Source organism: Flavobacterium sp. GW821-FHT12A05, from assembly GCF_058807735.1.
On record NZ_JBXAQY010000007.1, the window covers coordinates 173,015 to 286,830 of the forward strand.

Annotated in this window: 100 protein-coding genes (1 of these 100 cut by a window edge); 52 read left to right on the top strand and 48 right to left on the bottom strand. The window is 34.0% G+C overall.

Annotation, left to right across the window (positions count from 1 at the left end):
* Positions 1-692, bottom strand: the 5' portion of a protein-coding gene (locus AC1RRQ_RS17280; protein ID WP_493024271.1) for a nitrilase family protein. The gene continues 76 nt to the left of window position 1, outside the view; only the first 692 of its 768 coding nucleotides appear in the window; its start codon is at positions 690-692; the stop codon falls past the left edge of the window.
* 236 nt (positions 693-928) lie between these two features.
* On the opposite strand from AC1RRQ_RS17280, the gene AC1RRQ_RS17285 reads away from it, so the two are divergent.
* The 8 genes from AC1RRQ_RS17285 (at position 929) to AC1RRQ_RS17320 (ending at position 11,748) form a co-directional block, all read left to right on the top strand.
* The gene (locus tag AC1RRQ_RS17285) at positions 929-4,084 is read left to right on the top strand and encodes a SusC/RagA family TonB-linked outer membrane protein (protein WP_493024272.1); all 3,156 of its coding nucleotides are present in this window, start codon (positions 929-931) and stop codon (positions 4,082-4,084) included.
* A gap of 34 nt (positions 4,085-4,118) precedes the next feature.
* Positions 4,119-5,651 carry a SusD/RagB family nutrient-binding outer membrane lipoprotein gene (locus tag AC1RRQ_RS17290; RefSeq protein ID WP_493024273.1) on the top strand — a complete coding sequence of 511 codons (1,533 nt, stop codon included), beginning with the start codon at positions 4,119-4,121 and terminating at the stop codon, positions 5,649-5,651.
* A 13-nt stretch (positions 5,652-5,664) separates the two neighbouring features.
* Entirely contained in the window at positions 5,665-6,984 is a 1,320-nt protein-coding gene (locus tag AC1RRQ_RS17295) for a GntP family permease (protein WP_493024274.1), read from the top strand.
* A 4-nt stretch (positions 6,985-6,988) separates the two neighbouring features.
* Complete coding sequence (locus AC1RRQ_RS17300; RefSeq protein WP_493024275.1) at positions 6,989-7,456, top strand: RidA family protein; 468 nt, start codon at positions 6,989-6,991, stop codon at positions 7,454-7,456.
* 395 nt (positions 7,457-7,851) lie between these two features.
* Positions 7,852-8,883: a PfkB family carbohydrate kinase gene (locus AC1RRQ_RS17305; protein WP_493024276.1), complete on the top strand. Its 1,032-nt coding sequence runs from the start codon at positions 7,852-7,854 to the stop codon at positions 8,881-8,883.
* A 9-nt stretch (positions 8,884-8,892) separates the two neighbouring features.
* Positions 8,893-9,540, top strand: coding sequence for a bifunctional 4-hydroxy-2-oxoglutarate aldolase/2-dehydro-3-deoxy-phosphogluconate aldolase (locus AC1RRQ_RS17310; RefSeq protein WP_493024277.1), 648 nt, complete (start codon positions 8,893-8,895; stop codon positions 9,538-9,540).
* A 3-nt stretch (positions 9,541-9,543) separates the two neighbouring features.
* Complete coding sequence (locus AC1RRQ_RS17315) at positions 9,544-10,659, top strand: D-TA family PLP-dependent enzyme (RefSeq protein ID WP_493024278.1); 1,116 nt, start codon at positions 9,544-9,546, stop codon at positions 10,657-10,659.
* An 18-nt stretch (positions 10,660-10,677) separates the two neighbouring features.
* Positions 10,678-11,748, top strand: a complete 1,071-nt coding sequence (locus tag AC1RRQ_RS17320) for a dipeptidase (protein WP_493024279.1) — start codon at positions 10,678-10,680, stop codon at positions 11,746-11,748.
* On the opposite strand, the gene AC1RRQ_RS17325 is transcribed toward AC1RRQ_RS17320, so the two are convergent.
* On the bottom strand, positions 11,745-12,521 hold the full coding sequence (locus tag AC1RRQ_RS17325; protein ID WP_493024280.1) for a DeoR/GlpR family DNA-binding transcription regulator: 777 nt from the start codon (positions 12,519-12,521) through the stop codon (positions 11,745-11,747). The two genes, AC1RRQ_RS17320 and AC1RRQ_RS17325, sit on opposite strands and share 4 nt — an antisense overlap.
* Positions 12,522-12,708: 187 nt before the next feature.
* On the opposite strand from AC1RRQ_RS17325, the gene AC1RRQ_RS17330 reads away from it, so the two are divergent.
* Entirely contained in the window at positions 12,709-15,012 is a 2,304-nt protein-coding gene (locus AC1RRQ_RS17330; RefSeq protein WP_493024281.1) for a family 20 glycosylhydrolase, read from the top strand.
* 67 nt (positions 15,013-15,079) lie between these two features.
* Here the strand turns inward: AC1RRQ_RS17330 and AC1RRQ_RS17335 are convergent, their stop codons facing one another.
* From AC1RRQ_RS17335 to AC1RRQ_RS17350, 4 genes are read right to left on the bottom strand one after another with little or no spacing between them, the layout of a single operon-like run.
* On the bottom strand, positions 15,080-15,826 hold the full coding sequence (locus AC1RRQ_RS17335) for a succinate dehydrogenase/fumarate reductase iron-sulfur subunit (protein WP_129023402.1): 747 nt from the start codon (positions 15,824-15,826) through the stop codon (positions 15,080-15,082).
* A gap of 46 nt (positions 15,827-15,872) precedes the next feature.
* A complete protein-coding gene (locus AC1RRQ_RS17340) occupies positions 15,873-16,247 on the bottom strand; it encodes a four helix bundle protein (RefSeq protein WP_493024282.1) in 375 nt (124 codons plus the stop codon).
* Between the two features lie 21 nt (positions 16,248-16,268).
* The gene (locus tag AC1RRQ_RS17345) at positions 16,269-18,269 is read right to left on the bottom strand and encodes a fumarate reductase/succinate dehydrogenase flavoprotein subunit (RefSeq protein ID WP_493024283.1); all 2,001 of its coding nucleotides are present in this window, start codon (positions 18,267-18,269) and stop codon (positions 16,269-16,271) included.
* Positions 18,270-18,280: 11 nt separating this feature from the next.
* Positions 18,281-18,946 (bottom strand): succinate dehydrogenase cytochrome b subunit, encoded by a 666-nt coding sequence (locus AC1RRQ_RS17350; RefSeq protein ID WP_493024284.1) that lies wholly within the window; start codon positions 18,944-18,946, stop codon positions 18,281-18,283.
* A 359-nt stretch (positions 18,947-19,305) separates the two neighbouring features.
* On the opposite strand from AC1RRQ_RS17350, the gene AC1RRQ_RS17355 reads away from it, so the two are divergent.
* Complete coding sequence (locus tag AC1RRQ_RS17355) at positions 19,306-20,667, top strand: hydroxymethylglutaryl-CoA synthase family protein (RefSeq protein ID WP_493024285.1); 1,362 nt, start codon at positions 19,306-19,308, stop codon at positions 20,665-20,667.
* Positions 20,668-20,935: 268 nt separating this feature from the next.
* Here AC1RRQ_RS17355 and AC1RRQ_RS17360 read toward each other — a convergent pair whose 3' ends face one another.
* From AC1RRQ_RS17360 to AC1RRQ_RS17375, 4 genes are all read right to left on the bottom strand, one after another.
* Positions 20,936-21,115 (bottom strand): hypothetical protein, encoded by a 180-nt coding sequence (locus tag AC1RRQ_RS17360; RefSeq protein ID WP_493024286.1) that lies wholly within the window; start codon positions 21,113-21,115, stop codon positions 20,936-20,938.
* 59 nt (positions 21,116-21,174) lie between these two features.
* Entirely contained in the window at positions 21,175-21,546 is a 372-nt protein-coding gene (locus tag AC1RRQ_RS17365; RefSeq protein ID WP_493024287.1) for a hypothetical protein, read from the bottom strand.
* A gap of 36 nt (positions 21,547-21,582) precedes the next feature.
* A complete protein-coding gene (locus AC1RRQ_RS17370; protein WP_493024288.1) occupies positions 21,583-22,143 on the bottom strand; it encodes a hypothetical protein in 561 nt (186 codons plus the stop codon).
* 101 nt (positions 22,144-22,244) lie between these two features.
* Positions 22,245-22,985, bottom strand: coding sequence for a LytTR family transcriptional regulator DNA-binding domain-containing protein (locus AC1RRQ_RS17375; protein ID WP_493024289.1), 741 nt, complete (start codon positions 22,983-22,985; stop codon positions 22,245-22,247).
* Between the two features lie 244 nt (positions 22,986-23,229).
* Here AC1RRQ_RS17375 and AC1RRQ_RS17380 point away from each other — a divergent pair, with 244 nt between their 5' ends.
* A complete protein-coding gene (locus tag AC1RRQ_RS17380; protein ID WP_493024290.1) occupies positions 23,230-23,415 on the top strand; it encodes a bacteriocin-like protein in 186 nt (61 codons plus the stop codon).
* 74 nt (positions 23,416-23,489) lie between these two features.
* Here the strand turns inward: AC1RRQ_RS17380 and AC1RRQ_RS17385 are convergent, their stop codons facing one another.
* The 3 genes from AC1RRQ_RS17385 to AC1RRQ_RS17395 are packed head-to-tail and all read right to left on the bottom strand — an operon-like array spanning position 23,490 to position 25,882.
* Complete coding sequence (locus tag AC1RRQ_RS17385) at positions 23,490-23,927, bottom strand: GNAT family N-acetyltransferase (protein WP_493024291.1); 438 nt, start codon at positions 23,925-23,927, stop codon at positions 23,490-23,492.
* 21 nt (positions 23,928-23,948) lie between these two features.
* Positions 23,949-24,554: a hypothetical protein gene (locus AC1RRQ_RS17390; RefSeq protein WP_493024292.1), complete on the bottom strand. Its 606-nt coding sequence runs from the start codon at positions 24,552-24,554 to the stop codon at positions 23,949-23,951.
* Positions 24,551-25,882 (bottom strand): bactofilin family protein, encoded by a 1,332-nt coding sequence (locus AC1RRQ_RS17395; protein WP_493024293.1) that lies wholly within the window; start codon positions 25,880-25,882, stop codon positions 24,551-24,553. Before AC1RRQ_RS17395 ends, AC1RRQ_RS17390 begins: the two co-directional genes overlap by 4 nt.
* Before the next feature lie 189 nt (positions 25,883-26,071).
* On the opposite strand from AC1RRQ_RS17395, the gene AC1RRQ_RS17400 reads away from it, so the two are divergent.
* On the top strand, positions 26,072-26,476 hold the full coding sequence (locus AC1RRQ_RS17400) for a helix-turn-helix domain-containing protein (RefSeq protein WP_493024294.1): 405 nt from the start codon (positions 26,072-26,074) through the stop codon (positions 26,474-26,476).
* A 144-nt stretch (positions 26,477-26,620) separates the two neighbouring features.
* Here the strand turns inward: AC1RRQ_RS17400 and AC1RRQ_RS17405 are convergent, their stop codons facing one another.
* Positions 26,621-27,475 carry a DUF2806 domain-containing protein gene (locus AC1RRQ_RS17405; protein ID WP_493024295.1) on the bottom strand — a complete coding sequence of 285 codons (855 nt, stop codon included), beginning with the start codon at positions 27,473-27,475 and terminating at the stop codon, positions 26,621-26,623.
* Between the two features lie 540 nt (positions 27,476-28,015).
* Between AC1RRQ_RS17405 and AC1RRQ_RS17410 the strand changes: the two genes are divergently transcribed.
* Positions 28,016-29,308: an aminopeptidase P family protein gene (locus AC1RRQ_RS17410; protein ID WP_493024296.1), complete on the top strand. Its 1,293-nt coding sequence runs from the start codon at positions 28,016-28,018 to the stop codon at positions 29,306-29,308.
* 62 nt (positions 29,309-29,370) lie between these two features.
* Here the strand turns inward: AC1RRQ_RS17410 and AC1RRQ_RS17415 are convergent, their stop codons facing one another.
* The gene (locus tag AC1RRQ_RS17415) at positions 29,371-29,889 is read right to left on the bottom strand and encodes a ferritin (RefSeq protein ID WP_488248011.1); all 519 of its coding nucleotides are present in this window, start codon (positions 29,887-29,889) and stop codon (positions 29,371-29,373) included.
* An 88-nt stretch (positions 29,890-29,977) separates the two neighbouring features.
* Entirely contained in the window at positions 29,978-30,334 is a 357-nt protein-coding gene (locus tag AC1RRQ_RS17420; protein WP_493024297.1) for a hypothetical protein, read from the bottom strand.
* Between the two features lie 179 nt (positions 30,335-30,513).
* On the opposite strand from AC1RRQ_RS17420, the gene AC1RRQ_RS17425 reads away from it, so the two are divergent.
* On the top strand, positions 30,514-31,317 hold the full coding sequence (locus tag AC1RRQ_RS17425; RefSeq protein WP_493024298.1) for a TIGR00266 family protein: 804 nt from the start codon (positions 30,514-30,516) through the stop codon (positions 31,315-31,317).
* A 166-nt stretch (positions 31,318-31,483) separates the two neighbouring features.
* A complete protein-coding gene (locus AC1RRQ_RS17430; RefSeq protein ID WP_493024299.1) occupies positions 31,484-32,260 on the top strand; it encodes an alpha/beta fold hydrolase in 777 nt (258 codons plus the stop codon).
* Positions 32,261-32,334: 74 nt separating this feature from the next.
* On the opposite strand, the gene AC1RRQ_RS17435 is transcribed toward AC1RRQ_RS17430, so the two are convergent.
* Together AC1RRQ_RS17435 and AC1RRQ_RS17440 are read right to left on the bottom strand one after the other, a co-directional pair.
* Positions 32,335-32,709, bottom strand: a complete 375-nt coding sequence (locus AC1RRQ_RS17435; RefSeq protein ID WP_493024300.1) for a hypothetical protein — start codon at positions 32,707-32,709, stop codon at positions 32,335-32,337.
* Positions 32,710-32,733: 24 nt separating this feature from the next.
* Positions 32,734-33,054: a roadblock/LC7 domain-containing protein gene (locus tag AC1RRQ_RS17440; protein WP_493024301.1), complete on the bottom strand. Its 321-nt coding sequence runs from the start codon at positions 33,052-33,054 to the stop codon at positions 32,734-32,736.
* 282 nt (positions 33,055-33,336) lie between these two features.
* Here AC1RRQ_RS17440 and AC1RRQ_RS17445 point away from each other — a divergent pair, with 282 nt between their 5' ends.
* Positions 33,337-33,480: a hypothetical protein gene (locus AC1RRQ_RS17445; protein ID WP_493024302.1), complete on the top strand. Its 144-nt coding sequence runs from the start codon at positions 33,337-33,339 to the stop codon at positions 33,478-33,480.
* A 429-nt stretch (positions 33,481-33,909) separates the two neighbouring features.
* Here the strand turns inward: AC1RRQ_RS17445 and AC1RRQ_RS17450 are convergent, their stop codons facing one another.
* From AC1RRQ_RS17450 to AC1RRQ_RS17475, 6 genes are all read right to left on the bottom strand, one after another.
* Positions 33,910-36,672: a PD-(D/E)XK nuclease family protein gene (locus tag AC1RRQ_RS17450; protein WP_493024303.1), complete on the bottom strand. Its 2,763-nt coding sequence runs from the start codon at positions 36,670-36,672 to the stop codon at positions 33,910-33,912.
* A gap of 63 nt (positions 36,673-36,735) precedes the next feature.
* The gene (locus tag AC1RRQ_RS17455; RefSeq protein ID WP_493024304.1) at positions 36,736-38,199 is read right to left on the bottom strand and encodes an OmpA family protein; all 1,464 of its coding nucleotides are present in this window, start codon (positions 38,197-38,199) and stop codon (positions 36,736-36,738) included.
* A gap of 113 nt (positions 38,200-38,312) precedes the next feature.
* Positions 38,313-39,506 carry a glycine C-acetyltransferase gene (gene kbl, locus AC1RRQ_RS17460; RefSeq protein WP_493024305.1) on the bottom strand — a complete coding sequence of 398 codons (1,194 nt, stop codon included), beginning with the start codon at positions 39,504-39,506 and terminating at the stop codon, positions 38,313-38,315.
* Between the two features lie 84 nt (positions 39,507-39,590).
* On the bottom strand, positions 39,591-42,749 hold the full coding sequence (locus AC1RRQ_RS17465; RefSeq protein WP_493024306.1) for a UvrD-helicase domain-containing protein: 3,159 nt from the start codon (positions 42,747-42,749) through the stop codon (positions 39,591-39,593).
* Positions 42,750-42,889: 140 nt separating this feature from the next.
* The gene (locus tag AC1RRQ_RS17470) at positions 42,890-43,489 is read right to left on the bottom strand and encodes a lipoprotein signal peptidase (protein WP_493024307.1); all 600 of its coding nucleotides are present in this window, start codon (positions 43,487-43,489) and stop codon (positions 42,890-42,892) included.
* Positions 43,490-43,609: 120 nt separating this feature from the next.
* Entirely contained in the window at positions 43,610-43,816 is a 207-nt protein-coding gene (locus tag AC1RRQ_RS17475) for a hypothetical protein (protein WP_493024308.1), read from the bottom strand.
* A 178-nt stretch (positions 43,817-43,994) separates the two neighbouring features.
* Here AC1RRQ_RS17475 and AC1RRQ_RS17480 point away from each other — a divergent pair, with 178 nt between their 5' ends.
* Positions 43,995-44,351, top strand: a complete 357-nt coding sequence (locus AC1RRQ_RS17480) for a roadblock/LC7 domain-containing protein (RefSeq protein ID WP_493024309.1) — start codon at positions 43,995-43,997, stop codon at positions 44,349-44,351.
* A 32-nt stretch (positions 44,352-44,383) separates the two neighbouring features.
* Entirely contained in the window at positions 44,384-44,764 is a 381-nt protein-coding gene (locus AC1RRQ_RS17485; protein WP_493024310.1) for a hypothetical protein, read from the top strand.
* A 238-nt stretch (positions 44,765-45,002) separates the two neighbouring features.
* On the opposite strand, the gene AC1RRQ_RS17490 is transcribed toward AC1RRQ_RS17485, so the two are convergent.
* The 6 genes from AC1RRQ_RS17490 to gdhA form a co-directional block, all read right to left on the bottom strand.
* Entirely contained in the window at positions 45,003-45,383 is a 381-nt protein-coding gene (locus AC1RRQ_RS17490; protein WP_110307084.1) for a TraR/DksA family transcriptional regulator, read from the bottom strand.
* 11 nt (positions 45,384-45,394) lie between these two features.
* Positions 45,395-48,796, bottom strand: a complete 3,402-nt coding sequence (gene ileS, locus AC1RRQ_RS17495; protein ID WP_493024311.1) for an isoleucine--tRNA ligase — start codon at positions 48,794-48,796, stop codon at positions 45,395-45,397.
* 227 nt (positions 48,797-49,023) lie between these two features.
* Positions 49,024-50,616, bottom strand: coding sequence for a hypothetical protein (locus AC1RRQ_RS17500; protein WP_493024312.1), 1,593 nt, complete (start codon positions 50,614-50,616; stop codon positions 49,024-49,026).
* Between the two features lie 48 nt (positions 50,617-50,664).
* Complete coding sequence (recO, locus tag AC1RRQ_RS17505; protein ID WP_493024313.1) at positions 50,665-51,378, bottom strand: DNA repair protein RecO; 714 nt, start codon at positions 51,376-51,378, stop codon at positions 50,665-50,667.
* 155 nt (positions 51,379-51,533) lie between these two features.
* A complete protein-coding gene (gene porZ, locus AC1RRQ_RS17510; RefSeq protein ID WP_493024314.1) occupies positions 51,534-53,816 on the bottom strand; it encodes a type IX secretion system anionic LPS delivery protein PorZ in 2,283 nt (760 codons plus the stop codon).
* Between the two features lie 128 nt (positions 53,817-53,944).
* Positions 53,945-55,288: an NADP-specific glutamate dehydrogenase gene (gene gdhA, locus AC1RRQ_RS17515; RefSeq protein ID WP_493024315.1), complete on the bottom strand. Its 1,344-nt coding sequence runs from the start codon at positions 55,286-55,288 to the stop codon at positions 53,945-53,947.
* A gap of 322 nt (positions 55,289-55,610) precedes the next feature.
* Here gdhA and AC1RRQ_RS17520 point away from each other — a divergent pair, with 322 nt between their 5' ends.
* Positions 55,611-56,402, top strand: a complete 792-nt coding sequence (locus tag AC1RRQ_RS17520) for a THC0290_0291 family protein (protein WP_493024316.1) — start codon at positions 55,611-55,613, stop codon at positions 56,400-56,402.
* A gap of 79 nt (positions 56,403-56,481) precedes the next feature.
* On the opposite strand, the gene AC1RRQ_RS17525 is transcribed toward AC1RRQ_RS17520, so the two are convergent.
* Positions 56,482-57,624: a cystathionine gamma-synthase gene (locus AC1RRQ_RS17525; RefSeq protein WP_493024317.1), complete on the bottom strand. Its 1,143-nt coding sequence runs from the start codon at positions 57,622-57,624 to the stop codon at positions 56,482-56,484.
* A 104-nt stretch (positions 57,625-57,728) separates the two neighbouring features.
* Between AC1RRQ_RS17525 and AC1RRQ_RS17530 the strand changes: the two genes are divergently transcribed.
* On the top strand, positions 57,729-58,472 hold the full coding sequence (locus AC1RRQ_RS17530; protein WP_493024318.1) for a DUF3298 and DUF4163 domain-containing protein: 744 nt from the start codon (positions 57,729-57,731) through the stop codon (positions 58,470-58,472).
* Between the two features lie 96 nt (positions 58,473-58,568).
* Here AC1RRQ_RS17530 and AC1RRQ_RS17535 read toward each other — a convergent pair whose 3' ends face one another.
* From AC1RRQ_RS17535 to AC1RRQ_RS17545, 3 genes are all read right to left on the bottom strand, one after another.
* Positions 58,569-59,714, bottom strand: a complete 1,146-nt coding sequence (locus tag AC1RRQ_RS17535; protein ID WP_493024319.1) for an ATP-binding protein — start codon at positions 59,712-59,714, stop codon at positions 58,569-58,571.
* A gap of 113 nt (positions 59,715-59,827) precedes the next feature.
* Complete coding sequence (locus AC1RRQ_RS17540) at positions 59,828-60,583, bottom strand: SDR family NAD(P)-dependent oxidoreductase (RefSeq protein WP_493024320.1); 756 nt, start codon at positions 60,581-60,583, stop codon at positions 59,828-59,830.
* Positions 60,584-60,711: 128 nt separating this feature from the next.
* A complete protein-coding gene (locus AC1RRQ_RS17545; RefSeq protein ID WP_493024321.1) occupies positions 60,712-61,584 on the bottom strand; it encodes an aldo/keto reductase in 873 nt (290 codons plus the stop codon).
* A 212-nt stretch (positions 61,585-61,796) separates the two neighbouring features.
* On the opposite strand from AC1RRQ_RS17545, the gene AC1RRQ_RS17550 reads away from it, so the two are divergent.
* The 9 genes from AC1RRQ_RS17550 to AC1RRQ_RS17590 all read left to right on the top strand — a co-directional run bounded on the left by AC1RRQ_RS17550 (position 61,797) and on the right by AC1RRQ_RS17590 (position 71,602).
* Entirely contained in the window at positions 61,797-62,801 is a 1,005-nt protein-coding gene (locus tag AC1RRQ_RS17550) for an AAA family ATPase (protein WP_017497457.1), read from the top strand.
* Between the two features lie 93 nt (positions 62,802-62,894).
* Entirely contained in the window at positions 62,895-63,758 is an 864-nt protein-coding gene (locus AC1RRQ_RS17555; protein WP_493024322.1) for a DUF58 domain-containing protein, read from the top strand.
* Between the two features lie 73 nt (positions 63,759-63,831).
* Positions 63,832-64,188, top strand: coding sequence for a four helix bundle protein (locus AC1RRQ_RS17560; RefSeq protein WP_071635478.1), 357 nt, complete (start codon positions 63,832-63,834; stop codon positions 64,186-64,188).
* A 76-nt stretch (positions 64,189-64,264) separates the two neighbouring features.
* The gene (locus tag AC1RRQ_RS17565) at positions 64,265-65,899 is read left to right on the top strand and encodes a hypothetical protein (RefSeq protein ID WP_493024323.1); all 1,635 of its coding nucleotides are present in this window, start codon (positions 64,265-64,267) and stop codon (positions 65,897-65,899) included.
* Positions 65,899-66,903, top strand: coding sequence for a vWA domain-containing protein (locus AC1RRQ_RS17570; protein WP_493024324.1), 1,005 nt, complete (start codon positions 65,899-65,901; stop codon positions 66,901-66,903). The genes AC1RRQ_RS17565 and AC1RRQ_RS17570 overlap by 1 nt, the downstream gene beginning before the upstream one ends.
* Positions 66,904-66,986: 83 nt before the next feature.
* Complete coding sequence (locus AC1RRQ_RS17575) at positions 66,987-68,021, top strand: VWA domain-containing protein (protein ID WP_493024325.1); 1,035 nt, start codon at positions 66,987-66,989, stop codon at positions 68,019-68,021.
* Positions 68,022-68,135: 114 nt separating this feature from the next.
* Complete coding sequence (locus AC1RRQ_RS17580; protein WP_493024326.1) at positions 68,136-68,909, top strand: tetratricopeptide repeat protein; 774 nt, start codon at positions 68,136-68,138, stop codon at positions 68,907-68,909.
* 99 nt (positions 68,910-69,008) lie between these two features.
* The gene (locus AC1RRQ_RS17585) at positions 69,009-70,763 is read left to right on the top strand and encodes a BatD family protein (protein ID WP_493024327.1); all 1,755 of its coding nucleotides are present in this window, start codon (positions 69,009-69,011) and stop codon (positions 70,761-70,763) included.
* A gap of 92 nt (positions 70,764-70,855) precedes the next feature.
* On the top strand, positions 70,856-71,602 hold the full coding sequence (locus AC1RRQ_RS17590) for a tetratricopeptide repeat protein (protein WP_493024328.1): 747 nt from the start codon (positions 70,856-70,858) through the stop codon (positions 71,600-71,602).
* An 85-nt stretch (positions 71,603-71,687) separates the two neighbouring features.
* Here the strand turns inward: AC1RRQ_RS17590 and AC1RRQ_RS17595 are convergent, their stop codons facing one another.
* From AC1RRQ_RS17595 to AC1RRQ_RS17605, 3 genes are all read right to left on the bottom strand, one after another.
* On the bottom strand, positions 71,688-73,232 hold the full coding sequence (locus tag AC1RRQ_RS17595; protein ID WP_493024329.1) for a vWA domain-containing protein: 1,545 nt from the start codon (positions 73,230-73,232) through the stop codon (positions 71,688-71,690).
* Positions 73,233-73,480: 248 nt separating this feature from the next.
* Positions 73,481-74,053 (bottom strand): 5-formyltetrahydrofolate cyclo-ligase, encoded by a 573-nt coding sequence (locus AC1RRQ_RS17600; protein WP_493024330.1) that lies wholly within the window; start codon positions 74,051-74,053, stop codon positions 73,481-73,483.
* Positions 74,040-75,020: a succinylglutamate desuccinylase/aspartoacylase family protein gene (locus tag AC1RRQ_RS17605; RefSeq protein WP_493024331.1), complete on the bottom strand. Its 981-nt coding sequence runs from the start codon at positions 75,018-75,020 to the stop codon at positions 74,040-74,042. The genes AC1RRQ_RS17600 and AC1RRQ_RS17605 overlap by 14 nt, the downstream gene beginning before the upstream one ends.
* 137 nt (positions 75,021-75,157) lie before the next feature.
* On the opposite strand from AC1RRQ_RS17605, the gene uvrC reads away from it, so the two are divergent.
* The 12 genes from uvrC (at position 75,158) to AC1RRQ_RS17665 (ending at position 92,085) form a co-directional block, all read left to right on the top strand.
* A complete protein-coding gene (gene uvrC, locus AC1RRQ_RS17610) occupies positions 75,158-76,951 on the top strand; it encodes an excinuclease ABC subunit UvrC (RefSeq protein WP_493024332.1) in 1,794 nt (597 codons plus the stop codon).
* A 9-nt stretch (positions 76,952-76,960) separates the two neighbouring features.
* On the top strand, positions 76,961-79,318 hold the full coding sequence (locus AC1RRQ_RS17615; RefSeq protein WP_493024333.1) for a patatin-like phospholipase family protein: 2,358 nt from the start codon (positions 76,961-76,963) through the stop codon (positions 79,316-79,318).
* 259 nt (positions 79,319-79,577) lie between these two features.
* Positions 79,578-80,735, top strand: a complete 1,158-nt coding sequence (locus AC1RRQ_RS17620; RefSeq protein WP_029270889.1) for a homogentisate 1,2-dioxygenase — start codon at positions 79,578-79,580, stop codon at positions 80,733-80,735.
* A gap of 223 nt (positions 80,736-80,958) precedes the next feature.
* Positions 80,959-82,119: a 4-hydroxyphenylpyruvate dioxygenase gene (gene hppD / locus AC1RRQ_RS17625; RefSeq protein ID WP_071635490.1), complete on the top strand. Its 1,161-nt coding sequence runs from the start codon at positions 80,959-80,961 to the stop codon at positions 82,117-82,119.
* Between the two features lie 297 nt (positions 82,120-82,416).
* The gene (locus AC1RRQ_RS17630) at positions 82,417-83,187 is read left to right on the top strand and encodes a DUF3108 domain-containing protein (RefSeq protein WP_493024334.1); all 771 of its coding nucleotides are present in this window, start codon (positions 82,417-82,419) and stop codon (positions 83,185-83,187) included.
* Complete coding sequence (locus AC1RRQ_RS17635) at positions 83,187-84,128, top strand: tryptophan 2,3-dioxygenase family protein (RefSeq protein WP_493024335.1); 942 nt, start codon at positions 83,187-83,189, stop codon at positions 84,126-84,128. Before AC1RRQ_RS17630 ends, AC1RRQ_RS17635 begins: the two co-directional genes overlap by 1 nt.
* 22 nt (positions 84,129-84,150) lie before the next feature.
* The gene (locus tag AC1RRQ_RS17640; protein ID WP_493024336.1) at positions 84,151-85,371 is read left to right on the top strand and encodes a M23 family metallopeptidase; all 1,221 of its coding nucleotides are present in this window, start codon (positions 84,151-84,153) and stop codon (positions 85,369-85,371) included.
* Between the two features lie 35 nt (positions 85,372-85,406).
* Positions 85,407-86,027: a hypothetical protein gene (locus AC1RRQ_RS17645; RefSeq protein ID WP_493024337.1), complete on the top strand. Its 621-nt coding sequence runs from the start codon at positions 85,407-85,409 to the stop codon at positions 86,025-86,027.
* 129 nt (positions 86,028-86,156) lie between these two features.
* Positions 86,157-87,800 carry a glucose-6-phosphate isomerase gene (gene pgi / locus AC1RRQ_RS17650; RefSeq protein WP_493024338.1) on the top strand — a complete coding sequence of 548 codons (1,644 nt, stop codon included), beginning with the start codon at positions 86,157-86,159 and terminating at the stop codon, positions 87,798-87,800.
* Positions 87,801-88,124: 324 nt separating this feature from the next.
* Complete coding sequence (locus tag AC1RRQ_RS17655; RefSeq protein ID WP_493024339.1) at positions 88,125-90,974, top strand: TonB-dependent receptor; 2,850 nt, start codon at positions 88,125-88,127, stop codon at positions 90,972-90,974.
* A 107-nt stretch (positions 90,975-91,081) separates the two neighbouring features.
* Positions 91,082-91,507, top strand: a complete 426-nt coding sequence (locus AC1RRQ_RS17660; RefSeq protein WP_493024340.1) for a hypothetical protein — start codon at positions 91,082-91,084, stop codon at positions 91,505-91,507.
* 89 nt (positions 91,508-91,596) lie between these two features.
* Entirely contained in the window at positions 91,597-92,085 is a 489-nt protein-coding gene (locus AC1RRQ_RS17665; protein ID WP_493024341.1) for a septal ring lytic transglycosylase RlpA family protein, read from the top strand.
* 63 nt (positions 92,086-92,148) lie between these two features.
* Here AC1RRQ_RS17665 and AC1RRQ_RS17670 read toward each other — a convergent pair whose 3' ends face one another.
* On the bottom strand, positions 92,149-92,604 hold the full coding sequence (locus AC1RRQ_RS17670; RefSeq protein ID WP_493024342.1) for a DinB family protein: 456 nt from the start codon (positions 92,602-92,604) through the stop codon (positions 92,149-92,151).
* A gap of 78 nt (positions 92,605-92,682) precedes the next feature.
* Here AC1RRQ_RS17670 and AC1RRQ_RS17675 point away from each other — a divergent pair, with 78 nt between their 5' ends.
* The 4 genes from AC1RRQ_RS17675 to nadD all read left to right on the top strand — a co-directional run bounded on the left by AC1RRQ_RS17675 (position 92,683) and on the right by nadD (position 95,465).
* Positions 92,683-93,033, top strand: a complete 351-nt coding sequence (locus AC1RRQ_RS17675) for an arsenate reductase family protein (protein ID WP_493024343.1) — start codon at positions 92,683-92,685, stop codon at positions 93,031-93,033.
* Between the two features lie 214 nt (positions 93,034-93,247).
* Positions 93,248-94,108, top strand: coding sequence for a YicC/YloC family endoribonuclease (locus AC1RRQ_RS17680; protein ID WP_493024344.1), 861 nt, complete (start codon positions 93,248-93,250; stop codon positions 94,106-94,108).
* Between the two features lie 91 nt (positions 94,109-94,199).
* On the top strand, positions 94,200-94,772 hold the full coding sequence (gene gmk, locus AC1RRQ_RS17685) for a guanylate kinase (protein ID WP_493024345.1): 573 nt from the start codon (positions 94,200-94,202) through the stop codon (positions 94,770-94,772).
* A 111-nt stretch (positions 94,773-94,883) separates the two neighbouring features.
* A complete protein-coding gene (nadD, locus tag AC1RRQ_RS17690; protein ID WP_493024346.1) occupies positions 94,884-95,465 on the top strand; it encodes a nicotinate (nicotinamide) nucleotide adenylyltransferase in 582 nt (193 codons plus the stop codon).
* A gap of 146 nt (positions 95,466-95,611) precedes the next feature.
* Here nadD and AC1RRQ_RS17695 read toward each other — a convergent pair whose 3' ends face one another.
* From AC1RRQ_RS17695 to AC1RRQ_RS17740, 10 genes are all read right to left on the bottom strand, one after another.
* Positions 95,612-97,081 carry a nicotinate phosphoribosyltransferase gene (locus AC1RRQ_RS17695; protein ID WP_493024347.1) on the bottom strand — a complete coding sequence of 490 codons (1,470 nt, stop codon included), beginning with the start codon at positions 97,079-97,081 and terminating at the stop codon, positions 95,612-95,614.
* Positions 97,078-97,539 (bottom strand): nucleoside 2-deoxyribosyltransferase domain-containing protein, encoded by a 462-nt coding sequence (locus AC1RRQ_RS17700; protein WP_493024348.1) that lies wholly within the window; start codon positions 97,537-97,539, stop codon positions 97,078-97,080. The genes AC1RRQ_RS17695 and AC1RRQ_RS17700 overlap by 4 nt, the downstream gene beginning before the upstream one ends.
* 2 nt (positions 97,540-97,541) lie before the next feature.
* Positions 97,542-98,273: a metallophosphoesterase family protein gene (locus tag AC1RRQ_RS17705; RefSeq protein WP_493024349.1), complete on the bottom strand. Its 732-nt coding sequence runs from the start codon at positions 98,271-98,273 to the stop codon at positions 97,542-97,544.
* Positions 98,270-98,818, bottom strand: a complete 549-nt coding sequence (locus AC1RRQ_RS17710; protein ID WP_493024350.1) for an RNA 2'-phosphotransferase — start codon at positions 98,816-98,818, stop codon at positions 98,270-98,272. Before AC1RRQ_RS17710 ends, AC1RRQ_RS17705 begins: the two co-directional genes overlap by 4 nt.
* A 44-nt stretch (positions 98,819-98,862) precedes the next feature.
* Entirely contained in the window at positions 98,863-99,369 is a 507-nt protein-coding gene (locus AC1RRQ_RS17715; RefSeq protein ID WP_493024351.1) for an O-acetyl-ADP-ribose deacetylase, read from the bottom strand.
* A gap of 11 nt (positions 99,370-99,380) precedes the next feature.
* Positions 99,381-99,908 carry a riboflavin biosynthesis intermediates N-glycosidase gene (ybiA, locus tag AC1RRQ_RS17720; protein ID WP_493024352.1) on the bottom strand — a complete coding sequence of 176 codons (528 nt, stop codon included), beginning with the start codon at positions 99,906-99,908 and terminating at the stop codon, positions 99,381-99,383.
* Between the two features lie 44 nt (positions 99,909-99,952).
* Complete coding sequence (gene prs, locus AC1RRQ_RS17725) at positions 99,953-100,786, bottom strand: ribose-phosphate diphosphokinase (RefSeq protein ID WP_493024353.1); 834 nt, start codon at positions 100,784-100,786, stop codon at positions 99,953-99,955.
* A gap of 74 nt (positions 100,787-100,860) precedes the next feature.
* Positions 100,861-101,553, bottom strand: coding sequence for an NUDIX hydrolase (locus AC1RRQ_RS17730; protein WP_493024354.1), 693 nt, complete (start codon positions 101,551-101,553; stop codon positions 100,861-100,863).
* A gap of 112 nt (positions 101,554-101,665) precedes the next feature.
* Positions 101,666-102,037, bottom strand: coding sequence for a PKD domain-containing protein (locus AC1RRQ_RS17735; protein ID WP_493024355.1), 372 nt, complete (start codon positions 102,035-102,037; stop codon positions 101,666-101,668).
* A gap of 99 nt (positions 102,038-102,136) precedes the next feature.
* A complete protein-coding gene (locus AC1RRQ_RS17740) occupies positions 102,137-103,042 on the bottom strand; it encodes a LysR family transcriptional regulator (RefSeq protein WP_493024356.1) in 906 nt (301 codons plus the stop codon).
* 86 nt (positions 103,043-103,128) lie between these two features.
* Here AC1RRQ_RS17740 and AC1RRQ_RS17745 point away from each other — a divergent pair, with 86 nt between their 5' ends.
* The 7 genes from AC1RRQ_RS17745 (at position 103,129) to AC1RRQ_RS17775 (ending at position 113,711) form a co-directional block, all read left to right on the top strand.
* On the top strand, positions 103,129-103,890 hold the full coding sequence (locus AC1RRQ_RS17745) for a type 1 glutamine amidotransferase domain-containing protein (protein ID WP_493024357.1): 762 nt from the start codon (positions 103,129-103,131) through the stop codon (positions 103,888-103,890).
* 186 nt (positions 103,891-104,076) lie between these two features.
* Positions 104,077-105,234 carry an iron-containing alcohol dehydrogenase gene (locus tag AC1RRQ_RS17750; RefSeq protein WP_493024358.1) on the top strand — a complete coding sequence of 386 codons (1,158 nt, stop codon included), beginning with the start codon at positions 104,077-104,079 and terminating at the stop codon, positions 105,232-105,234.
* A gap of 351 nt (positions 105,235-105,585) precedes the next feature.
* Entirely contained in the window at positions 105,586-106,581 is a 996-nt protein-coding gene (locus tag AC1RRQ_RS17755; RefSeq protein WP_493024359.1) for an NAD(P)H-dependent glycerol-3-phosphate dehydrogenase, read from the top strand.
* A gap of 364 nt (positions 106,582-106,945) precedes the next feature.
* On the top strand, positions 106,946-109,630 hold the full coding sequence (locus AC1RRQ_RS17760; RefSeq protein WP_493024360.1) for a TonB-dependent receptor: 2,685 nt from the start codon (positions 106,946-106,948) through the stop codon (positions 109,628-109,630).
* Between the two features lie 17 nt (positions 109,631-109,647).
* The gene (locus tag AC1RRQ_RS17765; protein WP_493024361.1) at positions 109,648-110,961 is read left to right on the top strand and encodes a DUF4876 domain-containing protein; all 1,314 of its coding nucleotides are present in this window, start codon (positions 109,648-109,650) and stop codon (positions 110,959-110,961) included.
* An 11-nt stretch (positions 110,962-110,972) separates the two neighbouring features.
* Positions 110,973-112,568 carry a DUF6850 family outer membrane beta-barrel protein gene (locus tag AC1RRQ_RS17770; RefSeq protein WP_493024362.1) on the top strand — a complete coding sequence of 532 codons (1,596 nt, stop codon included), beginning with the start codon at positions 110,973-110,975 and terminating at the stop codon, positions 112,566-112,568.
* Between the two features lie 3 nt (positions 112,569-112,571).
* Positions 112,572-113,711, top strand: coding sequence for a cytochrome-c peroxidase (locus AC1RRQ_RS17775; protein ID WP_493024363.1), 1,140 nt, complete (start codon positions 112,572-112,574; stop codon positions 113,709-113,711).
* The last annotated feature ends 105 nt before the right edge of the window (positions 113,712-113,816 follow it).

Below are 113,816 nucleotides of genomic sequence, written 5' to 3' on the forward strand. Positions count from 1 at the left end.
TCTAAATCAACCACAAAAACACCTTCTGTTTCTTGTGGTTCCAGAATGTAATTGCCTAAAAAGTCCACAACCTGCGAATGGCCAATGTGTTCGTAATCATGATGATCTAAACCAACGCGGTTTACCCCAACTACATAACTCAGATTTTCGATGGCGCGTGCTTTAAGCAAAGTGTCCCAGGCATTGGTGCGCACTTTTGGCCAATTGGCAGCATATAAAAGCAAGTCGTAGTTTTCGACATTCCTCACAAAAACAGGAAATCTTAAGTCGTAACAAACCTGCAGGCAAATCTTCCAATCCAGATAATCGACAATTACTTTTTGAGTTCCGGCAGTGTAGAATTTATCTTCTCCAGCCAATGAAAACAAATGGCGTTTGTCGTAATATTTAATTTCTCCTGACGGAAAAACAAACAGCATTCGGTTATAATAATTATTGTTTTCCGTAATTACCAAACTTCCTGTCAGGGCGCTGTTTTTTTCTTGCGCCATTCTTTTCATCCATAAAATAGTTTCACCCTCCATTGTTTCGGCTACTGACGATGGATTCATCGTAAAACCAGTCGAAAACATTTCTGGAAGTACAATCAAATTTACCTGAGAATCGATTTGATTTATTTTCGATTCAAAGTTTTTTCTGTTCTGCGCGGCATCTTCCCAATGAAGATTGGATTGAATTAATGTGACTTTCATATTTCAAAAATACGAATTTTCAGCCAAAATTTATTTTCAAATAAAAAAACACATTCTGCAAAATTTTCTCAAAACACCTTTAATTACCTCATGTTTTTTGGATTATAAAAATACTTGAATAAATTTTATTGCAAAAAAAATGCATTTAATGCAAAAAAAATGCAACTGTGAAAAATAAATATATATATTTGATTCGCCAATAAAAACCAAAAAGAAAACATGAAAACCAAACTATTATGAAAACAAAGCTAATTTCATTAGTATTTATTGGGGGGATGATCCTCTCGACAAATGCAAAGGAGACTGCAATAAAAAAGCATCTCTTTGAACAAAAAAGCAATCAGGTTGAAATTACTGGCCAGGTAATTGGTCAGGACGACGGAATGCCAATTGCGGGCGCCACGGTCTATGCAAAAGGCAATAACAAAATAGCTACAATAACAGATGAATCAGGAAAATTTAGATTGAATGTTGCTGAAAACGAAAAGCAAATCATTATTACTTATATGGGTTACGGAACTTTAGAATTTACTTTAGACCGTACCACAGATTTAGTTATTAAATTAAAACCTGCCGAAAATGTATTAGAACAGGTTTTAGTAACAGCATTAGGTGTTAAAAAAAGTAGTAAGTCTGTTGCTTATGCTGTAACAGAGCTTAAAGGAACTGAATTTACAAAAGCAAAAGAAACAAATATCGCGAATGCCTTAGTTGGAAAAATTGCCGGTGTTAATGTGAGCAGCACCGCAACAGGACCAAACGGATCCAGCCGCGTAGTAATTAGAGGAAACGGTTCATTAAACGGAAATAACCAGCCTATGTATGTGGTAAACGACTTACCTATCGATAATACACAACTTAATTTACCAGGAATTGGAAACGGTCCCGGCTCAACCAGAATTAATGTGGATCGCGGAGACGGAACTTCTGTAATAAATCCGGATGATATTAAAACCATAACGGTTTTAAAAGGTGGAACTGCGGCTGCATTATACGGCGCAAATGCTGCAAACGGAGTAATCCTGATTCAGACTAAAAGAGGTGCGGTTCAAAAAGGAATTGGAGTAGAATATAATACTTCTTTTACTTTTGAAACTCCTTCTATTATCCCAAAATGGCAATACGAATACGGTTCTGGAGCAAACGGAAAAAAACCAACAAATCAGGCCGAAGCTATTGCTGCAGGACGCTGGTCTTGGGGTGCTAAAATGGACGGAACCGATGTGGTTCAGTTCGATGGGGTAGCGCGACCTTATTCTCCTCAAAAAGATAATATTAAGAATTTCTACGAAACCGGAACGACATTTATCAATTCTGTCGCTTTATCCGGAGGAACAGAAAAAGCTACAGGACGTCTTTCTTTCTCCAATACAGACAATCAATCTGTAGTGCCAAATTCTGATTTCAACAGAAAAAGCATCAATATTGCAAGTAATGTTAATATGACAGATTGGTTAAAATTTGATGCTGTTGTACAGTATAATTTAGAAAAATCTAATAACAGAGTTACCGTTTCAGATGCCGAAGCTAACCCAAACTGGGGAACGTACATGATCGCCAATACAGTTGACATTAGAAACCTTGCCCCAGGATATGATGCAAATGGTATTGAAGAAGCATGGAATCCGGTTGCTGTAGCTACAAATCCTTACTTTGTTGTCAATAAAATTAAAAACAAAGACACTAAAAACCGCTTTATCGGGATGTTGAATGTAAAGTTGAATTTTACTCCTGAATTATTTCTTCAGGGACGAATTGGACAAGATTATACCAACTATGATTTCTTCGGATATATTCCAAAAACAACTTTAAACAATCCGGTTGGATATGCGCAAGGTCAAAAAACAAAAATATCTAACTTAAATACAGAAGCAATTCTTAACTATACTAAGAAAAACATTTATGGTAATTTCTCTTTAAATGCTTTACTTGGAGTTAACTCTCGCACCACTTTAAGAGACGAAACAAGATTTGAAGGATCAAATTTTGTGTTAGACGATTTTTATGCTATAAGCAACTTATCTACTCTTGCTTACACGTATCCGTACGGAAAAACAAAAACAAATTCAGTTTATGGTGCTGTAGATTTAGATTATAAAAATGTCGTTTTCTTAAACTTTACAGGTCGTCAGGATTGGTTCTCGACACTTTCTAAAGATAACAACACGGTATTTTACCCATCTGTTGGAACAAGTATCATTGTATCAGATATTATAAAAATGCCGGAATTTGTTTCGTTTGCTAAACTAAGAACTTCTTGGGCGCAGGTTGGAGGCGCAACTCCAGATCCGTATGCATTAAATCAATCTTTTACGATGGTGCAGGGCGGACATAACGGACAACAATTACAAGGCCCAACAAGCACAAGAGTTCCTAACTCGACTTTAAGCCCGTTGACTTCGACCACTTTTGAAATTGGAACTGATTTAGGTTTCTTCAATAATCGCTTAAATCTTGATTTCGCATATTACAACCGTGCAACAACAAACGATATTGTAGAAACTACAATCTCAAATGCTTCGGGAGCCAATACTGCTTTATTGAATCTTGGAAAAATGAGAAATAAAGGAGTTGAATTTTTACTTAGCGGTAAAATCATCAATACAGAAAATTTTTCATGGGATGCAAGTTTCAATGGTTCGTATAACGAAAACACAGTCGAAGCACTTACAGATCAGTTAAGCTCTATTACAATGGCAACTTCTGTAAACGGATATGTTACCATTACAAGTGATGTGGGTCGTCCGTACAGTATTATAAAAGGATACAAACCTCGTAAAGACGCAAACGGAAATACGGTTTACAATGTAAGCGGTGGCTCGGCTACTATTGCGCAAGGTCCGCTTGAAGAATTAGGCCAGGGAGTTCATCCTTGGGGAGCAGGTATCAGCAATGAATTTAAATACAAAAACATATCATTCAGCTTTTTAATCGACGGTAAATTTGGAGGAAGTTTATACTCTGGAACTGATTTGTACGGAACTCGTATGGGATTAACAAAATTAACCCTGGACGGTCGTGATGGTGGTTTACCAATTAAAGGTGTTGACACTAACGGAAACCCGGTGGATATGGTTATTGCTCCGGAAAACTTAAGAACGTATTATGACGGTTTAAGAAACATATCATCAACATTTGTTTATGATGCAAGTTTCATCAAATTAAGACAAATAATCTTAGGTTACCAATTACCAATTGAGAAAATAAAAGGATTATCAAAACTTCAGGGAGCTTCCATTTCATTTGTGGCAAGAAACTTATTCATCCTTTATAAGAAAACACCAAACGTAGATCCTGAATCTGTATTTAGTGCAGGAAACGCTCAGGGTGTAGAACAATTTGGAGTGCCAAAAACCAGAAGTTTCGGTTTAAGTTTAAATATCAAATTTTAAACTCGTTTTATCTCTAATTTTTAAATTAAAAGACATGAAAAAGTTAACCATATTATATATTGCAGGAATACTTCTAGGAAGTATGGCATCCTGTACAAATGATTTTGAAGAAATCAACACCAACCCCAATTCAGTTGACAAACCAAATCCGAATTTTGTTTTCAGTAAAGCACAGCTGGATGGTTTAAACAACAATTATTTCTTAATCAACATTTTAGAATGCGGCGGTATGATACAGCAATATGCCACATACAAAGAAGCTTCTGGTGTAGGAGATAAATATTTAAATAACGAAGTTTATTATTCGGCTTATTTTAATCAGGCGTATCCAACAGGTATAAACGAAACACAAATCGTAATCGATGCTTTAAAAAACAGTCCAAACGATAGCAACCGACTTAATATTGCCAGAATCTGGAAAGCATTTTTATACCATAAAGTAACTGATTTATATGGAGACATTCCTTATTCTGAAGCAGCAAAAGCCAACAGCACACAGGTTTTCCTTCCAAAATATGACAGTCAGGAATTCATCTACAAAGATTTATTGAAAGAATTAGATGAAGCTGCTGCAGGATTAGATCCGGCAAAACCAAGTTTTGGGAAAGCTGATTTTATTTATGATGGTGATGTTGCAAAATGGAAAAAGTTCTCTTATTCGTTAATGCTTCGTTTAGGTTTAAGATTGTCTAAAGTTGATCCTGCATTATCTAAAACATGGGTAACGAAAGCAATTGCCGGCGGTGTAATTTTAAACGGAGCAGATAATGCTATCATGAAATACACTGACGGACCAAATGATTTTAACCGAAATCCGGTTGGCTTTGATTCAAGAAAACAAGATTTTACAGCAGGATCTTTTGGACAGAAAAATGTAGAAGGCGGTAAATTAGCCAAAACATTTATTGATTTATTACAATCAACTGCCGATCCTAGAATCAGCGTTTACTCAGGAGTTTGGCAGGGAACAGCTCAAAATACAAGTCTTGCGGTTCAAAAAGGTTTTCCTAACGGAACAAAAACAGCTCCAACAGCTGCAGAACAAGGAACCTATTCTGAGCCTAACCAAAGTACTGTTTTTAAATATGATGCACCGCTGGTTCTAATCAGCAATGCCGAAACTAATTTATATTTAGCCGAAGCTGCTGCAAGAGGATGGTATACTGCTGAAACAGATAAAGATTTATATGAAAAAGGCGTGAAAGCTTCTTTCCTAAACATGGGAATTTACGGTGCAGCTTATACTATTCCGGATGCAACGGTATATTTAACCGCAAATCCGTACAATGCTGCAGGATCATTTGACGCAAAAATGAATCAGATTCATACCCAGATTTACATCGCATTATTTGTAGACGAGCAGGAAATTTATTCTAACTGGAGAAGAACCGGATATCCTGTTTTAACTCCTGTAAATTTCCCGGGCAATGTTACAAACGGCACAATACCAAGACGTTTAAAATACTCAACCAGCGAATATTCAGTGAATTCCGCTAACTTAGCAGAAGCAGTTAAGCGCCAGGGCGCAGACACTTTTACAACAAGAATCTGGTGGGATAAACAATAACAAAAAAAGATAAATGAGCATTTTAATTCTTACGGCATGCATTGCGTTTTTAATCATTCAAATAGCTTGGCTTAAAATCAATCCGTTTATTGCCTTTATCATAACAGCTTTATTAGCAGGTCTATTTTTAGGCCTGCCAGTAAGCACTTTGCCGCAAACTGTCCAAAAAGGTTTAGGCGAAATGTTAGGATCTATTACATTGATTATCGTTTTCGGAACTTGTATTGGTAAACTTACCGTTTCATCAGGTGCCGCCAATGTCATTGCCAAAACAGTTATGGGATGGACGGGCAGAAAATACGTTCGACTTGGCTTAATGATTACCGGATTTATTGTTGGGATACCTCTATTTTATAGTGTTGGATTTGTTTTGTTAGTACCTCTAATCTTTTCAGTAGCCCATCAATTTAAACTGTCAAAAGTATATCTGGGAATTCCAATGCTGGCGTCGCTTTCAGTAGCACACGGTTTTTTGCCCCCACATCCGTCACCAATGGCTTTAAGCAGTATTTTAAAGGCTGACATTGGACTTGTTTTAGTATATGGAATTATAATTGCAATTCCCACTATTTTTATTGCCGGTTTGTTGTTTTCGAATTTGCTTAAAAACATCAAAACCGAATCGGATCATGAAATTTTAAATGTTGAAGAAGTAGTAAACCACGGTAAACTTCCAAGTTTTTCACTTAGTTTATTCTCTGCTTTATTTCCGGTTTTTGGATTAACGCTCACTTCAATATTACCCCTGTTTACAAAAAATGAAACAGTAGAAAATATCTGCAAAACAGTAGGAGAACCCAGTATGATCATGCTGATTTCTTTACTTATCTGTACGTATACTTTAGGAATCAGAATGAACCGAAGCATTACCTCAGTGATGGATGATTATGCGGCCGCCATAAAAGACGTCGCATTAATTGTCTTAATCGTAGGTGGTGCCGGAGGTTTAAAAGAAGTTATGATTGTAAGCGGTGTAAACGAGACTATAGTAGACGCCTTAACACAAATAAACATTCATCCTTATTTATTGGCATGGATAATGGCTGCGATTATTCGCGTTTGTGTGGGCTCTGCTACAGCCGCCGGATTAATGACGGCCAGCGTTTTACTGCCGTTACTGCAAACAACAGGACTCGATCCTAACTTATTGGTTTTATCCGTTGGAGCCGGAAGTTTAATGTGCTCACATGTAAACGATCCAAGCTTCTGGATGTTCAAAGAATATTTTAATATCAGCCTAAAAGACACTTTTAAATCCTGGACCGTCATGGAATCTTTAGTATCTGTTTTAGGAATCATTTTCGTTTTTATTTTAAACTCTATAATACATTAATATCATGAATTTATTACCACAAGAAAAATTTGAAACTCTTGGTTTATCTCTTCCGCCGGCGCCTCAGCCATTAGGAATATATAAACCGTATTTAGTTGATGGTAAATATTTATACCTTTCAGGTCATGGACCTGTTAATGACGATAAATCCTTAATTATTGGCCGAATTGGCGATGATATGGATATCGAAGAAGGAAAATTAGCCGCAAGACAAGTTGGTCTAACCATGCTTTCTACCATCGTAACCAATTTTGGAAGCCTGAATAAAGTAAAAAGAGTAATAAAAGTTTTAGGAATGGTTAATTGTAATGGCGATTTTTTAAGACATCCGTATGTAATAAACGGATGCAGTGAATTGTTTGCCGAAGTTTGGGGACAAGAAAACGGAATTGGAGTAAGAAGCGCCGTAGGAATGGGTTCGCTGCCAGACAATATTCCTGTTGAAGTTGAAGCTGTTTTCGAATTATTTTAGACAAGGAATACGCCACAGAAACAAAGATTAAAGAGTAATCTGTATTGGTTAAGGAAAATAATTTAATCCCAAAATCTGTGGCTGCTTATTAAAAATATGCCACAGATTAAAAATGATTTTATTCTGCCACAAATTACACGAATTAGCACAAATCATTACGCTAAAAATTAATTCGTGAAAATTTGTGTAATTCGTGGCAAAAAAACTTAAACACATAGAAACATAGAATTTTTTACTTGATAAAGAATAACAAAAAAAGCTAGCTTTTAACACATAGTAACTATGTTTATTAATGCAAGTGAAACGTCTTTAAATGTTTTTAAACTATGTTTCTATGTGTTAAAAATTAAGCGCCGCGTTCATCAATAAAAATCTATGGCTAAAAAAAATTAAACATGAATACAAATACCTCACAAACAAGAATAGCAGCATTTGGAGAATTATTACTTCGGATGAATGTTGCCAATGGAAACCGGTTTACGCAGGCTAATGAAATAAAAGTTCATGTGGGCGGTGCCGAAGCCAATGTTTGTGTTTTACTTTCGCAGCTCGGAATCCAAACCGATTATATCAGCCGATTGCCCCAAAATGATCTGGCACAGCTGGCTTTAAACGAACTTCAGAAATACAAAGTAAATACTTCAAAATGTGTTTATGGCGGCGAACGTTTGGGCTTATATTTTGTCGAATCCGGAAATCAAATCAGACAATCACAGGTAATTTACGACCGAAGCAATTCGTCTTTTGGAACCATTCAAAAAGATCAGATTAACTGGAATGAAGTTTTAGAAGATGTCACCCATTTTCACTGGTCAGGAATAAGTCCGGGAGTTTCAAACGAAGCAGGTCTGGCTTGTAAAGAAGCCATCCTAACCGCGCATAAAAAAGGCCTTCCTATTTCTTCTGATTTTAATTACAGATCAAAATTATGGCAGTACGGAAAACATCCGTCGGAAATTATGCCCGATTTATTACAATACAGCACCATAACCGTTGCCGATTTAGATGCGATTGAAATTTACTTCGGAATCAAAACAGACAAAGACGAATCTGATGAAAATCGTTTCCAGAAAACATTCGAATTATTAAAAGTAAAAATGCCTTTTCTAAAAACACTCGCCATGAGTTTTAGAAAATCTGACGGGCCGGCACATTTATACAAAGGTCTACTGATACATGAAGGTAATTTTTATCAAACGCCAGAACATAAAATACACGTTGTAACAGACCAAATTGGTTCCGGAGATGCTTTTAATGCCGGATTACTATATGGATTATCCAACAAATTATCCGGACAAGAATCTATAGAATGGGCCACGGCCTGCGGTGTAATCAAACAAAGTATACACGGAGATTTTGCCATAAGCACGCTCGACGAAATAAGTCATTTTATTAAAAACGGCTCAAGTAATAGAATTAACAGATAAAACAAGCATATGTACAGCATTTTAAAAACGCAAGGTGTACTTCCGTTAGTAACCCAAATCAATATCGAAACAGCCCAAATAGTATTGCAATCAGCGGCTGATGCTGGCATAAAAATTATCGAGTTCGCAGCTCGTGCAGCTGATGCAAAAGAAGTTTTTGCTCAAATGACAGCTTTTAAAAAAGAAAACAATTTAGATGTTAAAATAGCGGTGGGATCTATTTTAAGTGTGGCCGATGCCGAAACCTATCATCAATTAGGAGCAGATTGCATTATCTGCCCTCATACTGATCTGGAAATTGGCAATTACTGTTTTAAAAACAATATTTACTGGATTCCCGGCGCCGCAACCTTAAACGAAATTCTACATGCCAATAAACTGGGTGCCGAAGTTGTAAAACTTTTTCCTGCTGATAAAATTGGCGGCCCGGGATATGTAAAAGCAATAAGAGCGCCTTTCCCGAATTTAAAAATAATGCCTACAGGAGGTGTAACTCTTGAAGAAAGTAATTTAAAATCGTGGTTTAAATCTGGAGTTGTATGTGTTGGAATTGGTTCTAATTTATTTTCGAAAGAAATGCTTTTGAATTTAAATTATGAGCAGGCACTGCAGGCTTTTCAAAATTTAATTGAAGTGGTAGAAAAAACAAGAAACTAAGTTATGCAAGAAAATTGGTGGAAAATTAAGTCCGAAATTAACATTGACACCCCATTTTTAGCCGTTTACGAAGATCGTATCCGGTTTAATCTCGAACGCCTTATTGGTTCAGTAAATGGTGATACGCAAAAATTAAGGCCTCATATTAAAACACATAAAATTGGCGAAATTCTGGAATTGTTTAAAATTTACAATATCAAGAAAATAAAATGCGCCACAATTGCCGAAGCTGAACTTGCCGCCATACACGAAATTCCAGACGTTCTCCTCGCCTATCAGCCTGTTGGAATTAAAAAAGAAAGATGGATTTCGCTGCTTCAAAAATATCCTGACACTCATTTTTCGACCATTACAGACAATCTGGAATCGGCGAAAGCCTTAAATGAAATCGCTAAAGAGAACCATTTAAAACTGAACATTTATCTGGATTTAAATACCGGAATGAACAGAACCGGATTTTCGATTTCGCAAAACTGGACAGCTTTCGTCGATAAAATCGTTAAATTGAAAAATCTTCATTTTGAAGGTATTCACATTTACGATGGTCATTTAAAAGGCAGTGTCGAAGAACGAATCAATACCGCTTCAAACTCCTTTTCTGATATAAAAGAAAAAACCGAAGCAATCGAACAAAAATTAGGTTACGAATTAAAAATTGTTGCCGGCGGTTCTAATACTTTTCCCTTTTATGCCACGCAGGAAAATGTAGAATGCAGTCCGGGAACTTTTGTTTTTTGGGACTTTAATTACCAATCTAATTTACCGGAACAAAAATTCAAACCAGCTTTGGTTATCGTGGGAACCGTAATTTCAAAACCAACAAAATCAACACTTTGTATTGATATTGGTTACAAAGCCGTTTCTTCAGAAAATCCAATTGATAAACGATTAGTGATTTTAAATGATGAAAATCTAATCCCAACATCACATTCCGAAGAACATTTGATTTTAGAAAACCAAGGAAAAAACGAATATGCAATTGGCGATACTATTTATGCACTTCCGTATCACGTATGCCCTACCTGTGCGCTTTATGATGTTGTTCAGGTGGTGAATAAAGGACATCAAATTTGCGATAAATGGAAAGTTGCCGCCCGAAGCAGAGAAATTAATATATAAAATTTAAGTCGAAATACTATGTTTATAATAGACGCCCATTTAGACCTGAGCATGAATGCGATGGAATGGAATCGTGATTTAAGAAATGATGTTCCCACGCTGCGCAGTTTAGAAAAAGGAATGACCGATAAACCAGATCGCGAACGCGCCACTGTTTCGTTTCCTGATTTGCGACGCGGTAATATAGGAATTGTGGTAGCAACGCAAATTGCGAGATTTGTAAAACCCGACAGTATTATTCCGGGTTGGAATTCTCCTGAACAAGCCTGGGCACAAACACAAGGACAGCTTGCATGGTACAAAGCCATGGAGGAAGCCGGAGAAATAACCCCAATTACAGATAAAAAATCACTCCAAAAACAAATTGATTTATGGAATGACGGAACTCCAAACGATAAAAAACCTATTGGATATATTTTGAGTTTAGAAGGTGCTGATTCTATAATCGATATTTCGTATTTAGAAAAAGCGTACAACTACGGATTACGAGCGATTGGCCCTGCACATTACGGCCCGGGACGTTATGCAAACGGAACGGACGCAACCGGAAAAATGAATCAAAACGGAATTGATCTATTAAAAGAAATGGAACGTTTGAATATTATTCTGGATGCAACGCATTTATGCGACGATGCTTTCTGGCAGGCTTTAGATCATTATAACGGACCCGTTTGGGCAAGTCATAACAATTGCAGAAGCCTGGTTGACCACAATCGTCAATACAGCGACGAAATGATTAAAGCTTTAATCTCGAGAGGCGCTGTTATTGGAGGTGCTTTAGATGCCTGGATGCTGGTTCCGAATTGGCAGAGAGGAATTTCGATGCCTTTAGAAATGAATTGCAATTTAGAAACCGTTTTCAAACACATGGATCATATTTGCCAGCTAGCCGGAAATGCCAATCACATTGGTGTAGGTTCAGATTTGGATGGCGCTTTTGGCACAGAGCAATCTCCGTATGATTTAAACACCATTGCCGATTTACAAAAATTGGTCCTGATTTTTAAAAACCACGGTTATTCTGATGAAGATTTAGATAAAATCTTTCACCAGAACTGGATCAATTTTTTAATGAAGAATTGGGATTAAATAAAAACTAAACTTGGAACTGCCTTCTTATACGATTGTAATTTTTCGTCGCTTGGATCAACTTCCGTCACAACGTAATCTACCTCAGATAAGTTGGCAATTTTCATTTTTAGAACCGTATCCAGTTTTTCAGAAATCGTAAGAATCGCTGTTTTTTCTGAAGCCTGAATCATTGCTTTTTTAACCTGAACCGTTTCCCAATCAGAATCTGAGAAACCGCCTTCGATATCTAAAGCATTGGTTCCTAATATTAATAAATCGACTTTAATATTAGCCAGCTGATTGTAAACATCGCCGCTCACACACATTTGGCTGTACGACGAAATGCTGCCGCCAATCATGATAATTTTAACATTGGGTTTATCTAAAAGTTCAACTGCAGATAAAACCGTAACCGTAAAAATAGTCAAACTTAAATCGTTAGGAATTAGCCGAATGAATTCTCTAATTGTAGTACCGCCTCCAATTAGCAAAACCATGCCGTCATGAAGAAGTCCTAAAGTTTTTTGCGCAATAATTTGTTTAGATTCGCCCGCATAAGTCTGGTTAGATGAAGAATGGTGATAGGCTTTTGTCATCGCACCGCCTTTCACTTTAATCAACAAAGATTCTGACTCAAGTTCATTTATATCACGTCGTACAGTATCTTCAGAAACAAATAATTTACTCGAAAGGGTTTCAAAACTTACACGCGTATGCAAGTTAATCTCTTTTAAAATAAGATTTTTACGTTCTTCTTTAGTGTAATTAACCACTTCATTATCATTATTCATGCGAATTCTTTTTTTTGAACAAATGTAAACAATAAATGCAATATTCTTGCGAAACAAATTATAACACAAAGTAATTAAATAGTTAATTACTCTATTTTAAAGACATTTAAACACAAATACCTTTTGCAAAAAAAATGCAAACTAATTTACAAACCTTAAATTTGTTTAACAAAACAAAAAAGTAACCATGCAAAAAAGTATACTTCTCTTTTTGATTTTCTGCTGTTCTTTGGCAAATGCACAAAGCAGTTCCGGTAATACTTCGATAATTCCGGCTCCAAATTCGTTTAAAACGAACGGCGACAGCATTCGCATAAGCGGAAAAATTAAAGTTTTATTTGATAAGAATAAATACAGCACAAAAGAATTTAAAACAGCGCAGATTTTCGAGTCGGTTGTAAATGCCAATACATCAAATAAAAAAAGCAATATTGAAGTTTTGTTTATTGCCGAAAAACCAGCTTCATCACTAAAAAAAGAAGCCTATAAAATCGATATTACTTCAAAAAAAATAACCGTTACCGGAAATGAAGAAGGATTATTTTATGCTGTTCAGAGTTTATTGCAGCTTTTGCCGAATAAACCAAAAAATCAGGAAGTAAAATTACCATGCGTTTCAATAGAAGACGAGCCCAGATACGACTACCGCGGACTTCACCTCGATGTTTGCCGTCACTTTTTCTCGGTTCCTGTTATAAAAGATTTTATCGCACAAATGTCCTATTATAAATTAAATAATTTCCATTGGCATTTAACCGACGATCAGGGCTGGAGAATTGAAATAAAAAAATATCCAAAATTGACCGAAGTAGGTTCTAAAAGAGCACAGACTTTAGTAGGAAATAAATTTGAAAGATTCCCATATTTTTTTGACGGAAATCCGTACGGCGGTTTTTATACCCAGGAAGAAATTAAAGAGATTGTAAAATTTGCCGAAGAACATTACGTAAACATTATTCCCGAAATCGAAATGCCGGGCCACGCAACGGCGGCTGTAACGGCTTACCCTAATTTATCCTGTTTTCCGGATCGCACCTATAAAGTAGTAGAATCATGGGGCGTTTTTGAAGATATTTTTTGTGCCGGAAAAGAAGAAACTTTTACTTTTTTAGAAGATGTTCTAACCGAAGTTATGGCTTTGTTCCCAAGTAAATACATTCATATTGGCGGAGACGAATGCCCAAAAGCAAGATGGAAAGAATGTCCAAGTTGCCAAAAACGCATTAAAGACTTAGACTTGAAAAACGAACATGAATTACAAAGTTACTTAACAACAAGAATCGAGAAATTCCTAAACGCAAACGGAAGACAAATTCTGGGCTGGGATGAAATGCTGGAAGGCGGATTGGCTCCAAATGCAGCCGTAATGTCATGGCGAGGCGAATCTGGCGGCATCAGCGCGGCGAAACAAAAACATTTTGTGATTATGAATCCGGAACAAGTACTTTATCTGGATTACAACCAAGGCTATTCTCCCCAAGAACCTCTAACAATTGGAAGGTTGACAACGGTTGAAAAAATATACAATTACAACCCAACTCCTGTAGACAGCTTAACGGTTGAGGAACAAAAATATATTATGGGCGTGCAGTCGAATCTTTGGTCTGAATATTTGACAAGTCCTGCGAAATTAAATTATATGATTTATCCCCGAATTTTTGCTTTGGCAGAAATTGCCTGGACTGAACCTAAAAATAAAAACTACAATAGTTTTATATTGAATCAAATTCCGCATCATCTGGAAAAACTGGAAGCACAAAAAAGAATGTATAAAGTTCCAATTCCTTTTGGAGCTGAAGAAACCGCATTAATTGGATCAAAATATATTTTAGATTTAAAGCCAACAATTAAAAACGGACAGATTTTTTATACCATCGACGGTTATAATCCAGATGAAACGGCAGAACTTTATACTAAACCCGTAACGGTAAATATACCAAAAGGCGAATACCGAATTATAAAAACAGTTCAAATAAGCCCAAGCGGCAGAAAAAGCTCGATCAGTAAAATATTGGTTCGAAACCCCGATCTACAACCGGCTTTAGCATTAAAACCAACCAAAAAAGGATTAAAATTCGATTATTTTACCGGAACATTTTTTCAGCAGGTTCAGGATTTAGATTTAGCAAAACCTGTTAATTCCGGCGTTTTTGAAGGTAAAATAAGTGCTGAAAAATGGAAATCGAAAATCGAGCGTTATATAGGCTTAAAATTCGATGGATATATCTTTATTCCAGAAACAGCAAATTACACCATTTCAACCCTTTCTGATGATGGATCGAAGCTTTTTATAGACAATGAACTAGTTGTAAACAACGACGGCATTCACTGGCTGAACGAAGCTTACGGAGTGGTTAAACTAGAAAAAGGATTCCATAAACTCAACATCAGTTATTTCGACCAGATTGGAGGAACTACTTTGACTTGTTTCATTCAGCAGGAAGGAAAAGAAAAGCAGGAAATAAGCGAATCGCAATTGTATTATGAGTAAAAACAAAAAACGCTTCCGTCGTAACGGAAGCGTTTTTCTATATAAACTAAAATTGTACGTTTTTAGATTATCCTTTTAAACTTGCTGCTAAATACTCACGGTTCATACGTGCGATATTTTCAAGCGAAATTCCTTTAGGACATTCGATTTCACAAGCTCCGGTATTTGTACAGTTACCAAAACCTTCCAAATCCATTTGGTGAACCATGTTTAATACACGGTCAACCGCCTCCACTTTACCTTGCGGTAATAATGCATATTGAGAAACTTTTGCAGAAACGAATAACATTGCTGATGAGTTTTTACAAGTTGCAACACAAGCTCCACAACCAATACAAGCTGCAGCATCAAATGATTTATCTGCATCGTGTTTGTTAATTGGAATTGTATTCGCATCGATTGTATTTCCTGAAGTATTTACAGAAATAAATCCTCCTGCATGTTGAATTCTGTCAAAAGAACTTCTGTCTACAACTAAATCTTTAATTACAGGGAAAGCTTTTGCTCTAAATGGTTCGATAAAAATGGTATCGCCATCTTTAAACATACGCATGTGTAATTGGCAAGTTGTAACACCTCTGTCTGGTCCGTGCGCTTCTCCGTTGATGAATAAAGAACACATTCCGCAGATTCCCTCACGACAATCGTGGTCAAATGCTACAGGTTCATCCCCTTTGTTGATTAATTGTTCGTTAAGAACATCAAGCATTTCAAGGAAAGACATATCTGGTTCGATTCCATCAATAGGATATTCTACAATCCCTCCTTTATCTTGAGCGTTTTTTTGACGCCATATTTTTAATGTAAGTTTCATAATTTTGTTATGGGTTATAAGTTAAGAGTTAAACGTCATAGGGTTACTACTCCATTTTAATCCTAGCTAAATAATTTATATATCCATTTAATATTGCTTTGGTTCTTTCGAACCTTTCTCTAAATTTTTGCAACAAATCTTCTTCAATATAATTCTCATCTAAAGCAGTAATTACCTGATTTAAAGATTCCGTTAATGAACCTCGGGCAATTCTGCAGAATTGAATATTTTCTTGATAATGATATCTTCCAAACCCTTCGGCAATATTATCACTAACAGATCTAGAAGATCGTTTAAGCTGACTAGTTAAGGCATATTTTTCGTCAATTGGAAATTTTGAAAGAATATTTTGAGAAACAAAGATTCTTAATTCACGCGCTGCTTTCCAGCACTCTAAATCTTCGAACGACTTTAAACTCATAACCCTTAACTCTTAACTTTTTTATTTATAACTTCTTTGAACTAATTTAATGTTTTCGTAATTAAGAGGTTCTTTGTGTAATACTGCATCACTTGGTTTTCCTTTGTATTCCCAAGCTGCAACGTATGCAAAGTTTTCGTCATCACGAAGTGCTTCTCCTTCTTCTGTCTGATACTCCTCACGGAAGTGACCTCCACAAGATTCGTTACGGTGTAAAGCATCTTTCGCGAACAATTCTCCTAATTCTAAGAAATCGGCAACACGAGTTGCTTTTTCTAATTCCTGATTAAATTCGTTAGCGCTTCCAGGAACTTTTACATCTTTATAAAACTCTTCACGTAAAGCAGCAATTTCTTCGATAGCCTCAGTTAAACCTTTAGCATTACGAGCCATACCTACTTTATCCCACATGATTTTTCCTAATTTTTTGTGGAAATAATCTACAGAATGTGTTCCGTTATTATTGATAAATTTATTGATTTGATCTACAACCGCTTTTTCAGCTTCAACGAATTCTGGTAAGTCTGTAGAAATTTCTCCCATTTTAATATCCGGAGCTAAATAATCTCCAATAGTATATGGCAATACGAAATATCCATCAGCTAAACCTTGCATTAAAGCAGAAGCTCCAAGTCTGTTTGCACCGTGATCAGAGAAGTTAGATTCTCCAATTGAGAAACATCCAGGAATTGTAGTCATTAAGTTATAATCAACCCAAGTTCCACCCATTGTGTAGTGAACCGCAGGATAAATCATCATTGGTGTTGTATAAGGATCTTCGTCGACGATTTTGTAGTACATCTGGAATAAGTTTCCGTATTTACTTTTCACGATTGCAGCTCCTAATTTAGTTACCAAAGCAGCATCTTTATCATCTAAACCTTTTACATAAGCATCTTCAGTTCCGTAACGTTTAATTGCTGCTGCGAAATCTAAGTAAACTGCTTCACCTGTTTTGTTAACTCCAAAACCAGCATCACATCTTTCTTTAGCTGCACGAGACGCAACGTCACGAGGTACTAAGTTACCAAAAGCAGGATATCTTCTTTCCAAGAAATAATCTCTTTGGTCTTCAGATAAATCAGTTGCTTTTTTCTTTCCTTCACGGATTGCTTTTGCATCCTCAAGGTTTTTAGGAACCCAAATACGACCATCATTACGTAAAGATTCAGACATCAAAGTCAGTTTTGACTGGTGATCTCCTGAAACCGGAATACATGTTGGGTGAATTTGTGTGTAACAAGGATTTGCGAAAAACGCTCCTTTTTTATGAATTTTCCAAGCTGCTGTAGCGTTACTTCCCATAGCATTTGTTGAAAGGAAAAATACGTTTCCGTATCCTCCAGAACCAATTACTACCGCGTGAGCAGAATGTCTTTCTATTTCTCCAGTGATTAAGTTACGAGCGATAATACCTCTCGCTTTTCCGTTCACGATTACAATGTCAAGCATTTCGTGACGGTTGTACATTTTAATTTTTCCACGACCAATTTGACGGTTCATTGCAGAATAAGCTCCTAACAATAATTGTTGTCCAGTTTGTCCTTGTGCGTAAAATGTACGAGAAACCAAAGTTCCTCCAAAAGAACGGTTATCCAAAAGTCCGCCATATTCACGAGCCAATGGCACCCCTTGAGCCACACACTGGTCAATAATATTTGCAGAAACTTCAGCCAAACGGTGAACGTTTGCCTCACGTGCGCGGTAGTCACCACCTTTTACAGTATCGTAGAACAATCTGTAAACTGAGTCACCGTCACCTTTATAATTTTTTGCTGCATTGATACCTCCTTGTGCTGCGATTGAGTGCGCACGACGTGGAGAATCTTGAAAACAGAATGCTTTTACGTTATATCCTAACTCAGCCAAAGTAGCCGCAGCCGAACCTCCAGCCAAACCTGTACCAACTACAATAATATCTAAATTACGTTTGTTAGCAGGGTTTACTAAATTAATATGATCTTTATAATTTGTCCATTTGTCCGCTATAGGACCATTTGGAATTTTTGAATCTAATGCCATTATAATTGATATTAATTATTGAAATGATGAAATAATGCGATAATTACGAAAAGTGCCGGAACTACAACTGCGAACCAGTAACCTACTTTCGATAAAAATCTAGAGTATTTGTTGTGCATCCCTACAGATTGAAGAGAAGATGCAAACCCGTGCCATAAGTGGAATCCTAAAAGGATAAAAGACACGCAGTATAATCCTGTACGAATTGGATCATGAAATTTATGAACTAACTCACCATAATACCTTGTAGCATCTGGCGCTGTACCTGCAATATATTTGTAGGTAACTTCAGGAAACCAAAAATCATAAAAATGCAATCCTAAGAATGCCAAAATAACTAATCCAGAAATAATCATATTTCTAGAACTCCAAGAAGCATTTGCCGCTCCGTTGTATTTTGCATACGCAATTGGTCTTGCTGCGCTGTTTTGAGCTGTAAGTACAAATCCCATTACGAAATGGAAAATTACTCCAAATGCCAAAACTGGCTGCATTACATATTGTATCAGCGGATTGTATCCCATAAAGTGAGAAGCTTCGTTAAAAACATCTTCACTAATAATAGAAATAAAATTTAAGGAAACATGCAGCGCTAAAAACGTGATTAAGAATATTCCCGAAAGAGCCATAGCTACTTTCTTTAAGATGGAAGCATTCAATAGTGCAGATTGTGCCATAAGTGTTTAAGTAGTTTGTTTTAAAAAATTACACAAAAATAACTCAATTACAAAAGAACTACAACCATTTCGCTGTTATTTATAATGATTTTAAAATAGACTACGTATACGTATTTTTACGTACCAAAAGCAATCATTCCCAATTTATTTTATTATAAAATTCTGCAAACCAATCGTTACATGCCTATTTTATGCTAATTACGCATTGCCCTGACTTTCGCAAAAGTTTATCATATTACTATTTTATTTAAAGTTTTAATTTGTTTTCTTCAAAAGTGTCCTGAAAGAAGAATTTTATGGGATTAAAAAATTGTCATTCCACAACATAATTTTACCTTTAGCGGCTCAAAAAAATAAGAATGAAAACAGGAATTGATGCCATCTCTTTTGATGTCGCAAACATACACTTACCCATAAAAACTTTGGCAATCGCCAGAAATATTGAACCAGAAAAACTAGAAAAAGGCTTAGGATTACTAAAAATGACTTTCCCTGACGTTCATCAGGATACGGTTGTTTTTGGAGCAAATGCTTTAACCAAGCTTATCATTGACAATAAAATTGACTTAAAAGAAATAAGCCGAATCTATGTGGGTACCGAAAGCGGTATTGACAGCTCAAAACCAATTGCTTCGTATTTAATTAGTTTAATGGAGCAAAAATTTGGCGAAGATTCTCTTTCTGAATGTGATGTTGTAGATTTCACTTTTGCTTGTATTGGCGGAGTTGATGCTTTGCAAAACTGTCTTGATTTTGTAAAATTAAATCCAGCCAAAAAAGCAATTGTAGTTACAACCGATTTTGCAAAATACGATTTAAATTCAGGTGGAGAATACACGCAGGGAGCGGGAGCTGTTGCGATGTTAGTAACTGCAAACCCAAAAATTATTGCTTTTGATGACAATTGGGCAACATCTACAAAAGGAGTTTTTGACTTTTTCAAACCTTACAGAACTATCTCAAAAGAAGCAATTACTCAAAACCAAAACAACGATGCTTGGTTTGATAATTTAGAAGCCGAAATCGAAATCCATAAAGATCAGCCGGTTTTTGACGGTCAATATTCTAACCAATGTTATATGGATCGTACGCGCAATGCTTACTTTTCATTCAAAAAATTAAAAAACACTACCGAAACTTTATATAACACTTGGCATAGTATCGTAATGCATTTACCCTATTCTTTCCAGGGAAGAAGAATGTTATCTGAAATCTACGCTTTGGACAGTGCAGAAAAAATTATTGCCGATGATATTGCACCTGCAGATTATCAGACAAAAATTAAAGAAGTTGCAAAATCTGATGACTACAGAAGTTTTGTAACCGAGAAATTACAACCTGCAGAATTGGCTTCTTCTTTAATAGGAAACCTTTATACAGGTTCTATTTTCATGGGATTATTATCAACTTTGGCTCATTTTCATGATACTAACAAAGACGTTTCTGGAACTAAATTCGGATTTCTGGCTTACGGAAGCGGATCGAAATCGAAAGTTTTTGAAGGAACAATTCAGTCAGAATGGAAATCGGCTTTGGCAGATGTGAAACTTTTCGAAAATTTAGCCGAAAGTGTAGAAATTGACTTCAATACTTACGAAAGCCTTCATAAAAAAGAACAAAAACAAAGCGTAAGAACTCCTAAAAACGAATGGGTTCTTGACCGAATTGAAAAAGAGATTCCAGTTTTAATTGGAGCGAGATATTATAAATGGATTGACTAATTAAATTTCAATAACGAAATTCCAAATTCCAATAAATGAAAACCGAAGCATTTGCTTCGGTTTTTTTGTTTTTATAACACAAAGTTTATCATTGCGAGGAACGAAGCAACCACACTAACAACAATATACGATTTGAGATTGCTTCGTTCCTCGCAATGACAAGATTATGCGCAAAAAACCTTTGTCAAAGTTTAAAACTTTGACAAAGGTCATAAGACAAAGAAGTAATTCTTTAATTATCAAATTGACTAATTTTCTAATTAAAACCTTAATCCTTTTTATGCTGTTCTGTATAATTCTGGTTTCCTTTAATTCGGGTATCTTCAGTGTGCATTCCGTTTGCCATTCCTAACATAAAGGCCGTTATTACAATTACAATTTTTCTTTTTATCCAATGAAACGGTCGCTTAGATTGCTCTAAACGTTTTTTATTTTTTTGTTTATACATTTTGAAAATGATAAATGATTAGACATTATTGTATCATTTATGCTCAGAAATAGATTTCCTTAAGCGCTGTATAAACTTTTATCGAAGTGTTTTGAAGTGATTATTTCATTTATAAAAACAGATTGTTTTATAAACGAAGTTAGTTTTTGATGCAGCAAATTTTGCAGTTTCACCAGTTTCTTGATTTGAAAAGTAAAGACGTTTTCGGCATGAAGAAAATCCAAAACAATTGAAAATCTTGTTTTTTCAGAAGAAACAGCTTGTCCGAATTTGTATAATTGAGAACTCTTAAGATTTAATTCTCTTCTTAAAACCACAAATGAAGACTGATAATATTCTGCCGATTTAGATTGAGAATATAAAGCACCATCGCCCACAATCACGACAAAAGTCAGAAAGAGTGCAATTAGGTATTTTATATGTTTTTTCAAGCTATTCGATTTTTATTATTAACGAAAATACGATTTTTATTCTTGCGATACTTTCTCAGATTCCTTTTTATAAAGCAACGATCCCAATCCTAAAACAAAAACCAAACAGCTCAAAAGCATACAAACTCCATTTTTCAAAACAAAAAAAGAAAATCCAACAGCGATCGAGCCAACAATTACCATTAAAGATTTTATCGTTTCTGTTTTTATAAAAGTAAAGGCATGTAAAGCCAAACCAAGAAAAAGCAAAGACGGACCAACAGCTACAAATGGATAAAAAATCAAGGGCGAATTGCTGATATGCTGACTTAATTCGGCTTTTTCGATTTCATTATTTCCGTAACTGGACATAATAAAATCGATTGTACAAAGACCAATATGAGCAATAATGCCTAAAGTTGTCAAAACCGAAGCTGTTTTATTAGTTTTTGTTTTAGGAAATGCATCATTAAACGAAAGCAAGAAACAAGCTCCAATTAAATTAAACCAATGTGCAAAATCTATTGCTGTATTGAAACTGGGTAAAATATTAGAAAATAATAAATAGCTGACTAGAAAAAACAGCAATCCGATGAGGCAAAAATGTTTTGTTTTCATAATTTGTTTTAAAAATTGATGAAGCAAAACTAGAACAGAAATTCATCTGAAAGCCTTATTTTATTGCCTTAGGTACAAAATGCATCGTTTTAGGTATGAAATTACAACGCTAATAAAACATCTTTATAATTTCTGGAAACCGGAAGTTCTATTTGAGTTAAAATAATGGTATTTGAATTTCTCCATGATTTAAAATGCATCGGATTTATTAAATGTGAACGATGTATTTGAACCAAAAACCTAAAATCATCCTGCACTTTTTTGAGAGAAGATCGAATAAGTTTTGATTGCAGCTTATCATTTTCGATATAAAAAATCTCAACATAATTCTGCGCGTTGGAAATACATACCAAATCTTCTTTTTTAATTTTTAAAACATCTAATCTGTTTTCTCCTCTAAAAAGCAAAAAATCATCTTGCATTGGAATGAGTTTGATTAAATATCTTCTTGCGAGAACAATTACAGGAGTTAAAATCAAAGCAACTTTTATAAATATTATCGAAAAGAACTCTGCAAAACTATATCCTCCGTTTAAAATTGGACTTTTGTAAAAGGCAAAAACTGCAATTAAATACAATATGTGAAAGAGAAAAACAGCTGTTATTTCTAAACCAATATTCCACTTTTTGATTTTTTTATAAAGGCTATTTTGAAGAATTGCTAAAAGACCATAACATAAAAAAGCCATAAAACTAAATCCAAAACTGATTAAAAACCATGCTCTGAAATTTATAGTGCCGTCGTCAAAAGGTTTTATGATGAAAGCAAAAACGAAAAGCCATACACCAATTAGTGAACCAACTATTAAATGATGTTTTACTTTCGGGTTTAATTCTTTCATCTTTCTTAAAGCAGTTATAGTATACAATATTAAACTTTAATTCAACTTGTTTCAAGTAAGAGTCACCAGTTTTTGAGTTATTCTAAAGATCAGCAATTACAATACAAACCAAAAAGAAGGAAATTACGACAAATTTAAGGTCAAAAGCTTTTCTTGTAAGTATTTATTTAAAAATAATTTGTATTTTTATCAAAGTCGTATCCGAAAAACTTATAGAGTAGGAAATCAAAAAACAAATTAACCCATGAAAAAATTCCAAAAACTATCAAAAGAAGAATTAAAAAAAATCAACGCTGGTAATGGTACGCCTTGCATTCCATGGCCATTATGTAACGGTCAGGAAGCCACTTTTTATACCATAAACTCATGTGGCTGGTATTTATACAAAACAGCAAATGGCAGCACTTGTATGGAATACGGAGCAGTATAATCATCTGCTTATCAAAACTGCTGTCTTTCGACAGCAGTTTTTTTTTATTTCCAATATTTTGATTATCCGAAAGCCTACTTATAAATCGTAAATTTATTATGGGTTAAGCCAAAACCGAGATTTTCGTAAATCGCCACATTCTCTACCCGTCTTTTATTGGTCGTAACCTCAATGCTTTTTAAATTATTCTTTTCTGAAAAATCTTTAATTTCATTTATCAGCAAACGACCGACGCCTTGACCTCTATGATTTTGATGAATAAAAAACTCCTGAATTTCCCCCACCAATCCGCCATGATGAAGGAGATTTTGAGTATGAAAGCTGATAAAACCTAAACCTTCATTTTCGTTTTCGGCGATTAAATAAAGATTTTTTGGATTTGAAATGTTTTCATTGAATATCGTTTCGAAAACTTTAAAATCTAAAACTTCGTTTTCGAGTTCACAGATTGCTTTGTAGGCGAAGTCTAGATCTTGTTTTTGGATTTTTCTGGTTTTAATTTTTGACTTCATAATTAATTCGATTTAACTCATTTAGATTTTAAACACTGTTTTATTTTCTTCAAAATCGATCAGCCATTCTAAAGTTATAAATTTATCGCAATCATCTTTCATGTCGGAAGCCCAATCAATAAGTATCGCAGAACCTCCTTTTCTAATTTCATTTCTAACTATATCATAGTTTTCTTTTGCATCATCAGGCCCTAGTCCTGCTAATTCAAAAACAATATGTTTTGTTTTTGAAAATGTTGTGTACAATGAAAGTAGTCTTTTAGAATTCCAGTGAAGTCCGTTTATTTTCGTCTTTTTATTAATCCAGGGAATTTCATAAATTTTCTGGATAAATTTGCTTTCTAAATTTCCACTTTTCTTTAAATATTTGCCAACTCTTAGTGGGAAAAACAAACTTCTAAATTTTGATTCTCTAAAATAATCTACATAAGTCAACGACTTCGTGACAATCACATTTTCATTTTTTATTCTTCCAGTAAAAACATTCACTAATTCCGTTTTGATGCCTTGAAAATGAGCCCCTCCATACAAATACAAAACAACCAACTCCCCTTCTCTTAACTCAAAAGGCGGTATGAAATACTCCTTGGTTCTTATTCCTTTACTTTCTATTAATAGCTCTTTCATTTCTCAAGTCGTTCAAATTTCTGTTTGTATTTTTGAACATATTTATTCCAATCTTCGTCGTTTTTATAAATCGAAAAAGCATATTCAACGGTTTCTTTGCTAAAATGATTCCCAAAAATATTATCCAAATATTGAATTCCAGAATCGATTACTTGTTTTAAAACCTGCAATTTATCTATTCCGTTTTCTTTGCAGGTTTTATCAAGCCAAAGTCCTTTTCCTATTTTCACATATTCTTCTAAAAGGCTTTCTGAAATAAATTTAGAAGGAACATCGTTAATATCCGGTTGATGTTTTCCGTTTTTAAAAACCAACAGAATCAGTTCTTCAGAATAATATGCTGACGGGATTAATCTTAAAGTTGTACCGTTTTCGGCTGCTTTAAAAGAAAGCTCTTTTGTTATAAATTCATCAGGAATTACCTGAATTGCAAAACCATCTTTACTGACTAATTTCTCGCAGAGTTCAGAGGTTATAAAATCCTGATCGATAAAAAGCAAAGCATGATAAGTAATATCTAAAGCCAGATTACAAAGTTCTTTGGTTTTAAATTCTTCAGGAACGAGTTTTAGATCTCTATAATTTGCCAAAACACGATCACGCCAATATTCACAAGTTTTAGCGGGCGGATTATTTTGTTTTAAAACCAATTCGCCTCTTGCCAAATCTCGTTCTATTTCTTCAAAAGTTTCAATGAACGGATTATCCAATAACTTTCTAAGTTCATTTGAAATAATTTCTTCGTCGGTTTCATCGTCATATTCGCATTCATTTTTCGGATCAATTTCATCTCTATCATTATAATAAAACAAATCATTTTTTCTTTCTGCAAATGTTGTATTATGATCGTTAACAATAAAAACTGGAGAATCTATTAAGCCTAAACAATTAAAACTGCCATGATTATAATAAGTCATGACCACTTCTTTTGCTCGAATATTTCCTTTTATTTCAACATTGGCTCCGCCTAACAATAAACTTTGACAGTTAATATTTCCGTTTACAAAAACATACGGACCATAATCACCTTCGGCATTAATAATTGAACCGCTTACAGAGAAATTTCCATTTATAAAAATGCCTTCAATTCTTATTTCTTCGATTTTTTCAGCCGAAAGATTTAGCAAATTGGCCAACCATTTCTTTTCTTTTTCTTCATAAAGATCTAGATAAAAGTTCCTTTCAAAATTTACATCTTCTTCTGCCGTTAGAAAAAAATCATCATCTTCCCATTCATCAAAATAATCGAACTTTTCATCTTCAATTAAAAAGGGATATTTGGTTTTGATTTCGGCAATTGTAATTAATTTGAAATTGGAATTCTGCATTTTATTGGTATTAATCGAAGTTGATTTTCTGAATATCAAGATTACACAATTCTAGATTCAAAATCAAACGATGATCAGAAAAGTTGTATTTTTACTGGCATAAAATAATTTACAAATTGTATTTAGCAAGAATGAACTTGTTTTCTACCGAAACCAAAAATGTAACCGATTTTTAAATATCTTTGAACTATGAGCACAGTAAAACCAAAACATATCGGCAGAAACATTAGCCGAATTAGAGAACTGAGAGATATGAAGCAGGAAGCCCTTGCGCAGGCAATTGGCACAACTCAGCAATCTATATCTATTATTGAAGGAAGCGAAAGTGTTGATGACGAAAAACTTAAAACTATTGCACTTGCTTTAGGAGTTACACCTGAAGTAATAAGAAATTTTTCTGAAGACGCGGTTTTTAATATTATTGGAAATACTTATAATGATGATTCTTCATCTATAAAAAACTATAATTGCACTTTTAATCCGTTAGATAAGCTTCTTGAAACTATTGATAAAAATGAAAAACTTTACGAAAGATTGATTCAAGTTGAAAAAGAAAAAGTGGCGCTTTTGGAGAAGTTACTTGATAAGAAATAGAAATTTATTTTTATAAAAGAAAAACCGAAGTTTTCAAATTGAAAGCTTCGGTTTTTTTATGGACTTTAATTATTGTTGCGGGTACTGATTGTAAATCTGCGCTATTGAAATAGTTAAAAAAATTGTTTATAAAAAGGTTTTTTATTAATTCTCACTTATATAATAATTGAGAATTTTATAGTTTTCAATTAACCAATTATAATAATCTTGATTATACACTGGATTTAGAAGATTAAAGATTTGTTTTCCTGAATTTGATAATTCAAAATAAGAGGGAATGGAAAAAGTAACATGTTTTTCATTTAACACTTTAAATTTAATATTTTTATCAAAATAAGTTACTGTAAGATCTTGCTTTTCAGGATTATCCCATTTGGTTGTCATAACATTCGGCAAAAACAATCCCAAATTTTGTAGCTCTTGAAAAACACCGTAATGACACGATAAAGATCTTAAAATTTTTTCTCCCTTTTTAGATGAAGAAAAAATTGCTTTCGGTATTTGAAATTTATTTATGCATAATGAACAAATTTTTTCAAACAATTCTAATTCATTCTTTCCTAACATTTTAACAACTTGAAGAGTACTAATTGAATAAGTTCCGGACTGGTTAAACTCCCCTGCAATAATTTTAGCAATCAACTCCTGCATCTCTTCATCTGAAATTGTTTTTGCATATTCAAGTGTATTCCAGAAAAAATCGTTGTCAATTTTGATGTCATTAGTTTTATTTTCATCAATATACTTAGAACTCTTAACGGCTGTATCAATCAAATTAGTGGTATGACGAAGATTCTCTATATATTGAATTCCCATTATTCCATTTTCTTTTGCCTTTTCATACTCATCATGAATCATTTTTTTTCTTACTTCTCCTTCAGCTGCCCATTGACTAATTTTAAAACCAGTTATTTTATCAATAATTGTTGTAAACAAAGGAGTATTTGCAACTTTATTTGCATTATCAATTGCGGCTGTTAACGAGGCAGGATCTATCATAATCAGTGAGTATTAATTCAGTATTTCGATTGTGCATTAAAATAGCAATTTACAAAATAACGTAATTGAATTTCTTTTTTAATCGAACTTAATTCAAATTTACGTGAGGGATAGAGGCGTTATCCTTTTATGAAGCGGAGCGGAATAAAAGATATAGCCGAAAGCCCGACCCGAAGGGGCACGCCCAAATTAAGATTTTGAAACACTAAGATTCTAAGCAGCTAAGATTTTTCAATCTTTGTCGAGTTGCTTGCGAAGATTTCTCGTTCCTCGAAATGACAAGATTGTGGTTATCTGCAATTGTTAAAAGAAAAAATCTGCTAAATCTGCTAAATCTGCGTGAGATAAAATCGCCAATCTTTGTAGAGTTACGAGTGTGATCTCTCCTTCGTCAAGATGACAAAATCAAATTAAACTTTGTGCCTTTGTGTCTTTGTGGCAAAACAAAAAAACAAATAAGAAAACTTTAATAAATCAACTGTACGCCACTTATTCAAAAATCACTAATTTTGAAATTCGAAGTTCAAAAACGAAATAATTATGAAATATCATCAAATAAACAGCGCTCTTTTTGTAAAAAACCGCAAAAAATTCACGGCAGAAATGAAACCTAATTCGGTTGCCGTTTTCAATTCAAATGACATTTACCCAGTTAGCGCCGACAGTACTTTGCCTTTTGCGCAGCACAGAGATATTTTTTATCTAAGTGGTGTTGATCAGGAAGAAAGTGTTTTGCTTTTGTTTCCGGATGCGCCTTATGAAAGTCAAAGAGAAATTCTTTTCTTGAGAGAAACTAACGATCATATTGCAGTTTGGGAAGGAGAAAAACTAACAAAAGAACGTGCGTTTCAGGTTTCGGGAATTAGAACGGTTTATTGGTTACAGGATTTTCATAAAGTTTTGAACGAAATGATGACGTATGCCGATACGATGTACATTAACACAAACGAGCATTACCGCGCTTCTGTTGAAACTGAAACTCGCGAAGCTCGTTTTGTAAAATGGTGGAAAGAGCGTTATCCTGCTCATAATGTTGCAAAAAGCAATCCAATTTTACAACGCATTCGTTCTGTAAAAGAAAGTGAAGAAATCGATTTGATTCAGCATGCTTGTGATATTACAGAGAAAGGTTTCCGCAGATTACTTTCGTTTGTAAAACCAAATGTTACCGAATATGAAATCGAAGCCGAACTAGCTCACGAATTTATTCGTAACCGTTCTAAAGGTTTTGCTTATACGCCAATTATTGCTTCTGGAAACAATGCAAATGTTTTACATTATATCGAAAACAATCAGCAATGTAAAGCCGGAGATTTAATTTTGTTAGATGTTGCGGCAGAATATGCGAATTATTCAAGCGATATGACGAGAACAATTCCGGTTTCAGGAAAATTCTCAGATCGTCAAAAAGCGGTTTACAATGCTGTTTTAAGAGTTAAAAATGAAGCGACAAAAATGTTGACTCCAGGAACACTTTGGAAACAGTATCATGTTGAAGTGGGTAAAATCATGACTTCGGAATTGCTTGGTTTAGGTTTACTAGACAAAGCCGATGTTCAGAACGAAAATCCAGAATGGCCAGCTTACAAAAAATACTTCATGCACGGAACTTCTCACCACATGGGACTTGACACGCACGATTACGGTTTGCTTCACGAACCTATGAAAGCGAATATGGTATTTACGGTTGAGCCGGGAATTTACATTCCAGCAGAAAAATTCGGAATCCGTTTGGAGGATAATGTTGTGGTTCAGGAAAAAGGAGAACCTTTTAACTTAATGCGCAATATTCCGGTTGAAGCTGATGAGATCGAAAGCTTAATGAATGAATAAATCATAATAAAAAAACAAAGCCCTTAGTATTAAGGGCTTTGTTTTTTTATATAAATCGATATTTATCCGATTTTTGAAATCTGAACATCCAATTGGAATTTGCCGTCAGCTTCGTTTCCGTTGATCAATTCAAAAAGCTCTAAAGCTCTTCTTGCATTTTTCTCTTCTTCTCTTTGCTCAGCCACATACCACATCATAAAATCTTCTGTAGCATAATCATTCTCAGCTCTACATTTTGCGATTACTTTATTGATTGCCTGAGTAACTGCAATTTCGTTTTGCAAAGCAATTTCAAATACTTCTCTAAAAGAAGCAAATTCTTGCTGCACTTCTGGAACAGATGGCGTAACTGCAATCCCTCCCATATCTGTAATATATTTGAAAATTTTTAGGAAATGCTCTCTCTCTTCTTCGGCTTGCTTATACAAATAAGATGCTGTATTAGCATAACCGTTTCTATCCAGCCATGCAGCCATAGCCAAATATTTATTAGAAGCGTCGCTTTCTATTTTTGCCTGTAAGTTCAATATATTTTCTATTCCTTCAACTAATGAAGTACTTGTTCTTAGTAAATCTTTCATAACCTTTGTTTTTATCTCTGTAAAATTACAAAAATTAAAGGAGGCAGCTCTAAATGCCTGAAAATTTGGATTTAATCTAAGTAAGAATCTAAATAAGCTCTACATTGACAGTATTACAAAGCAGAGAATGTAAAGTAAGAGTAAATTTTGTTCCGTTTAATAAATCTCTTAACTGCACTATTTCGCAGATAGTAAGATTTCTGGAAAAATTTCTTTTGGTAGTTTCAATCAACTGTGCATCTGACTGGTCAGATAAGTCATAAAGCATGTTAAGAATGTCAACGCTGTTAACCTTTCTTTGAAAAATCAAAAAATCATGAATTTTATAACTTGACACCGTATCAACAAAATTGATGATTATACTATTAGTCAAATCACATTGATAACTGTATCCTTTTTCGGTTTCAAATAATACTTTGGTGGTCAAATCACTAATTAATGCCATTCTGATAAAATATAATAACGATGCAAAAATATATAATTTAAAGCAATAAAAAACATAATTAAGACTAATTTAAAATAACAAAATCATTTAATGTTCTTAAAAACAGCTGAAGTACGTTAAAAGCTGTAACATTTTACAGGATTATTTGTCTAATTTTAAAAAACAAAAACTTAAAAATTATGCAGGCACACGAAATAGATTATCAGATTTTTGGAGAAGAAATGCAATATGTTGAAATAGAATTAGACCCACAGGAAATTGTAATTGCAGAAGCTGGCAGTTTTATGATGATGGAAAACAATATCCAGATGGAAACTATATTTGGAGACGGTTCTCAGCAACAGGGATCTGGTTTATTTGGCAAAATTTTAAACGCAGGTAAAAGAGTTCTTACCGGCGAAAGTTTATTTATGACGGCATTTTTAAACCAAGGAAACAGCAAAAGTAAAGTTTCATTTGCATCACCCTATCCTGGAAAAATCCTCCCGATTGATTTAACCGAATTTCAAGGAAAATTTATCTGCCAAAAAAGTTCATTTTTATGCGCTGCCAAAGGTGTCTCTGTCGGAATAGAATTTTCGCAGAAATTAGGACGCGGCTTATTTGGCGGTGAAGGTTTTATCATGCAGAAGCTCGAAGGAGACGGAATGGCATTTGTACATTCCGGCGGCACAATGGCTAAAAAAGTATTGGGTCACGGCGAAGTCTTAAAAGTAGATACGGGATGTATTATTGGTTTTACCAAAGATGTAGATTATGATATTGAATTTATTGGCGGTATCAAGAATTCTATTTTTGGTGGTGAAGGATTATTTTATGCCACTTTAAAAGGTCCGGGAACGGTTTACATACAGTCACTTCCATTTTCCAGACTGGCTGACCGCATTATTGCATCGGCACCAAGATCTGGCGGAAACAGCCGTGATGAAGGCAGTCTTCTTGGCGGATTAGGAAATCTCTTAGATGGTGATAACACATTTTAATTTAGAATGGCTTTCAGAAACGGAAGCCATTTTTTATTCTTCCACAATTATTTATTTGTTATAAATAAACTTATAGCTTCTTTAAAGATTTCCCAATTAAATCAAGACATCACAATATTTTACTTCAGCTTTCTTAACTTTGTGCTTCTCAACAAAAAATATCGTTTTGAAAAACATTTTATATAAAAACACCAAAATATCTTATACTGATTCTGGAGAAGGAACTGCAATTGTATTACTCCACGGCTTTTTAGAAAATAAAAAAATGTGGAAAACATACGTTGATACATTCTCAGAAAAACATCGCGTAATAACGATCGATTTATTGGGCCACGGAGAATCTGATTCCCTTGGTTATGTTCATGAAATGGAAGACAATGCAAATGCTGTTCACGAAGTTTTAAAACATTTAAAAATTGAAAAAGCGACAATTTTAGGTCATTCTATGGGCGGTTATGTAGGTTTGGCTTTCGCCGAATTATTCCCAAAAAGTATAACCAAACTGATTTTATTAAATTCGACATCAAAAGCAGATAGTCACGAGAAAAAAATAAATCGAAATCGCGCCATAAAAGCGGTAAAACAAAATTATGTAAACTTTGTAAACCTTGCGATTGGGAATTTGTTTAGTGAAAATAACAGAATTCGCTTAGCAGTCGAAATTGATAAAGCAAGAGAACAAGCCTTAAAAACACCTTTACAGGGAATTATAGCTTCGCTTGAAGGAATGAAAATACGCAAAGACCGAGAATGGCTTTTACATGAAAACCGCTTTCCAACTTTGTTGATTTTGGGTAAACAAGATCCTGTTTTAAACTACGAGGAAAGTCTCTCTCAAATCGAAGATACAACCGTAGAATTGGTTTCTTTTGAAGACGGACACATGAGTCACATCGAAAACAAAGAAGAATTAAAAACAATCTTACTGGATTTTTTCAATTAAAAAAAAATCAAAAAGCAGAAAAGGCCATTTCAAAAAATCTTGAAACAGCCTTTTCCTCATTTTGGGGGCAAAAATTATAATTTTGTAATAATGTCTTTTTTGAATTTTGCCAAAGTCGCTCTTGTTAATCCAAGATTTGCTTTTTTAGCATCGACAGCTAAGTAAATAAAATACTGACCGTCTTCAGAAACATCTATAATATGTATTTGATCCGTTAATGTAATTAAAATATCATTTATTTTTTGATCTAATCCTAGAGCTTTAATAGCATTTAATTTTGCTTTAACCACTTCTAAATTATAAGCAGATGCCAATTCCGGATCAAAATCTGGATTTACAGAAAGTGAGCAATAAGACATTCCTGTCTCAACCTCAGTTACTGAAACTGCAATGAATCCGTTAACATTTTCTTTTAAATCATTTTGAAAATTTTGTAAAAAATCTGACATGTTTATGTATATATTGGTTTTAAATTAATTGTTAAAAATAGTATCCATTTTTCTAAGCAGCAGACCCATTTTACTTAAATCTTTAGAAAGTAAGGCAACACAGTTATCGTCCTGATCTTTGTTTGCAACCACAATACCATCGTGGTTTTTAATCATTACCTGTTTTAAGTCACCATTATTTACATCCTCAGACATTTCCAGACACATTTTTAATATCATCCCAATCATTGCGGCAACATTTCCGTCATATTCTAAATTGACAGATTCTATTAAAATCCCGTCTATATTAAAGGTAATTCCAGATTCGGCACCAGTTTCTTCTACTAGTGTAGTTAAATCAATCATAGCAATATTAAATTTTTAAGAGAGTCAAAGTTATTTCAATAATTAGAATTGTTCCATAAACACTTGTTAAAAAAGCAACCACACACAACTATCTGAATCACTTTTGTTTATAGTATAATTAATAGCAATTTTTAAAAGAAATTCTTTAAAAATATTTAACAGAAAAAAGAGATTTACCTATAATTCAAACATTTTTATTGATAAAATTGAAATCGTACTTGTACCAGCCATAGAAACCCGGTATAGTTGAAGTTTTTCGTAAATTTGCAAAAAAATTATCCAATGAAAACAGTAGACGAATTACGCTTTGACTTAAATGTAAAACTGATGAAGTTTAGAAGATTTCGTTTTGAAAACGGACCAATAAATAATTCACTTTCGCAAGAACCAGTAAAAAAAGGTTTCTTTAAAAAAATATTCAGCTAAAAACTACTTACAAAAAGGCGCAATAATTATCGAATATTATTGCGCCTTTTTCCTTTATGATGTGAAGTTTATCATTTTCAATAAAATCAATTCATCAAAAACTCGGATTACATTTTAAATTTCAAGATTTAATATAATTATCTTGATTCATCGTCAACATTCATCGGGACTCAATTATAAAGTTTCTCCACAAAAAGAGGTTCGGCTAATAAATACATCAACCCAAAACAACCTTTATAAAATTTCAAAAAGAGCACTTTTTTATTTATATAAATGCGATTTTCAGTCTAATATAAAATTCTTCTATTATTCGTTGTTTACTAAAATGAATCGGCAAACGTTAAAAATACCCCTATTTTGTTTATCGAATAGATTATCGAATCGTTTTGAACCCAATATAATCTGAAATAAATTGGCTCTTAGTTTTAATTACACCTTTTCTTCAAAAGGAATATTAATATCTAATATTTCGTTTAAAAGCAGTACGATTTCTTCTGTATAACTGTTTAAAACTTTTCCGTCAACGATCATATCTAAATCTTTTTCTTCCTTAAACCCAAAAGGCAGGAAACCGGATTTTAAATTTTTAAAGGAAATAATTCCAACTTCTATTGGAGTTTCGCCCGCATTCTTTTCGTACATAAAAGCATAAGCTAAAACCTGGATGATTTTATCGTTTTTAAGCTCTTGTGTTAAGCCATTCCATGACTTAAGTATTACATTCGTTTTTTCGACTTTTCCTGTCTTATAATCGATGATTCTTATTTTTCCGTTACGAAGTTCAATTCGATCGACATTTCCTTTAATTAAAACCGGAAACGGTAAACTCGGATGAACCAAACTACGCTCAAAAGTTTCTTCTAAAGCAATAATTTTAATTGCATCACCATTTTTAATAGATTCTAATTCCATTTTCAGGAAATTAGAAACATTTCGTTTCGCTACTTCAAAAGCCAGCAGGTTACGTCCTTTTTTAATTTCGCCCTCTTTATAAACAACTTTAAATTGTTTTAAAACTTCTTCATCTAATAATTTAAAACAATTTGCGATGTCAGATTCCGAAATAAACTTTCCAATAAAAGGATCATACAATGCTTTTAACGTTTCATGAATTATGGTTCCAAGTGTATTCAAAGCGATATTTTCTTCCACTTCTTCCACTTCTCGAATTCGTAGTATTTTTTGAAAATAAAATTCAATTGGATTCCGAATATAACTTGTCAATGCCGAAGGAGAAAAACCTGCAGCTGCAATTTCTTTCAATCGTTCCATAACCGCTTCTGATTTCGGAATTACCATTGGCTGATAAGCTGTATTTGGCAATACCGGATTATAAATATCAAAAGTCAGGTTATGCTTTGATTTTTTCTCAACTTCAAGCTGTGTTATAAAACGGCTTCGTTCGCCGGCATCTAATCCGTCATTTTCGGTATTATAAATCAGATAAATATTTTTTGCACGCTGTAGTAAATGATAAAAGTGATAAGTATAAATCGCATCTTTTTCTTTAAAAGTAGGCAGACCTAATTCTTTTTTTACATCATACGGAATGAACGAGTTTTGAGATTTCCCGGCTGGAAATTTTCCTTCATTCATAGAAGTAACAATTACAGTATCAAAATCAAGCACACGACTTTCAAGAACCCCCATAATCTGTAAGCCTCTAAGTGGTTCACCTTCAAAAGAAACTTCTGCAACATCAATAATCTGCTTATAAATTGCATGAAGTGTATCGATGTTATCAATGTGTTTGTGCTGCGAATAATAATTAATAAGCTTATTGATTACTTTAAAGACAGCATAAACAAAAGTTTTAGCGATTTTCTCTTCTTCATTATCATTGCTGAAGTTCTGTTTTATAAGAAGTAAAATTGCTGATATATTTTCGAGAACCGCTACTGATCCGTTTTCCCATTTCTGAAATAATAAAGAAAATAGTTTAGACGGATTTGAATTGAGTTCTAATATCTTGTTTAGAGTAATGAAAGTATAATTATTCTCTTTAATAATTCGCACTAAATGATTGGTTCCCGCATAAGGTTCAACCAAAGGATGAGTAAGAATATCAAGCACATCTTTATAATAAAAGACATAACTGCCACCAGCACGTGAAAGGGCATTTGTATGCATTTTAAAAAACTTGGCAACCAATATTTGCGATGGATTATTCTTTCCTGAATATCCCATTGTAATATTTAAAGCCCCAACCGAAGATGGAAGCGAATACAAAACAGGAATCAGTAAATTTTCTTCACCAAGAACCACTGCAACTTTATCAAGAGAAGCTATTGGATTTTCATTGATTAAATCCTCAATAATGCTTCCTGCTAATTTTGCTTGTCCAATGGTTTTTGGAGTACCAATTACTTTGATGTTTTTAGATTGAGAAAAATCATCAACAATCCATTCAAAAGGATGGGATTTATAATGTTTCCATTGTTCTTTAAATCGACGAACAAAAAGTCCGGCATCATGATAAGGATCATTCAAGAATGTTTGATCGACATCCCAATAAATTTTAGCCTGATCTAATGCTAAAAGATGCTGTACTATTTTTTCTTCGGCAGCATTTAAGGCGTTAAATCCTGCGAATATAAAATTGCGATTTGAAATCGTATTAGAAAAATGATTCAGATTGTTTACTGCTTCTCTATAAATCAAACCTTGATAACCAATAGCTTTATTTAAAAGATGGCCATAAAGTGATTCGTAATAAAGCGGAAGCAATTTCCAAAAGTCGATATAATTTTCTAGAAGCTGGGTTTTGTTTTCGACTTCAATTCCCCATTTCTTGATGTCTTCAATATCTTTTAAGTAAGACAAAACATGACTTGGATCTAAAAGGTAACGATCGATTTCATTAAAGTCCTGTAAAAGAGTTTTTGCCCAATTGGCAAATAACTCAAAAGATTGTTGGTGCTGTTTATCAGTAACCGATAAGTAAACTTCGTAAAACTCAAATAAAAGCTCGATAGAGTCAATAGATCTTATCGATGCTACATCCTGCACAAAATCCTCGATACTAATAATTTCCGGAGAAAGAATAGTTTTTGCAGTTTCCTTTTTTAGAGCTTCAATTAAAAAAACCTTTGCCCTTTTGTTTGGCAGAATGATTGTAGTTTCAGTAAGTTTATCCGAATAATTCTGAATTACAACAGCCGCAATTTTTTCTAAAAAAGAAGTATTTACCATTTGATAAAAATAAAAAAAGCCATTCAATTAAGAATGGCTTTTCAGTATTATTTACAAAGTAAATTATAGTTTACCTTGGTATTTAGAACCAATATGTTTGATTTCAGTTCTTCTGTTTTGTGCTTTACCTGCAGCAGTTTTGTTACTAGCAACTGGTTGAGAAGATCCAAAACCTTTAGCTTGTAAGTTTTCTGGGTTAACACCTCTTTCAACTAATGCGTTCAATACAGCGTCAGCTCTTTCTTGAGAAAGTTTGTCGTTGATTTTAGCAGAACCTGTACTATCTGTGTGTCCTTCAATAGAGAATTTCGCGTTTGGATAGTTTTTAAGGATTTCTTTAATAGCGTCTAATCTAGCTGGAGTTTCTTTGTCACCAGTTTTGAAAGTAGCTTTTCCTGAGTTGAAGTAGATTGCTCTAGCTTGAACTTTAAGATCTTCTAAAGCCTCAGAAGTTACTTCTGGACATCCTCTGTTACTAGCTGGACCAGCAACTGTAGGACAATCGTCATCTTTATCTAAAACACCATCTTTATCAGCGTCTAAGAAAGGACAACCACCATTTTCTTTAGGACCAGCAACTGTAGGACATTTATCGTCTTTATCAGCGATTCCGTCTCCGTCAGTATCAGGACAACCTTTTAAAGCAGCTAAACCAGCAACATCTGGACAAGCGTCATCTTTATCAGCAACACCGTCTCCGTCTCTATCAGGACATCCGTTTAATGCAGCTAAACCAAATTCAGTTGGACAAGCATCACTAGCGTCAACGATTCCGTCTCCGTCAGTATCAGGACAACCATTGAATTGTTTTAAACCAGCAACATCTGGACAAGCATCGTCTTTGTCATAGATTCCATCTCCGTCAGTATCTTTACCTCCGAATTTGAAAACTAAACCAGCAGTGTGTTGGAAGTGAGATGGAGCATCTGGAACACCAGCTTTATCTTCTCTATCACCACTAACTGACCATTTGTATCTTGTAGCTAACTCAAGACCAATAGCATCTGTAAACCAGAAAGTAACACCAGCACCTGGGTTAACAGTTCCGTAGCTGCTATCTCCGAAGAATGTATAACCACCACCAACAGATAACGAAGGATCAATCACTTTAGATTTGATTAATTCTTGGAAGCTGTATTTGATAGTAGCATCAATTCCGTAGTACATCAAGTCACCAGGATTAGTTACAACGTTTCCTCTCGAATCATGCCCTGGAGCAGATGGATTGAAAGTTACATATTTATCAATTTTGTTTACAGATCCTTGTAAACCAACTGAGAAACCGCTACCTACATATCTAGACACACCAATGTAAGATAAAGAAGGAAGAATATTCCAGTTGTCTTTTACAGCAAATGGCTGAGAAAAGTGTTGATTGAAAAATCCACTTCCGGCACCAGAACTAGTCCTAGTGTCAACGGCATTAACTCCAAAAGAGATAGCCCATGGATTGTTACTGTCTTGCGCGTGAGAAGTTAAACCCATCACCATCATCACAGCAACTAAAAGTTTGTTAAGATGTTTCATACTTAATTTTTTTAATTACAATTTAGTTAATTACAAGCAAAAGTAACACCAAATTTTTTAAATACAAAATCAAATGTTAAAAAAAACCTACAAAAATTCACCAAATGTGGTAATTATATAACTTTTAACATTTTACCTGTTAATATAAAAGCACTGATAGCCTTGTCTAAGTGCTCTTTTGTATGTGCGGCAGAAAGCTGAACTCTTATTCTTGCTTTATCTTTTGGAACTACAGGAAAGAAGAATCCAATTACATAAATACCTTCTTTTAAAAGTTCATTTGCCATTGTCTGCGATAATTTTGCATCATAAAGCATTACCGGAACGATTGCAGAATCACCATCAATAATATCAAAGCCGGCTTTCTTCATACCTTCTTTAAAGTAATTCGTATTCCACTCTAACTTATCTCTAAGTGTAGTATCTTTTTCTAATAATTCAAAAACCTTTATTGAAGCCCCTACGATAGACGGCGCAAGTGAATTAGAAAACAAATAAGGTCTTGAACGCTGACGTAAAATTTCAATGATTTCTTTTTTAGCCGTTGTATATCCTCCCATAGCTCCGCCTAAAGCTTTTCCAAGAGTACCTGTAATGATATCAACGCGCCCCATTACACCTTTTGCTTCCAGTGTACCTTTTCCTGTTGCACCAATAAATCCAGCAGCATGACATTCGTCAACCATAACCATTGCATCATACTTATCTGCAAGATCACAAATCTTATCTAAAGGTGCTACCAAACCATCCATAGAGAAAACACCATCAGTAACAATTAATTTAAAGCGAGATCCTGCCTCATTAGCTTTAATTAATTGCTGTTCCAAGTCTTCCATATTATTATTCTCATAACGATAACGCGCCGCTTTACACAAACGCACGCCATCAATAATAGAAGCGTGATTTAGACTATCTGAAATAATAGCATCGTTTTCTCCAAGCAAAGGTTCAAAAACCCCACCGTTTGCATCAAAAGCAGCAGCATACAATATAGTATCTTCTGTACCGTAGAAATCAGCGATTTTTTTCTCTAATGTTTTATGAATATCCTGAGTACCGCATATAAAACGAACCGATGACATTCCGAAACCATGCGTATCCATTGCATCTTTTGCCGCCTGAACAACTTCAGGATGCGAGGAAAGCCCTAAATAATTATTTGCACAAAAGTTTAAAACTTTTTCTCCTGTAGATATGGTAATTTCAGCACCTTGAGCAGATGTTATAATACGCTCTTTTTTAAAAATTCCATTTTCTTCAATTGTCTGCAGCTCACTTTGCAGATGTTCTTTAATTTTACCGTACATTTTTTATATTTATTTAAAACGTTAAAAATTAACAACTTAAGCCTAAAATAGCCACATTATTTCTTTAACATCTGATTAATTTTTTCACAAATTTACTACTTCAATTTCCGACCCTATATATATCAAAGCCTTTTTTAACACTTTGTATCCTAAATCTTCAATAGCATCTTGATATTCTTGAATTTGATGTTGATATTTTGAATTAATTGCTCCAGTTTTATAATCCAAAAGATAGGCTTCCTGATTATTTTTCAATACCACTCTATCCGGCTTTAGAATTTTTCCTTCTTTCTGAACGATTGTCTGTTCATTTAAAACCTTATAATCCCCATCAAAACAAATACTTAATTCGGGATGATTTACAATTTCACAAAGTGTATTCAAAACCATTTCAGACTGATCAATTGTTATTAGGCCATTTTCAAGCGCTTTTGTAACCGCAAGATCAATATCTGATTTGTCTTTTACGAAAGCTAGAATTTCATGCACAATATTCCCATAAGAAATTGCTTCTTGCTGATGCGTTCCCCACATCAATGCCTCCCGCTGTGCAATTTTAATGTTTTTAGGATTCAAAACCTCTTTTACTATTGGAATTGTTTTTACTAAATCGACTGATTTTGCAGATGCGGAAAGCTTCGTTTTATTTCCGAATTCATATTCTAAAATTTCAGAATCATAAACTCCTTTATGCATCAAATATTTAATAAAATAAGAAGCCATATTATTAGGGAATTCCCCATCTTTTCTTTCTTTTAAAGATTGAGAAATAATATACAATTGCTCTTCCGCACGCGTTAATGCCACATACAAAACATTAATATTATCCAATAATTCTTCTTGCTTTTTTAAATTAAAAACCACCGAAGCACTTTCACCAAAACCTTCAACTGCACTGCTGTTATCAATTAAGGCTTTTGGAACTCCCAAATCAGACTCTTCGGTATCGAGCCATAATTTATCTTTGGGTTTTCTATTATAATCTTCCTCGGCAAAAGGCATAATTACAACCGGAAACTCCAATCCTTTAGATTTATGAATCGTCATAATTCGAACTGCATTATTTCCTTCTGGGGAAGGAATACTGAATTTCGCCGAATTTTTATCCCAAAAACCTAAAAAATCAGCTACTCCAGCTTGATTCCGAATGTCTCTTTCTAAAACAATATCCAGAAAAAACTGCACATAAGCATTTCCTTCTGATGGAAGAATGAATTTCGAAATGATGATTTCAACTGCTTCGTAAAGCGATTTTTTTCGGACATTTTCAAAAGAAAGCGAAACATCAAAATTCAAAAGCCATTTTTCAAAATCTTCTTCAAGTTTCTGCGCCATTCCCTGCGCAATAAAATCGTGAATCGGCATTTCGATTTCTTTATTCTCAGCTAAGAAATGAAGAAAGTACGCTTTCGACTCTAAATCGGCACTATTGTTCAAATACTTTAGGAGATTAACAATCAACCGAACTTCTGTCGCATTTTGAATCATTAATGTTTCTGATGACAAAAGCGGAATGCTTTGCTCTGTAAGATAATTTGCAATTGCAATTCCCTGATCTCTTTTTCGAGTTAAAATCACAATATCTTTATACTCAAAACCTTCACGAACTACTTTTTGGATTGTATTTAAAGTTGCTAAAACATATAAATCTGATTTTTCGACCACTTCTTCTTCATCTGCAAAATCATTTTTTTCAATTACAGGAAGAAAAGAAATATTGACATACCCGCCTTTTTTTGAATTTGTATTTTGAAAACTATGATTTTCATACAAATCTTTATAATCTTCATTTGTAAATTCAGTCGAAATCAATTTAAAAAAAGCATTATTAAACTGAATTACCTCACTATAACTTCGATAATTTGTATTTAAGTGCTTAATCGCTTTATCCGGATTATTAAACGGATTTACATCTTTACTTAATTCAATAAATTGCTCCGCTTTTCCACCTCTCCAGCGATAAATGGATTGTTTAGGATCGCCCACAATCATCAAGGTTCCTTTATTTCCTAAATCGTCTAACCCGGAAAGTGAATTATCAATAAGCGGAATCAAATTCTGCCATTGCATTTCTGAAGTATCCTGAAATTCATCAATAAAAAAATGTCTATACCGTTCTCCTAAACGCTCATAAATAAATGGCGCCGGCTGATTCTGAATTTCACGATGAATGATTGCATTGAATTCTGATATTGATAAAATATTTTGCTCTGATTGAATTTTAGCCAATTCGTTACTTACCGTATTAAGCAATGAAAGCGGTGTTATATTCTTCAAAAATGCTTTATAAAAATCTCTTTTTTCAAAGTTTTTATAAATCTTATCTAATATTTGAAGTAGTTCCGGAATTATATTTTCAATTAACGCTCTGTCTTTTGCTGTTTTATTTATCGCAATATCATCGAACTCGTGAAAGGTTTTATTTCGCGGATTAAATTTTCCGTCACGAATGCTTTCAAGATGATTTGGAAATGTTCCTCTTGAAAAAGATTTTAAATCGATTCCGTTTTTATCAATTAAAGCAAGTGCACCAATGGCATATTGTTCATTTTCCGATTCTAATTCTTTACACAAGGCAAGCATCTTCTTTTTAATTTCAACAAACTCTTCGATTGTTTTATCATTAAAATGCAGAATTTCATTTCGATTGTTTTCATTCAAAACCAAACGGCCCGTTTCGAGAATCTCACGCGAAATATCCCAGCTTTTATCGTCATCGGTTTTTTCCATCGTAAAATCAATCAGCAATTTAGTCAGTGTTTCGTCCTGACCTGCCTGCGCAATAATTGCATCAACAGCTTCAACCAATAAATTTTCAGTATCCAAAGTAACTTCAAAAGTCATAGGAAGATTCAAATCATGCGCAAAAGCCCGAATTACTTTATGGGTAAATTTATCAATTGTAGAAATATCAAAAGCCGCATAATTATGAATTAAGTGCTTGATGATACTTTGAGATTTCACTTTTATTTTAATAACAGAAAGTCCGGTTTCCCGAGACAAATCTTCCATTAAATCGACTGCTTTTGCAGAAGGTTCTTCTTTGGCAAATTCAGATAAGCTCCCAACAATACGGCTTTTCATTTCATGAACCGCTTTGTTGGTAAACGTTATGGCCAAAATATTACGATAAGCATCGTTTTTTGGAGACGAAAGAATAATTTTTAAATATTCTTTAACCAGAGTATAGGTCTTTCCTGATCCTGCAGAAGCATCATAAATGGAGAAAGACGGACTTTGCATAATTCTGATTTTTTGTACTGTAAAAATAGCATATTAATATCAAACCCCAATAATGAAAAATTCCAAATTCCAATATTTGCAAGCAATTAACACTTCAAATATTGGAATTTGGAATTATGTTTTGGAATTCCTAAAAATAATTATGCGTGTTTAGGAAATGCTCTTTTATTAAAAACCAACAATACTCCAACTCCTGTTGAAATCGCCATATCGGCAACATTAAAAATAGCATTGAAAAACATAAAATGCTTTCCTCCAAAAATTGGCAGCCAAGAAGGAAGATTACCTTCCCAGATAGGGAAATAAAACATATCTACCACTAAACCATGAAACCATGTTCCGTATGGATGCGGCGAAAAAAGTGTTGCTAAGTTATGCGTACTGTCGTCAAAAATTACTCCGTAAAAAACAGAATCGATAATATTTCCGGCAGCTCCGGCAAAAATTAAAGCGATTGAAACGATCAAATAAGTAGAATGACGTTTCTTTACTGAATCTGCTAACCAATATCCGATTCCGAATACTGCAAAAATTCTAAAAACCGTTAAAATTAGTTTTCCATATTCCCCTGGTATTTTTGTTCCCCATGCCATTCCTTCATTTTCTATAAAATGAATTCTAAACCAATCAAAAAGAACAACTTCCTCGCCTAATACGAAGTTTGTTTTTACATAGATTTTAGAAAGCTGGTCGACAATTAAAACTAGAAATATAAGGAAATACGCTTTTCTTAATGACATTTTATGATTTTTTGATGCGCAAAAATAGCAATTAAATCAAAAAAAACGCTCCATTAGGAACGTTAATTGTTTTGTAATAAAACTAAAACGGAGCTGTCTACTCCAAATCCTGAATTAAATCTATTTTTTTGCAGGTGCTTTTGCGGGGCTGTCTGTAAAGAAATCCGATATAGATTTAAAAATGCCTTTACTAGGTTTTCCGGCTGCAGCCCTCTTTGCTTCTGCCTTCTTAACATCTGCTTTGAATTTGATACGGAACTTCTCAAATTCCTTCATTCTGTGTTCAACATCAGAATTCACATCTTTGAATTTCAATACTTTAGCCATTGTGTAAGTTTTTTAAGTAAAAAAATAAAATATTTAACGATTTGGTTCTACAATAATACATAATTTAATTTATATTTGTTAATAAAAATTAACACTTGTTTAGGACAAAACACAACTACAACCCGAAATACATACCAAAACGAACTAATTTTAACATTTCTCCCAAACCTTACAAAATATGAATGAAATAACTACTATTCTAAACAAATTTTTGGTCGATACTAAAGCAAGCGCCGCTTTAATTCTAAACGGAAAAGGAAAACTAATCACTTCCCTAAATCTGGACTATGGCGACAGCATTGCCGCAATGAGCGCAGCAATCTTATCAATGAGCGAGAAATTTTTGCTTGATCTGGAAAAAGGCTCTTTAAAACAACTTTACTTAAAAAGTTCCGATGGGGTTGTCGTCGGAAATAAAATAAGCGGTTCAAACTTCGTCATTGCTTTTTCAAAAGAAGGAAGTAACCTTGGCTTATTAATGCATTCTACAGACGAATTATCTGTAGAACTAAGCAAAAATTCCCTATTAAAATAACATAGATCTATTAACCACAAACCCCAAAAACTATGAGTAATGACTTTTTAAACGTGTTTTTGAATGAAATGAAAACTAACGTAAACGGCTTTATAGCAGTAGCTGTAACAGAAATTGAGACAGGATTAAGTTTTGGAAATTTAACGGTAGACACCGCTTTCGACCCTGAACTTGCTGCCGCCTATAACCTGGAAGTTGTAAAAGCAAAATTAAATGCTGTAAAAGCTTTGAATTTAAATCAGGATATCGAGGATATTTTGATCACACTTTCAAATCAAATTCACATTATTGACATTTCGCCAAACAAAAAATTCATGATCTATCTTGCTGCCGACGCAACCAAAGCAAATCTTGGAATGACAAGAGCGGTTTTAAGAAAACACAAAGCAGATTTAGAAAAAAATCTTGCCTAACTTTTCATTTTAATTAGAACTATCTTTAAACAGATAGTTCTAATTAAAATATTTTTTCAATCTATTTCGACGTTTTTCTCTTTCTTACAAAAGCATCCCGGCTTCTTGTACTTGGTTTTTATTGTTTGCAATTAATTTCTTCCCAAATAACAAAATCCCTTCTTATCCTCAAATACAAAAAACATTAAACAAAAAAAAACGCCCCTTAAAGGAGCGCTTCTTAATAGATATTTTTTTATTATCTCTGCAAGTTTTTGGCTTCGATACTCATTGTTGCATGAGGAACGATTTTAAGCCTTTCTTTGCCAATTAATTTACCTGTTACTTTGCAAATACCGTAAGTTTTATTTTCTACACGGAAAAGCGCGTTTTTTAAATCACGAATGAATTTTTCTTGTCTGATAGCCAACTGAGAGTTTGCTTCTTTAGACATGGTCTCACTTCCTTCTTCAAAAGCTTTAAAAGTTGGAGAAGTATCATCAGTTCCATTATTTAAATCATTCATATAAGCACTCTTAATCAAATCAAGATCTTCTTGCGCTTTTTTTATTTTTGCCTGGATTATTTCTTTGAACTCTGCTAAATCAGCATCAGAGTATCTTGTAATTTCATCTATCATGGTATTATTCTTTATTTTGAAATTAATATCAATGTTTTAATATCATCAAACTCAATTTCTGTGCCGTTTTCTAAAGCGTCAACAAAAACCAAGTCGTCTGTTAGTGTCTCAGACTTAATATAGTCTTCATTTTTTGAAACTGCTTCTTCTAAAAGACCGTTTCTTTTTATTTGTATCTTAATTTTATCAGTAACTTCAAATCCTGAATCTTTACGGATATTCTGAATTCTGTTTACCAATTCTCTCGCGATACCTTCATTTTTCAATTCTTCAGATATTGTAATGTCAAGTGCAACTGTAATTCCGTTTGAATTTGCAACCAGCCATCCTTCAATATCCTGAGATGTTATTTCGACGTCTTCTAATGATAAAGTTACATTATTTCCAGCAATAACAATATCTAACGTTCCCTGCTTGTCTAACTGGTTGATCTGATCTGCAGAAAAACCTTGTATCTCCTTAGAAATCAATCCCATATCTTTTCCAAAACGTGGTCCAAGGGCTTTAAAATTAGGCTTTATCTGCTTAACCAAAATACCCGATGCATCGTCTAAAAGTTCAATTTCTTTCACGTTTACCTCTGCTTTTACCAAGTCAGAAATCGCTTCAATTTCAGCTCTCTGATTCTCGTCAAGTACCGGAATCATTACCTTTTGCAAAGGCTGGCGAACTTTAATCATCTCTTTTTTACGCAATGATAAAACCAAAGATGAGATAGTCTGCGCCTTCTGCATTTTGCTTTCCAACGTTTTATTAACAAAGTTTTCGACAAATTTTGGAAACTCAGCCAAGTGAACACTGGCAAAATTCTCAGTTCCTGTAGAAGCTGTCAAATCTCTGTACAATTTATCCATGAAAAAAGGAGCGACCGGAGCACTTAATTTACTGATCGTTAATAGACAAGTATAAAGTGTTTGGTAAGCTGCAATTTTATCATGAGCATATTCGCCTTTCCAGAAACGACGACGACATAAACGAACGTACCAGTTACTTAAGTTTTCCTGAACGAAATCAGAAATTGCTCTTGTAGCTTTTGTTGGTTCATAATCTTCGTAACACTCGTCAACAAATTTTATTAATGAATGTAATTCAGATATAATCCATTGATCGATTTCCGGTCTTTCGTTTAACGGAATTTCTGCTTCAGCATATTTAAACCCATCGATATTTGCATATAACGAAAAGAATGAATATGTGTTGTATAATGTTCCGAAGAATTTACGACGAACCTCAGCAATTCCTTCAAGATCAAACTTTAAGTTATCCCAAGGATTTGCGTTCATAATCATATACCAGCGTGTGGCATCCGGACCATATTCTTCAATAGTTTTAAACGGGTCTATAGTATTTCCTTTACTCTTAGACATTTTAATTCCATTTTTATCCAAAACCAAACCGTTTGAAACTACGTTTTTATACGCTACTTTATCAAAAACCAATGTTCCGATAGCGTGCAGGGTATAAAACCATCCACGAGTTTGATCGACACCTTCTGCAATGAAATTCGCAGGAAAATCTTTATTCTGGTCGATTTTATCTTGATTTTCAAAAGGATAATGCCATTGTGCATACGGCATTGCTCCAGAATCAAACCAAACGTCAATTAAATCACTTTCGCGTTTCATAGGCTGGCCTGAAGCCGAAACTAAAGTAATTTGATCGACAACATTTTTGTGCAAATCAATTAAATCATAATTTGATTCAGACATGTTTCCGATTTCGAAACCTTTAAATGGGTTTTCTTTTTGAAAACCAGCTTCGATCGATTTTTCGATCGCATTGTATAATTCTTCAATAGAACCAATAAGAACTTCTTCTTTTTTGTCTTCAGTTCTCCAAATTGGCAACGGAATTCCCCAATATCTAGAACGAGATAAGTTCCAGTCGTTGGCATTTTTAAGCCAGTTTCCAAAACGTCCTTCACCAGTAGATTTAGGTTTCCAATTGATAGTTTCGTTCAGGTCGAACATTCTATCTTTTACATCGGTTACTTTTATGAACCAAGAATCTAGTGGATAATATAACAACGGCTCATCAGTTCTCCAGCTGTGTGGATAACTATGTACGTATTTTTCAACCTTAAAGGCTTTATTTTCTTCTTTTAATCGAATAGCAATTTCAACATCTACAGATTTCTCCGGAGCTTCGTCTGCATTGTAATATTCATTTTTAACATATTTACCAGCCAAATCACCTACATGCGAAGTGAATTTTCCTTGTAAATCTACTAATGGCACTGCTGTTCCGTTTTCATCTAAAACCAGCATTGGCGGTACTTCCGGCTTTGCTTCTTTTGCTACCTTAGCATCATCTGCACCAAAAGTAGGCGCGGTATGCACCACTCCTGTTCCGTCTTCGGTAGTAACGAAATCTCCCGCAATTACTCTAAATGCGTTCTCAGCATTTTGATAAGGCAATACGTAAGGCAGTAATTGCTCGTAACGGATTTCTACTAAATCTGCTCCTTTTGCTTCGGCTAAAATTTTATACGGAAGTTTTTTATCGCCGTTTTTAACATTATCAAAATCAGCGTCGTCTTCACTTAAGAAATACCCTTTTGCAAATTGTTTTCCAACTAAGTTTTTAGCTAAAACAACATTGATTGGCTCAAAAGTATATTGATTGAATGTTTTTACTAAAACATAATCGATTTTTGGCCCAACTGTTAAAGCGGTATTCGACGGCAATGTCCAAGGCGTTGTCGTCCAAGCCAAAATGTGAATATCTCCAAAACCTTGTAAAAAGCTTGGTAATGTTTCCGGCAACGTTTTAAACTGCGCCACGATTGTAGTATCAGTAACATCACGGTAAGCTCCAGGCTGATTTACTTCGTGAGAAGACAATCCAGTTCCTGCTTTTGGAGAATACGGTTGAATTGTATACCCTTTGTACAACAAACCTTTATCGTAGATTTGTTTTAAAAGCCACCAAACCGACTCCATATATTTTGGTTTATAAGTCACATACGGATCTTCCATATCAACCCAATATCCCATTTTTTCGGTCAAATCATTCCATACGTCTGTATAACGCATTACGGTTTTTTTACACGCTTCGTTATATTCTTCGATAGAAATGGTTTTACCAATATCTTCTTTTGTAATTCCTAATTCTTTTTCGGTACCTAATTCTACAGGTAAACCGTGAGTATCCCAACCGGCTTTTCTTTTTACCTGAAAACCTTTTTGAGTTTTATATCTGCAAAAAATATCCTTAATCGCACGTGCCATCACGTGGTGAATTCCTGGTAATCCGTTTGCTGAAGGCGGACCTTCAAAAAATACGAAAGGTTCAGCACCTTCGCGAGTTGTTACACTCTTTTCAAATATATTTTCTTTCTTCCAAAAATCAAGAACTTCTGACGCTGCAGCTGGCAAGTCAAGTCCTTTGTATTCAGTAAATTTTGTACTCATTTTATCCTTTTCTTAAACGAGGTGCGAAAGTAAGGAATTTTGAGTAAAATAGATAAAAGATGAAGGAAAAAAGACCATTTTGAACCAATTTATAACATAATTTTTAACAAATGCTAACGTTTTAAATGGTTTCAAAAGGAAACCGGGCGAAAATGGTTGAGATTTGAGCCAAAAAAAACTACAGCCGCAAACTGTAGTTCTTTTTTTATTTCAATTAAAATTAAATTTTATTTACAAGCGTCTAATGCTTCTACAAATTTTCTAAGCGAATTAAGATCGTTTTGAAATTCTGTTCCATTTGCCCTTGCAACTAATTTAGGACATGGCCGCGCTAATTCTACAAACTTAGATTTTGTATTCATCTGCCAGCCAACAGAACTTGTAGAAGAACCTGTGGCTTCACCTTGTTTTTTGATGATTATCTCGCTATTTGCATATCCGTACAACGAAATTGTTTTTCCGTTTAAAATTTCACGAACAAATCTAAAAACTGGTTTTGATCCCGCTCTTAAAGCTTCTTTAAAAGATACGGTTGAATAAAAATCATTTTCCTGAAGAACTAATTTTGTAACCTGATCTGCAAAATAGGTCTTAAAAATATGATTGTGATTTCCGTTTTCATCCGGAATACTTACTGAAATTTTTCGGTCCAAATTTTCTAATGCTCTTATTTTTGCATACCCTGAAACAGTATCATTTGTTGTTAAAATAAGAGAAACCAATTGGTATTTTGGATCATTTTTCAAGAAATAATTCGGGTCAAAATTAAGAGCATCAACTTCCTCATGTTTAGCTCCGTTCGATCGAAGCTCAACATCCATATGTCGGCTTTTAGTCTGATTCACAGCAAACATCTCTCTTAAATTTTCATTTTTAAGTTTTATGCTTTCTGCGTCTGAGGCATCATATTTATTTTCAATTAACTTGGCACACCAAACATCAGATTCATCCGGCATATCTAACCAATGATAGATAACAGCAAGATTAAAATAGGCTTCATATCGAAGTTTTCTGTGTTTTCTTTCATCTTCAGCATAAGTTTTATCGATTCCTTTAAAATACTCAATTAAGGGTTCTAATTCTGTTTTTAAAGCTGCAACATCTTCATTATACTCCATTTTATTAAAAATCGCCTTAATACTGGTAAGCGCTTTAACACTACTGTCATATTCCGGATGTTTTTTAGAATCTAAAATCCATACATAGTCTGATGTTTGCTCTACTATATAACCATAATCACGATTTAATCTGTATTCAATATTAGAAACAATATTCGACCAATAATTACTTTTTAACTCTCCAGGTGACAAAAAACTGCTTGCGTTTGCTTCTCCCGGATTTCTAAATGACTTTAGTGTCGTATAACTATTATCTAAACTATATTTTTTATTTAAAGACGGGTCTGCAGCACACACCACATTATAACTCCCGTAATCCCTGCATTTAAAAACATTCGTAAATACGGTAACAGGAACTTCTACTCCATTTGCATTTCTTTCAAAAATCACTTGCTTTGTTACTTGTTCTAAAATCGAAACCGAATTCTCTAAATTGAAGACAATTTCAAGATAACCATTTGAAGCTACTCTCGAAAATCCATCTATACCTGAATTTTCTTCTAAGTATTCTTTTGCCCCCTTTGGATCAGCTGCATTAAGAGAGTTAATCGTGATACTAAAAGTTCTGTTTTTTCGGTCTAAAACAGGTTTTGGAGGAAGATTTACATAAGATACATTAAAATTGTGCGGATCTAAATCGACAGATTGCGAAAAGGCGGGGTTTATTAAAATAAGAAGTAAAAAAGTAATTATTCTTTTCATATAAATTGGTTTTTGGTGTGCCAAATATATGAAATTAGGCTACAGTTCTTAAGAAAAGATTTCTTTCAAAATATCCAGCGATTTTGGTCTTTTAAAACCCTCTAAATGGGAGCTGTAAAAATCAATTAAAATTTTAAGAAGCAATTGTCTCTCTATAACATGAAAGATTTTCTGGCTGTTATCAAATTTTAGTTCAAGGAGTTTTTTAAGCAGATTTGTTTCATGTTCAGAAAGAGCCGTTGAAGTCTGAAAATGCGTAAAAATCCCTTCGTTCATTTCGAAATAAGGCAAGTCAATTTCAGAAACATCAGGATAAAAACCCAGATACTTTGTAATTTCCAAAAGTAAAATTAAATGGAAATTTGAAATTTCGTCGTGATGATCGAGCCAGGTTAAGGCAGTTTCTAAAAACACAAAAAGCGGTTCGTTTTTTTCTTCTTCCTGAATCGAATAATGAAGCATTTCAGACAGAAACATCACGATTGTACTTTTAAAAATATCAGTATGAATGGTCTGAAACGGAACTGCGGTTTTTATTTCTTTGAAGTTTTCTAAAGTTCCTTTGTTTTTATGGACAGCTTCGATTTCTAAAATAGACAATGGTTGAAAATAAGCAATTTTCTGACTCGCTTTTCGACTGGAAAAAGCATCGCGCACAAAATAAGATTTCAGTCCGCTTGAAAGTGTAAAACATTTTACAATCAAACTTTTTTCCTGAAATTTTAAAGATGAAATTACTATTGCTTTTGTTTTGACTTGCACAATTTTAGATTGTAGATTTTAGATTGTAGATTTTAGATTGTAGATTGTAGATTTTAGATTGTAGATTTTAGATTTTAGATTTTAGACTTTAGATTTTAGATTATGAAAACTGTCACTGAATACTGAGACTGAATACTGAGACTGAATACTGAGAACTATCGAATAATCATCACTTTCTTGACTTTAGTTTCACCTCCGTCTTGTGCCGAAATAAAAATCATATAAACACCTGATGCCACTTTATATCTTCCAAAAGCAGTGGTGTCCCATTCTATAGTTCCTCCTTCTGAAGTCGTTTCATAAACTAAGTTTCCTTCGATATCTGTAATTTTAACATTGGCTTTATCTAGTAAACCGGCAACTTTTACGGTTCCTGAATAATTAGGTCTAACCGGATTTGGATATACAAATACATTATTCAAATCTTCATTTGCTCCGGTTGCGATTCCTTTAAACGAAATCATTCCTTTGTTAGTTACTATAAAAACCTCGCCCGTTGTGCTGTTAATTTTAATATCGTTTATCGTATTACTTGGCAGAGGCGAATTGTTGATTGTAAAATGATATTTAGTTTCCTGACCGTTTTGAGAAACCATGAATATTCCCGAATCTGCAGTACCAATCCATTTATTATTTGCTCCATCTACTACAATCGAAGTAATGAACTGTTCGTACATTAATTCCTGCGCCAGATTATCATCCATTATAATAATTGGATTTGCTTTTAACTGGCTGTCTGTTTGAAAATTTCCAATATTAGACAAAACCCTTAATCCTTTTGTAGTTCCTATCCACAATTGATTTTTATTATCGATTGCGACAGATCTAACGTCAGCCGTTGGCAGATTTCCAGTATCAGCGCCTGTTGTTATTTTTTTAAAAACATTACCGTTTTCATTAAAAGCAATCACTCCGTCATTATAAGTCGATATCCATTTTGTGTTGTTTTTATCAATCACGATATTAGCATAACTTGTACTTTCGGCATTATTTAAAATCGTACTTGTTGCATAACTCTGCCAGCTTCCGTTTGGTTTTAAAACCTTTAATCCGTTTTTAATTCTGCTGTTTGTTACCCAGAGATTTCCTGATTTATCAAATGCAGTTCCGTTTATACGAACATCAATATAATTTGGTCCTTCAAAAGTTAAACTTTCTAAACCGCTGTTTTTTTCATTAAACAAATAATTCGGAATATCATTTTCTATCCGCAGTAATCCAGAGAAAAAAGAACTCGCATAAACTTGTTTTTCATTATTAGGATTAACAATAATACGCGTAATTGATTTCGCATCATAAACTTCTGAATATGGGATATTTAACCATTTCGAGTTATTAAGTTTACTTATACCATAACGATCTAATCCATAAGGATTATAATAAATGTCATAATCTCCATAAACTGCCCAAAGCGAATTTGGCGTAACATCTATCGAGAAAATATTATTACGAAGCGGCCCATCTGGAGTACTGTTTTCAAAAGTTCCTGCTCCGGAAAGTGACGAAGAAAACAAACCTTTTTCTTTTGTTCCGATGTAAATTAAGTCGCCTGCTGCCGATGCACATGAAAAAGTTAAATTGGCCTCGGGAAGCTGCGTATTCACAATCTGACGATTTAAAACCATTTGATTGTTATAAACATAAACCGTGTTTGAAGTCGTAACAAACAAATTATGATTAACCGCACGCATGTCCTGCGCAGATTGCGGTAATTGCGAAAACCCAACAAATGTATTCGAACTATAGCGATGAATATTACCACTTGCGTTTATTGCAATTAATTGTGTATCCAGAGTACTTATATTTGACCAATCGCCTGAATTAACGACCGTCCATTGGCTAAAATCAATTAAATTAGGATTGGTGCTGTCTGCTCTTCTAACTCCTGTAGAAGTTGCTGCAAAAATAAATCCGTTAAAAAAGGCTGTTTGTCTTACGCTGATTTCAGCTCCATTATCTCCAATAAAATAAGTATCTCCAAACTGCGATGTTGACAAATTAAACTGCACAATTCCAAAATCACAGGATACATAAAGCACTCCATTGTTTTCTAATAGATGATTGATTTTTTTAAGACTTGCCGGTAATTGTTTATTAATGATGTCGACTTTCTTTATCATGCTGCCGTCGGTTTCATTAATGACAATCATCAAACCATTTTCATAGCCTACAATTGTTTTTTTGAATGCCTCGCTGTGATAAACCGCAGAAATAGTCTGCCCTGAAAGTCCATCAACTGTTGTGGTTGTTTTTAGAATATTAGCAGCAGAATTTTTAGAAAACAATGCATTTTCTGATGCTGCAAAAACTCTTGTTGGAGATTCTGATATATCTTTTATTTCATTAAATGAAAAATATCCCTGCCATGACAATTGGCCTTGAGCAAAGCCAAATTGAAACAAAAAGAAAAATAAAACACAACAATATCTTCTCACCATTTTTAATTTATTCGGATAAACAAATATAGTACAAACGAAAGTATTTGTTTTTTGTTCTGGCATAAATAAAAAAAATGCCCTCGATTTATCTTTTGATAAATGAGAGCATTTTTTAATTGTAATGAATCTTATACTACACCCTGCGCAAGCATAGCATCGGCAACTTTAACAAATCCTGCAATGTTAGCTCCTTTTACGTAGTTAACATACCCGTCTTCTTCTGCACCGTATTTTTTACATTGGTTATGAATTCCAACCATAATATCTTTTAATCTTAAATCTACTTCTTCGCTTGTCCAGTTAAGACGAATAGAGTTTTGTGTCATCTCTAATCCAGATGCAGCAACCCCGCCGGCATTTGCCGCTTTACCAGGAGCAAAAAGTACTTTATTATCTAAGAATAATTTAATAGCATCTAAAGTAGAAGGCATATTTGCAGCCTCAGTTACACACAGAACACCATTATCTATTAATTTTTTAGCATCATCTCCGTTTAACTCGTTTTGAGTAGCACATGGAATTGCGATATCTACTTTTACTTCCCAAGGGCTTTTCCCTTTATGGAATACAGCATTAGGATATTTTTCTAAATATCTTTCTGCTCTATTATCTCCAGTAGCTCTCATTTCAACCATGTGTTCAATTTTTTCTCCAGAGATCCCTTCTTCATCATAAATGTATCCGTCAGGACCAGAAATTGTAACTACTTTACCTCCTAGTTCATTTACTTTTAAAGCAACACCCCAAGCTACATTTCCGAATCCAGAAATAGCAACTCTTTTACCTTTAATTTCGTGTCCAATAGTACGAAGCATTTGGTCTGTAAAATAAACAACACCATAACCTGTAGCTTCTGGTCTGATTAATGAACCTCCATAAGCCAAACCTTTTCCAGTTAAAACTCCTGTAAATTCATTTCTAATTCTTTTATATTGACCAAACAAGTAACCAATTTCTCTTGCTCCAACTCCAATATCTCCGGCAGGAACGTCAAGATCAGGACCAATATGACGGCATAATTCTGTCATAAATGATTGACAGAAACGCATGATTTCTCCATCAGATTTTCCTTCCGGATCAAAATCAGATCCTCCTTTTCCTCCACCCATTGGAAGTGTAGTCAAACTATTTTTAAATACTTGTTCGAAAGCAAGGAATTTTAAAACAGATAAGTTTACGGTATGGTGAAATCTAATTCCTCCTTTATATGGTCCAATTGCAGAATTCATTTGAATTCTAAAGCCTCTGTTTACGATAATCTCTCCTTTATCATCAACCCATGGAACTCTAAAAATTATAGATCTCTCCGGCTCAGCTATTCTAAGAAGTAAATTTTTACCATCATATTTTTTTCTTTCCGCGATAAATGGAATTACCGTTTCTGCAAATTCTCTAACGGCTTGAAGAAATTCTGGCTCGTTTGGATTTTTTGACTCAACAAGAGCCATAAATTCATTTATTTTTTGTTCCATCTTTAAATAAATTATTCAAATAATAGTTTTAAACTTAATCAATTAAATAAGAAAATACGTTTTAAGAAAACGTTTTCGTTACAACATGCAAAGATAAATGAAATTGATCATGGTTTGTTATTTTTTTTCGTTTTTAAAGGAGAATTGTGTAATTTCTAAACAAAAATTAAAATACAATTTTTCCCTTCCGAAATTACTTCAAATTACCCTACTTAAAGTCAGAAAATTAAGTGTTTTGTTACTAATTTTTTAATAGAAGTATTTAATATTTTGATTAGACTAGGTTTTTTATATATTTGCCCAAGATTTGAAAGCCCCAACCATGTTTAAATACCTATATACCACGATTTTCGCCTTATTTGGATTTTCTACAATAGCAACAGCGCAAGGCATTGCACAAGAAGTAGGAGTTATTTTCGGACCTGTATCTTTTCGATCTGATTATGGCGAGAGAAACAATTTTGACACCACCATTGGAAACACCGGATTTGGAGTTGGAGTTGTACACTTCATTAACTTTTCTGCCAATAATAACAGAGAAAGCTTCTTTACAGAACATTTTAAAGTTAGATCTGAGTTATCTTTCAACACAACCAAATTAGAACATTTTGGCCACTGGGTAGAAAGAGAGAAAGAGAAAGGTCTTGTAAAACACCTGCAGGCTATGCACGGAAGTTCTACTTTAGTAAACCTTGGAGCTCAATTAGAATTTTCTCCTTTCATGAAAATTCATGATTTCGAAAACACAATTGGTAGCTTTAGCCCGTACATCAGTTTAGGTTTTCAGGTTAGTTACTATTCTACCAAAGTCGATTCTAGATTAGGCCAATTGGGTCTTCCTGCAACTACTTTTCCAAAATACTTAACTCCTTCAGACGGACGCCAGCATGGTTTCTCAAGCGAAAACGGAGTAGTTTTATCAGGAACACTTGGTGTTGGAGGCCACCTTAAAATTGCCCCAATGAGCGATTTAATGGTAGAAGTTCGTTATCAGGGGTATACTTCTGACTGGGTAGACGGTCTTAACCCAAACAAAGATCTTTACAAAGAAAACAAAAGCAACGATTCGCAAGTATGGCTCAATGTAGGATACATTTACTACTTAGAATTCTAAAAGATATTTCAAATAAAAAATCCCAAATTCCAAAATCATTACGATTGGAATTTGGGATTTTTTTTATTTGAAATTTACTCTATGCTAAAGCTTGTTCTAAATCTGCGATTAAATCTTCTGCATCTTCAATACCAACGCTTAATCTAACTAAATCGTCAGTAATCCCAACTTCTGCTCTTTTATCTGCAGGAATCGATGCATGTGTCATTAAAGCAGGATGATTTGCCAATGATTCAACCCCACCTAAAGATTCAGCCAGAGTAAATACTTTTAGTTTCTCTAAAAACGCAATCGAATCTTCTTTTTTACCTGATTTAAATGTAAAAGAAACCATTCCGCCAAAAGCTTTCATTTGCTTTTTAGCAATTTCATGAAATGGATGGCTCTCTAATCCAGGATAATAAACTGTATTTATTTTTGGATGTTTACTCAAGTACTCTACTACTTTTTCTCCATTTTCGCAATGTCTCTGAACTCTTAGCGCAAGTGTTTTGATTCCTCTTAAAACCAAAAAGCTGTCCATTGGCCCTAAAGTTGCTCCGGTTGCAAATTGCTGAAAATGCAATTGTTCTCCTAAAGCTTCGTCTTTTACGATTAAAGCTCCAGCAATAACATCAGAATGCCCGCCTAAATATTTCGTAGCCGAGTGCATTACAATATCAGCACCTAAATCAAGAGGTTTTTGCAAATATGGCGTAGCAAAAGTATTATCTACAGCAAACCATATTTTATGTTCTTTCGTGATTTTTGCTACTTCGGCAATATCAGCCAATTTCATTAACGGATTAGTTGGCGTCTCCACCCAAACCAATTTTGTATTTTCATTGATTAATGATTTCAGTTTTGCGATATCAGTCATATCAACAAAATGAAATTTAATTCCTGAATCTTTATAAATTCTAGAAAACATACGGTACGTTCCGCCATATAAATCATCCATTGCGATAACTTCGTCACCCGCTTTAAACGATCTTAAAATACAATCTGTAGCCGCTAAACCAGATGAAAAAGCCAATCCGCGAGTACCATTTTCAATACTTGCTAAAGCTTCTTCAAGAGCCGTACGAGTTGGGTTCGACGCTCTGCTGTATTCATAATCTGCCAAAGGTTTACCCGGACTTGTCTGAATAAAAGTTGAAGTTTGATATACCGGAGGCATAACAGCTCCTGTACTTGGATCATGATGCTGACCACCATGTATTACTTTTGTATTGAATTTCATATAGTTATAAATTTTGAATCCATAATTGTAGTACAAATTTACCGCTTAATTTATTTTATCCTGACACAACTTCTTACCTTTGTATATAATTAACACTTTTTGATATGAAACAGTATTCATTTTTAGTCTTTCTGTGTTTGATTTTTACGAGTTGCAACAAAGAGCTTTCATTTGAAAATGAAACGTTTGAAGAAAAATCAACGATTCCGTGCGAAACTGACTGCCCAAAAATTACCATAGATATTCCTATTGCAAAAAAAATCCCTGTCGTTGCAGACAGCATCAATAAAAAAGTATTCGCAGTTGTAAAAGAAATTATTTATTTCGGCGAAGACTCAACAAAAGTCAATGATTACAAATCTTTGTCGAAATCTTTTATTGCTTCTTATGAAGAAATGCACCAAAAATTTCCAAATGATACCTTTGGCTGGGAAGGAAAAATAACCGGAAATGTCGAATTCGAATCAGATCAGATTATAAATATTAAAATAGATCATTACACCTTTACCGGCGGCGCTCATGGTTATCAGGGTTTTCGATCTTTATTATTTAATCGAAAAACAGGAAAAACCATCTTTAACGATCAAATTTTTAAAAACGAAAAAGACTTTAAGGCTTTCGCCGAAAAGGAATTCAGAACCAAATATAACATTCCCGAAAATGCAAACATAAATGCAACCGGATTAATGTTTGAAAATGATAAGTTCCAATTACCACAAAACATTTTTTATACCTCAGAAGGTTTACTTTTATATTACAACTCTTATGAAGCCGCTTCTTATGCCGACGGCCCAAAAGAGATTTTATTCCCTTATGATAAAGTGAGTAAGTTTTTGAAATTTCAGTAAATAATTTCAGTATTGGTTAGACGCACTGCAGTACGTCTCTATATATCAGTCTCTAAAAAAACCTCAGAACCTTAGCTTCTCAGCAACTTAGAACCTTTATTGAACATCATACTTCATCTTCCTCAAAACCCTCAAAGCTTCTTTAAAAGATAAATATGCCTGTCCGTAAGGCTTTAAAAGTAATTTAGCATCGATTAGTTTTTGCTTAGCATCATCGAAACCATTCAAATAACAAATCATGAAAGTCGAAGGCAGATTTTCAAGATCTTTCATTTCACGTTCCGATAAAGAAATACACCTCTGTAATTTTTGAAGCAGCGCCATATTTGAATTGTAAATATGGAATAACATTTTCCGATTAAATTCAGGCGGTTGAAAAAGTATCTGACGATCAATTTTATAATAACCATTATCAAAAAAATGAATTGTTTGTTCTTCAAGCGGATAATAACTGGTTTTGTCGTTTAAGCCAAGAGGAACATATTCTGTAATAGTAAAACTATCATCGTCATAAAATATAGTAACCACATCCTGCGCCGAATAAAAAAGCTTAACCTGTTCATTAATCAATTCAATATCTACGCGGGACAAAAAAGTTTTATCTCTCGATTTTTTAGGAACTCCCGCCCAGCAAATCACAAACAATTCCTTAAAAACACGATACTTTGGCGACATATCTTTATGCCTGAAATTCATAAAATCGATAACCCCGTCCAACGTATATTGGATACTGTTTCTTGAACTATTTTCAATTCCAATTACAGTTTCGGTATTCTGATTATTTTTTTCGACTTCCTCATGTTCTTCCACAGGGATGGAATTACTGCCTCGTCTTATAAAAACACTATTGGCAAGTATGGTATGAATTCCTTTTTTAAAATAGGAAATTTTGCTTTTAGGCTTTATCGTAACTAAACCAATAACTTTATCTTTTGGAAGATTGGGAAATGGTACGTTTTCGTATTGAATTTTTGGAGGATTTTCTAAAAAAGCATTAACGAGATTCTGAATTCGGCTGTCATCGAAGAAATCGTCGCCTACAATTTCATTATCCTGATCTTCTACTCCAACAACGATATAAGAATTATTAGCCGGATTTGAATTAGAAAGTGCACAAATATGTTTAAGAAACTTTGCTTTACCTTCCCGAGAATGAAGATTCAGCTGCCTTTTTTTATCATAAAAACTGCTCTCGTCATTGTGAGCAAGTAGATTTTTTATTAAAAGGCGCTTATTAATCATTTATTTTTAGATTATTAGACTAGCTTAGATTTTTAGACTTCTTAGATTTATGATTTTCAGATTCCTAAGATAATCTAAAGATCTAACTATCTAAGAAGTCTAACTATCTAATTTTAAATATTTTTCTTGACAATTGTTGAAGAGGCCTGCGCGGTGCTCATCACAACTAAATCGGCTATGTTGACATGATAGGGTCTTGAAACTACAAAATGAATAATATCAGCAATATCTTCGGCCTGCAGCGGATCAAAACCTTTGTAAACATTTGAAGCTTTTTCGACATCGCCTTTAAAACGTACTTCACTAAATTCTGTTGCCACCATTCCGGGATGAATTGCCCCAACTCTAATTCCAAAAGGATTTAAATCGATTCGCATTCCAGCTGTAATAGCATCTACGGCATGTTTGGTGCCGCAATATACATTTCCGTTTGGATATACTTCTTTAGCTGCTGTTGAACCAATATTGATAATATGTCCTGAATTTTTAGCCGTCATTTTCGGAATCACCGCTTTCGAAACATACAAAAGTCCTTTTACATTGATATCGATCATGGCATCCCAATCGTCTAAATCTCCTGTTTGAATTGGGTCTAATCCGTGCGCATTTCCGGCATTATTAATCAAAATATCAATATCTGAAAATGCATCCGGAAGATTCTCAATTTTTTCCAAAACATCATTCTTATCTCGAACATCAAAAGAAAGCGAATGTACTTCTGTAAAAGCCGAAAGTTCTTTTTCCAATTCTTCTAAACGATCTTTACGTCTTCCGCAGAGAATAACTTTAAAATTGTTTTTTGCTAAAATCTGTGCAGCTGCTTTTCCAATTCCGCTTGTAGCACCAGTAATTAAAACTGTTTTTTTCATTCTATATTTTTTATTTTTTGCCACAAATTAAAATGATTTCAATAATTTTTTATCTGTGTTAATACATCTAATCTGTGGCAAAATATTTTAGTTAACTGAATACTGTCACTGCGACTGAATACTAAAAATTAAGCAACATCGTCGCCCATACTTTCTGTCCAGATCGCAAACCAGTCTTCTTTGTCCATTTCTAATTCGATCGCTTTCGCTAAAGACTGAATTCTGGCAATGTTAACTGTTCCTGCAATTGGAATAATTGAAGCTGGATGTTTTAGAACCCACGCAAGTAAAAGCGTATCTGCTCCTAAATGATATTTCTCCAATAAAGTCGAGAATAATTTTTTCAAACGACGCGTTTTTTTAGTATCCTCTCTAAAAACAGTTCCAAGCGGATTCCACGATAACGGACGAATTCCGTTTGTCTGCATATAGTCTAAACTTCCGTCAACCATTGCTTCATAGTGAGTTGCAGAAAATTGTACCTGATTATAGCTTACTTCTGTTTTCTGACGAATCAATTCTGTTTGAGAACTTGTAAAATTAGAAAGTCCAAAATCTAAAATTTTACCTTCTGTTTTTAATTTCTCAACTGCTTCCGCAATTTCATCAGCCTGCATTAAGGGACTCGGTCTGTGTAGTAAAAAAACATCAACATAATCTGTTTTTAGTTTCTTTAAAGATTCTTCAACAGACCAGATAATGTAGTCTTTAGAATAATCGTAATGTTTAATTTTGTTATTACGACTTTCAGTTACCAGCTGAATACCGCACTTGGTAATTAATTGTAGTTTTTCACGCGAAATCTTGCTGGCTTTGAATGCCTTACCAAAGTCGGCTTCGGTAGTATAGTCACCGTAAATATCGGCGTGGTCAAAAGTTGTAATTTTGTTTTCGATACAAACTTGTATCAGGTTTTCCATTTCTTTTGGCGTTAGGTTTTTATCCCAAACACCCCAATTCATAGTGCCCGAAATTATAGGCGATAATGTTGTTTTACTCATGGTTTCATTGCGTTATTTTTGGTAATAAATATGCTTTTTACAAACATATCCATCAAAGTTCTTAAAAATATAAAAATAGATTCACAATTCGTCCTTAAAATTAGCTGATTGGTCGAAGTTTTAACCATTCTTTAACATCTTACTTCTCAAAAAATAGTCAATTTGCACTCTCAAAAACAAGGCGTACAAATCAAGGTTATAAAAATATTTATATGGAAGAAAATACAACGACTTTAGACATTAGAGCGATAAATGAAAAAATTGAAAGAGAAAGTGCTTTTATAGACCTTCTTACAATGGAAATGAACAAAGTTATTGTGGGCCAGAAACATATGGTCGAGCGTTTATTAATTGGTCTTTTGGGACAAGGGCACATTTTACTTGAAGGTGTTCCTGGTTTAGCAAAAACATTAGCGATTAATACTTTGTCACAAGCGGTTCAGGGTTCTTTCAGTCGTATACAGTTTACTCCTGATTTATTACCTGCCGATGTTATCGGAACGATGATTTACAACATCAAAGCAAACGAATTCTCTATTAAAAAAGGGCCAATTTTTGCCAATTTCGTACTTGCCGATGAGATTAACCGTGCTCCAGCAAAGGTTCAGTCTGCACTTTTAGAAGCAATGCAGGAAAAGCAGGTTACTATTGGCGACACTACTTTTAAACTAGACCGCCCGTTTTTAGTTTTAGCAACTCAAAACCCGGTTGAGCAAGAAGGAACTTACCAGCTTCCTGAAGCACAGGTTGACCGTTTCATGTTAAAAACGGTAATTGATTATCCAAAAATCGACGAAGAGCGTTTCGTAATCCGTCAGAACTTAAAAGGAAGTTACGAAAAAGTTAATCCGGTAGTTTCTGTAGAGCAGATTTTACGTGCGCAAGAAGCAGTTCGTGAGGTTTATATGGATGAAAAAATCGAAAAATACATCTTAGATATCATCTTTGCTACTCGTTATCCAGAGAAATACAAACTGGCCGACTTAAAACCACTTATTAGTTTTGGAGCATCACCGCGTGGAAGTATCAATTTAGCAAATGCTGCAAAATGTTACGCTTTCATTAAACGCCGCGGTTATGTAATTCCAGAAGATGTTCGTGCCGTTGTGCATGATGTTTTACGTCACAGAGTTGGGATAACGTATGAGGCCGAAGCCGAAAATATTACTTCTGTAGACATTATCAACAAAATCGTAAACGAGATTGAAGTACCTTAAAAAAATTTTAGATTTTAGATTGCAGAATTTAGATTTAAATCTGCAATCTAAAAATAATCTAAAATCTAATATCTAAAATCTGCAATCCGAAAAATGGATACAAAAGAGCTTTTAAAAAAAGTACGGAAAATAGAAATCAAGACCAAAAGACTGAGTAATCACATCTTTTCGGGAGAATACCATTCTTCATTTAAAGGGCGCGGGATGACTTTCAGCGAGGTGCGCCAATACCAATATGGCGATGATATTCGTAATATCGATTGGAATGTAACCGCACGCTACAACGAAGCCCACGTAAAAGTTTTTGAAGAAGAAAGAGAATTAACCATGGTTTTAATGGTTGACATTTCGGGTTCTGAAGGTTTTGGTTCAAAAAATCAGTTTAAAAAAGACATCGTAACCGAAATTGCGGCAACGATGGCTTTTTCGGCTACACAAAATAATGATAAGATTGGGTTAATCTTATTTTCTGATAATGTCGAATTGTACATTCCACCTAAAAAAGGCCGTTCGCATGTTTTGAGAATCATTCGTGAATTGATCGAATTTGAACCAAAAAGTCAAAAAACAGATGTAGCTCAGGCTTTAAAATTCTTATCAGGAACTCAAAAAAAGAAAGCAATTGTTTTTATGATTTCAGATTTCATGTCTGAAGATTATGAGCAGACTTTAAAAATTGCTTCAAAAAAACATGACCTTACAGGTGTTCGTGTATACGATATCCGCGAAGAAAAAATTCCGAATTTAGGAATGGTAACAATGCTTGATGCCGAAACTGGAAAAACGCAATTAGTCGATACAGGTTCAAAAACAGTTCGAATGAATTACGAAAAACATTATCAGGAAAGAGTAAATTATTTCAAAGATTCATTTCGTAAATCCGGAGCAGGTATTGTAAATACAAGAGTCGACGAAAATTACGTTACTAAATTGCTTGGATATTTCAAATCAAGGTAAAGATTTTTGATATTTGATTAACGATTTTTGATTTATGATGGATATGATTTATGGTTAAAGGAAGAATTAAAAAATGACTAAACAAGAATTAGAAAACAGATTGATTGATTTTGCTGCGAGCATAATATTATTAACAATTACATTTGAAAAAAATTACGCTGGAAATCATTTATTAGGTCAGATAACTCGTTCTAGTACATCACCTGCTTTAAATTATGGCGAAGCGCAAAGTGCAGAAAGTAAAAAAGATTTTATCCATAAAATGGGAATTTGCCTGAAAGAATTAAGAGAAACATTTGTTTGCTTAAAAATAATAGAAAAAGCAAACCTTTCGACAGATCAGGAAAGTTTAATACGAGCAAAAACAGAGGCCAATCAATTAATCTCAATTTTTGTCTCAAGTATTAAAACATCAAAAAATAATTCATAAAAAGAACAAAGATTAATATTTAAGTTTCGCAATAAATCTGAAATCAAAAATCGTTAATCTTCAATCGTTAATCATAATGAAATTAAAGTTTTACATATTTTTATTTTTGCTTACTTCGGTTGCTTTTGCCCAGCAAAAACAAGTCGAAACAAGTATTGATACTACAAAAAATAAAATTGGCGCCGAGTTTAAGCTTACACTTAAAACGGTTGTAAATGCTAATTCGAAAGTAGTTTTTCCTAAACTGAAGAAATTTGGAGCGCTTGAAGTAATTCAGTCCTATCCGGTTGACACGGTAAAGAAAAATGATACTTATGAGTTAATCAAAAAATATGGACTAACACAATTTGATTCCGGAAGATATGTAATTCCGAGCGTTCAGATTTTAATCGACAAAAAACCTTATCTATCTGATTCTATTCGTGTAGAAGTTGCCAATGTAAAAGTAGATACTTTACAGCAAAAAATGTACGACATTAAAGATATTACCGCTGCTGATGGCGGTATTGGCGATTGGTGGAAATACGTTTTGGCTTTGGTTATTATCTTAGCGATTGGTGCTTTTATATATTGGTACGTTAAAAAACACCAGAAAAAGAAAATCGAAGAAGAAGTTTATAAAACTCCTATCGAAAAAGCGACTAGTTTATTAAATAACCTGGAGCAAAAAGAATTGGTTCAAAAAGGTGAAATCAAAGAATATTATAGCGAACTAACAGATATTGCCCGTAATTATATTGAAGAAGCCATTCATATTCCAGCAATGGAAAGCACAACTTCTGAATTAATTGAGGCAATTAGGGCGGCATCGAGCAAAAAGAAAATGACTTTAACTCCGGAAACAGTTGAAAATCTGGAACGTGTTTTACGTCAGGCCGATTTAGTAAAATTTGCAAAATCCAAACCGCTGGAATTTGAAATTACTGATGATAGAAATAAAATTCAGAAAGTAATTTTAACACTTGACAATGCAATTCCAACCGAAGTTCCGGCTGAAGAAGAAGATCAATTGCTGAACGAAGCTCAAAAGCAAAAACAAATTCAGCTTCAATTACGAAAACAAAGAAACAAACGAATCGCAATTACTGTGGGTTCTGTTGTGTTCTTAATATTAGCAACTGCTACTTATTTCATAGCAACAAAAGGTTTTACATACGTAAAAGACAATCTTATCGGACATCCGTCTAAAGAATTATTAGAAGGAGAATGGGTAAAAAGTGAATACGGAAATCCAGGCGTTATTATTGAAACTCCAAAAGTTTTAAAACGTATGGATGCTTTAAAAGCACTTCCGAAAGAAACTATGGCCCTGATAAAAGAAATGCAGCTTTTTGCATACGGAAGTATGATTGATAATTTCTATGTTGCCGTTTCGACTACTAAATTCAAAACACCAACTGAGATTGATTTATCAAAAGCTTTAGAAGGAAGCTTAAAAGTTATCGAGCTTCAGGGTGGTCAAAATATCATTGTAAAACAAGAAGATTTTCAGACCAATCAAGGTATTCAGGGAGTAAAAGGTTATGGAACAATGAGCATTTTAAACCCAACGACTAAAACGAGTACTAAAGCATATTATGAAATCCTGCTTTTTAAACAAGATCAGGGATTACAACAAATTATCATTCTACACGAAGAAGGTGATACTTATGCGAACGACATCACAACCCGAATTTTAAATTCTGTTGAACTTAAAAAAGCAAGTAACTAATGAATAATAAGATCACTTTTTTAAATCCGGAATTCTTTTGGTTGTTTCTATTAATTCCAATTGCAATCGCTTGGTTTTTTTGGAAAAGGAACCAGCAGTCGGCTACTTTAAAGATGAGTTCGACCGCAGGTTTTAAAAACAGTCAGTCGCTTTTAACCAAATTAAAACCTTGCTTATACGTTTTTAGAATTATCGCTTTAAGTTCTTTAATTGTTGCATTAGCAAGACCAAGAACAGTAGACATAAGCAATCAGACTAAAACAACAAAAGGAATTGATATTGTAATGGCAATTGACGTTTCTGGAAGTATGCTGGCAAAAGATTTAAAGCCAAACCGTATGGAAGCTTTAAAAAGAGTTGCCTCAGATTTCGTTGGAGAAAGACCAAATGACAGAATTGGTTTGGTTTTATATGCTTCTGAAGCGTATACAAAAACACCCGTTACAAGCGATAAACCAATTATTCTGGAAGCTATAAAAGGAATTAAATACGATACTGTTTTACAAGACGGAACCGGAATTGGAATGGGTCTTGCAACTGCAGTAAACCGTTTAAAAGACAGTAAAGCAAAAAGCCGAGTAGTTATTTTAATGACGGATGGTGTTAACAATGCTGGTTTTATTGAACCAGAAACCGCTGCAGATATCGCAAAACAATACGGAATAAAAGTTTATACAATTGGTATTGGAACAAACGGCATGGCAGAATCTCCATACGCGTATGCACCAAACGGAGGTTTCTTATTCAAAATGCAGAAAGTTGAAATCGATGAAAGATTAATGAAAAGTATAGCCCGTAAAACTGATGGAACATATTTTAGAGCAACAAGCAACGATAGATTAGCTGAAATATACAGTGCAATTAATAAATTAGAAACAACAGAAATACAGGAATTAAAATTCTACGATTACGACGAAAAATACAGAACTTTTGTTTTACTCGCAGCGTTTTTACTCTTATTAGAAGTTGGTTTAAGAAATACGGTTTATAGAAGCTTTATTTAATATTTTAGTCGCAGTCACAGTTTACAGTAAACAACTGAAAACCGCGACTGAAAACTGAAAACTAGAATTACTAGAATTAAAAAATGGAATTAGACGAAAAAAAATATTTATATCTCTTATTATTACTCCCAATTGTGGTGTGTATTTTCTTTTTCAATTTGTATTGGAAAAGAAAAAAACAACGTGAATTTGGTGATATAGAAATGGTAAAAAAACTGAGTCCGGAAACATCTGTTTTTAAACCAGTATTAAAATTATCGATTTTACTTTTGGCTTTGGCTTGCCTGATTATCGGTTTAGTAAATCCGAAAATTGGAACCAAAATGGAGACCGTAAAACGTGAAGGTATTGATATTGTTTTTGCTGTTGACGTTTCTAAAAGTATGCTTGCCGAAGATGTGGCGCCAAGTCGTTTAGACAAAAGTAAACAGCTCGTTTCACAGATTATTAATTCGCTTGGAAATGATAGAATCGGAATTGTTGCATACGCAGGAAGTGCTTTTCCGGTTTTACCAATTACATCAGATTACAGCGTTGCCAAAATGTTCCTGCAAAGTATGAGTCCGGATATGGTTTCATCGCAAGGAACTTCTCTTGATGAAGCGATTCGTTTATCTGCCACTTATTTTGACGAGAAAAGTAAAACAAGTAAACTTTTGATTTTAATTTCTGATGGAGAAGATCATTCTGAAGGTGCTTCTGTTGCGGCAGAAGAAGCCAACAAAATTGGAATGAAAATCATTACCGTTGGTGTTGGAACAGAAAAAGGAGCAACAATTCCTTTAAAAGAAAACGGCGTAGTTAAAAATTACCAGAAAGATCAAAACGGACAAACGGTTATTACAAAATTAAATCAAGAAGGTTTAAAAACTATTGCAAAAGCCACAAAAGGCGGTTATGTTTACGGCGGAAATACTAAAGAGGTTTTAGAATACATTAAAAACGCTTTAAACAACATTCAAAAAACCGAATTTGAATCGACACAAATGGCCGATTTTCAATCGCAGTTTCAATGGTTCCTTGGTTTTGGTTTCTTATTGTTGTTTGTAGACATTTTTCTTTTAGAAAGAAAAACAAATTGGATTAAAGAGTTGAATTTATTCAACGAAAAGAAATAATAATGTTTAGCCACTAATTACACGAATTTACACGAAAAAATAGATTGTTTCAAACAATATAATTCGTGACAATTAGTGCAATTCGTGGCGAAATAAAAAACATAAAAAATTAGAATGAAAAATTTACTTCTTTATATTTTACTAACGCTTTCTTTTGCAGTTTCTGCTCAGGAAAAAGACAAGATATTGCCTGGTGCCAATGAAGAATATAAGCAGAATAAATTTGTTGATGCAGAGGCTAATTATAGAATTTCGGCATCAAAATTTCCAAAGCGCGCTGCAGCTTCATACAATTTAGGAAATACGATTTATAGACAAAATCAGTCTTCTGAAGCAAAATACGCTTACGCGAATGCCATAAAAAATGCCAAAACAAGACCAGAAAAGCACAAAGCTTATCATAATCTTGGAAACACTTTCATGAAAGAGAAAGATTATTCGCAGGCAGTTGAAGCGTATAAAGAAGCATTGCGCAACGATCCTACTGACGATGAAACGCGTTACAACTATGCTTACGCCAAACAAAAGCTAAAAGAAAATCCTCCTAAAAACGATCAAAACAAAGACAAGAATAAGGATAAGGACAAAGACAAGGATAAAAACAAAGATAAAGACAAGGACAAGGATAAAAATAAAGATCAGGACAAGGACAAAGATAAAAAAGACGACAAAGGCGATAAAGACAAAGACAAAAATGGTAAAAATGATCCGAAGAAAGACGACAAGTCTGACAATAACGGAGAACCAAAACCAATGCCTGGCGGAATTTCAAAAGAACGTGTTCAGAATTTATTAGATGCTGTAAACAACGAAGAAAAGAAAATTCAAGACAAAGTAAACGCACAAAAAGTAAAAGGAAATCCTAAAAAACCGGAGAAAGACTGGTAAAATAAGTTGAATCGTTTAATCGTTATTAAATTGTTTATTAGTAAACGATTAAACGGATAAACGATTTAGCAGTTAAAACAAACAACGATCAAAATTTAAATGAAAAGATATTTAATTCTATTACTATTCACTTTTCAAGGGCTTATGGCTCAAGTTCAATTTGAAGCCAGGGTAAGCAAAAACACGCTTGGACTTAACGAAAGACTTCGTATTGATTTCGTCATGAATGTTGATGGAGATAATTTTGACCAACCCTCATTTGATGGATTTAAAATTGTAGGCGGACCAAGCCAGCAGGTAAGTCAGTCCTGGATAAACGGCCGAAGCTCTTTTCAAAAAATATATTCCTATATTCTACAGCCTGAGAAAAAAGGAGCTCTTATAATTAAACAGGCTGCAATAGAATACAACGGGCAGATTTACAAAACGACTCCAATAAAAGTTACGGTAACCAATGCTGTTGCTCAGGAACGAGACCCTAATGATCCTAGACAGCAAGGCGGAGGTTCTGGAAACGAACTATTACAATTAGTGGCAGAAGTTTCTAAAACAACTCCTTATGTAAATGAACCTATAACTGTTGTTTACAAATTGTATTTTAACGAAATTGGTGTTACCGGATTTAGAGAACTGGCTAAACCTAAATACAACGATTTTTGGAATCAGAACATCGATATCACCCGATTGGTAATGGAAGAAGGAACTTACCAAGGACAGAGATGCCATTATGTGATATTGAAAAAAGCCATTTTATATCCTCAAAAATCAGGACGATTAACAATTGAACCGTTTTCATTAGACATTGGAGTTCAATTACCAACAAATCGACGCGATATGTTTGGTCAGATGATTATTACCGAAGACAATAAAGTGGTAACTACAGGAGCAAGATCTATAAGTGTTAGACCACTTCCTGAAACTGGTAAACCGGAAGGTTTTACAGGTGCTGTTGGTAAATTTAACTTTACAGTTATACCATCAAGAACAACACTAAAAAGCGGTGAAGGTCTGGATTTACTTGTCAGTGCTTCGGGAACAGGAAACATGAAATTGTTTACGCTGCCAAAGCCTGTTGTTCCAAATGCTTTAGAAATGTATGATCCGGTTCACGATGAAAAAGTAACCACTTCATTGGCTGGAATGTCTGGAAAAATAAGTGACAAGTACACTATTATTCCGCAGTACAAAGGGAAATACGCCATTAAACCAATGACGTTCTCTTATTTTGATTTGAACACAGGTTCATATAAAACAATTACGTCTCCTGAAATTATGGTGGATGTTTTAGACGGACCAACTTTAGCCGAAGCAAATCCTTCGACAGCGTCTAAAAACGTAATTACAAAAACAGAACAATTTAAATATATCAAGCCAAAAACAACTTTGGTAAGCATTGCTAAAAATGATTTTTACGGTTCAGATTTGTATTATGCGCTGCTTTTCTTCCCATTTGCTATTATTCCAATTATAATTTTAGCTAAGAAGAAAAAAGAAGCAATTGACAGCGACGTAACCGGAAACCGAATCAGAATGAACAATAAGCTGGCGAAAAAATATTTATCGCAGGCCAAAAAACAGCTTAATAACAAAGAAGCATTTTATATTGCACTGGAAAAAGCAATGCATAATTTCTTAAAAGCAAAACTTCATATTGAAACTTCAGAAATGAGTAAAGACAATATTCAGGAACTGCTTTTATCCAGAAATGCTAATCCAGAAACGGTTCAGAATTTTATTAATTTGACAGAAAACTGCGAGTTTGCACGTTATGCTCCGGCATCAAGCGCTTCGATTCAGCAGGATTATGATAAAGCTGTTTTAATTATATCAGAATTAGAAAAACAAATCGTTTAGTTTTTTTTAACCGCAAAGTTCGCCAAGAAAATTGATTTAGATTGCGCAGCATTAAGTTCGCAAAGTTGAAAATCTTATTACACATCTAAAAAATGAAAAACATATTATATCTCTTTTTATTAATCTCGCAGGTTTTCTTTGCTCAAAGCAGCTTTGAAAAAGGAAATGCTTTGTACCAAAAGGGACAATATCAGGAAGCTGTTCAGGTTTATGAAGATATTATTAAAGAAAACAAACAACAGTCGGCAGAGTTGTATTTTAATCTCGCAAATAGTTATTACAAACTAAATAAGGTCGCTCCTTCTATTTATAATTATGAAAAAGCATTGGTATTAAAGCCAAACGATCCTGACGCTTTAAACAACCTGAAATTTGCCAAAAAACTAACGATCGATGAGATCAAAGAAGTTCCAAAAGTGGGTTTTGCAAAACTAATTCAAAACTTTACCGGTATTTTTGATTACAATCAATGGGCAAAAATTTCTGTTGCCATTGCCTTTTTGTTTTTGTTGAGTTTTATTGGATATTACTTTTCACAGATTACAATTGCCAAACGAATTTATTTCATCGGAATGTTTATTCTATTGGTTGCTTTGGTATTAAGCACTTCAGCGGGAATGTCTGAAAAAAGTCATTTTGATAACGATCGCCCGGCAATTGTTTTTGCAGAATTGAGCGAAGTTCGAAGCGAACCTCAAAAAGCGGGTGCTGCCATATTTTTACTTCACGAAGGTGCAAAAGTTTACGTTATGGAAACCGTGGGAAAATGGAAAAAAATCGAACTTACAGACGGAACCGAAGGCTGGATCGATGCCACAACAATTAAAGAAGTTAAATAAAAGTTTCAAATATTTAAAATATAAAAATCCCAAATTCCATTCATAACTTGGAATTTGGGATTTTATATTTTTTTTGGAATTTAACTTAGTTTACCGCATCAACTAACCTAACAAACTCTGCTCTGTAACCTTCATCATCATTTGCTAATCCGCTTTTTGCTAATTTCTTAATATCAGCACTAGTTGAATTTGCAATGAATTTTGAATCTCTTAGTTTCAATCCAAACCAGGCCACAGCGGTTGTAAATTTAAAATCAGATGAACTGTTGTCCAAAGCAACTTTTTTATTCGGGATTGTATTTACGATCTCAATGCTTTTATCACCATCGGGCTTTTTGTAACGGAATTTAATCGTTGCCAATTCATCACTGTAATTAGATTCATCCGTTTTAACTTTCGTATATTTTAAATCCGACGGAACATAATCGCTTTCAACACCTGTTGGAATAATTTCGTAAAGCGCCGTTACGGTATGTCCGCTTCCTAATTCTCCGGCATCGACCGCATCATTTTTAAAATCTTCATCTTTTAATCTTCGGTTTTCGTAACCAATTAATCGATATGCCTGGACATGTTTTGGATTAAACTCAATCTGGATTTTTACATCTTTCGCAATGGCAAACATCGAACCTTTAAATTCTTTTCCTAAAAAACGATTCGCTTCCTGAATATTGTCAATGTAGGCATAATTTCCGTTTCCTTTATCGGCAAGAATTTCCATTTTGCTGTCTTTGTAATTACCCATTCCAAAACCTAAAACAGTTAAAAACACACCCGATTTTCTTTTCTCTTCAATCAGTTTTTCCATATCGGCATCTGTAGAAGCGCCAACATTAAAATCACCATCGGTTGCAATTACGACTCTATTGTTTCCTTCTTTTATGAAATTTTCCTGAGCTAATTTATAAGCCAGTTCGATTCCTTCTCCGCCGGCTGTACTTCCGCCCGCACTTAGTTCATCAAAAGCATCCATAATTTCGTCTTTATTATCTCCAGAAGTCGGAGGCAATACTACACCGGCAGAACCCGCATAAACCACAATCGAAACTTTATCTTTAGGACGCAGTTCTTTTACCAAAATTTTCATCGATTCTTTTAATAATGGCAGTTTATTAGGTTCATCCATCGAACCCGAAACATCAATTAAAAAAACAAGATTCGAAGCTGGAAGATTTGTCATTGGAACATTTTTTCCCTGCAGACCAATTTTCAGCAACAAAGAATTTTTATTCCACGGACTTTCGCTTACTTCGGTATTAATCGAAAACGGATTTTGTCCTTCTGGCTGCGGATATTTGTATTTAAAGAAGTTCATCATTTCTTCGATACGAACAGCATCTTTAGGCACTTTTTGACCTTCGTTTATAAAACGGCGAATATTGGTATAAGATGCATTATCAACATCTATGGAAAAAGTAGAAAGAGGTGATTTTTTTGGAGACTCAAAAGGGTTTTCTTCAAGTCCGGCGTAACTTTCAGTATTGGGATCTGAAATATTTTCTTCGGGAATTTCATCCGTCACTGCAACAACAGTCATATCCATTGCTTCTATGGCTGAAGCATCTTGTTTTTTACAACTTGCCAAAACAAGAAAAAGGAATGCTAACAAATAAAAGGCTTTATTTTTCATTTAAAATAAATTTTAGGAATTAATAATTTGATTTTTTCTCTCAAATAATAACTAGCATTCCGGATGTACTAAGAAAATTATCTGCAATTTTCCGCAATCCAAATTTGATGCCAAGATTCCTGTTAAATATTTTATGCCGAAAAATATAATTTATTTCACCTTATGATTGACACCATATAAGTGATATAAGAAAATTTAAGTAGAGACGCACAGCAGTGCGTCTTGATTATGAATATATATTTGGAAATTTATTGGAAATTATAAATCTTCTCAGGCGTAACGCAATAATCTAATTTTATATCAGATTCAAAAACGTCATCAATTTGATCTACTGATTCGAAGAAGGAAAGACCAATTTTAATCGTTTCAGGTTTACAATCGGCTAGAAATTTATCGTAAAAACCTTTTCCGTAGCCAATTCGGTTTCCAAAAACATCAAAAGCAAGAAGCGGTACAAAAACAACTTCAATGTTTTGCGTAGGAACCTGAAGTCCGCTTACGGGTTCAGGGATATTGTATTCGTTTTTTTTGATTTTGGTATTATCCGTCAATAAAAAATGCGTCATTTCTCTGGTTTCGAAATCACTTTTAGCAATCACGATTTCTTTGTCTTTTCCAGAAAGTAAATGCAGGATAAACTCCGTATCGACTTCTTTCAATTCTATTATTGGAAGAAAAACATGATAATACGTTTTATCCCAAATAGCCATCTCAATTAAATTATTGGCGATCGCCAGGCTTTTTTCTTCGATATCACTTTCAGAAAGTTGTTTTCGAAGATTTTTATATTGAAGTCGTAATTCTTTTTTACTCGTCGACATTGATAGGAGAATTTTTAGAGATATGATAAATCGCATCGCCTTCATAAACAATAGGCGAATGATTGGCATTGATAACATATCCGCTGTGCGGCGCTTTTACTTTTTGTTCGAACTTTCCAAACGGATCTGTAATAGTGGCTAAGATAGTGCCTTTGGTTACAAACTTCCCAATCATATTATAATCATGAAGCAATCCCGAACATTTCGCACGAAGCCAAACCGAATATTTAATATAAATCGACGAATCTTCTGCCTTTTCTACAATATGTTTTGGATCGAGCATATCTAAATAATACAGCAAACGTTTTACCCCCATAATCCCTTCGTTGGCAATCACATTGTTTATATCAAGAGATTTTCCTCCTTCAAAAAGCAGCATTTTTATATTGGCTTTTTCGCAGGTATTTCTAAAAGAACCTCCAATGTTTTTGGAATATAAAGTAAACGGCGCGTTAAAAACATCGGCAAGAACTTTAAGTTCCGGATTATTCTCGGTGATTCTAATTTGCGGTGCATTAAATCTACTTGCGCCTCCGGCATGAAAATCGACCGCATAATCTATAATCGGCAAAATTTCGGCAACAATATGATACGCAAATCTGCTGGCAAGAGAACCTTTTTTGCTTCCCGGAAAAACACGGTTCAAATCGCGGCCATCAGGAAACTCGCGAGATTTATTGACAAAACCGTACATATTGATAACCGGAATACAAATTATGGTTCCTCTGTGCGGACGGTTTATTTTTTTACTGATGATTTGCCGAACGACCTCTACCCCATTAATTTCGTCGCCGTGAATTCCTGCCGAAAATAAAACAACAGGACCTTCGTGCTTTGAACGACGGACAATTACAGGAATATTAAGTTTTGTGGTAGTGTGTAATCGCGCTATTTCGACATTTATGGTTTTATGTTCTCCCGGCAAAATCGACTCGCCAAAAATAACCAAGGGCTTACTATTTTTCATGTAGAATTATAAAATCTAAATATAGAAATTATTCTTTTGATTTCGTAAATTTGAAACTAAATCAGTGTTAAGCTTTTTTCCAGGAATCAAAACGGTTTTCAAAAACGCTTTTCACCTATCTTCAGAAATAAAACAGAATGTCAAAACCGTCCTTAGATCTTCAAATTCTCACCTTGCCGGATAATCCCGGCGTGTACCAATATTATGATAAAGACGGTAAAATTTTATACGTAGGTAAAGCTAAAAATCTAAAGAAAAGAGTTTCTTCTTACTTTAATAAAATTCACGATACAGCTAAAACAAATGTTTTGGTTCGAAAAATCGTGACCATAAAACACATCGTAGTTCCTACAGAAAGTGATGCACTTTTATTAGAGAACAACTTAATTAAAACATTACAGCCCAGATATAATGTTCTCCTTCGCGACGACAAAAGTTATCCGTGGATTTGTATAAAAAAAGAACCCTTTTCAAGAATATTCTCAACCAGAAGAATGGTCAAAGACGGCTCAGAATATTTTGGCCCATATACCAGTTTCAAAACCGTACATACTATTCTCGATTTAATCAAAGAATTATATCCTCTTAGAACCTGCAATTACGATTTAAGCAAATCCAATATCGATTCGGGCAAGTTTAAAGTCTGTCTCGAATATCATATTGGCAATTGCAAAGGTCCGTGCGAAGGTTTGGAGCCTCTTGAAGAATATCAGCGTCAAGTCGATGCAATCCGCGAAATCCTAAAAGGGAACTTCAAGGAAAGCATGAAAGATTTCAAACGTTTAATGGTAAAATATGCCGAAGATTTACGTTTTGAAGAAGCCCAAAAAATCAAGGAAAAAATAGAAGTTCTCGAAAATTACCAGTCAAGATCAACCATTGTAAACCCAAAGATTACCAATATCGATGTGTTTTCGATTGTGTCCGATGAAAGTGCCGCTTATGTCAACTTCCTTCAAATTTCGCATGGTTCGATAATTCGTTCGCATACGCTGGAAATGAAGAAAAAGCTGGACGAAACCGACGAAGAACTATTAGAACTGGCAATTGTAGAACTTCGCGAGCGTTTTCATTTATTATCAAAAGAAATTATTGTTCCGTTTGAAATTGATTTGGGCGAAAACATCAAAACAACCGTTCCACAGCTTGGAGATAAAAAGCAGATTCTGGATTTATCGATTCGAAATGCAAAATTCTACCGAATCGAACAATTGAAACAATTACAAATCGTTGATCCGGACAGACATACTAACCGAATCATGGCACAGATGCAGAAAGATTTGCGTTTGCCAAGCGAGCCTCGCCATATCGAATGTTTCGATAACTCGAATATCCAGGGAACAAATCCCGTTGCAGCCTGTGTAGTTTTTAAAGACGGAAAACCAAGCAAAAAAGATTACCGTCACTTTAACGTAAAAACCGTTGAAGGCCCTGACGATTTTGCTTCGATGACCGAAATTGTTTATCGTCGTTACAAAAGATTATTAGACGAAAATGAACCCTTACCGCAATTAATTATTATTGACGGTGGAAAAGGACAATTATCTGCAGCCTTAAAAAGTATTGACGAATTAGGTCTACGCGGTAAAGTTGCCATTATTGGTATTGCAAAACGTCTCGAAGAACTTTTTTATCCCGGAGATTCCATTCCGCTTTATTTAGATAAAAAATCCGAAACCCTAAAAGTAATTCAGCAGTTACGAAACGAAGCGCACAGATTCGGGATCACCTTTCACCGTGACAAACGAAGCAAAGCCGCACTTAATTCATCGGTAGAAAGTATTCCGGGAATTGGCGAAAAAACCATGCTTACATTAATACAACATTTCAAAAGTGTTAAAAGATTGAAATTAGCGACAGAAAAAGAAATATCTGCCGTCGTAGGAGTATCAAAAGCCAAAAAAATTGTCGACTTTTACAAAACCAACTAGTTATTTTTTATGCGCCCAATCCAGCTGTCCATTTCAAATACTCGGTCAAAAGGCTTTTTTTCCAATACCAAAAAAGGAGCTTCTTGGGTCGCTCTTTTTTGGCAGGAAAAAATAACCTTTTGTCTCTCGCAGTTTTCCATTTCCATCTGGGGCGTGGCATTGGTGTTTTTTACACTTTTAGTACTTCTTCCAGAAAAAACATTTTCGCAGGAAATAAAAAAAGACAGCATAAAAAGACCTAAAATTGGTTTGGTATTAAGCGGTGGCGGCGCCAAAGGTTTTGCACACATTGGGGTTTTGAAAGTTCTGGAAGAAGCCGGAATCAAAATCGATTATATTGGTGGAACCAGTATGGGATCTGTCATTGGCGGACTCTATGCTTCTGGTTACAACGCCTCTCAAATTGATTCTATTTTCAAAAAAACCAATTTCGACGATTTAATAAACGATTATATTCCGCGTTCATCCAAGAACTTTTACGGCAAAAAAAATGACGAATTATACGCCATTGTTTTGCCATTTAGTAAATTCAGAGTCGGCATTCCCGAAGCGCTTTCAAAAGGAATGTACAATTATAATTTATTAAGCAGTTTAACGAGAAACGTTCGTCACGTTCGTGATTTCAATAAATTACCAACCCCGTTTCTTTGTATCGGAACCAATATAGAAACCGGCGAAGAAGTTTTGCTTAACAAAGGAAATCTCGTTCAGGCCATGATGGCCAGTGCTGCTTTTCCCTCATTATTTACTCCGGTAGAAATAGACGGAAATTTATTAGTCGACGGAGGCGTTGTAAACAATTATCCTATAAAAGAAGTTCGTAATCTTGGTGCCGACATTATTATTGGGGTTGACGTTCAGGATGATTTAATGAAACGAAAAAACCTTAAAAACGCCACTAGAATATTGGTTCAGATTACCAATCTGCAATCGATAGACAAAATGAAAAACAAAATAAAAGACACCGATGTTTATATAAAACCGGACATTCGCGATTATGGCGTAATTTCATTTGACAAAGGCGAAGAAATCATCCGCAAAGGAGAAGAAGCTGCTTTTGCCGTTTACGAAAAAATTAAATCATTGGTAAACGAAGACAACTTTTATAAAAAACCAAGATTAAAAGTTGCTTCGGACACCCTTCAAATTGAAAAAATAAATACAGCTCAATTAGATAATTATACGAAAGAATACATTCGCGGAAAACTTCGTTTTAAAAACGGAAGCACGATTACGTATGATGATCTAAAAACCGGAATCAATAATTTAAATGCTACTCAAAACTTTAGCACCATTTCGTATTGTCTGGAACCAGATGGTCAAAAAGACGATCTTGATTTGGTTTTAAAAGAAAATCCAACCCAGACTTTTTTAAAACTTGGACTTCATTATGACGGACTTTACAAGAGCGCTGTTTTATTGAATCTTACACATAAAAAAACATTCTTAAAAAATGATGTTACTTCACTTGACATTATTTTGGGAGATAATTTTAGATACGATTTAAACTATTATGTCGAAAATGGTTTTAATATCAGCTTTGGTTTTCGCTCGAGATTAAACCAATTTAATAGAAATGTTACCACTAGTTTAAGCGGACTTCTTGCAGAAACTCAGAATTTAAACCTGATCAATGTCGATTTTATGGACTTGAACAATCAGGCTTATTTCCAAACCATATTTGTGCAAAAGTTTCTTATGGGAGGCGGCTTGGAATACAAATACCTGAAAATAAATTCGCCGACACTTTCAAATGCCGAAAATATAATTGACAAGAGTAATTATTTCAGTGCTTTTGCTTACTTAAAATACGATTCGTTTGACGATAAATATTATCCAAGTTCAGGATTGTATTTCTCTACAGATGTTCAAACCTATATGGCATCTTCGGATTATACAAATAAATTCAAGCCTTTCTCAATTGCAAAAGCCGAAATTGCCTTGGTTAAAACCTTCTTTAAAAAAGCCACTATAAAAATTGGCGCCGACGCCGGATTTAATATTGGCAGCGACAGCGTACCGTTTTTCGATTTTATATTAGGCGGTTATGGATATAATAAAATCAACAACTTCAATTACTTTTATGGCTACGACTTTTTAAGTATTGCCGGAAATAGTTTTATAAAATCAGATATTACCATAGATTATGAAATTCTAAAAAAGAACCATATTAATATTTCGGCCAATTTTGCCAACTTGGGCGATGACATTTTTAGCTCAGTCGACTGGGTTTCAATGCCAAAATATACGGGTTATGCTTTAGGTTATGGATTAGAAACCATAATTGGCCCAATCGAAATCAAACAATCGTGGTCGCCGGAATTATCAAAAAGCTTTACATGGTTCAGCATAGGTTTTATGTTTTAAACTGATTTTTTACAAATATTTTATGTTATAAATAATATAATATGTAATTTTGATCAATAAAAATTACGACATTTGTCATAATGAAAACAAATTGGACAGGTTTATTAGAGTATCTTCAATTTCTCATTAAGAGAAATCCGGAATAATGCTTCTATCGAATTGAGATAATTAGTCAATTGAAAAAAATTGAACTGATTATTCACTCTGCAATTCAAATTTTCGAATTATCTAATTTACAAATTATCTAATTGAAAAAGCCATGCCACTATACCATAAACTTGGGGATTTCCCTCAAAAAAGACACACCCAATTCGAAAAACCAAACGGCGGATTTTATTACGAACAGTTATTTGGAACAGAAGGTTTTCACGGACATTCGTCTCTATCTTACCATGTTCACAGACCAACTCAGGTTAAAGAAATTTTAAACTCTTATTCGGTTGAACCAAAAATTGCAATCGGAAAAAATATAAAATCATTACTTTTTAAAGGTTTTGAATTAAAACCAGAAAATGATTTTCTTGACAGCCGAAAAGCAATGTTAGTCAACAAAGACTGTATTATTGGTTTGGCTGCGCCTAAAGAATCGCTTCGAAATTATTTCTATAAAAATGCCGATGCTGATGAAATGCTTTTCATCCATAAAGGAAAAGGAAAATTAAGAACCATGCTGGGGAATATTCCTTTTGAATATGGCGATTACTTAATTATTCCAAGAGGCATTATTTACCAAATCGAATTCGAAACCGAAGAAAACCGACTATTTTATGTAGAATCGTATTCTCCATTTTATACTCCAAAACGATATAAAAACCAGTCTGGTCAGCATTTAGAACATTCTCCGTTTTGTGAGCGTGATTTTATTTTGCCAAGCGAATTGGAAACGCACGACGAAAAAGGTGATTTTTTAATTAAAATCAAAAAAGAAGGCATGATTCACGAAGTGGTTTATGCAACGCATCCTTTTGACGTTGTGGGCTGGGACGGATATAATTTCCCATACGGATTTTCAATTCACAATTTCGAGCCTATAACCGGGCGTGTTCACCAACCGCCTCCGGTACATCAAACTTTTGAAACGGCCACTTTTGTCGTTTGTTCCTTCTGCCCAAGACTTTACGATTATCACCCGAAAGCAATTCCGGCGCCATACAATCACAGTAATATAGATTCAGACGAAGTACTTTATTATGTTGATGGCGATTTTATGAGTCGTAATAATATCGAGCAGGGACATATTACTTTACATCCAAAAGGAATTCCGCATGGTCCCGCACCAGGCGCAATGGAACGCAGTATTGGTCATAAAGAAACTCAGGAATTAGCCGTTATGGTTGATACTTTCCGTCCATTAATGGTAACGGAAGAAGCAATGGGATTGGATGATGGGCAGTATTACAAATCCTGGACTGAATAACTAACCGAATTTAACCGCAAAGTCCACAAAGGATTTTACGCAAAGTTCACAAAGTTTTCAAGGAAGTTTTATCAAACCAAGTTCACAAAGCTTTGCGTTCTTTTGCGATTTTACAAAACCTTATTGATAAAAAATCTTTGCGCTCTTTGCGGTAAAAAACAAATTTTAAACACAACATTCGGAAAATCAATTAAACGATTAACCGATTAAACAAATAAACACAATGAGTAAAGAAGTAAAATCAGTAGAATACGGATTAGAAAAAATCTTTGAAGGAGCACAAGATTTCCTTCCGTTATTAGGAACAGATTATGTAGAATTCTATGTAGGAAACGCAAAACAATCTGCGCATTATTATAAAACTGCTTTCGGATATCAGTCATTAGCTTATGCTGGATTAGAAACCGGAGTAAAAGACAAAGCATCGTATGTTTTAAAACAAGATAAAATCAGAATCGTTTTAACAACGCCTTTAACAGCAGATTCTCCAATTAACGAACATTTGAAAAAACATGGTGACGGAGTAAAAGTTGCAGCACTTTGGGTTGAAGATGCTACAAAATCTTACGAAGAAACCATGAAACGCGGCGCACGTTCTTTTATGGAACCAACTGTTGAAGAAGACGAATTTGGTCAAGTTATTCGTTCGGGAATTTACACTTACGGAGAAACGGTTCACATTTTTGTAGAAAGAAAAAACTACAACGGTGTTTTCTTACCTGGCTACAAAGAATGGAAATCAGATTACAACCCGGAACCAACTGGATTAAAATACATCGATCACATGGTTGGAAACGTGGGTTGGAATGAAATGAATACTTGGGTAAAATTCTACGAAGACGTAATGGGATTTGTAAACTTCCTGTCTTTTGATGACAAACAAATTACTACAGAGTACTCAGCTTTGATGAGCAAAGTAATGTCTAACGGAAACGGAAGAATTAAATTCCCAATCAACGAACCAGCCGAAGGAAAGAAAAAATCGCAGATTGAAGAATATTTAGATTTCTACGGCGGACCTGGAATTCAGCATATCGCTATTGCTACAGATGATATTATTAAAACAGTATCACAATTAAGAGCGCGCGGTGTAGAATTTTTATCGGCTCCACCTCATACCTACTATCAGGCAATTCCTGAAAGATTAGGAGTTCACATGGATATGATGAAAGAAGATATTAATGAAATTGAAAAGTTAGCGATCATGGTCGATGCCGACGAAGATGGTTACCTTTTGCAAATATTTACAAAGCCTGTTCAGGACAGACCTACCCTTTTCTTCGAAATTATTCAAAGAATGGGAGCAAAAGGATTTGGTGCAGGGAACTTTAAAGCGCTGTTTGAGTCAATTGAGAGAGAACAAGAATTGAGAGGAACTTTGTAAAAATGCATTATTTTTACATTATGCGAAAAAATTCTCTGTAAAATGATGATTTTTATGCAAATGTTATGTTAAACTTACAATTCACTATTTTTTTTATGGATTTTGTATCTATCTTTGCACTCGCAAATCAAGAAGGGGTGGTTTCCTTCTGAATTGATATAAATTTCATAATTTATAGTTTTTTGGTTAGTTAATAGCATAAAAACTCAGTCTTCTTGACTGAGTTTTTTTGTTTTAGTACATTTGGAATAGAATTTGCATTTATTTACCTTTATAATGAAATGTAAAAATTGTACTATGAAAAAATTCGTCCTCGCTATATTAATTCTCTCCACTTTAGCTTTCGATACTCAAAGAGAAAATGCTTTTGACACTGGAGAATATTTCAAATTTAGAATCCATTACGGAATCGTAAACGCCGGATATGCAACCCTCGAAATTAAAGATGCTACTATAAACAACAAAAAAGTGCATCATGCTGTTGGTAAAGGATATACAACCGGAATGTCAAAATTTTTCTTTAAAGTCGAAGATCTTTACGAAAGCTATTTCGACAAAGAAACCGGTTACCCTTATCGCTTTGTGAGAAAAATCGACGAAGGAGGTTACACCAAAAATCAGGAAGGTTTTTTTAATCAAAATGAAAATCGCGTTTTAGTAAAAGACTATAAACGTAAAACCGAAAAAACAATCGTAGTCACTGAGAGCGTGCAAGATATAGTGTCAGCTTTTTACTTCTTAAGAAACCATCCTAATATTGACAAATTAAAATCGGGCGAAGCGATTACAATTGACATGTTTTTTGATGACGAAATCACAAAATTTAAGTTAAAATATGTAGGCCGTCAAGATATTACGACTAAATTTGGGTCCGTTTCTACGATGGTTTTTAAACCACTTGTACAAACAGGACGAGTTTTCAAAGAAAAAGAAAGTTTAACCCTCTGGATTACAGACGACGACAACAAAGTTCCAATTCGAATTAAAGCCGATTTAGCTGTTGGATCTCTGAAAGCAGATCTTGATGAATATAAAGGATTAAAAAATCCATTTAAAGTTAAAAAATAATGAACCTTACTGAGCATTCAGAATCAATTTTAAAAGAAATTGACCTTAAATTTCAAGCAATAAACCAAAAAACTGATGTTCAGTTAGAAGGATTACTTTGGTCAAAACCCATTACCTATTGGGATTATATTCAAACAGATGCTCTTCTAAATATACAAACACAACGTACGACGCTTCCTGACGAAATGGTTTTTATCATGTATCATCAGGTAAACGAATTAATCTTTAAAATGATTTTGTGGGAAATCGATCAGATTGCCGACACACAAAACATTCAGGTTGATTTTTTCAGCGAAAGACTTTCCAGAATTACACGTTATTTTGATATGCTGACCAATTCGTTCAGTATTATGGAGAACGGAATGGAAGTTGACCAATATATGAAGTTTAGAAACACGCTTACTCCTGCAAGCGGATTTCAAAGTGCACAATATAGATTGATTGAGTTTGCCTCTACAGATGTTATCAATTTAACGGACCGCAGATACAAAGCAAACTTTGACGAAAACACAGATCTTGAAACCAGTTTTGAGCATTTATATTGGCAGGCCGCAGGAAAGGATTATCATACCGGCGAAAAATCGTACTTACTTAATGAGTTCGAAAAAAAATACAAAGATCAGTTCTTAAGACAAATGACTTCGTTTAAAACGAAAAACATTTGGCAAAAATTTACGCAGCTGCCAATTGAAGATCAGCAGAATCCTGAATTGATAAAAGCAATGCGCCATTACGATCATACTGTGAACATTACCTGGGTAATGCAGCATTTAAATACCGCTATAAAATATATTTTAGAAAGCGGAAAAGGAAACGGTGAAGCGACCGGAGGAAGTGACTGGCAAAAATATATGCATCCAAAATACCAAAGACGCATCTTTTTTCCTAAATTGTGGACCGAAGAAGAATTGTCCAATTGGGGAAATGAACCAACCGCTTAATTTCCTAAAAAATTTAAAGAGTTTGAAAAAAGCATTCGTAATTATAATAGTATTATTTTCAATATTTTCATGTCATAAAGCCGAAGAAAAAGTTGAAATTAAAATTACAAAACCAAAAACTAAAAAAGTAGAATTCGGTTTTAATTACGCTGATTTTAATGTTGTTAATGATACTATATCAAAAGGAGATTCCTTTGGTTCCATTATACAAAGTCAAAATATTGGCAATAAAAAGGTGCATGACATTGTAGAACAGGTAAAAGATTCTTTTAATGTTAGGTCTATTCGATACAATAAACCTTTTACTTTACTTCGTTCAAAAAACAAAACAAATAATCTTCAGGTTTTTATTTATCAGCCTGATGCTTTGTCTTATTATGTAATCGATTTAAGAGACAGCATTGCAAAAGCATATAAAAAAGTAAAACCGGTTACCTTAAAAAGAAAAATTATTGGAGGCGTTTTAAAAAGTTCATTATCTGAAACTTTAGGAAACGAAAGTGTAGAAACCGCTCTTGCCAGCAGAATTACAAAAGTATTTTCATGGTCAATTGACTTCTTCAAACTTAAAAAAGGCGATCGCTACGGTTTAATCTTCACGGAACGTTTTATAAACGGTAAAACATACGACGGCGTTGAAGAACTTGAAGCAGCCTTCTTTGAATATAAAGGCAAAATCATTTATGCCTTTCCTTTTGAAAGAGATACTACTTCTGGAAAGATTGAATATTATGATGACGAAGGAAAAACATTAAAGAACTTTTTCTTAAAAACGCCAATTAAGTTCAGCCGAATCACTTCAAGATTCACTATGAACAGATTTCATCCAGTACAACATACCTGGAAAGCACATAAAGGAACCGACTACGCTGCTCCAACCGGAACACCTATTTCAACAACTGCATCTGGAGTTGTAGAAGCAACCGGATATACAGCAGGAAACGGAAACTTTGTAAAAGTAAAACACAACGGAACCTACTCTACGCAATATTTACACATGTCCAGAATTTTGGTAAAACGCGGACAAAGGGTTACGCAAGGACAAACTATTGGTTTAGTTGGAAGTACTGGTTTAGCTTCTGGGCCTCACGTGTGTTACCGCTTCTGGAAAAACGGAGTTCAGGTAGATGCGCTTCGCTTAAATTTACCAACCGGAGAATCTTTAACCGGAAATGACAAAACCCGTTTCTTTAAACAAATCGAACCTTTGAAAAGAGAATTGGACAGCATTGGGAATTTGTAGCATTTAAAAATTCAATTCTAAAAAAAATAGAAAACATGAAAAACGATCGGCTTAAAGCGATTTACAATGAAACTTTTTCAGATTTAAAACTATTTTACAGAGATACCAATTTACCAGAAAATTTAATTTCAAATTACAAAGTCGGACAGATTATTCAGGAAAAAGGATTTACTGATATGACTTCTATGGGCGGAGGTCTTTCGGGAAATTTCAGGTATTTAATAGCAAGCGCACACGCAAAAGATTTATCAAAATTCAATCCCGACTCAGCAAAAATCGGTCATTTTCTATTAGACACTATTGCTTATTTTAAAGTGTTGGATATTTATAAAATTGGTGATAAAACACAGGTTTTTATTTTAAACATACCAGACAATTCACTTTCTCTTTTTAAAAATTCATCCTCCAATCTGGAAGAAGAAATCACAGAAAAAGCTCAAAAACGCTTTCGCGAAAAAATCGATACTGACTTAATTCCAGTATTACAGACCGAAAACTGGAAAGAAAGAACCAAATCGCCACTTGGAATGAGCGATAATGGTGAACTTTTTTTTGATGATTCTAAAATTAAAAACGAATCTCCAAAAAGAATTGATGTTGATGTTTCGAACAAAATTATAGCGATCAATAAAAAGCCATGGTGGAAGATTTGGTAGAATTTGAAATTACCGACATAAAACGTTTTCGTAACTAATTGTTATATAATCCTTATCCATTATCCTTTTAAAAGTTATTTCAGTATTTTTGTGTTACTAAAAAAAACAAAATCTTCAATAAAAATACAAATGGCTTTAAACACAACAAACCCAACCGGGACTGAAGCGTGGAAAAATCTGCAAAACCACTATAATGCAATTCATGAAACTACAATACAAGAATTGTTTAAACAAGATACTGCTCGTGCTGAAAAATTCAACTTGCAATGGAACGACTTTTTAGTAGATTATTCTAAAAACAATATCAGTCAGGAAACTGTTTCTCTTTTGTTAGAATTGGCAAATTCTATTGGATTAAAAGATGCAGTTGCTCAATATTTTGGCGGAGCGTTAATTAACCAAACTGAAAATCGCGCTGTTCTTCATACTGCTTTACGTGCTCCGGAATCGTCAGTAATTAATGTTGATGGAGAAAACGTCATTCCGGAAGTTTACGAAGTAAAAAACAAAATCAAAAATTTCACAAACGAAGTTATTTCGGGAGAAAGAAAAGGTTATACAGGAAAGGCTTTTACTGATATTGTAAATATTGGAATTGGAGGTTCAGATCTTGGTCCGGTTATGGCAGTTGAAGCTTTACAATTTTACAAAAACCACTTGAACACGCATTTCGTTTCGAATGTAGATGGTGATCACGTAAATGAAATTATCAAAAAACTAAATCCAGAAACAACACTTTTCTTAATTGTTTCTAAAACTTTTACAACTCAGGAAACACTATCAAACTCTGAAACGATTAAAGAATGGTTCTTGAAATCAGCTTCTCAGGAAGATATTGCAAAACACTTTGTGGCGGTTTCAACAAACATTCAAAAAGTAACTGAATTTGGAATTAACCCAGACAACATTTTCCCAATGTGGGATTGGGTTGGAGGAAGATTCTCTTTATGGAGCGCCGTTGGATTGAGCATTGCACTGGCAATTGGATTTGACAATTACAACCAATTATTAGTAGGTGCTAACGAAATGGACGATCACTTCAAATCGGCAGAATTTGACGAAAACATTCCGGTAATTTTAGCTTTATTAAGTGTTTGGTATAATAATTTCTTTGGTGCCGAAAGCGAAGCTTTAATTCCGTACACACAATATTTATCAAAACTGGCTCCCTATTTACAACAGGCAACTATGGAAAGTAACGGTAAAAGTGTTGGACGTGACGGAAAACCTGTTAATTACCAAACTGGAACTATTATTTGGGGAGAGCCAGGAACAAACTCGCAGCATGCTTTTTTCCAATTGATTCACCAGGGAACAAAAAGAATTCCAACTGATTTTATCGGTTTTGTAAAACCATTATACGGAAACGAAGATCATCATAATAAATTGATGTCAAACTTCTTTGCTCAGACTGAAGCCTTAATGAACGGAAAAACTCCGGCGCAAGTTCAGGCAGAATTTGACAAACAAGGTTTACCGGCAGAGAAAACTTCTTATTTATTGCCTTTTAAAGTTTTCACAGGAAACAAACCAACTAATACAATTCTAATTCAAAAACTTACTCCAAAAAGTTTAGGATCATTAATCGCTTTATACGAACACAAAATTTTTGTTCAGGGTGTAATCTGGAATATTTTCAGCTTTGATCAATGGGGCGTTGAATTAGGAAAACAGTTAGCAAACTCCATTTTAGACGAAATAAATTCTAAAACTGTTAAGGATCACGACAGTTCTACTTCGTTTTTATTGAATCACTTTTTAAAGAATAAATAAAAATTAACTAAAAGTTTGCTTTTATAAAACACTGAAACGCCTTAATTTAACAAAAATTAAGGCGTTTTTTCGTATAGAACAACTACAAAGACACTATATTTTAACATAAATTGAAAGTTTTAGGCTACGTCTTTATTCAAAACATTGTTATTTTAACAAAATTAAGGCATCCAAATTCAACAAATCATCATTTTTCTTAAAGAAAAAAGAAAAATTCATTTTAATACGCAACACTAATTACAAAACTTATTTTTCTTAACATTTTGATAACATTATCTGATTTTATTGTTATAATTTTGCCAAAAACAATAAACTAAATAACAAATGAAGAAAATGAAAAATTGGTTACTTACTGGACTATTTTTTATGATAGTTTCAACCGTATTTTCACAAGGAAAAGTTACTGGTACTATTACCGACGGTACTGGTTCATTACCAGGAGCAAACGTACAGATCAAAGGATCTTCTGCGTCAACTTCAACAGATTTTGATGGTAAATTTACCCTAAACGCAACAACAAGCACAGGAGAAGTTGTTGTTTCTTACTTAGGTTACGAAAATCAAACTGTAAGATTCTCTGTTTCAAACGGTGGTACTACAAACTTAGGAACTATCGTTTTATCTTCTAATTCAAACGAATTAAGCGAGATTGTTGTAAAAAGTACAGTTGTAGATATTGCAAAAGACAGAAAAACTCCGGTTGCTGTTTCTACAATTAAAGCTGCAGAAATTAGAGAAAAATTAGGAACTCAGGAATTTCCTGAAATCTTAAGAAATACACCTTCTGTGTATGTTACTAAATCAGGTGGTGGATTTGGAGATTCAAGAATTAACATTCGTGGTTTCAACCAAAATAACATCGCTGTTATGATTAACGGTATGCCGGTTAACGACATGGAAAATGGTTCTGTTTACTGGAGTAACTGGGCTGGTTTATCAGATGTTACATCTGCTATGCAGGTTCAAAGAGGTTTAGGTTCTTCTAAATTGGCTACGCCATCTGTAGGGGGAACAATCAACGTTGTTACTAAATCTTCTGACATGAAAGAAGGAGGATCTGTTTCTTCTGGATTTGGAAATGGAAGAAATTTCAAAATTCAAGGTTCATACAATACAGGAAAATTAAGCAATGGTCTTTCTGCTTCTGTATTACTTTCTCAAACAATGGGAGATGGATATGTTGACGGAACTAAATTTGAAGGATCAAACTACTTCATTGCTTTAGGATATTCTACTAAAAACGACAAACACGATTTCCAATTAACTGTAACTGGTGCACCTCAATGGCACAACCAAAGATCTACAGCTTCTACAATCGCTGTTTACCAACAATATGGTTCTCTTGACAAACCAAACATCAGATATAATGCTGATACAGGTTACTTAAATGGTGAAGAGTACAACATTAGAAAAAACTACTACCACAAGCCTATCGCTGCTTTCAACTGGGATTATAAAATCAACGAAACTACTAAACTTTCTTCTGTTCTTTACGCTTCTATGGGTCGTGGTGCTGGAGCTAGTGCAACTGGTGGTATCAAAGGAAAAGGATATAATGACGTTTTAGCTTTCAGAAGACCTGATGGTTTAATCGATTATGATAAAATTGTAGCTTACAACTCTGGTCAAACAGTTACAATTGGTGGTCTTACAGGTCCTCAAACAAGAACAAAAATTGGCGGCGTTTATCAAAACAGCTCGTATTTCAATACAAGCTCAAACATAAACGATTACAACCCAAGTACAAATATCAATACTTCTGGTATTTCTCAAACTTCATCAATCAACTCTCATGACTGGTACGGAGCGGTAATTAACTTAAACAAAAAATTATCTGAAACGTTAACATTAGACTTTGGTATTGATGCTAGAACTTACACAGGATATCACTTTACAGTAGTAAATGATTTATTAGGTGGAGACGAGTATTATGACAACTTTATTGCTGCTCAAAAACCAGCAGGAAGACACTTAACAACAACTTACCCAACAGATGTTCAATGGAATGTTTTCGATAAAAAGAACTACGATAAAATTTCTTTCAACAGTACAGGAAAAGTTAGATGGTATGGTGCATTTACTCAATTAGAGTACTCTAAAAACGATTTAACTGCATTTGTTCAGGGAGCAATTTCTCAACAAGGGTTTAAAAGAGAAGATGATTTTGTTTACTTACCAACAGATCCATTATCTTCTACAAGCTACAAAAACATCTTAGGTGGAAACGTAAAAGGTGGAGCTAACTACAACATCAACGAAAAGCATAATGTTTACGTTAATGCTGGATACTACTCAAGACAACCATTCTTTAACTCAGTTTATCCAAACAACAGATCTACAGTAAACCCTAATCTTACTAATGAGAAAATTACTGGATTTGAAGCAGGATACGGTTTCCGTTCAAGATTCTTTAACGCTACTGTAAACCTTTACAACACAACTTGGAATGACAGATACTTAAAAGGTAACGCACTTCCAGCTGGTGGAGGAATCGTAGCTAACACAACTTATACTGAGTTTACAGGTCTTAACGAGGTTCACTCTGGAATCGAGTTTGAAGGATCTTCTAACATCACAGACAAATTTAGAGTTAACGCTATGTTCTCTTACGGAATCTGGGAATACAAAGGAAACGCAACTGTTAATGCATACTACCAAGCAGATAATACTCCTGTTGTAGGATACACTGCAGCTACAGTATACATGGACAAAGTAAAAGTTGGTGACGCTGCTCAAATGACAGCTTCTTTAGGAGCTTCTTACGAAGTTTTAACAAGAGTAACTGTTGATGCTAACTACAACTTTAATGATAAATTATACGCTGGATTAAGCCCAACTAACTTTACAAGCCCAACTAACAAAGGTGCATTAGAGTTACCATCTTACGGTTTATTCGACGCTGGTTTCTCATACAAAATGTTAACAGGTAAAAACAAAGACAAATCAGTTAATTTCAGATTAAACGTAAATAACTTATTTGACAAAATTTACATCGCTGAGTCAAGAACAAATACTTTTGCTGATGACAACTTGCCAGTTGCTGCTGGACAACCAGTTGGATCTAAAGGAACATACGCTTCAAACGGTATGCTTTACAAAGGTGTAGCAAATGTTAACCAGGTATTCTTTGGTTTCGGAAGAACTTGGAACTTTACTCTACGTTACGATTTCTAATATTTAGAATCTAAATAAATATCATTAACGGCATTGACTTTTAAGTTCAGTGCCGTTTTTTTATAGCCTTTTTTGCTATATTTGTTTTTAACAAAAAAACACAGTTTATGTACCATTTTTTACAAAAATTACACTCTGGCTGGGCATATTTAGCATTATTGCTTTTATTGATTGCCGTAATCAATGCTATCATCGGCCTTACTTCTAAAAAAGAATTTACCGCAAAGGATCGTAAAATTTCTTTGTTTGCATTAATCGGAACGCACACGCAATTATTAATTGGACTAATCCTTTATTTTGTTTCTCCGCTAGGAAAAGATTCTTTAGGACAAATGTCTAATGCTGCGCTTAGATTAACTTCATTAGAGCACCCGTTAATCAACCTTATAGCAATTGTTTTAATTACTATTGGATGGTCAAAACATAAAAAATTAATCAATAGCGAAGCTAAATTTAAAACTTTTGCTATTTTTTACGGATTAGGATTAATACTTATTTTAAGTAGAATTCCATGGAACCTATGGTTCGCGTAACAACCAATTAAAGCCCTAGAAAAATAGGGCTTTTTTTATCTCGGCATATTATTTGTACAAACTCCCCCAAGTCTGAAAAAAAATAACCCATGAGTAAAAAGAACATCATACTTACAACATTTGCAATAACTTTGCTAAGCTGTTATACCTACGTAATAAGCCAGACAAAGCCGGTAATTGAGCCAAAAGCACCACAGGATACTGTAAAAAATGTCAAACCAAATATAATTGCACTTCCTACAGATTCTGTTTTTACAGATAAAGGTTTAAAACTGAAATTATATAAAAAAACGGCACATGCTTCCTACTACGCAGACCGTTTTAATGGTAAAAAAACAGCTGACGGCAGCAGATTTAACAACAACAAATATACCGCTGCACACAAAAAACTTCCTTTTGGAACAAGAGTTAAAGTGACTAATGAAGCCAACGGAAAATTTGTAATTGTAAAAATTACCGACCGTGGTCCATTTGTAAAAACCCGCGAAATAGATCTTTCAAAAAGAGCCTTTATGGAAATAACAAAGCACAAAGGTGCCGGTGCCATGAAAGTAACAATAGAAACGATTATAGAATAAAAAAAAACCGTCCGGAAATGAACATGCCCCAAAAAGTTAGACACTATTTGGGGCATTTTTTATTTAAACAAACTTTCTAATGCACATTATAATTCCGGTATGAATTCCTTCATGGTAATTATTAAAATCCAAAGCACCCTGAATATTTTTAAGTGTAAATCCCATGCTGGTTGTATATTCATTATAATCAACAAAAAGACCGCTTTCAAAATCATTCTGTGTTTTCTCTAATGTTGCAGTAAGCAAAGCTTTTATTTCGTCGACCTCAGCTTGCGAAACATCTCCTTCAGGCTTTGTCCCTTTTCTGTATTTTAAAATAAAATCTTCTGAAACCATTGTTGGAAGGCCCGATAATTTGTAAACCAACGTTTGTTGTGCAGCGACACAATGCGCGACATTCCAAATTATATTATTACTGAATCCTGTTGGAATCTTGTTTAATTGTTCTAATGAATGATTATCTAATATCTTCAAAAGAATCTCTCTAATAGTTTTCTGTACATCAAAAACTGAATTCATAATTTTATTTTTTTTCTAAAAATAGGCAATTTTCAGTTTCAAATGAATTTTCTTTGTATTCTAATAAAAGCAAAAAAAATGGACAAAATATATTACTTAGCTTCATGCGACACGTGTAGAAAAATTATCAAAAGTCTTCCAAAAAACAATTTGGTTTTTCACGACATCAAACAAGATCCAATTACCGAAGCTGAGCTGGAAGAAATGTATAAACTTTCCGGCAGTTACGAAGCTTTGTTCAGCAAAAAAGCACAATTGTACAAATCAATGGGTCTAAAAGATAAATCTCTTACCGAAGCTGATTTTAAAAAATACATCCTGGAACATTATACTTTTATAAGCCGTCCGGTTTTTATTATTGAGGATAAAATCTACATTGGCAACAGCCAGCAGAACATTCTTCAGGTTATGAAAGCTTTGGGTGAATAATATCCAAAAGTTCTAATGAATCTGAGTTTGCGTTAGGGATAGAAGCGGAAATCCTTTTTTTGAGCTTTTTCTGCTCAAAAAAAGATTGGGAGCGGATAGCCCGACCGGAGGGAACGCCCAAAAAACTTTAAGTTGTTCAGCATAAAACAGTTTAGCATTTTACGACTAAACACAGCAAAGTTTTATTTATCTTTGCGCCTTTATACTCAATTATATGATACAATCTATGACAGGGTTTGGCAAAGCTTCTTTGCAATTGCCTACAAAAAAAATCACAGTCGAAGTAAAGTCCTTAAACAGTAAAGGTTTAGACCTAAACGTAAGAATGCCTTCGCTTTACCGCGAAATGGAATTGGGTCTTCGAACGCAAATCTCAACAAAACTGGAAAGAGGAAAAGTTGATTTTGCAATTTACATTGAAAGTACTGCTGAGCAGACTTCGACGAAGGTAAATGTTCCTGTTGTAAAAAATTATATTGCTCAGTTAAAAGAAGTTTATCCGGATGCCGATGAAACTGAATTAATGAAAATGGCCGTTCGTATGCCGGATACCTTAAAAACAGAGCGTGAGGAAATCGACGAAAATGACTGGGAGCAGATTCAGGTTATTATCGATGAAGCTTTGCAGAATATCTTAAATTTCAGAAAAGACGAAGGAGAATCTCTAGAAAAAGAATTCAATCTTAGAATTGGAAATATCCGCCAATATATGAACGATGCTCTGGCTCTTGATCCGGAACGCGTTCAGGCAATTAAAGACCGTCTGCAGACTGCAATTTCTGAATTACAGGTTAATGTTGATGAAAATCGTTTCGAACAGGAATTGATCTATTATCTTGAAAAATTAGACATTACCGAGGAAAAAGTTCGTTTAACTAATCATTTAGATTATTTCATTGAAACTTTGGGCGGAAATGAAGCTAATGGCAGAAAACTTGGTTTTATTACTCAGGAAATGGGACGTGAAATCAATACTATGGGATCAAAATCAAATCATGCGCAAATGCAGAAATTGGTTGTGATGATGAAAGATGAACTAGAAAAGATTAAAGAACAGGTTTTGAATGTACTTTAAAGCTATAAGCTTTAGGCAATACGCCATAAGCTAAAAACGAAATCAAATTAAAGCCTAAGGCCTAAAGCCTAAAGCTTAAAGCATAACAATAATGAACAAAGGAAAATTAATTGTTTTCTCAGCGCCTTCTGGATCAGGAAAAACAACTATAGTAAAGCATTTACTAGGGAAAGAAGATTTAAATTTAGAATTTTCGATCTCAGCAGCTTCTCGTGATCCGCGCGGTGAAGAAGAACATGGAAAAGATTATTATTTCATTTCGCTGGAGCAATTTAAAAAGCATATTAAAGCCGAAGAATTCCTGGAATGGGAAGAAGTTTACCGTGATAATTTCTACGGAACTTTAAAAGCCGAAATTGAAAGGATCTGGGCTATGGGAAAAAATGTAATTTTTGACATTGATGTAGCAGGCGGATTACGTATTAAACATAAATTTCCGGAGCAGACTTTAGCCGTTTTTGTGAAACCGCCAAGTGTTGACGAACTAAAACGCCGCTTAAAACAACGTTCTACCGAAAGTGATGATAAAATCAATATGCGTATTGCAAAAGCATCGGTTGAACTGGCAACGGCACCTCAATTTGATACTATTATAAAAAACTACGATTTAGATACGGCTAAAGAAGAGGCCTATCAGTTGGTGAAGGATTTTGTAAATAAATAATTTTATTCCGCAGAGATACACAAAGAAAAAACACAGAGATTCGCAAAAGTAATATTTTAAACTTTGCGAATCTTTGTGCTATCTTAGCGACTCTCTGTGAAACTTAAAAAAATGAAAATAGGACTTTACTTCGGAACGTATAATCCCATTCATGTTGGTCATTTGATCATCGCCAATCATATGGCCGAGTTTGCAGATTTAGATCAGATTTGGATGGTCGTTACGCCTCATAATCCTTTAAAAAAGAAAGCGACTTTGCTCGACGATCATCAGCGCTTGCAAATGGTTTATCTGGCTACAGAAGAATATCCGAAAATTAAACCCTCAGATATTGAGTTTAAATTACCCCAGCCGAATTATACTGTAATTACTTTAGCGCATTTACAGGAAAAATACCCTAATCATGATTTTTCTTTGATTATGGGCGAAGACAATCTGAAAACGCTTCATAAATGGAAAAACTATGAAGTAATTCTCGAGAATCACGACATTTATGTTTACCCGCGTATTTCTGATGAACCTGAAAATGTCGAATTAAAATCGCATCCGAAAATTCATGTAATCGATGCACCAATCGTAGAGATTTCTTCAACTTTTATTAGAAACAGCATTAAAGAGGGTAAAAATATTCAGCCTTTATTACCGCCAAAAGTTTGGGAATATATCGATCATAATAATTTTTATAAGAAATAAAAACTCACAATCTTGTCATTGCGAGGAACGAAGCAACCACACTCCAACATACTCACTAATCTAGCAAATGAGATTGCTTCGTTCCTCGCAATGACAAGCAGAACCCAATAAAAAAAGCCTGGATTTACATTCAGGCTTTCTTGTTTTTATGCTTCAACATTTATCTTGTTTTTTACTCGAGTTCTAATCTCACTTAGCGATTGATCAATCAAAAGTTTCCCATCTCTGAAAATCTCTTTCAATTCACCTTGTTTTTCTTCTTCCCAAGAAACATTATCAGTTAAATGATACTTCCCGTCGATTAAATCAATTTTCATCAATCCTTTGGCTGATTTTTTAGTTCCGTCATCAGTAATAGGATCTTTGAAGATTGCTCTTCCTTCTCCATTTACTTCTCCGTAAGTTGCTTTCATTGCAAATCCAAAAGTATCTCTGGTATTGTATTGATACGTAAAAGAACCAATTCCGAGAACAACGTTTGTAGAAGCAAATCCTTTCTCCTTTAACCTTTCGCAAATTTGAATCGCTCTTGCCACGGTAATACTGTCACCATAAATAGCGCCAATTTGCGGCACCAATTCTTTAAATCCTTTGTCATTTACAGCACCGCCAAAAACATCCCAAAGCAATTCGATAACGCCTTTCTTTTCTTGTTCTGTTTTTCCGTTTGGATTTCCACAGATAATATCAACGGGATCACCGCTGTCAGGACGAATTACGACTTTACCCTCTCTTGAAACGATATCTTCTCTCAATCGCGGTAAATAATCGGTTAAAACCTTCCATAAGTCCCAAGTATCAGAAACAATAGAAACAATTCCTTTTGGATAAACTTCTGTAATTAATCTTTTGAACGTTTCATACTCCCCTTCTGTAGTTCCCATACACATTACAGAATGTTCTGTAGCAGCAACTGAACCTGCTATTAATTCTGAATCTGAATTGGCTTTATAATACTCTTCGAAGAAATCTATTGCCGGAATGGTATCAGATCCTGTAAAACTTAATAAATGTCCAGCTGCAGAAGTCAGCGCTGCTTCGATTCCGCCCATTCCTCTCATAGAGAAATCATGCGCCTGCCAATCTACAAATTCTGGAACAGATGAAGTCTGGTCAGCATATTTATCTAATACCTTTCTATATTCTTTTGCAATTGTTGCTGAGTTACAAGGAAGCCAGATAACCGCAGAAAGTAACGTTTCGAAATAATTCGTAAGCCAGAAAAATTCCGGAATTGTATTGTACATCGTAAACATTGGCACTCTCAACGGAACACTCGCGCCTTCTGGCAAGGCTTTAAAAACCATTGGGATATATCCTAAATCGTGTAAATCTTCGATATGTTTTGTACCAACTTGATTTTCGCCCAAATAATTATTGATTCTTCTAGAATATTTCTTAATCACTTCTTCTTTTGGCTGCTTGAAGAAATATTCTTCAAAATCATGAATGATATATTTTTTGATGAAATACTGCAGGCCGAAAAATACAACCTCATCAACTTCTTCTAATCTAGATTTTCTTGGTGTCCAGTTAGAATATACTAATGTTGTTCCGTCTGGATATTGTCTTCTGTGGTCAACTTTGTAACCGTCGGTTAATAATAGTGGGTTCATATATTTTTATTTAATAAATTCTGAATTAACTCTTCTAATGTTTTAAATTGTTCTACCGAATATCTTTCGCATACGATATCAATATTGCCTTTGCGCCAGAAATTTTCCTCTACAACTACTTTCATTTTATTCGATTGTGCATAAAGTCCAAACTCCAGTAACGATATTGGCGACATTGTATTTTCTGCAAAATACATAATTACAATATCTGCTTTTTCAAGAGCCGAAAGTTCCCAATTTACTTGTTCTCTAAAATTATCATTTTCTATAGTTTGCGACCAGCTGCTATCCCACTCGTTTCTTCTTGGGTTAAAAATAACGTATTGATCTTGCAGCAATTCTTCGCATTTTTTCTGCCAGTTAACTGCTTTATCCATTTCTATAGATCCTGCTAAGAAAACGGTTTTTAAATCAATTTGCAAGGGAATTTCTTCTGGCGCTTTATAAATTTTCTTCATGGCTATTTATTCCTTCCTTTTTCATTTGGATAAAATGTCTGCACGGCATCGCTTTGCCAAAATACTTTTGTTTCTATATCCAAACAAGTTAATTTTCCATAAAACCCAGCTCCTGTATCTATGTTCCAAACATTGCAGCCCTGCATTGGGATCTCAACATTATAATGAAGCGTAGGCGTATGACCTATATAGATTTCATTAAAAAGCAATAATCTTTTTGGATACAAAAGCGAATCTTTCGCGATTCTTTTATCCATCGTTAAAGCCATTTCCCACAAAGTTCTATCCCAGGAATAATTGGTTTTGTAATGTTCTTTCTCCGGACCGTGCATGGATGAAAAACCAGCATGAATAAACAAATTGTTCTTTTCGTCTACAAAATAATCTTTCATTGCGTTGAAAAAATGACAATGTTTTTCTTTTTCTGAAAGTTCAATATCGGCGTAACTTTCTATAGTCGATTTTCCTCCGTGTAAAAACCAAATATCGTTTATCACATCATTTTCTAACCATTCCTGACACCAGGCATCGTGATTGCCTTTTATAAAAATGCATTCTTGTTTTTGGGATAAATCAATAAGAAAATCAATTAATTGTTTTGATTCGCTCCAGCCGTCAACATAATCTCCCAGAAAAACAAATCGGTCATTTTCTGAATAATCAATTCTTTCTAACAACTGAATTAATGCTTTTAAGCCGCCGTGAATATCACCAAAAACTAAGGTTCTTTTCATGATTTAAATTCGATATACTTTGGAGGAACTTCATCCGTAAGCCAAACATTGTTTTCAGACAAATAAAATTTAAATCCGTCTCTGTGCATATCACCGCTTCTAATGGTTAAGATTTGTGGAACGCCACGTCTGCTTCCAACCTTTGTTGCTGTTTCTTTGTCTTTGGAAAGATGTACGTGCTGACGATTCATTTTTTTCAAACCTTCTTTCTGAATGCTTTCCATAAACTTTGCAACTGTTCCGTGATACAAATATTCTGAGGGTTCTGTTTCGGCTAAATCCAATTCAACTGAAATGGAATGTCCCTGACTTGCACGGATTTTAGTTTTATCTTCGTTATAAGCGAAACGCTTTTTATCGTTATTTTCTACCACGTAATCCAAAAGAACTGCGTCTAGTTTATTTCCTTTTTGAGAACATTTTAAAATTAGTTCTTCTACATCTGCCCAGCCGTTCTCGTCTAATTTTAGTCCGATCTTTTCGGGGGAATGTCTTAGCACCAGACTTAAAAATTTGCTGACGCTTTTTGCTGTTTTTTCATTCATGTCTTAATATTTTTTTCTACCTATGAAATGTTCCGATGGAACATCTACAAAAGGCTTTTGTATATTTTGTAGTTTTCATCATCGAAACAGACAAATACAACTTTTTCTATTTCAACTGATCTTTCAAAATCTTTTACTGTTTGTATTGCTATTTCTGCAGCTTTGTCTTTTGGAAAATGATAAATACCTGTACTTATATTTGGAAAAGCAATAGATTTAATTCCATTTTGAACAGCCAGATTTAAACTATTTGTATAGCATTCTGCTAATAATTTCGATTTCTCTTCTTTATCGCCATTCCAAACTGGACCGACTGTATGAATGACATATTTTGAAGGCAGATTTCCTGCCGTTGTTATAACCGCTTCACCAGTTTTACATCCTCCTTGCTTATTACGAATTTGAATACATTCATCTAAAATTGCTTTTCCTCCTTTTCTATGAATCGCTCCATCAACTCCACCTCCTCCTAACAAAGAAGTATTTGCCGCATTAACAATCGCATCAATTTCAATTTCTGTTATATCAGCTTTAAGAAGTTCAATTTTCATTTTCCAAGTTTTTATTTCAATTCATCCCTAACTTCCATTAAAGCAAAACCTAAAAGATTTAAGCCTTTCCATTTTTCAGGATTTAAAGCATCTGTATGATCGCTTGCCATTCCAATTCCCCAAATTGGATCAACCGGACTTGCTTCTACAATTACTCTGTCATTTGTATTTAGCAGGAACGTTTTCAAATCAGGGTTTTGACTGAACTTATGGTAGTTTCCTTCCTTTACAATTTCGTATCGGTTTTCTAACCAAATCACATCGTTGTAGTTTTTAACTTCACGACCTAGTTTTTTAGCTTCGGCAGGAGATTTGGCTTGAAGAATTTTCTCCAAAACTTTCTCATCATTAAACAATTCGGCTTTTTTTGCCATCATCCAGTGTTCTGCCGTTTTATACGTCACGCCGTTTACTTTAAAAGAACTTAACCACCACTGGCTAAAACAGGTTTTGGTAATCGTTCCATCTTTAGTTGGCTGATGTCCCCAGAAAAATAAAAACTTACTTTCCGTAGCTATGTTTTCTATGTTGTATTTCATTTTTGTTTGTTTTGTTTCAGGTTTCAGAGAAAACTTGAACCTTTCTAAACTAATTGATCCAGTCCAATTACCTGAACGCTTTCGCCTTCGAAATCTTTAAAAGAGTTGGTAGTAAAAATGCCGTCAAAACAGTTCAAAACCTCAAAACCTTTATTGAAAATTCCGTGGCTTACCGCTAAGTATAATTTTCCGGCATTTTTCTTTTTCAATTCTTCGGCCAAACCAACGAAAGTACCGCCACCATCGCAAATATCATCTACAATTAAACAGTCCATTCCGTTTAAATCTTCTTCATAAACTTTAAAACCAGATAACTTTCCGGTTTTTACATCTCGGCTTTTACTGCATTCAACAACCTCAACGCCTCCTAAAAATTCAGAAACTTTGTAGATTTTCTTTAAAGCGCCTCCGTCTGGAGAAATCAATTTTACGTTTTGACCAATTCTATTCAAGACTTCTCTAATAAAAGTATAGTTCGGAATTACTGTACTGTTGTTCAACAAAGCAGGTGTTACTTCAGAGTGTGCATCAAAAACAAACACTTTATTTAACTGCAGCGCGTTTATAATATCAGCATATACTTTTACAGATAATGGTTCCCCGGGAATCATAACACGATCTTGTCTTGCCGCCGGGAAATACGGAATAAAAAGATCAATGATTTTAACGTCCATTCTTCGTAAAGCGTCAACGGTAACGCACAAAAAGCCTAAATCGTTGAAAGAATTTAATCTATGTGTAATTGTTATTTTTCTGTTTGTATCAAAATCCGGACTGATTTTAATATGAGGTTCTCCGCCAGAAAAGGTAAAACTTTGAAATTTGATTTCTTCCTGATTTTGAAAAGGAGCGAATTTTGGGTCGAGATTTAGTATCATAGTTTTTTAGTTTGCGTTAATTATACGCAAATGTAGAATTAAATTTTAAATAAACAATTTATTTTGTGTAAAAATTACGCAAACTTTATTTCAAAGTGAAACCCAGCACCAACTAACTCATTATATTTCAATTTATTGAACTTAAAAAGTTTGGCTGGACGACCTGTTTTTATAGGTGAAAATTTTTCAGTTTCTTCTAAAATACCGTAGCTGAGTATTTTTTTTCTGAAATTTCTTCGGTCGATTTCTTTTTCTAAAATTGTACAATAGAGGTTTTCAAGATCTGAGAACAAGAATTCTTCAGGAAGTAAATCGAAACCAATTGGTTCGTAGGTTAATTTTGATTTTAGTCTATTGATAGCTTTTACGAGTATCAAATTATGGTCGAAAGCCAAAGTGGGAATCTCATCTATTTTGCACCATTGCACTCTTTCGGCATCGGTACTGGCTTTTATGTCTAAGTTCGAAGCATCAACTAAAGCATAATAGGCAACAGAAATAACACGATTTCTGGAATCTCTGTAAATATCGTCTCCAAAAGTGTATAACTGCTCCATAAAAGTCAGCTGTACGTTTGTTTCTTCGTGTAATTCACGTATTACCGCATCGCTCAGTGATTCATCGTTTTTGACTAAACCGCCTGGCAGGGCCCAATATTTTTCTGAAGTACCAAATTGCTGCTCAATCAATAATACATATAAATCGTTGTTTTTATAACCAAAAACAATGGCGTCAACAGCGATTCTTATATTTTGTAAATTTTCCATAATCCTAAATCCTATCAAACAAATATAACGAATGAGAGCCAATTTTATAATCTATTACCAAAGCAATAAATTATAAAACTGACTCTCCTCAATTTATTCTCTTTCTGTTTTTTTAATTCACCGTTACACTTTTCTTTGGGCTAACGGTGCAACTGCCTCCGGATTTAGAAAGCGTAACATCAGCTTTAACTTCAAATGTTCCAGCTGCGGCATACGTATGCGATACTGCACCTGTGGCACTGCTTACTGTTTGGGCTGGAGTTCCATCGCCAAAAGTCCATTTTACAGAAGTTACCGTATTACTTCCGCTGTATTGTATAGAGTAATTAATTATTTTAGGATTAGTTCCATCTGCTGTATGTTTTAATTCGGTTAAAATCGAATCTCCAAAACAATCTACTATTGCCTCATCATCATGCTTACTGCAGGAATTAGACATAAAAAACACCATCGTGAGCATTAAAATTGCTGTTATCTTTTTCATAATCTTGTTGTTTTAGGAATTAGTTTATCAAATTTATTCTTTTCCTCAACACAAACAGAAATAATATTCTGATTTTCAACGACTAACACTAGAATAAACTTATAATCTATTACCAAAAAACAACTTCAGTTCCTTTTCAATAATATCAAAAAACGATTTCAAATTATTGTTTTTAGGCGCCAATAAATACACAAATTCTTCCGGTACATGAAAACTATTCCATACTAACTGCAGTTTATTCTCTTTAATATAATTTCTTGCATTACAGTTCCAAGTTACCGCTACTCCTTCATTTTTAGATAAAAGCCTGAGCATATCAGACTCTGAAGGAATAATATAATTCGGAATCATGGATGGTCTTTTTTTATTAAAAGCGTGCAGCCAGAACAATTTTATATGCGGAATTCGGGCGTCATGACTGTACCATTTTTGTCCGTTGAGCCATTGTTCGATCTCGGTATAATTATCTGCTTTTAATTTCTGGCGGAAATCGGTTATGTCCAAAGTAGTTGGAGCAACCAATATCAGTTTAATTTTTCCAACAATTTCATAAGTGGTATCAAAAGTATCGAACCTTTTTGTGGTAATGGCAAAATCCAATTTTTTAGCATCGACCAAAGCAAATAGTTCATCATTATCTGCAAAGGTAAAATCGATTAAATCAAACTTCGAAATTAAAAGATCGCCCACACAATTAAAAAGATGTTTTGAAATTCCAACAGAGATTAATCGGTTGGCATCTTCCGCCTTAGCTCGAAAACCAGTCTCGACACTTTCGAGTCTGTCCAGTGCGTCTATTATCAAATTATTCAGTAACTTAGCGTATTCGGTTGGCTCTACTCCTTTTGATTTCCGATTAAATAATTTATTCCCAACATGAGCCTCAAGCATTGAAATTTGCTGACTAACCGCAGGCTGACTCATAAATAATTCCTTTGCAGCTACCGAAAAATTACCGTTTTTATAAACTGCCTTAAAAGTTCTGTACCATTCTAGATTTACCATGACATAAATTTATTTATAACAAACATAGTTTATTTTATTTTTACAAATATCACTTAAGCATTAAATTTGTTTAAAATTTTAAAATTATGAAGAAAATAGCATTACTCGCAATAATTGCATTTACAGCTGTAAGCACCTCTGCTGTGGCTCAAAAATCAAATAAAAAAGGGATGAAAAAAGTATTATTTGTTGTGACCAGTAACGATAAGCTGGGCAACACGGGAGAAAAAACCGGATTCTGGTCAGAAGAATTTGCTGCACCTTATTATGAATTATTAGATCAGGGAGTTGAAATTACAATTGCTTCTCCGCTTGGAGGACAACCGCCAATTGATCCAAAAAGTGCTGATCCGGCATCGGCAACAGAAGACACAAAACGTTTTGATGCTGATAAGGTTTTACAGGAAAAATTAAAAAACACTTTAAAACTATCAACCGTTAACCAAAAAGATTACGACGCTGTATTTTATCCAGGTGGTCATGGTCCTCTTTGGGATTTAGTTGAAGATAAAAGTTCTATCGCTTTAATCGAATCTTTTTACACACATAACAAACCAGTCGCTTTTGTTTGTCACGCTCCGGCTGTTTTGAAAAACGTAAAAGTAAAAGGTGAATATTTAGTAAAAGGTAAAAAAGTAACCGGATTTACTAATACAGAAGAAGAAGCGGTTGGATTAACTAAAGTCGTTCCGTTTTTATTAGAAGATGCTTTATCATCAAACGGGGCAATTTTTTCTAAAGGTCCAAACTGGCAGCCTTATGCAGTTGAAGACGGACTTTTAATTACAGGCCAAAATCCGGCATCGTCTAAATTGGTAGCCGGGAAATTATTACAGAAATTGAAATAAAAGGTTCTGAGATTCTAAGACACTAAGGTTCTAAGGTTAAATTCCTAAAAAGCTTAGTGCCTTAGCTTCTTAGTAACTTAGCAACTAAAAAAATAAAATAAACAACGATGCTAAGTTTCCGAGATAAGTTCAAAGAAAAAACTTAGAACCTCAGAACCTTAGCATCTTAGAACCTTTAAAAAAAAAATGCTAAACTTTGAATTATATAATCCGACTAATTTAATTTTCGGAAAAGGACAAATTGAGAAACTTTCTACTTTGGTTCCAAAAGATGCTAAAATTCTTTTGGCTTATGGCGGCGGAAGTATCTTTAAAAATGGTGTTTACGATCAAGTAACTGCCAACTTAAAAGGTTTTGAAATTGTGGAATTTGGCGGTATTGAACCCAACCCAAGATTTGAAACTTTAATGAAAGCGGTTGATGTTATTAAAGCTGAAAAAATCGACTTTATTCTGGCTGTCGGTGGCGGATCTGTTATAGATGGTGTGAAATTTATTTCGGCAGCGGTTCATTTTGAAGGCAACCCAATTGACATCTTGCAGAAACGTATTTTGATTAAAGAAAATGCAATGCCTTTTGGAACCGTTTTAACTCTTCCGGCAACAGGAAGCGAAATGAATTCCGGTTCTGTGGTTACAATTGAATCGACTCAGGAAAAACTGGCTTTTGGCGGAAGCGCAATGTTCCCAAAATTCTCTATTTGTGATCCAACGGTAATTGCTTCTTTACCAAAAAGACAAATTCAGAATGGTGTTGTCGATGCTTACACACACGTTATGGAGCAATACTTGACTTACCCGCACGAAGGTTATTTGCAAGATAGAATTGCCGAGGGAATTTTACAAACTTTAATTGAAATTGGTCCGGGAGTTGTAGAAAATCCAACTGATTATACTTTAGCTTCTAACTTTATGTGGAGCTGTACAATGGCTTTAAACGGATTAATTCAAAAAGGTGTTCCGAGCGATTGGGCAACTCACATGATTGGCCACGAACTAACAGCCCTTTACGGAATCGATCATGCACGAACTTTGGCGATTATTGGACCAAGTTTGTACAACGTAATGTTTGAAACTAAAAAAGGAAAATTAGCACAATACGGAAGACGTATTTTTAATCTTTCTGGTTCTGATGATGAAGTTGCAAAAGAAGCAATCAATAAAACAGTTGAATTTTTCCATACAATGGGAATGGACACTAAACTTTCTCAGTACACAGAAAACTACAGTAATACTGCTGACTTTATCGTAAAACGTTTCGACGAAAGAGGCTGGAAAGGTCTTGGCGAAAACCAATTGGTAACTTTAGACAAAGTAAAATCTATTGTGGAACTTTCTTATTAGTCACAGTAGTCAGTGTCAGTTTACAGTTTTAGCATATCACTGAAAACTGCGACAGTAAACTGAAAACTAAAAAAGGCGTTCTTAACTACTTTAGGAACGCCTTTTTAAAATACTAAAACAAAACTAACTAACTCAAATCTTGATAAATTCATTAAAATTCTAATTTATAAAGACTTACAACGGGTAGTTTATTATTTTATTGTATCATGATAAAATATTTTTAATTATTCTGAAATTCAGCTGCTTTTAATTCAAAAAAGGAATGTACCCAACTGCATTTGACAAATTCTATAATTAGATTTTGCTTTATTAGCACATTATTAAGTACTTTTGTTTTAAATTATTAAAATAATGAGCGGAAATTTAAAATTTGCAGTAATTGGAGGAGGAAGCTGGGCAACGGCAATTGCAAAAATGTTATGCGTAAATCTTTCAGAAATTGCGTGGTATATGCGCAATGAAGCTGCAATCGAACATATACAGAAATACAAACACAATCCAAACTATTTAAGTTCAGTTGAGTTTGATACCAACAAACTTAAATTAACCAGTAATATAAACGAGGCTGTAGAATATGCAGATTATATTATTTTTGCTATTCCTTCAGCTTTCTTAGGTGCCGAATTACAAAACATGACGGTTTCTTTATCTGATAAAATTATTTTCTCGGCCATTAAAGGCATCGTTCCTGAGACGAGTTTAATTGTTGGCGAGCATTTTCACATTCAATACGACATTCCTTATTACAATATAGGAGTTATTACAGGTCCTTGCCACGCCGAAGAAGTTGCACTTGAAAGACTTTCGTATTTAACCATTGCCTGCGGTGATCCTGTAAAAGCTTCTATCGTAGCAAAATCACTTTCTGGAAATTATATCAAAGCCAAAATTTCTGATGATATTATTGGTACCGAATATGCAGCTATGCTTAAAAACATTTATGCTATTGCGGCCGGAATTGCCCACGGATTAGGTTATGGAGATAACTTCCAATCAGTAATGATGAGTAACGGAATCCGCGAAATGAAAAAATTCATCCGTAAAGTACATAAAATGAAACGTAACATTAATGATTCAGCTTATTTGGGTGATTTATTAGTTACAGGATATTCCGTTTTCTCCAGAAACAGGATGTTCGGGAATATGATTGGTAAAGGTTATACTGTAAAAAGTGCCATGATGGAAATGAGTATGGTTGCCGAAGGTTATTATGCCACAAAAAGTGCCTATAAACTAAATCAGGCTTACGGAGCAAAAACTCCAATTATTAATGCCGTTTATGCTATTTTATATGAAGGAAAAGACGCTAAAACAATTTTTAAGAAACTAACTGAATCGTTGGATTAAGTTCTTAAAAACATGATTATAAAAAGGGCCAGAATTAATTTTCTGGCCCTTTTATTTTGATTAAATCTTAAATTTCGAGAAACTAAATTCAAAAAAAATCATGAATTAACAAGAAATACTTTCTTTGAGAATACATCAAAGCTACATCTTACCAAAAAAAAGTTAATCCTAGGTTCTTACAAAATCAACCAAACAATATCTAACTGTTTATCAACAACATAATTCTATATTTTTAAAATTTTCAGAATACGATTTTCTCACAAATTGAAATATTCATCAATTATAAATCAACAATTTTACCTTGCTTCGCAAAGAAATATCAATAGATTTGCATTATTATTTTTATTGATTCTAATTAAACACAATGCGTTCTATTTTATTTTTCCTTCTCATTTCGAGTGCTGTTTTTTCTCAAAGAGTAATTACAGGTAAAGTAATAGATAAAGAATCTTCATCACCATTGGCTGGCGTTTTTATACGAGATACTAAATCTGAAACATGGAGCATTTCTGAAAAAAACGGGAATTTTACAATTACGATTCCGTACTATGACGATATTGTATTAAACTTCTCCTTATTAGGAAAAATGGAGTCAAATGTGGCTTTAAAAAATGACCAAAATAATGTCATTATTACTCTTGAAGATAATACACTTCGTCTTAAAGAAGTCGTCGTTACAGCCAATAAACAAAAACAATATTCTGAATTAACATTAGGTAAAAATGCTATAAACAATGTTCAGGCATTTTCATTAGATGATGTTTTACAGCAGCTTCCAGGGCAGGCAAGTACAGATTTTAATCTAAATCAGTTTAAGAACATTGTTTTTAGAAGTGCTTCTACAACAAATTTTGGAAACAAAGCATTTGGAACTTCATTTGTCATGAATGACATTCCGATTTCGAACAATGAAAATATGCAGGCTTTAAATCCTAATTCAACAGGGCCTTATGGATCTTATGCTCCAAATACCTTTGGAACGAAAGTAAACACGTTTTCAAACGCCAATTATGGTATCGATTTAAGAGAAATTTCTACAAATAATATCGAGGAAATTAAAGTAATTCAAGGAATTCCATCTGCAAAGTATGGCGATCTAACTTCTGGATTGGTATTAATAACAACCAAAGTAGGAAATAGCCCGTTTAGAGTTTCGGCATCGATAAGAGATGCTACTACAGAACTAAACGTAACAAAGGGTTTAAAACTAGATTTAAATAATTCGATGAATGTCGGCTTTAACTACTTAGATTCTAATTCTGATGCACGAGATAATATAGTGGCTTATCAAAGAGTCAATGGCAACGTGGCATGGCTTATTAAAAATAAATCATCAAGCATAAAAAACACACTTAATACTTCGTTCAGATTAAATTTAGACAACTCAAAAAGTGATCCTGATGATGTTACTGCTGCCGTTGTAAAAAATGAAAAAAAAGGCTTTTCTGTATCTAATAACTTTATGTGGAAACCAAAAAATTTATGGGTAGAAGGTATAAATATAAATGGGGGAATCAGCTATGATAAGCAATTATCTACAAAAGACAAATGGATAAACACATCTGCTACAGCCGCAACTAATACTAAAGAAGAAGGAATACATGAAGCTTATATACTTCCATCTCAATATACAAGTACAAGCAGCGTTGAAGGAATTCCTGTATCTACTTTTATAAATTTTGAAACAACAAAAGTAATTTCAAATGACTCTAAATGGATTCACAGTTTTGTTTTTGGTATTTCAAATCGAACCAGTTCTAATAAAGGAGCCGGAAGAAAAAGCGGTGTCAGCGGATTAATAAATTTCTATACTCTTGCAAGAGAAGGCGATAATACACTCGGATATAGAGATTTTAGTTTCAATCGAACAAAAACAGAAAATCAAGTTTCTGCTTATTTTGAAGATAAAATCTTTAAAAAGTTCAAGGACAATCAAGTTTTAAACATCGATTTAGGATTAAGATATGATAATCAAGCCGGATATTCATCAATACAACCTCGTATAAATTCTTCTTTTTCAATAAATAAAGCGGTTAGAGTAAGAGCTGGATTGGGATTATCATCTAAGTCTCCTTCTCTAAATCAAATTTACACAGGCGACCGCTATATTGACACATTAATAGGCGATGGAATTTATACTTATCCCGGAGTTTATCAAAAAGCCTGGATTCGGACTATAATAACTCCAGGTGATAATTTAAATCTAAAACCTTCTAAATCATATCGAACAGAAGCAGGAATTGATTTTAACATCCCTTTTGCCTCGGTAAATGTAACAGCCTATTACAATAAACTTTATAACGGCTTTATAAATGAACGTCTTCCTGTTTACAAAGTAATACCGAAGGCTGAAGTAAAAACCAATGGAACTCAAATTCCTACCTATGAAATAAATGGAACTGAGAACTTTTATTATTTCACTAATAGTATTTCTAATAAAACTACATCGGAAGACAAAGGTATAGAAGCACTTATAAATTTTGAAAAAATAGAGGCTTTAAACCTGGATATCAGCATGAACGCTTCTTATGTAAAATCAAATGACTTTTCAGATACAAAAACATATACTGCTTCTAAAAGTCTTACATCACCAGAAAGATATGGTGTATTTAATCCTCGTCCTAATATAAATGACAATTTAACGATGAGTTTTAATTTCAATTATCATATTCCATCAGCAGGTTTATTAATCGCTGTAAGAAGTGAGCATATTCTGTTTCAAGGAATGAAATATCCTGTTAGCAACTATCCTAATGGCTATTTAGATGACAGACTTGTATATCATGCAATTCCGGTAGAAAGTCAATCAGATCTGCAAAAATATGGCCATATAATACTTTCTGAACTCGAAACAGAAAACAAACTCCAAAATATGGTTCATAATTTCCATTTAAGAGTCTCAAAAGATTTTCTTAACGGTTTTAGCGTTTCACTTTATGCAACTAATTTCTTAAACCTAAAACCTCATTATTACAATGTTGCGAATGAAAAAACTTTAACCCAAATAGCCGATTTTTCCTTTGGTACAAAAATTAATTATCAATTCTAAACTTAATATATCATACTATGAAAAAAACTATCCTTTTTATAATAACATTATGTGCACTGGTGATTCAATCGTGCAGTAACGACGACTCTAATCAAAAAGAAGAATTGAAGCCTATAGATTTTAGTGTTTCTATTAAATATGATGTGACATTTAACAGCTTAGTAACTAAAAAAGCGACTGTAACCATTGTTAACAATGAGACAGGTAATAAGTATACTGCTGATTCTGATGATAAAGGTATTGCTAAATTTAATCAAATTTTACCTGGAACATATTCAGCTACCGCAACAAAAATCATGAAATCTGCAGAATTTAATGAGACTTTTGGGTATGCGCCTACTGAAGCTGAAATTAATTTTAATGGATCTGCAAGCAGTATTGTTGTAAATAATACCACGGCTCCTATTTCTATCGAAATGAAAACTTCTAAAGTGGGTGACTTTGTAATTAAACAAATTTATTATGGCGGATCTGATGTTAAAAAAGGAGCTGCTTTTAGAGATCAATTTATCGAGATCTACAATAACTCAAATACTGTACAATATGCAGATGGTTTATTAATTGCACAATTATATGGCTCTTTATCAACAACTGTATTTGCTTATACACTGCCAACAGGGCAATTCGACTGGAGCAAATCTGCTGATATGACGATGGGAAACAGTGCTAATACCAATTTTGTTTATGCTTCTAATATTTTAAGAATTCCCGGTACAGGAACTCAACATCCTGTACAGCCAGGAAAGAGTATAGTTATTGCTCAAAATGCAATTAACCATAAATCAAATTACATGGACAATACTGGAAACTCAATAAGCATATTGAATCCTGAATTAACTGTTGACTTAAGCGGTGCTGATTTTGAATCATTTTTAGGAAATTATTTAGGAAGCACTTACCAATATGACATTCAAAATCCAGCGGTGCCAGATTTAGATATTCTATACTGGAGCAATGGTAATAAAGATATGATTTTAGACCCAACAGGAAGACAAGCTTTTGCTATTCTTAAAATGAGTGATGCTGATTTTTCTAGTCTTAAAAAGTACAAAAACCCTAAAGGAGATGCTGCACTGTATTTGCAAATCCCAAATTCTGCACTTATAGATGGTGTTGATACTACAAAAGATTTAGGTTCTGGATTTATTCCAAAGAAATTATCATCAGAAATTGATGGTGGAAACACGTATTTAACTACCGGATCATATTCTTCAAAATCCGTAATTAGAAAAACTAAAACTACAATTGCCGGAAGAATCATTTTACAAGACACAAATAACTCTACGAACGATTTTGTAGAAATAACTGCTAATCCAAGAGGATTCAACTAAAATTTTCATTAATGAAAATCAATACCATTAGAGTTTTAAACTTTAAAAGTAATGCCTGGAAAATCTGGGCATTACTTGTGTTTTTTATTTTTAATAATCTTTCTGCTCAATCGCAGGACACCATAACTGTGGCAAATCATCTTATTGATACACAAGTTAAAAATCAAATCTTCAAGTACCCTATTGTATTCACCAATCAAAATATTAAAGATTTTACTTTTACCCAAGTATCTTATGAATATCAAAAAAATGAATTTGCCAGAACACAAATTGCTAATGAAATAAACACTTATCAATTTTTGGCACAGGGATATTATACAACAAAAAGTAATTGGAAATTATTTGGAGATTTAACTATTAGAAAAATTCAGGAAAAAGATTTAGGCTGGGTGCTTTCTGATGATCGATCAGAAGAACAAGAGGTTATTGACCCTCATTATTTTCTAGTACCGAGAAAGGGAAACTGGAACAATCAGCAGTACCGTTTAAATGGAGGTTTTTCTAAGGAGATTACAAACAAAATATCGGTTTCCGCAAAAATCAATTATAATGCTGAGAAATACAGCCGAAATATAGATCCAAGACCTGAAATTACTGTTAGGCAAATTGGTGGAGAAATACAGCTGGGGTATCAAATGACACAAAATCATAAAGCATTTATCTTAGGAGGTTATACACAAAAAGACAAAGACTATTCTTACATGTATAAAAACAGTCAATTAAATGTCGAATTTTATCCCGATACTTACTTACGATTTAATGCAGGTTACGGCAGAATTATAAATTTTTTGAAATCAAACATCAGTGGTTCTCAATTTCATTATAAAGACAGCTATACCAAAACTGGATTGGGATATACTTTTAGCAATAAAAAGAACATTTTTACAGCTTTATATTACAATCAAAAAGAAAACAATAATCTATACAATAGTGTCTATACCACTAATGATGATCTAAAATACAAGTTTGAAACAAAGGGAAATCATATCGAATTATTTGCTTTTAATAGATGGGATGATAAACAAATAAAAACCACTTTTAAATACAATAAAAGCGATGCTGTAAATTATGATGTAAAAAGCAGAGGACTTAATTATAAAAATTCATTAAACTCAATGAATTTGCAGACTTCTATTTCAAAAAGAACAAATACGTTAATTGACTATTTAGTTGGTTTAGATGTCATATATCAAAAAAACAAGTATAATGATATTTTAGCCACAAGTAATATTGAATTAAACTCATTAAATACCGGCATTTATGCAAGTAAAGACTTCGTTTTTAAAAAAAGTAAAATAAACACAACCATTAATCTAAACCTTTACTTTTCACTTCCGTCTCAATTAGACTATTATGACACTTCGGGTGGTACAAATAAAAGATTTTTTAATGAAGTAATTATTCATGATTACATAATAAGCACAACCAACTATCTTGCCCCCTCTTACAGGTTAGAATATAGTTATCCTATGCCCAAAAATAAAACGGTAGTCTTCTTTACAAATTTTAGAGAAAAGATTGCATTAAAAAAACAATCAACAGATTACACAAACATCAATACCAATAACACCTATTGGGTTCAGATGGGTGTACAATTAAATTATTAAAAAATGAAACCAAAATTTATTGCCCTTACGGCAATGTTATTTTCACTTGTTATCCTTTCTTATTCTAAGATTAAACCAGCTTTTACGATTACCGAATTAAAACGATTATACAGCAGCGGCGATTATACTAAATGGCCAAAACCAGAAGTCGATTCGCTTGTTTATGCCCAAGGATTTGAAGATATCGGTTCTTTAGGAACACCTGAATTTCCAGAAAACAATCCGTATACCGAAGAAAAAGCTGAATTAGGCAAAGTACTGTTCTTTGACCCAAGATTGTCAAAATCCGGACAGATTTCGTGTGCCAATTGCCATGATCCGGAATTAAACTGGGGCGATGCCAGAAGGGTTTCTTATGGAGAAGGAAGACTTCAGGGAATTAGAAATTCTCCAAGTTTAATGAATATTGCTTATTCTAAAATTTTCTTTTGGGACGGAAGAGCCGCAACTTTAGAAGATCAGGCTAGTTTCCCTATTAAAGATACTAAGGAAATGAATTTTCACATTGACTTAGCAACGAAACGTTTAAATAAAATTAAAGGCTACAAACCTTATTTTAAAAAGGCTTTCGGTAAAGAAAAGCTGACTCAGGAAGAAATATTAAAAGCAATTGCCACTTTCGAAAGAACTTTAATAAGCCCGAAAAGCAAATTTGACAAATTTATAGCCGGCGATTCAACGCAATTAACCAACAAGCAAGTCGAAGGTCTGCATTTATTCCGCACAAAAGCGCGTTGTATCAACTGTCATAATACAGCCAATTTCGCAGACAATAAATTTCATAATATTGGCCTGACTTATTACGGAAGAGAATATCAGGATTTAGGAAGGTATAATGTTACCGGAAAAGCCGAAAATGTAGGCGAATTTAAAACACAATCCTTGAGAGGTGTCGCACAAAATGCGCCTTATATGCACAATGGTTTATTTCCTAATTTAAGAGGCGTATTAAATATGTATAACGCTGGAATGCCGCAGCCTAAAAGAAAAGAAAGCCAGCAAAATGATACTTTGTTTCCTACTACTTCTAAACTGATACAAAAATTAAATCTAAACCAATCTGAATTAAATGCGTTGGAAGATTTCATTACAAGTCTTTCAACCGGAGCTTATAAAATGCGTCCGCCTTTGCTGCCGGAATAGTCGCAGTATTCAGTCTCAGTCTCAGTTTTCAGTTTTCAGTTTTCAGTTTTCAGTTTTCAGTTTTCAGTTTTCAGTTTTCAGTTTTCAGTTTTCAGTTTTCAGTTT

Coding starts and splice junctions, on each gene's coding strand:
- AC1RRQ_RS17400 (WP_493024294.1), top strand. CDS start 26,072: ATGAGCACAGTAAAACCAAAACATATCGGCAGAAACATTAGCCGAATT.
- AC1RRQ_RS17660 (WP_493024340.1), top strand. CDS start 91,082: ATGTACCATTTTTTACAAAAATTACACTCTGGCTGGGCATATTTAGCA.
- AC1RRQ_RS17645 (WP_493024337.1), top strand. CDS start 85,407: ATGAAAAACGATCGGCTTAAAGCGATTTACAATGAAACTTTTTCAGAT.
- ybiA (WP_493024352.1), bottom strand. CDS start 99,908: ATGAAATACAACATAGAAAACATAGCTACGGAAAGTAAGTTTTTATTT.
- AC1RRQ_RS17675 (WP_493024343.1), top strand. CDS start 92,683: ATGGACAAAATATATTACTTAGCTTCATGCGACACGTGTAGAAAAATT.
- AC1RRQ_RS17665 (WP_493024341.1), top strand. CDS start 91,597: ATGAGTAAAAAGAACATCATACTTACAACATTTGCAATAACTTTGCTA.
- AC1RRQ_RS17425 (WP_493024298.1), top strand. CDS start 30,514: ATGCAGGCACACGAAATAGATTATCAGATTTTTGGAGAAGAAATGCAA.
- uvrC (WP_493024332.1), top strand. CDS start 75,158: ATGTCAAAACCGTCCTTAGATCTTCAAATTCTCACCTTGCCGGATAAT.
- AC1RRQ_RS17315 (WP_493024278.1), top strand. CDS start 9,544: ATGCAAGAAAATTGGTGGAAAATTAAGTCCGAAATTAACATTGACACC.
- AC1RRQ_RS17490 (WP_110307084.1), bottom strand. CDS start 45,383: ATGATAGATGAAATTACAAGATACTCTGATGCTGATTTAGCAGAGTTC.
- AC1RRQ_RS17305 (WP_493024276.1), top strand. CDS start 7,852: ATGAATACAAATACCTCACAAACAAGAATAGCAGCATTTGGAGAATTA.
- AC1RRQ_RS17465 (WP_493024306.1), bottom strand. CDS start 42,749: ATGCAAAGTCCGTCTTTCTCCATTTATGATGCTTCTGCAGGATCAGGA.
- AC1RRQ_RS17540 (WP_493024320.1), bottom strand. CDS start 60,583: ATGAAAAAAACAGTTTTAATTACTGGTGCTACAAGCGGAATTGGAAAA.
- nadD (WP_493024346.1), top strand. CDS start 94,884: ATGAAAATAGGACTTTACTTCGGAACGTATAATCCCATTCATGTTGGT.
- AC1RRQ_RS17475 (WP_493024308.1), bottom strand. CDS start 43,816: ATGGCTAAAGTATTGAAATTCAAAGATGTGAATTCTGATGTTGAACAC.
- AC1RRQ_RS17485 (WP_493024310.1), top strand. CDS start 44,384: ATGAGTAATGACTTTTTAAACGTGTTTTTGAATGAAATGAAAACTAAC.
- AC1RRQ_RS17655 (WP_493024339.1), top strand. CDS start 88,125: ATGAAGAAAATGAAAAATTGGTTACTTACTGGACTATTTTTTATGATA.
- AC1RRQ_RS17480 (WP_493024309.1), top strand. CDS start 43,995: ATGAATGAAATAACTACTATTCTAAACAAATTTTTGGTCGATACTAAA.
- porZ (WP_493024314.1), bottom strand. CDS start 53,816: ATGGTGAGAAGATATTGTTGTGTTTTATTTTTCTTTTTGTTTCAATTT.
- AC1RRQ_RS17680 (WP_493024344.1), top strand. CDS start 93,248: ATGATACAATCTATGACAGGGTTTGGCAAAGCTTCTTTGCAATTGCCT.
- AC1RRQ_RS17435 (WP_493024300.1), bottom strand. CDS start 32,709: ATGTCAGATTTTTTACAAAATTTTCAAAATGATTTAAAAGAAAATGTT.
- AC1RRQ_RS17525 (WP_493024317.1), bottom strand. CDS start 57,624: ATGAAATTCAATACAAAAGTAATACATGGTGGTCAGCATCATGATCCA.
- AC1RRQ_RS17420 (WP_493024297.1), bottom strand. CDS start 30,334: ATGGCATTAATTAGTGATTTGACCACCAAAGTATTATTTGAAACCGAA.
- AC1RRQ_RS17375 (WP_493024289.1), bottom strand. CDS start 22,985: ATGAAAGAATTAAACCCGAAAGTAAAACATCATTTAATAGTTGGTTCA.
- AC1RRQ_RS17285 (WP_493024272.1), top strand. CDS start 929: ATGAAAACAAAGCTAATTTCATTAGTATTTATTGGGGGGATGATCCTC.
- AC1RRQ_RS17620 (WP_029270889.1), top strand. CDS start 79,578: ATGCCACTATACCATAAACTTGGGGATTTCCCTCAAAAAAGACACACC.
- gmk (WP_493024345.1), top strand. CDS start 94,200: ATGAACAAAGGAAAATTAATTGTTTTCTCAGCGCCTTCTGGATCAGGA.
- kbl (WP_493024305.1), bottom strand. CDS start 39,506: ATGTACGGTAAAATTAAAGAACATCTGCAAAGTGAGCTGCAGACAATT.
- AC1RRQ_RS17360 (WP_493024286.1), bottom strand. CDS start 21,115: ATGTATAAACAAAAAAATAAAAAACGTTTAGAGCAATCTAAGCGACCG.
- AC1RRQ_RS17560 (WP_071635478.1), top strand. CDS start 63,832: ATGACTAAACAAGAATTAGAAAACAGATTGATTGATTTTGCTGCGAGC.
- AC1RRQ_RS17775 (WP_493024363.1), top strand. CDS start 112,572: ATGAAACCAAAATTTATTGCCCTTACGGCAATGTTATTTTCACTTGTT.
- prs (WP_493024353.1), bottom strand. CDS start 100,786: ATGATACTAAATCTCGACCCAAAATTCGCTCCTTTTCAAAATCAGGAA.
- AC1RRQ_RS17670 (WP_493024342.1), bottom strand. CDS start 92,604: ATGAATTCAGTTTTTGATGTACAGAAAACTATTAGAGAGATTCTTTTG.
- AC1RRQ_RS17310 (WP_493024277.1), top strand. CDS start 8,893: ATGTACAGCATTTTAAAAACGCAAGGTGTACTTCCGTTAGTAACCCAA.
- AC1RRQ_RS17370 (WP_493024288.1), bottom strand. CDS start 22,143: ATGAAAACAAAACATTTTTGCCTCATCGGATTGCTGTTTTTTCTAGTC.
- AC1RRQ_RS17585 (WP_493024327.1), top strand. CDS start 69,009: ATGAAAAGATATTTAATTCTATTACTATTCACTTTTCAAGGGCTTATG.
- AC1RRQ_RS17535 (WP_493024319.1), bottom strand. CDS start 59,714: ATGATTAATAAGCGCCTTTTAATAAAAAATCTACTTGCTCACAATGAC.
- AC1RRQ_RS17705 (WP_493024349.1), bottom strand. CDS start 98,273: ATGAAAAGAACCTTAGTTTTTGGTGATATTCACGGCGGCTTAAAAGCA.
- hppD (WP_071635490.1), top strand. CDS start 80,959: ATGAGTAAAGAAGTAAAATCAGTAGAATACGGATTAGAAAAAATCTTT.
- AC1RRQ_RS17295 (WP_493024274.1), top strand. CDS start 5,665: ATGAGCATTTTAATTCTTACGGCATGCATTGCGTTTTTAATCATTCAA.
- AC1RRQ_RS17345 (WP_493024283.1), bottom strand. CDS start 18,269: ATGGCATTAGATTCAAAAATTCCAAATGGTCCTATAGCGGACAAATGG.
- AC1RRQ_RS17605 (WP_493024331.1), bottom strand. CDS start 75,020: ATGAAAAATAGTAAGCCCTTGGTTATTTTTGGCGAGTCGATTTTGCCG.
- AC1RRQ_RS17350 (WP_493024284.1), bottom strand. CDS start 18,946: ATGGCACAATCTGCACTATTGAATGCTTCCATCTTAAAGAAAGTAGCT.
- AC1RRQ_RS17340 (WP_493024282.1), bottom strand. CDS start 16,247: ATGAGTTTAAAGTCGTTCGAAGATTTAGAGTGCTGGAAAGCAGCGCGT.
- AC1RRQ_RS17730 (WP_493024354.1), bottom strand. CDS start 101,553: ATGGAAAATTTACAAAATATAAGAATCGCTGTTGACGCCATTGTTTTT.
- AC1RRQ_RS17500 (WP_493024312.1), bottom strand. CDS start 50,616: ATGAAAAGAATAATTACTTTTTTACTTCTTATTTTAATAAACCCCGCC.
- AC1RRQ_RS17545 (WP_493024321.1), bottom strand. CDS start 61,584: ATGAGTAAAACAACATTATCGCCTATAATTTCGGGCACTATGAATTGG.
- AC1RRQ_RS17440 (WP_493024301.1), bottom strand. CDS start 33,054: ATGATTGATTTAACTACACTAGTAGAAGAAACTGGTGCCGAATCTGGA.
- AC1RRQ_RS17600 (WP_493024330.1), bottom strand. CDS start 74,053: ATGTCGACGAGTAAAAAAGAATTACGACTTCAATATAAAAATCTTCGA.
- AC1RRQ_RS17550 (WP_017497457.1), top strand. CDS start 61,797: ATGGAAGAAAATACAACGACTTTAGACATTAGAGCGATAAATGAAAAA.
- AC1RRQ_RS17520 (WP_493024316.1), top strand. CDS start 55,611: ATGTTTAAATACCTATATACCACGATTTTCGCCTTATTTGGATTTTCT.
- AC1RRQ_RS17355 (WP_493024285.1), top strand. CDS start 19,306: ATGAAAACAGGAATTGATGCCATCTCTTTTGATGTCGCAAACATACAC.
- AC1RRQ_RS17415 (WP_488248011.1), bottom strand. CDS start 29,889: ATGAAAGATTTACTAAGAACAAGTACTTCATTAGTTGAAGGAATAGAA.
- AC1RRQ_RS17570 (WP_493024324.1), top strand. CDS start 65,899: ATGAATAATAAGATCACTTTTTTAAATCCGGAATTCTTTTGGTTGTTT.
- AC1RRQ_RS17300 (WP_493024275.1), top strand. CDS start 6,989: ATGAATTTATTACCACAAGAAAAATTTGAAACTCTTGGTTTATCTCTT.
- AC1RRQ_RS17700 (WP_493024348.1), bottom strand. CDS start 97,539: ATGAAGAAAATTTATAAAGCGCCAGAAGAAATTCCCTTGCAAATTGAT.
- AC1RRQ_RS17395 (WP_493024293.1), bottom strand. CDS start 25,882: ATGCAGAATTCCAATTTCAAATTAATTACAATTGCCGAAATCAAAACC.
- AC1RRQ_RS17735 (WP_493024355.1), bottom strand. CDS start 102,037: ATGAAAAAGATAACAGCAATTTTAATGCTCACGATGGTGTTTTTTATG.
- AC1RRQ_RS17530 (WP_493024318.1), top strand. CDS start 57,729: ATGAAACAGTATTCATTTTTAGTCTTTCTGTGTTTGATTTTTACGAGT.
- AC1RRQ_RS17740 (WP_493024356.1), bottom strand. CDS start 103,042: ATGGTAAATCTAGAATGGTACAGAACTTTTAAGGCAGTTTATAAAAAC.
- AC1RRQ_RS17555 (WP_493024322.1), top strand. CDS start 62,895: ATGGATACAAAAGAGCTTTTAAAAAAAGTACGGAAAATAGAAATCAAG.
- AC1RRQ_RS17615 (WP_493024333.1), top strand. CDS start 76,961: ATGCGCCCAATCCAGCTGTCCATTTCAAATACTCGGTCAAAAGGCTTT.
- AC1RRQ_RS17335 (WP_129023402.1), bottom strand. CDS start 15,826: ATGAAACTTACATTAAAAATATGGCGTCAAAAAAACGCTCAAGATAAA.
- AC1RRQ_RS17385 (WP_493024291.1), bottom strand. CDS start 23,927: ATGAAGTCAAAAATTAAAACCAGAAAAATCCAAAAACAAGATCTAGAC.
- AC1RRQ_RS17290 (WP_493024273.1), top strand. CDS start 4,119: ATGAAAAAGTTAACCATATTATATATTGCAGGAATACTTCTAGGAAGT.
- AC1RRQ_RS17770 (WP_493024362.1), top strand. CDS start 110,973: ATGAAAATCAATACCATTAGAGTTTTAAACTTTAAAAGTAATGCCTGG.
- AC1RRQ_RS17320 (WP_493024279.1), top strand. CDS start 10,678: ATGTTTATAATAGACGCCCATTTAGACCTGAGCATGAATGCGATGGAA.
- AC1RRQ_RS17380 (WP_493024290.1), top strand. CDS start 23,230: ATGAAAAAATTCCAAAAACTATCAAAAGAAGAATTAAAAAAAATCAAC.
- AC1RRQ_RS17405 (WP_493024295.1), bottom strand. CDS start 27,475: ATGATAGATCCTGCCTCGTTAACAGCCGCAATTGATAATGCAAATAAA.
- AC1RRQ_RS17590 (WP_493024328.1), top strand. CDS start 70,856: ATGAAAAACATATTATATCTCTTTTTATTAATCTCGCAGGTTTTCTTT.
- AC1RRQ_RS17470 (WP_493024307.1), bottom strand. CDS start 43,489: ATGTCATTAAGAAAAGCGTATTTCCTTATATTTCTAGTTTTAATTGTC.
- gdhA (WP_493024315.1), bottom strand. CDS start 55,288: ATGGAACAAAAAATAAATGAATTTATGGCTCTTGTTGAGTCAAAAAAT.
- AC1RRQ_RS17710 (WP_493024350.1), bottom strand. CDS start 98,818: ATGAATGAAAAAACAGCAAAAAGCGTCAGCAAATTTTTAAGTCTGGTG.
- pgi (WP_493024338.1), top strand. CDS start 86,157: ATGGCTTTAAACACAACAAACCCAACCGGGACTGAAGCGTGGAAAAAT.
- AC1RRQ_RS17455 (WP_493024304.1), bottom strand. CDS start 38,199: ATGAAACATCTTAACAAACTTTTAGTTGCTGTGATGATGGTGATGGGT.
- AC1RRQ_RS17765 (WP_493024361.1), top strand. CDS start 109,648: ATGAAAAAAACTATCCTTTTTATAATAACATTATGTGCACTGGTGATT.
- AC1RRQ_RS17390 (WP_493024292.1), bottom strand. CDS start 24,554: ATGAAAGAGCTATTAATAGAAAGTAAAGGAATAAGAACCAAGGAGTAT.
- AC1RRQ_RS17580 (WP_493024326.1), top strand. CDS start 68,136: ATGAAAAATTTACTTCTTTATATTTTACTAACGCTTTCTTTTGCAGTT.
- AC1RRQ_RS17410 (WP_493024296.1), top strand. CDS start 28,016: ATGAAATATCATCAAATAAACAGCGCTCTTTTTGTAAAAAACCGCAAA.
- AC1RRQ_RS17760 (WP_493024360.1), top strand. CDS start 106,946: ATGCGTTCTATTTTATTTTTCCTTCTCATTTCGAGTGCTGTTTTTTCT.
- AC1RRQ_RS17630 (WP_493024334.1), top strand. CDS start 82,417: ATGAAAAAATTCGTCCTCGCTATATTAATTCTCTCCACTTTAGCTTTC.
- AC1RRQ_RS17635 (WP_493024335.1), top strand. CDS start 83,187: ATGAACCTTACTGAGCATTCAGAATCAATTTTAAAAGAAATTGACCTT.
- AC1RRQ_RS17330 (WP_493024281.1), top strand. CDS start 12,709: ATGCAAAAAAGTATACTTCTCTTTTTGATTTTCTGCTGTTCTTTGGCA.
- AC1RRQ_RS17575 (WP_493024325.1), top strand. CDS start 66,987: ATGGAATTAGACGAAAAAAAATATTTATATCTCTTATTATTACTCCCA.
- AC1RRQ_RS17595 (WP_493024329.1), bottom strand. CDS start 73,232: ATGAAAAATAAAGCCTTTTATTTGTTAGCATTCCTTTTTCTTGTTTTG.
- AC1RRQ_RS17325 (WP_493024280.1), bottom strand. CDS start 12,521: ATGAATAATGATAATGAAGTGGTTAATTACACTAAAGAAGAACGTAAA.
- AC1RRQ_RS17565 (WP_493024323.1), top strand. CDS start 64,265: ATGAAATTAAAGTTTTACATATTTTTATTTTTGCTTACTTCGGTTGCT.
- AC1RRQ_RS17695 (WP_493024347.1), bottom strand. CDS start 97,081: ATGAACCCACTATTATTAACCGACGGTTACAAAGTTGACCACAGAAGA.
- AC1RRQ_RS17715 (WP_493024351.1), bottom strand. CDS start 99,369: ATGAAAATTGAACTTCTTAAAGCTGATATAACAGAAATTGAAATTGAT.
- AC1RRQ_RS17450 (WP_493024303.1), bottom strand. CDS start 36,672: ATGGTAAATACTTCTTTTTTAGAAAAAATTGCGGCTGTTGTAATTCAG.
- ileS (WP_493024311.1), bottom strand. CDS start 48,796: ATGAGTACAAAATTTACTGAATACAAAGGACTTGACTTGCCAGCTGCA.
- AC1RRQ_RS17445 (WP_493024302.1), top strand. CDS start 33,337: ATGAAAACAGTAGACGAATTACGCTTTGACTTAAATGTAAAACTGATG.
- AC1RRQ_RS17750 (WP_493024358.1), top strand. CDS start 104,077: ATGCTAAACTTTGAATTATATAATCCGACTAATTTAATTTTCGGAAAA.
- AC1RRQ_RS17745 (WP_493024357.1), top strand. CDS start 103,129: ATGAAGAAAATAGCATTACTCGCAATAATTGCATTTACAGCTGTAAGC.
- AC1RRQ_RS17755 (WP_493024359.1), top strand. CDS start 105,586: ATGAGCGGAAATTTAAAATTTGCAGTAATTGGAGGAGGAAGCTGGGCA.